Origin of the sequence: Pectobacterium atrosepticum (assembly GCF_000740965.1) — a bacterium.
Taxonomy (GTDB): domain Bacteria; phylum Pseudomonadota; class Gammaproteobacteria; order Enterobacterales; family Enterobacteriaceae; genus Pectobacterium; species Pectobacterium atrosepticum.
Window position 1 is genome coordinate 4,034,850 of sequence record NZ_CP009125.1, and the last position, 115,343, is coordinate 4,150,192.

Below are 115,343 nucleotides of genomic sequence, written 5' to 3' on the forward strand. Positions count from 1 at the left end.
AGTGTTCCTACCAATACCACCAGCCGAGATGTTCTGCGCACGAAAGATGAAAACCCCTGGCACAGCGCAGAAGTATTCAGCCTGCTAGCCGCCATTGCTGGGTTATTTCACGATGTTGGCAAAGCCAATATGCTATTTCAGGCTGGCCTGAGCGGTACTGCCCCACGCAGCCAACCCTATCGACATGAATGGGTATCGCTACGACTATTTCAGGCCTTTGTTGGTGAGCAGGACGATAAAGCCTGGCTAACCACGCTCAGCATGATTACCTCTGAAGCAGAAACAGAACTACTGGCTGGCCTGCAACGGGATAAACCGACGTTCAGCGATAGTCCATTTAGCACCTTACCACCGCTGGCGCAAACCATCGCTTGGCTGATTGTTTCTCACCATCGGCTGCCCGTATTTAACAAATCGACAGAGCTTGCACCAAACAGCCGCCCTCCCCAGCTCGACTATGCGGAGACATGGTTAACCGACCATCTTTCTCCACAATGGAATGCACTCAACCATTATAAGACCGATTGCTCACCGTACGAGCGAGAGCAAAACTGGCAGTTTCCTAACGGGACACCGCTGCGCAGTGCGGTCTGGCGCGATAAGGCACGAAAATTTGCGGGTCGCGCACTGAAGCTGCCGTCATTCATGCATTTCAGCCAGTTAGAGCAACGGTTGACCGTGCATCTGGCACGTCTCGCGCTAATGCTGGCAGACCACCACTACTCGGCAGGAGCGGCAACGATTGGCTGGCAGGACATCACTTATCCGGTGTGGGCCAATACCGATCGCAAGACTGGGGTATATAAGCAGAGGCTGGATGAACACTGCGTCGGCGTTGGGCAAAATGCCTTACTGCTGGGGCGAAGCCTGCCGCACCTGCGTGACACGCTTCCCGCCATCACTCGCCACAAAGGGTTCCGACAACGTAGCACGCACCCGCGCTTTCGCTGGCAAGATCGCGCGTTCGACCTTGCCTGTTCCATTCGTGATGCCAGCAAGCAGCACGGCTTCTTCGGCGTCAACATGGCATCGACAGGCAGGGGAAAAACGTTCGCTAATGCACGAATTATGTATGGCCTGTCGGATGAATCCATCGGCTGCCGCTTCTCCGTCGCGTTGGGGTTACGCACGCTGACGCTGCAAACCGGCGATGCACTACGGCAGCGTTTGAAGCTAGACGAAGACGACTTAGCGGTGCTGATTGGTTCGCAGGCGGTGCAAGATCTCCATGAAATGCGGCAAGAAAATGAGGCTCGCCAACAAAACACGCCGCAAACTGGCAGTGAATCCGCCGACCCGCTGTTCTCTGAACATCAATATGTTCGCTACGATGGCTCGCTGGATGATGGTCGGCTAAAAGCATGGCTGGAACGCAGCCCAACTTTGCATCAATTACTGAGTGCGCCAGTGCTGATCACCACCATCGATCACCTGATGCCCGCAACAGAAGGGCTACGCGGCGGTCACCAAATTGCCCCAATGCTACGGCTATTGACCTCCGATCTGGTACTCGATGAACCGGATGATTTTGGTCTGGAGGATCTTCCTGCACTTTGTCGACTGGTTAACTGGGCGGGAATGCTGGGCTCACGCGTGCTGCTGTCGTCCGCCACGCTGCCGCCTGCGTTAATTCGTGCGTTGTTCGATGCCTATCTTGATGGCCGCGCCGCTTGGCAACAGGCTTACGGTACGCCAAATACGCCACTGAACGTGTGCTGTGGCTGGTTTGATGAATTTGACTGTCAGCATGAGCAATATGGCGACGTGAAAGATTTCATGGTCAGCCACGATGCGTTCGTTCATCAGCGGCTGAAAAATCTGACGAAAGATGAACTCCCGCTACGCTTCGCCACTATCGTACCGGTAAGCAGCTCCAGCAAAAACAAAGATGATGTTCATCTGTCCGTCGCGCAAGCGATCCATCCCCGGATGTTCGATTTGCATTCTCAGCATCACCAACAGCATGAAAACGGGAAAACTGTCTCACTGGGGCTGGTCAGAATGGCAAACATCGATCCGCTGGTTGCCGTCGCTCGACAGTTGATCGCTATCCCCTCTCCACCGGATACCTGCATTCATTACTGCATTTATCACAGCCAACACCCACTAGCGATGCGCTCCCACATTGAACAGCGGCTTGATGCCGCGCTGATGCGTAACGATATCAATGCGCTGTGGCAAGTGGAGGAAATTCGTCAGGCGATAGAAAACTCGCCGCAACAGCATCACGTCTTTGTTGTTCTGGCAACCTCAGTCGCTGAGGTGGGTCGCGATCATGATTACGACTGGGCGATTGTCGAGCCTAGCTCGATGCGTTCGCTTATCCAGCTTGCCGGACGAATATTGCGCCACCGGCAGGATAAGCAGTATGTGCCTAAAACCCCCAATATCTATCTGCTTAGCCACAACATTCGAGCGCTTAGGGGGAAAGACATCGCGTACTGTAAACCTGGCTTTGAGTCGCAGGATGACAGTCTGGATACACACGATCTCCACCAACTATTGCAGGAAAAAGAGTACCGCCACCTCAGCGCCGCACCGCGTATCGTGCAGCCAACATCGTTTGCAAAGCCGCTTTCACTGGTGGCGTTAGAGCATGCCGTGTTGGGGAAAACGCTGCTTGGCCTCAAAAATCAAAAACTCGATGACCTGAAACGCCCTCCCGCTGCCTTTTGGTGGCGCGCGCACCCGCATTGGAATGGCGAACTACAGCGGCGTACACCATTTCGTCAATCAGCGAAAGATGAAGCGTACTACCTGTGGATCGCCGATGACGATGAAGAACCGGTTTTCATGGTGCAGGACGATGGCCCGAGTGGCTGGAAGCAAAGCGATATTGCTCGCCCCGTCACGCTGGACATGGCAGAAGGCGTCAGTGCCTGGATAGAACAGGATTACCACGCCTTGTACCAACGGCTGGCGGAAGAAAAGCAGTGGGAACTGAGCTGGGTGAGCGCCCGCTTCGGCGAAATTCGTCTGCGGGAAGAAGAGGACTGGTACTGGCACCCGCTGTTAGGGGTGTTTGGCGCACTCAGTTGAGTGCGCCGCTGCCTGTACGGCAGTTTACTTCATTTAGCCTACTTCTAAGCAGCCTATCCGGCTGTGTAGGCGATAGTAATTTGAGGAGAATTGTATTTCAAACTTAATATTTAAATACCATTTTGCCTAGGATAAAAAAGTGTACTATTCTCCTTATTGAACACCATCAAGAGGGGAAATGCTCATGAAGCAGAGTCAAAGAAAAAAAACGGTGGTTATAGTCGTGCTCCTTCTTCTATCACCACCGTCAGTAACTTTTAATTTTTATATTGATATAGCTAATCAACCACAGCCATCAGTATCGTTGAGCGTATTGAAGACAAATCTTATATGAGATAACCCATTCAATCATTAGGGAGTAAGCAATGAGAAATGGACTACCCGAATTCATACTCTCCTACATCAACAATCGAAAGCAGGCCAAGCTGGATGCTTTCGATAAAGAAGCGGAGAAGAAACGTGCGACACTCAGCGGTGAAGCGCTGGCTGTAGCAGAGCTAGAACTGGCACAAGCGCGGCGGGAGATAGAGCTGAAGCACGAGGTGCGAAACTGGTTAACCGATGCCGCCAGCCGCGCCGGACAAATCAGTCTGGTCACGCACGCGTTGAAGTTTACCCACAGCGATGCCAAAGGCAGCAGCGTCTTTAGCGCCGAAACGGTAGCGGATGCTAAAACACTCTCCACCGCCACGTTGGAACAACCCGCCATTGATGCCGTCGGCAACGCAGCTGCATTAGACGTTGCCAAGCTGCTACAAACCGAACATGACGGAGATTCGCTGGTCGCCGCCTTACAGCGTGGCGACCACAGCGCACTGGAAGCGCTGGCTGAAAACCCAGAGCAGCTTGCACAGTGGCTAACAGGATTTCAACAGGTGTTCACCAATCGCCAACCCAGCTCACATAAGCTAGCCAAACAGATCTATTTCCCACTAGCAAGCGGCGAATACCATCTGCTCAGCCCGCTTTACTCCTCTTCACTAGCACAGGCTCTCTACCAGCGGATTAATGCCGTGCGTTTTGGCGACGAAGCAAAAGCGATTCGTCAGGCGCAAAGAACAAATCAGTGGCACGACCAACTCTCTATCAGCTATCCCAATCTGGCAGTACAGAATATGGGTGGCACTAAGCCGCAAAATATTTCTGCGCTAAACAGCAGCCGCAGCGGTCGTTCTTACTTGCTCAGCAGCGCGCCACCGCAGTGGAATAGTATTGAAAAACCGCCACAGCAGCATGAATCCATTTTCCGGCCACACGGCGAGGTGGACTATCACACCAGAGCGACGTTAGCGCAGATGCAGCGCTTTTTACTCAGCGTCAAAGACGTAGAAAACAATCGCGACATTCGTCAACAGCGCCTGCGTTACCTCGACCAGTTAATCGATCAGCTCTTCTTCTATGTCGCTAGCGTGCAGAATCTGCCCGTTGGTTGGAGCGCAGAGTCTGAACTGAAACGCCCCCAGCAGTTATGGCTCGATCCTTATCGTGCAGAAACGGATACGGTTTTCCGCCGTGAACGCGAAGCGGGAGACTGGCGACAGGCAGTAGCCTACGATTTTGGCCGCTGGCTAAACCGTCGCCTCAAACATGAAAACCTGATTTTCGGCGAGGTCGAACGTCGGGAATGGTCTACCGCAGCCCTGTTCAAACGTCGTATGCGTGAAATGGAAAGCGCACTGAAAGAGGAGCTGGCATGAGTACGTTGATTATCCTCCGCCGTATCCAGGTCGAAAACGCCAACGCCATTGCCGGACTGACCTACGGCTTCCCCGCGATTACGCACTTTCTCGGTTTTACCCATGCGCTATCGCGTAAGTTACAAGCCAGCCACGGGCTGACGCTGGAGGGCTGCGGCGTGGTAAGCCATCAGCATCAGCTACACGCTTATGGCTCCAGTTGGGAACGGAGTTTTGCCCTGACCAGAAATCCGCTGACCAAAGAAGCCAAAACTGCCGCTTTTAATGAAGAAGGCCGCATGCATATGACCGTCTCGCTGTTAATACGCTGCGACGGACAGATCCCGGCGGACACGACAGCGCTATGTGAACATTTGAAACAGCAGGCGCAATGCCAACGTCTGGCAGGAGGAACCGTTATTGATATCGAGCGGGTCACCGTCCAATCGTTACCGGTAGACGAAGCAGAAACCCGTGGAGTCATGCGCCGCCTATTACCGGGCTTTGTGCTACGAGATCGTACCTCACTACTGCATCGCCATTTTCAGACGTTACAGCAAGCCAAACCGCAAGCAGAAATGATCGATGCCTGGCTGGACTTCGCCGCGCTGAAGATGCAGGCAGAACGCGATCCTAGCGATGAAACCGTACAGTGGAAATACCTTCCCAAACCCGGCGACGGCGGTTTTCTGACGCCATTGATGATTGGCTACCGTGCCATTTCGCCACTTTATGCGCCCGGTGAGGTCGATAAAACCCGCGATCCGCACACGCCGTTCTGTTTTGCCGAAGCCGCCTACGGCATCGGGGAATGGCAAGGCGCGCACCGCATCAGCGATATCAGCCAGATACTCTGGGAATATGATTATCAGAACGGCGATTATCACTGCCGCCAAGTAGCGGATACCCATTCTGTAGCTGAAGACACTTCCTACGAATTCGATTACTAAAAAGGACAACATCATGGCAAAAGCAGCAACGACGTTGAAGACCGCATCAGTACTGGCTTTTGAACGTAAATTGGCTAACTCGGATGCGTTGATGTATGCAGGCAACTGGGCGCAGCAGGACAACTGGACGGCCATTGCCATTCAGGAGAAATCGGTACGCGGGACGATCTCTAACCGCCTGAAAAATGCCCTCACTAGCGACCCGGCCAAACTAGATGCAGAAATTCAGAAAGCCAACCTGCAAAAAGTGGACGTCGCCGCCCTTCCCTTCGGAGCCGATACCCTGAAAATCGTGTTCACTCTGCGGGTACTGGGTAATCTGGCGCAGCCATCGGTATGTAACGATCAGGATTATCAAACCGCGTTGGGTGACATCATCACCGGATACGCTCAGGAACAAGGTTTCAGCACATTAGCGGCACGCTATGCAGAGAACATCGCGAACGGTCGTTTTCTGTGGCGCAACCGCGTTGGCGCAGAAGCGATCCGCGTCGTCGTCACCAAGAAAGGTGAAAGAAGTTGGGAATTCAACGGTGAAGACTATTCGCTGCGCCAGTTCAGCCAGCCGGCAGGCGATCTTGCCGCACTGACACAAGCGATTGAGAAAGGGCTGGCGGGTGACGCCTCGGCGCTTTTTACCGTGGAAGCCTATGTACAGCTAGGTAACGGTCAGGAAGTCTTCCCTTCTCAGGAACTGGTGCTCGACGAAAAAGCGCGTAACGGCAAGAGCAAAATTCTCTATCAGGTGAATGATGTCGCGGCCATTCATTCGCAGAAAATTGGCAATGCATTGCGCACCATCGACGACTGGTATCCGGCGGCTGATGAAGCGGGTCCGATTGCCGTCGAACCTTACGGCTCCGTAACCAGTCGCGGTAAAGCTTATCGCCAGCCCAGAGAGAAAATGGATTTCTACACGCTGCTGGATAACTGGGTGATTAAAGGCGATGTTCCCATGCCTGAACAGCAGCATTACGTGATCGCCACGCTGATTCGCGGCGGTGTGTTTGGTGAAAAAGGCGAATAAGGTGGCGGTATGGATCACTACATTGATATTCGCGTCCAACCCGATCCCGAGTTCACTGCGTCTCAGCTATTGAACGCGCTGTTTGCCAAACTGCACCGGGTGCTAGGGCAACTGGCGAATGGCAAGATTGGGATTAGCTTTCCCGAAGTGGGTAAAACGCTGGGGGAATGCTTGCGGCTACACGGTACGGAAGACGCGCTCTCTACGTTAGAAAAAACGTCCTGGCTGAAAGGATTACGGGATTACACGCAGGTTTCTGAGTGTAAAGTCGTACCCAATGGCGTGAAGTTTCGTACCGTGCGCCGCGTTCAGCTCAAGAGCAGCGCAGAACGTCTACGTCGACGTTCCGTTAGCAAAGGCTGGCTGACGGCGGCGGAAGCCGCAGCACGAATTCCCGACGCGGTGGAAAAACGCAGCGCACTGCCGTTTGTGCAAATAAAGAGCTTGTCCAACGGGCAAATGTTTTTTGTGTTTGTGGAACATGGCCCGCTACAGAACGCCCCTACCGCAGGCCGTTTCTCTTCCTACGGTTTAAGCACGGCAGCCACCGTTCCGTGGTTCTAACCCTTTTTTAACGGCCAACTGCAAGCTATTGATTGTTAATTGCCGTTGGTCGTTTTAATAAAAAAGGGGTTTTTCGCAAAAACAACATATTCTCTTTAATAATCTGGTTGTTAGTGTGAAAATTTAACAGTTCACTGCCGTGTAGGTAGCTTAGAAATTTCAGTTCAAACAGGCCTTGCCAGCAGTTGAGTTCACTGCCGTGTAGGTAGCTTAGAAATGATTGAAGTCGGCTTTCTGAGGCGTAATGTTGTTCACTGCCGTATAGGCAGCTTAGAAACATGCACCTTGGTTCAGATCAGCTTTTTGCGTATTCACTGCCGCACAGGCAGTTTAACAAGCCTCTGGGCTTCCATTGCGTTGGAACACGCCCAGCCAATCAGAGCAATTATTTAACCCAATCTTCCAGTATCAGTTCCGGTACTCGCTCAAATTCTCTCAGATTATTGGTGACTAGTATGGCCTTAGCGCTGATAGCATGACCAGCGATGGCCGTATCGTTTGGACCAATAGGTGTGACAGCTGCAGCTAGTGCAATTTTAATTTTTGTGGTGGCGTCTACCGCTGCGCTATCCCAAGGTAATATCGCATCAAGTCGGCGGCAGAAAGCATCAACCAGCAGCATATGGCGCGGCGAAGCTTTTTTGCCAACCGCCCCAAAACGCATTTCAGCGTACGTGATAGCTGATACCACGATTCGATCTCGTCGCAGTGTGCATTGCTGCAACTTTTCAATCACCGCAGACGGGTGTTCACGCATAATGAAAGAACAGATATTAGTATCAAGCATGAACAAACGGCTCACAGTTCGAATCTCCCCTCTTCGACTACATCCTGACGTTCTGTCATAAAGTCTGCGTCAGCACGCTCTTCTTGCAGAAAAGAATGCCAATTGGGTTTGACTGGGCGCAACATGATGGTATCCCCTTCACGCACGATCTCCAGTTCATTGACGCCTTCAAAGTCCATATCACGCGGCAAGCGAATAGCACGGTTATTACCATTTTTAAATACTGAGACAATACGCATAATGCACCTCCTCTTAATACAGAATTCAGCAAGCCGCTAGCCTGACTAAAACATAGGTTAAGTATAGATTTGAATCGTTCTCTTGTATATCCGCGGCATATGTACGCACCTAACATAGGTCTACCGAGAATAGATAAAATCGTTACCACAGGGTTGGCACCCTTTTTTCATGGACGCTTGTAACTCATTGATTTTTAATATCGATTAAGCGCTATGATAAAAAAGGGTTTTTCGGGAGAAATGGTTTATTTTCTTTTAAAATTAGGTAACTACCGTAAAATAGGAACGGTTCACTGCCGTACAGGCAGCTTAGAAAAGCTCCGACCGACATGCGCTTAAAGGCGGCGAGTTCACTGCCGTACAGGCAGCTTAGAAAATGCAGATATTGTAACTAAGCATCATATTGCATGTTCACTGCCGTACAGGCAGCTTAGAAATGTAGGCCATATAACAAATACTCAAAGATAACGTTCACTGCCGTATAGGCAGTTTAGAAATTGCGATTGGCACCGTTAACCGCTCAGTGACCATTCACTGCCGTATAGGCAGCTTAGAAATCCAGTACTCAGGATCGTGTTGGTACGATAAAGTTCACTGCCGTATAGGCAGCTTAGAAAAGTTCTGACACTCGTTAAACGTCATAACGCGCGTTCACTGCCGTACAGGCAGCTTAGAAAGAAATATCCACCTGGACACTGTCCATAAAGAAGTTCACTGCCGTATAGGCAGCTTAGAAAACGACGGATAGTCTCTGTCTGACGAACGCAACGTTCACTGCCGTATAGGCAGCTTAGAAAGCCCTGAAAAAAATGGGTTGTGATGACCATGCGTTCACTGCCGTGCAGGCAGTTCAGTGTTTATCGAGATAAGTCTCTAGCACGGCTCACCTCAAGGGAGTTATTCCCCATTCAGCGTGACAACCAGCGAGCGGCTGCCGCCGTGGTTGCGGTGTTCGCACAGGTAAATGCCCTGCCAAGTGCCGATGTTCAGGCGTCCGTTGGTGATGGGAATCGTCAGGCTATTTCCTAGCAGGCTGCCTTTCAGGTGCGCGGGCATGTCGTCGCTACCTTCATAAGTATGGCGGTAGTAAGGTTCATCCTCCGGCACTAAGCGATTAAAAAAGCTCTCGAAATCCTGCCGCACCGTGGGATCGGCATTCTCATTAATCGTCAGCGCCGCCGAAGTATGTTTGATGAACACATGCATCAACCCGACCTTTATCTGGCGCAGTGCGACAACCTGCGCCAGTATTTCGTCAGTCACCAGATGGAAGCCTCTGGCTTTCGGCTTCAGGCGGATTTCATATTGCGTCCACATGATTTGGCCTCTCGCTATCAGGCTTCGCGTGCCAGAATAGGTCGCAGGAAACGTGCTGTGTGAGACTCTTCGCACTCTGCCACCGTTTCTGGCGTGCCGGAAACCAGAATTTCTCCGCCGCCGCTGCCACCTTCCGGCCCTAAATCGACAATCCAGTCTGCCGTTTTAATCACATCCAGATTGTGTTCAATCACCACGATGGTATTACCCTGATCGCGCAACTGATGCAAAACGGTCAGAAGCTGCTCAATATCAGCAAAGTGCAGGCCGGTCGTGGGTTCGTCGAGAATATACAGCGTCTGCCCAGTTCCACGTTTTGACAGCTCACGTGCCAGTTTCACACGCTGCGCTTCCCCGCCGGACAGCGTGGTTGCCGACTGCCCAAGACGAATGTAGGACAGGCCGACATCGATCAGCGTTTGTAGCTTCCGCGCCAGCGCCGGAATAGCATCAAAGAACTCACGCGCTTCTTCGATGGTCATATCCAGCACTTCATGAATGCCTTTGCCTTTATATTTAATTTCCAGCGTTTCACGGTTATAACGTTTGCTTTTACACTGGTCACACGGCACATAGACATCCGGTAGGAAGTGCATTTCTACCTTGATCACGCCGTCGCCCTGACAGGCTTCGCAGCGTCCACCGCGCACGTTAAAGCTGAAACGGCCGGGGTTATAACCACGGGTACGAGATTCTGGCACGCCGGCAAACAGCTCGCGAATCGGTGTGAAAATGCCAGTATAGGTTGCGGGATTGGAACGCGGCGTACGACCGATCGGGCTTTGATCGATATCGATCACCTTGTCAAAATGCTCCAGCCCCTGAATTTCACGGTAAGCAGCAGGTTCTGCCAGCGTTGCGCCGTTCAGCTGACGCTGCGCCAGTGGGAACAAGGTATCGTTGATTAAGGTAGATTTACCCGATCCCGACACCCCGGTGACGCAAGTAAACAGGCCAACCGGCAGCGTCAGAGTGACGTCTTTCAGGTTGTTGCCCTTTGCGCCAATCAACTTAAGCACTTTGGTCGGATCCGCAGGTACGCGCTGCTTCGGTATTTCAATCTTGCGTTTGCCGCTGAGGAATTGACCCGTCAGTGAACCCGGCACCGCCATAATCTCGTCCATCGTGCCTTCGGCGACAATCTGCCCGCCGTGCACACCCGCTCCGGGGCCGATATCTATCACATGGTCAGCGGCACGAATCGCATCTTCATCGTGTTCCACCACAATAACGGTATTGCCCAGATCGCGCAGATGAACCAGCGTTTCCAACAGCCGCTCGTTGTCGCGTTGGTGCAAGCCGATGGACGGCTCATCCAGCACGTACATCACGCCAACCAGCCCGGCACCGATCTGGCTTGCCAGACGAATGCGCTGCGCCTCGCCGCCGGACAGCGTTTCCGCCGAACGGGAGAGTGACAAATAGTTCAGCCCGACATTCACTAGAAACTTCAGTCGATCGCCAATCTCTTTCAGCACTTTCTCGGCGATTTGGGCGCGCTGCCCGCTGAGCTTCATGTTCTTGAAAAACGTCATCGCATGGCCGATGCTCATATCGGAAATCTGCGGCAGCGTGGTCTGTTCGACAAACACGTTACGCGCTTCTTCACGCAGACGTGTCCCTCCGCAACTGGCGCAGGAGCGGTTGCTGATGAATTTCGCCAGCTCTTCCCGCACCGCCGTGGATTCCGTCTCTTTATAGCGGCGCTCCATGTTGTGCAGCACGCCTTCGAACGGATGACGACGCACCGAGGTGTCGCCACGATCGTTGATATATTTGAATTCGACGTTCTCTTTACCGGAGCCATACAGAATCACTTTCTGCACCTCGGCATTCAGGCCCTCAAACGGGGCGTCGATGTCAAATTTGTAGTGCTCCGCCAGTGAGCGCAGCATCTGGAAATAGTAGAAATTGCGGCGATCCCAGCCGCGAATCGCCCCGCCCGCCAGCGACAGCTCCGAATTTTGTACCACGCGAGCCGGATCAAAGAACTGCTGCACGCCCAGACCATCACAGCTTGGGCACGCCCCCGCCGGATTGTTGAACGAGAACATACGCGGTTCCAGCTCGTGCATGCTGTAGCCACACACCGGACAGGCAAAGTTCGCCGAGAACAGCAGCTCAGGCTGAGTAGGGTCATCCATATCGGCCACGACCACGCTACCACCAGACAGATCCAGCGCGGTTTCAAACGACTCCGCCAGCCGCTGAGCCAGATCCTCACGCACTTTAAAGCGATCGACGACAACTTCAATGGTGTGCTTTTTCTGTAATTCCAGCTTCGGCGGATCGGACAGATCGCACACTTCGCCGTCGATACGAGCACGGATATAGCCCTGTGAGGCCAGGTTTTCCAGCGTCTTGCTGTGCTCGCCTTTGCGGTCTTTCACGATCGGTGCCAGCAGCATCAGGCGTTTGCCTTCCGGCTGCGCCAGCACGTTGTCCACCATCTGGCTGACGGTCTGCGCATCCAGCGGCACATCATGATCTGGGCAGCGCGGTTCACCCACGCGTGCAAACAGCAGGCGCAGGTAGTCATGAATTTCGGTAATCGTCCCGACCGTGGAACGCGGGTTGTGTGAAGTGGATTTCTGCTCGATAGAGATCGCGGGCGACAGCCCTTCTATATGATCGACATCCGGTTTTTCCATCAGTGACAGGAATTGACGGGCGTAGGCGGAGAGTGATTCCACATAGCGTCGCTGCCCTTCGGCATACAGCGTGTCAAACGCCAGCGATGACTTACCCGAACCAGACAGACCGGTGATGACGATCAGCTTGTCACGGGGAATTATCAGATTGATATTCTTGAGATTATGGGTACGAGCACCACGAACTTCGATCTTATCCATTCACACACTTCCCGGAATAAAAACGGTTTGTCATCGTCTCCCGAACGGAGAGAACCGGTACGAAACGAACAATTATGGCACAAAAAAAACTGAATGAATATCCAGTATTAAACCCGTTTACTTTTGCAAACGCTGCAAATCTTACTTTCATTTCTGAAGCCATTTCGCAGGTATGATACAAATGTGTATCATGATAAAATTGATCGTTTAGACTTACATAAATTGATTTATCAGGAGACACGAGCATGGCCAGCAGAGGCGTTAATAAAGTGATTCTTGTCGGGAATCTGGGTCAAGACCCAGAAGTCCGCTATATGCCGAATGGTGGTGCAGTTGCCAACATCACGCTGGCTACGTCGGAAAGCTGGCGTGACAAGCAAACCGGTGAGCAGAAAGAGAAGACCGAATGGCACCGTGTGGTTCTGTTTGGCAAGCTGGCAGAAGTCGCGGGCGAATACCTGCGTAAAGGCTCTCAGGTCTACATCGAAGGCGCACTGCAAACCCGTAAATGGGCCGATCAGGCTGGCGTAGAGCGCTACACCACCGAAGTCGTCGTTAACGTCGGCGGCACCATGCAGATGCTAGGTGGACGTCAGGGCGGCGGCGCACCAGCAGGCGGTGGCAATGCAGGTGGCGGTCAGCCACAAGGCGGCTGGGGTCAACCTCAGCAACCGCAGGGCGGAAACCAGTTCAGCGGCGGCGCACAAGCTCAGCAGCGCCCAGCTCAGAACGCATCTTCCTCACAAAATAATGCCCCGGCACAAAGCAACGAACCACCAATGGATTTCGACGACGATATTCCTTTCTAAGGCTAACCTTAGAGATTATTGTCAATAATTCCATTATAAGCCTCCGATTTATCGGAGGTTTTTCATTTTATAGCGTACAGAAAAGTCACCAGTAAACAATCAACCAAGGAAATCATCACAGCATGTGCGTTTCGTGCTCATCGAGATAATCAGAGCACAATCTGTACAGTTATTTATCCATCGCTGCCGAAAAATAGCAGCGCCTCATCAATGAGGAATAAACGCTATATATGGAGATATAACGTATGGACAAAAATAGTGCACACCGCACCGCTAACAAAAACCTATCCCAAAACACCGCCAATAAGGCACCCTCGCCATCTTCTGGCAACGCGACAACCGATTATTCTTTGCCACCAAACACTTCTTTCAGGCTCGCAGCACTTGCTGTCACCGTCTCAGGTTTGCTTTTTTCTTCATCTACGCTAATGGCGGCAGAAACGGCAGAGACTGCCGATTTAGTTTTACGTAACGGCAATATTTACACCGTCAATCAAGGTCAGCCGTGGGCAGAAGCTGTTGCAGTACGTGATGGTCGCTACGTTTTCATCGGTTCAAATGCACAGGCAGCAGAGTTTATCGGCCCGAAAACGCAGGTGGTTGATCTCAACGGCAGCATGGCAATGCCGGGCATTAATGATGTCCACGCTCATCCGTTAGACGGTGGCTATGAAGATATTTACTCCTGTAATTTCTCACAAAAAAGTTCACTGGATGACATTCTGAGCCAGGTCAGTGAATGCGCGCAAAAAGCCGGACCGGGAGAATGGGTGATCGGTTCTGCCTGGGGCAGCCCACGTATGGCGGAGCTTTCTACCACTGAAGCGCTGGCGAAATTGGATAAAGTCAGTAACGGGCGTCCGGTCATTCTGCGTGATGATTCTTACCATAACCGCTGGATTAACAGCGAAGCGATGCGTCTGGCCGCTATCACCGCGCAGTCCGTTAGCCCAGCCGGTGGCGTCATTGTTAAAGATGCAAAAACAGGCGAACCAACCGGCCTGTTGCAAGAATTCCCCGCGTTCCAGCATGTGCAAAGTCTGGTCCCCGTGCGCACGGAAGAGCAACGGCTGACATCAGGGCGCGGAGCCACCAAAACGATGGTGTCATTAGGTATTACTGGCGTGCAGGAAGCGGTCAGCTCAGAAGTCAATCTGCGCATCTGGAGCAAGATTGACCGAGCAGAAGGTCTGCCTCTGCGTATTATCGGCTCGATCGTCTCCACTCCGCTGTTGGATGAAGGCGCTGCGGGTCTGGAGCTGGTTGCCAGACGTGATGTCTACCGCACCACAAATTTCTTCCCCGATCGTTTTAAATTTGTGTTGGATGGTGTTCCACCGGCTCATACCGCAAAGCTGATTGAGCCCTATCTGCCAACTCAAGCACACGGCGATCACTATCACGGCGATACCCACTACACCACAGAGCAAGTCGTTGAGATTCTCTCCAAGCTGGATAAACAAGGGATCTCTACCAAGCTTCATGCTGCGGGAGATGGTTCACTCCGTCTGGCGCTGGATGCCGTTGAGCAAGTGCGTAAAATTAATGGGCCAAATGGCCCGATGCATCAAATCGCGCATACGCATTTGATCTCACCGCAAGATATGCCACGTTTCGCACAGTTGCGGGTTGCCGCCGATCTCTCGCCGATGCTGTGGTTTCCTTCCGATATGACAAACGCCAGCGTAGTGACCATTGGCGAAGAGCGCATGAAGGATTTTGTCCCCACGGTTAAATTGCTACGTTCTGGTGCGGTGGTCGCTGGCGGTTCTGACTGGCCAGCGGGTGGCCCAACGCCATCTCCCTGGATCGGAATTGAAGGGCTGGTGACGCGGCAGAATCCGCTGGGTGATGCGCCCGGAACACTGGCTCCCGAAGAGGCCGTCGATCTGCCTGAAGCGATTCGTATCTATACTATCAATAGTGCGAAAGCGATGGGCATAGAGAAAGAAACGGGATCGGTTGAGCTGGGTAAATCCGCCGATTTGATCGTGTTGGATCGCCATTTGTTTAACGTCCCGATCAAACAGGTTCATCGTGCCAACGTGGTCAAAACGTATTTCAAAGGCCAGCTCGTCCATTCAGCGCCAGAGAAGTCCTAATGCGCGGCGCTGTCAGTAACATGAGATAAATATCAGGGGCGTCGATGCGGACGCCTCTTTAATCCCGCCTTCACTTTCTCCTAATTGGTCTGCACCTCTCTTAATAAGTGGAGGGGTATATCCGTCTATTTCATTGCTATAAATACCAACCTGATTTTCAGTACCTGTCGCCTAACAACATGAGAGTAAAAATAATGAATTCAGATCAGGAAATTATGGTTAACCCCGTTGAACCAGATGATTACAATCAATGGCTGCCCTATTGGGAAAGTTATCAAACGTTCTATAACGTCCAGCTTACCGATGAAGTAACGGAAACAACCTGGGATCGCTTTTTTAAAGCGGATATTCCCGTGCACTGCGCCGTGGCGAGAGAAGGCTTACGCATTATCGGCTTCGTACACTTTGTTTTTCACGATTCCACATGGGGCGTAAACCGCTATTGTTACCTTGAGGATCTTTTTGTTGATCCCACCACGCGCGGCAAAAACGTGGGGAAAAAACTCATTGAGTACGTGAGAGAAAAGGCGCAAGAAAAGCACTGCGTTCGTCTGTATTGGCATACTCAGGAAACCAATAAAACAGCGCAGCGTCTTTATGATTGGGTTGCGGAAAAACCGGGCGTTATCGAATATAGAATGCCGCTTTAATTATCAAACATTCGGCAGTAAAGTGACGGCGTGCGGCACACACGCCGTGTATAAATGGATTTATAAAATGAACTACCAATCAACCCCCCTTTTTATCTACACCGTCAGGATCTTTTTTACGATTTGCCTCTGTGGCGCGCTGGCAGTTGCCGGTATCAGCGCCCCGGTCTTCTACCTTCTGGCGATGAAACTGGCTTACCCCGTCATCCTCTCTCTGCGATTACACAGTCTGAGTGAAAAAGGCATCGCTTTCTTGCCTAAGGAAAAGAGCGAATGGATGGTCTATGTACACGGTATCCCCGTGCGTGAAACCAGAACATCATTAACCAATCCGTATTTCTTTAGCGCCGAAAGCATCAGGACGTTTTCCCTACGAGCCTACACAGGAAAGCTGTTGATTCAGATCTGCGCCGTCATCTTGTTGGTGCAACAGGCTATGGCAATCAACTGGCCGTGGCTTTATCTTGGCGTGATTATTGTCGCGCTGTGGTTTGCTTATGCGCTTGCCATGACCGTGATTGAGCTCGTTTCAATTATGAGAGATCGCTGGTTTATCGAGAAACTCATCTCTCCCAGCCAAAGTGAGTGGTACGGCGGATATATCGATTTCCGCGACTACCGTGTCGCGGTTTTTGAACGACTGCTGTCACTGAAATAGCATCCTGCCTATTTCAGTCGCCGTACTGATTCTCAGACTCCCACCAGCCCTGCCCGTTCGGCGCGTTGGGCAATACAGTGATGACGTCATTTGCTGCGCCTGCAAAGCAGGCTCCATACCTTATTGGCGCATGCCGATCGCCAAACGATTAAAGGCACTCATCAGCGCGACAGCAAAGCTCAGATCGGCGATCTCTGCATCGCTGAAATGCGCCTTCAGCGGCTCGAAATCTTCATCAGGCGCGTGGCTGCGAGCCACATCCACAAGCGATTCAGTCCAGGCCAACGCCACACGCTCGCGTTCATTGAACTGTTCACTCACACGCCAGCCAGCCAGACTGTCCAGCTTCGCATCCGGCACGCCATCAGCACGCAGAGCCGACGCATGCATCTCCAGGCAGAAAGCACAGCCATTAATTTGCGAAACACGCAGATAGACCAATTCGATCAGTTGTTTTCCAAGGCTGCTCTTGTTCAGAGCTTTCTTGGCAATGCCGAACCCTTGATAGGCTTCTGCCGAAAGGGTTTGGTAGGGCAAGCGAAGCATACTCATAGAAGATCTCCAATAAGAAATGAAAGAACGAGAAAATAAGTCAGCGCATGGTGTGTCTGAGTCCATGTTTCAACCGTCGGAGTAACCCGACCTTGCCACCCAAAGTGACCGCAAAGCAGTGGGTTCATGGCTCTTCACACCTATAGCGCTTGGCTGAAATGCAGGCCTTTGGAAAGTAAGCCCTGACGAAAATAGAAGCGTTGCGCCAGCGCATTGCTCAAGGCCGTATCGAGCACCAGATGAGCACAGTTTTGCCGCTGCGCTTCCTCGCGCATTGCCTCGATCAGCTGACCGCCAAGCCCCTGATCACGGACACCTACAGCGGCCACAAGATCATCAACATAGAGGAATCGGCCATACAATAGATTTTCCTGAACGCGGTAGCCCACCAACCCCATGACGAGATCGTCCTGCCATGCCGCCAGCAGACGATAGCCTTGCCCAGCTTGACGACGGGCCTGCGCAGTGAATGTGGCTGCATCAGGAAGATGAGGCCGCAGCTCCCGCATAACATCGAAGCAAGCCAGGTAGTCCTGATCACTCTCAATGAGGCTTAATCGAAAGGTGCTCATGCCAATTTCCTTGTAATGAAGCCAGTATGTTAGGAAAATCATGACCCATAAGAAAGGTGCAAGAATTGAGTAAATGAATGGGACATAACGTATGGACATGCAGCAACTAAAGCCAAGCAGGGAACACGATGCACCGCTCTATTTACAGCTGTATCGACGCTACCGAGACGCTATTATCGCCAGAAAACTTCATCCAGGCGATCGCGTACCGTCCGTACGCAGCCTTGCCAGTGAACTGAATCTGGCACGAGGCACGGTTGAAATGGCTTATCAGATGCTAGCCAGTGAAGGCTATTTCCTGACTCGCGGCCCAGCGGGTACCATCGTCTCACCCCAGTTGGAAAAGCTGACCGAATCGGGATACAGCACCACATCCCTTTCTCAAATACCTTCACGCCCGCAAATCGAGACCGCTCAAGTACAACCTTTCCAACTTGGCTTGCCTGCACTGGATGCCTTTCCCCGCAAGACCTGGGCGCGCCTAGCCGGGCACAACTTACGCACTCTGGATACGGCAGCCATGATCTCTCCAGATCCAGCGGGCTATGAACCGCTTCGTCGAGCCATCGCTACCTATCTGGGGATCTCGCGCGGCATCACTTGCACACACGAGCAGGTGTTCATCACCGCTGGCTATCGGGGAGCGCTGGAACTGGTGTGCCGCACGTTGTTGCAACCTGGCGACATTGGATGGTTCGAAGATCCCGGCTATATCTTCGCTCGCCAGTTCTTGGCGCGAGCAGGTATGCATCTGGAACCCGTTCCGGTGGATGAGGAAGGCCTGAATGTGGACATCGGTCAACAGCGAGCCGCAGAGGCACGTTTTGCCGTGGTAACTCCCACGCACCAAAGCCCCATGGGGATGGCGTTGTCATTGCCCCGACGACTGCAACTGCTGGAATGGGCCAGCCACCACCGATCATGGATCATTGAGGACGACTACGACAGCGAGTTCCGTTACCACGGCCGGCCATTACCTGCGCTGAAAAGCCTGGATCGCGATGGGCGCGTGCTCTACACCGGCACCTTCAGCAAGGTGCTGTTTCCCGGCCTACGCTTAGCTTACCTGGTTGTCCCTGAACCGCAGATCGAGCGCTTCAGGGATACGGCAAATCATTTTTGCTGCGCGGGATCGATCCTACCCCAAGCCACAGTGGCGAATTTCATGGAGCAAGGTCACTTTGCTCGCCATTTGCGCAGGATGCGTTCACTGTATGCCATTCGGCGCGGCTATCTCGTTGATGAGCTTTTGCAGGCATTAGGTTCACACTTGACCGTCCAGCCACAGGCAGGCGGCATTCATGTGTTAGCTACGCTGACCGCCCGTGGCAACGACCAGTCTCTGGCAGCCGCCGCTCAATCTCATGGCCTTGCCATTCAGGCGTTGAATGACTGGCGAACGAGCAAAACATCACGTGGAGGGCTTCTTATGGGATTCACTAATGTGACCGAACCTGCGATGGCAAAGGCATTGGTGCATCGACTGGCAGCGGCCATCGGATTATCGTGAAAGGGTTATCCACAGCCGGATCGTGCTGCTGCCCGTGAGCTCAACCGGTAGTAGTCCCCACTCGCCGCACTGATTCTCTGACGACCACCTGCCCCGCCAGTTCGGTGCGTTGGGCAATACCGAGCGCCTGTGAGGGCGTCATTTGCTGCGCCAGCAGCTGTAACGCAGCACGGGCGATCGTTTCAAACGGCAGATGTACCGTGGTGAGCGAAACCGGCAGCATGTCGAATGGCAGAATGTCGTCCATGCCCATCACCGACATATCTTCCGGCACCCGAAGTCCGTGCTGATACAGCGCGTCGATCACGCCGATAGCCTGATTATCCGCAGCGCAGAAAATCGCAGTGACGCCTAATCTATCGGGGTTCGCCGTCAGCCAGCGCAACAGCGCATCACGTGCCGTGCGCGGGTGGAAATCCGGCAGTGACAGAATCAGATCGTCATCCACCGCAATACCCGCCTGTGCGAGCGCATCACGATAGCCACGTTCACGCTGTTTGATCGTCATGCGCGACGTCCAGGTCAAATGCAGGATCCGCGTATGGCCCTGATCGATCAGGTAACGCACTGCGGCGGCGGCGGCATAGTGGTTGGCTGGCGTGACGCTACTCAGACGCATTGAGGGATCTTCACCATTGATCAGCACCGCCGGAATTCCACTTTCCGCGACGGCGTTCAGCAGCGTTGGGTGATCATCATTCACGATCAGAATGCCGCTCTCTTTTCCGCCCTGAAGTTCACGCAACAGCTGCTGTTCGTTAATGGTGTCGTGTTCCCCCAGAAACGGACGCAGTTGGATATTACGTTGTAAACACAGCGTTTTCAGGGCGTTAATCAACGTCAGCGACACCAGATTGTACTCACTTTCCAGCATCAGGTTGCGCGGCGTCGCCAGCAAAATGTGGCGCAGCGGTTCCGTCGGTGCGGCGGTCGCTTTGCCTACTTTATGCAGCGGATAACCCTGCTCGGTCGCAATCGCCATGATGTGCTGCCTGACTTTGGCACTGATCGGTGCCGTACCGTTCAGCGCGCGGGAAACCGTGCTGATAGAAACCCCCGCGCGGTCGGCAATATCCTTGAGTGTCGCCATTATTTCATCCCCGTGTTGGCAATCCCCGTCGTGATGTATTTTTGCAGGAAGACGAACACCGCCGTCACCGGCAGAAGCGAAAGCATCGTCATCGCCAGTATATAGTGCCACTGCACTGAGAACTGCCCCTGAAACGCATTCAGACCGATTTGCAGCGTAAAATTATCCTGACTGGAGAGGACGATCAGCGGCCAGAGGAAATCATTCCAGCGCCAGATCACCGAGAAGATCGCCAGCACTGCCAGCGCGGGTGCGGTCAGCGGCAGGATGATCTTCCAGTAAATACGGAACTCGCTGGCGGCATCGATCCGCGCCGCCTCGATCAGCTCATCGGGGATCGTCAGCATGTATTGCCGCAGCAGGAATACGCCAGTCGGCGTCGCTATTGTGGGGATAATCACGCCCCACAGGTTATCCCCCATGTTCAGGCCAATCACCACCAGAAACGTCGGCACCATCACCACCGAAAGCGGGATCATCATGGTCGAGAGAAACAGCGTCAGCACCGTACCACGACCGCAAAACTCGTATTTCGACAGCGCAAAGGCTGCCATCGAACTGAGCAACAGGGTCAGCAGCGTTGCCATCACCGTCACGAATACGGTGTTCTTCAGATAAGTGGCAAAATGGAACTTCGTGATCGGCGTCGTGTAGTTCTCCGTCTCCAGATGCAGCGCTTTCATCGGCACCAGATCTTTGGTCGACACACGCACCACCTCACTCGGCACATCTGGGTTCACCAGCTGTGCGATCAGCCCGATACGCCTGACCAGCGCCATGGTTTTCGCTTCACCGTCTTCCTGCTTAACCTGCCACAGTTCCAGCGGCTTCGGGTACTCCGGCAGCGTGATGGTATCCGCCGCCTGCGGCAGAAAACTCGGCGGAAAGCGGTTAATCTCCGCGGGTGTTTTGAACGATGACATGGCAGCCCACATGACCGGAATCATCACCAGCAGCGTGCCAACCACCAGCCAGACCCAGCTCATGATATCCGTAATATGGATGCGCCCCGGATGACGGGTGCGGGTAAGAAAGGCGATTATCTTCATCATGGCTCCCGTTATTTTTTCCCTTCCAGCCGACGCGTCAGCAGGAACTGCAATGCCGTCAGGATCATCAATACTACGCCCATCAACACCGAGGCTGCCGACGCCAGCCCGTAGAGTGATGCATTCGACGAGAAGGCGGTCTGGTAGATGTACTGCACAATAAAGCTGTTGGCCGTGCCCGGGCCGCCGCCGTTGGTTAACACCCAGGCTTCATCGAAGATCTGCACACTGTTGATGGTCAGCAGAATCACCACGACCAGAATGTTCGGTGCCAGCAGCGGCAGCGTCAGCCGATAAAAACCGCGCCAGCGCGAGGTGCCATCCACCGCCGCCGCCTCGTAGATATCACGCGGGATCGCCTGCAATCCGGCCAGCAGAATCAAGGTATAAAATCCGACGTGAAACCAGACAGAGACAAACACCACCCAGAAACGCGACAGTGTTGGATCGAGCAGAAAGGTAATCGGCTGTCCGCCCAGCGACGACAGCACCAGATTCAGCAAGCCGTTACGATTAAGAAACCACTGCCAGATCAGGCCAACCACCACCGGTGACAACAGTACCGGATAGAAGAACATCGCACGGAAAAAGCCCCGAGCGACAATCTTGCGATTGAGGATCAGTGCCGTCACCAGCGCCACCAGCAGCGTGCAGAGCACGTTGAAAAAGGTGAACGACACCGTGTTGTAGACGCCGGTCCAGAACAGATCCTGTTCACAGCTCGACGGGTCGGCGTAGTTGCCACAGCTCAGCAGCGTGGAGAAGTTAGCCACGCCCACATACGGGCGCTCCCACAGCAGGATATTGGTGCCGCCGGTGAAGGCGTAGCACACCGACAGCAGAATCGGAATAAAGACAAAAACGGCGAACAGCAGCATGTTGGGCGCGATAAAAAACCACGGCATCACTTTGCGGCCACCAAATTTTTGTAGCAGATTCACCGCTTTTTCCACTGGCGTCACCAGCTTATCGATCAGCGATCCTGCGGGCAGTAAGGCAATCTTTTTCATGTCGTCCTCTCCCGTCGCGATAATTAATGCTCGGTGCAGCGCGGCAATGTGTCATCCGTTTCACCATCGAACAGATGGCAATACGTTGGCGGAAAGCGCACAAACACCGACTCGCCCGCAGCGAACTCGCGGTGCTGCGCCAGATGGACGATCATCTCGTCGTCAATGCCGCCCATCCGCCCATAGATAAAGGTTTCATGCCCCATCATCTCGCAGCGATCGACACACAGTGCAATTCCCTCGCCTTCTTCCACGACTTCACAGTGTGAAGGACGAATCCCGAGCGTGACGTTCTGCCCGACGGTGCCGATAAACGGCAGCACCAGACGATTGCCGGACGGGCACTGCACCTCGACGCCGTCGGCACAAGTGGCGACAATCTGCGCCGGGAACATATTCATGCGCGGTGAGCCGATGAAGCCCGCGACGAACTTGTTTTTCGGCCGATTGAACAGCTCCAGCGGCGTACCAACCTGCTCGATGCGACCGGCATTCAGCACCACAATGCGCTGTGCCATCGTCATCGCTTCTACCTGATCGTGAGTCACGTAAATCATGGTGGTACGCAGTTTCTGATGCAGGCGGGACAGCTCGCCGCGCGTCTGCACGCGCAGCTTGGCATCGAGATTGGAGAGCGGTTCATCAAACAGGAACAGGTCAGGCTCACGCACGATAGCGCGACCAATGGCAACGCGCTGCTGCTGTCCCCCCGACAGCGCACGCGGCCTGCGATCCAGATAGGGTTCCAGCCCCAGCATGCGCGCAGCCTCATCAATGCGACGGATGATTTCGTCTTTGGGGAAGTGCAAATTTTCCAGCCCGAACGCAAGGTTCTTGCGCACCGAGAGGTGCGGGTAGAGCGCATAAGACTGGAATACCATCGCAATCTTGCGCTCTGCTGGCGTGAGATCGTTCACCTTGCGGTTGTCGATCAGCAGCTCGCCGTTGCTGATTTCTTCCAGACCGGCAATCATGCGCAGCAGCGTGGATTTTCCACAGCCCGACGGGCCGACAAAGACCATGAACTCGCCATCATGAATCGTTAAGTCCACGCCTTTGATGATGCTCACCGCACCGTAATTTTTGTGGACGTTTTTCAGTTCCAGACTCGCCATTGTCAGCCCTCGCAAACAGAATCTAACTGTGCCAATAACATCAGCATGACCAGCGCCTGCCCGTAAGGCACGGCAACATTGGGAATATCGCGATAGAACTGCAAATCATGTCCCATCGCGGTGCCGTCCGAGACACCTTGCACCACACCCTGTGCGTCAATCTGCGCCACCACGGCGGCATAGCCTTTTTCCAGCACGTCCTGCGGGAAATCGTGCAGCATCCCCAGCCGACGTGCCGTCAAAATCCCAGCGATAAATCCCGCGCTAGCGGAGGTTTCCAGCGGTGAATCCGGGTCATCCAGCAGCGTGTGCCACAGGCCAGAGTCATGCTGGCAGCGCGCCAGCGTTGTCGTTTGCTGTTCCAGAATCGCGTCCAGCGTGCGCAATACCGGCGCAGACAGTTGATCCTCCGCCAGTACGCGCATTTCCGGCAGCACCAGCGTGATCCAGGCGTTGCCGCGCCCCCAGAACGCATCGGCATAGTGATGGCGACCAACGAACGTCCAGCCGTGATACCACAACCCGCTGCGCACGTCGGCCAGATAGCGCGCGTGCGTAACGAGCTGATATTCCGCCTCTTCAATCAGATCGCGACGAGAGAGTAATTTCCCCGCGACCACCAGAAACAGACCGGCCATAAACAGCGTGTCGTCCCAGAGTTGCCCGGTATTCGGTCGCTCTTTCACCGTGTGCTGGAAGCCGCCATCCTCGGTTTTTGGCAGCGAGTGCAGTAGCCAGTCCGCCCAGTCGCTCACGGTTTCACGCCACTGTGCAGGCGCATCCGGCTTATCCTGACACAGCAGTGCCAGCACCAGCATCGGTGCCGTCGAGTTGATCTGTCGCGGCGGTAGCCCAGCATCCAGCTTTTGCTGATACCAGTTTGCCAGCGTCGTCAGCATGGTGTCGTCCTGCATCAGATGCGCCAGCTTCCAGAAACCGTACAGCCCGACGCCGACTTCCCAATCCCACTCTTCAAATTGAATCGTCAGCCCAGCATCCAGTGCGTCGTCCTGCGTTACGCTGTCAATCGCCTTCAGGCGGCAAAATGCCCGCGCTACCTGCGCCAACAGCGCTTCGGTTTGTTGTCGATTAAGTGAACCTGTCTGCATGTCATGGGTTTCCTGTGTTGAACTGCGGGACGACCGAGACATCGTCGGGAAAAATGAAAGGCCGCTGCGCTACGCTGAATCCAGTCTCGTGGCTAAAAGCCAATTCACCGTAGTCGGGGTCGTCGAAACGCACGCCATCGCTATCCTGTACCAATGAGCGCTCTCGGAAGCGGGCAGCGAATGCGGCGAATCCTTCCGCGCCATCGCCGCTGTCCACGGCAACAAACCAGACGTTCTGTTCGCCATATGCCCGCAGCTCGCCTTCTGCCTGCTGGCCTGCGGTCGCAAACGGCTGTAGCCCTGCGGGATTATGGAAGGCGGCATAACCGTTGCCACCGCGCACGAAGCACCAGACGCCTTCAACGATGACGTCATCCAGCGCAGTTTGTGGCAGATAGAGGTGCGTCCACGGGCGAATATCCTGTTGCAGATCGAACACCATTAGCGCGCGATTACGGTGCTGCATCAGGCGCGGTAAACGCCCGTTGCCCGCCCAATAAGAAGGACGGTGCACGCCGTCAGGGCGATCCTCGCCGGGATGGTTCACCCACAGACGAGCGGCATAGTGTGTCCCCAGCCGCACATCCAGCAGATGTTGTTGATGTCCGGGCTCGCCGGGGTGATGGTCGAAAACGGAGGAAAAGGCGACATCGCGCTGCTTCCAGGCAATGATGCGGGCGCTGCGGTTCAGCCCCTGCACCCAGCGGGCTTCTGCGCCGTGCGGTAGTGACCAGTGCGCAATCCGATCTGTCGCTTCCGGCGGCTGATAGTCGCTCAGGCACAGCAGTGGCAGCGCGGCGCAGTGTGGAATCAGCCAGCCTTCGCCCCACATCAGCGCGCACAGGCCGGACAGCTCGGTCAACATGCCAGAACGTAGCTCTTTATCGTAGGCGCGTCCCATGGTGCCAACCGCGACACCGTTCTGATGCACCCACGCCGTCATCAGCATGATGCGGTCAATCACTACGCGAGATTTCTCCCGCAGATCGGCGTCCTGCGCCAGTTCATACAGCGCCACCAGCCCAATCAGATCGATAGGGTAATAGGCCGCCGAATTCCACTCCACCAGACCGTGTTCCAGAATGGAATCAAACCAGCGCGTCAGGCGTTCGTGGGCAATGGCTTTCTGCTCCAGACCGCGACGGCCGCTGCACGGGAAGATGTCATCAGGGAAGTTTTGTCCGGCAAGGTATTGCGCGACGTGGAAACACAGGCAGTGGTTCTCGCTCCAGAACCACATGGTGTCGTTGCCCGGCTCATCAATCCAGTAACGGAAGCCAAGGATAGCGCTGCGCACGCGCCGCCAGTCCTGCGGCAGCAGCAGTTGCCCCTGATAGCGCTGCCATAGCCAAATCAGTGGCACCAGTTGGAAATCCGCACAGTCTTCGCGGCGGCTAATTTTTTGCAGTGCGCTGTTGAGAATCGGTGCGGCGGCATCGTTGCCCTCGCCTGTCGCGACAATCGCCAGCAACCGACCAAGGCGCTCAAAACCGTGTAATGCCGTATGACGCAGTACCGCTTCACGCCGCGCTGCCAGTGTCGGCAATGCGGGCAGCGTTTGCGATGGCAAGCGCCCAAAACTGAGGGTACGCGTCAGCGTTATGCCATTGCAGGTCGCCGCGCAGACCAGATCGTAGTAGCCGACCAGAGCAGAGGGTAAATCCACCTGCCAGCCCAGATTGCCAGCGGTCAGCCTTTGTTGCTGCTGCCACGTAGGAACTGACTCGTTGACGTTGCCAATCAGGCGGTGCGCCATCGTCACGGACTCCGGCAGCGGCTGCATGCTGTTCAGCACCAGCACGGGCGGTTGGATCAGGTTGTTTTCCAACGTCAGTCCATTAACCCAGCTATCCAGTGCGGTCAGTTGTTCGCTGAGTGCCGCATCGTCGTCAAGCTGCCAGAAGAGCGTATCTTTGCCCTGATAGCACAGGCTGAACAGGTAATCCGTATCGCGCTCGCACAGCTCTTCGCTATGCACCACCAGCGTATTCGCGCCTGCTTGCAGCGGCAGCGTAATGTCACAGGTTTTTTCGGTATTGCGGGTAAAGGGCGTAAAACGGGTAATCGACTCGCCGTTGAGCCATAACGTTACGCCGCCGCAGGTGCTAAGGGTAAAGGGTGCCGTCTGCGCTATATCACTGTGGATCACACAGTGGGCAAAGCGCTGAACGTGAACCGGACACGGCCAGAAATCACTGAAATTCACGCTGCGACTTTCATCGCCGCCACTCCACATCAGCGGGAAATTAAGATCGTCGGGTAACGTCACTTCGCGCTTTGCCTCTTCCTGCAAAAAGCGCACGCGGCAGGGTAAAACGCCGACATCGACAAAACCGTTGATAAAGCGGTAATTCACCTTATCCGGCAGCGTATCCGGTTCGGCGAAATAACGTTTTTCCGTCAGTTCGGTAATCAGAAATCGATTAATGACACCGTTCTTCTTTAATTTCCAACCGATATTCATGCGCAATCCTGTTTACAGTTTTGACGAATAAAATAACGAAAAGATATGGCTGAACTTATTTGCACTTTCGCTGTGCATGCACTGCCAACATTTAGGGCAATGGGCATCTCTCTGCACTAAGAATTAACAATCACAATGCAAATTTGCATTAAATTGTCTTTTGCATTCATTTATTGACCTTTCGCATTAATAAATAAGATTCTCATATTTATATATGTGATTAATATCACAAAAATACTTTATTTAAATCAACATTTAAAATATCTTTAACCTGCCTCACATAAATCAGTCAGGCTTCTGTCCATGATTGCATGATGAAAATAACGGAATAATGCAAATTTGCATTAATTAGGACATGGAATAAATCACAGGAAATAAAAATAACCTCGCAGGCAACGCCATGGTATTTCAGCCATTAATCAAACCTATGATGTGGAGATGTTTATGATGCGTCCCAATACCGCGTTATTTTTTTCCGCCCTTGCGCTGGGGTTATTCAGCAACAGCGCGTTAGCCGCCAAAACGCAAATAACATTTTTATATAGTGACGACGATCCCGAATTAGTGCATTTCATGGAGCAGAAAGTTAAATCCTTCTCCCAAAGTAATGAACGCATCGATGTGAATTTCGTCAGCACCGGCTATAACGCGCTGCAAACACAGTTGCCGATGCAGTTGGCGGCGGGCTTAGGTCCCGATATTGCAAAAACTACGCAGATGGGGCTGCTTGGCTATACGCTGGATTTGCGCCCCTACCTGAAAGATCCTGCCGCCTTTGAGAAACGCTACAACGCAGGGATCGAAAAGATTATGCGTGTGAAAGGTGTGCATAAAGCCGATGCGCTACCGGGTTTTGTCGCCTCTTGGACCGCCGACCTGCCGTTTATTAATGTGACGCTGTTTGAACAAGCAGGCGTTCCGATCCCACAGCCGGGCTACACGATTGATGACCTGATGAAAGCCTCGAAGCTGGTTGCGGAAAAAACGGGTGTGCATATTCCCTTCACCATCGACCGCAGCGGCTTCCGCTTCTCCGGCCCAGCCTACTCTTACGGCGCACGCTACGATAAAGACGGGCTAATCAATTTCCCAGATGCGGCGGCGCAGCTGTGGATTAAAGATCTGAAACGCTGGTCAGATGAAGGCGTGTTCCCACGAGAAATGTGGGGCGCGGCGGGCGGCGGTCAGTACAAGAGCATGGCGGACGATTTTGTGAACGGCAACATCGTGACCTACTTCTCCGGCAACTGGCTGTTGAACCAGTTCAGTAAGCAAATTGGCGACGGTTTTGACTGGAAAGTGCTGCCTGCGCCTTGCAAAGAGAAGTGTATCTCGATGGGCGGTGCGACCTTCATCATGCCGTTCACCACCACCAAACACCCGCAGGAAGTCGCCGAGTTCATGGAGTGGCTGGGCAGCGAACCGCTGCAACGTGAGATCGCCGAGCACTTCAATATCATTGTCGGTGCGGATATTGCCGATCTGCACTACCAGACCAAAGATAAACACGTGATCGATGGCCTGAACACCGCGCGTGAAGAGATCAAAAAGATACCGTCTTACGTCTTTGATTGGGAACGCATGGAAAGTCTGGGGGCGAACGAACTGTACCCCATCATCCTGACGCGCTTTACCCAATACCTGAACGATCAGGTGTCGTTTGATGAGTATCTGCGCCTGACGTCAAACGATGTGAAGCGCCTCAACGAAACGATCGCGACCAATCAACAACAGCGGAAAAATGCACCGTGAAATGGCAACTGAGGGAGATCGACATTGATGGCGATCGCCCCTTTGATCGGGCGCAGGAGCACACGTTGTGTGAGCAGCGCTGGCTGGGGGAAAACCGCTATCTTCTGGTTACGGGCGGTTTTACCCGGCTGCTGCATTGGCATGACGGATTCCTGACCTGTCGCGGCGGCGATAGTTTTCCCATCGGCAACCCAGCCAGCCTCTCGCGGCTGGGCCTGTGGGCGGTGCAGGAGATGCTTCAGGCCGTTGAGGGCATCACTCCGCTTACGCCACTCAGCGACGCGCTGTTTCAACACTTCAATAAGCATGTCGATCGCGTGATCGACTGGTCAAAGCAGGCGCAGGCGACCGATTACACCACGCTTGGGCATGTTGTGCTCACGCACCCACACGACGCACTGGCAGTGCAGTTACTGACACGCTGCGCCAGCGAGTTAACCCTGCTGCTGAACAGCCTGCCGGACTCACAGACTGAAATTGTCAGTCTCAGCGGCGATCTGGCAATTGCCTGCCTTCCCTATCTGGATTCAGAAGCGAGCGCATCATGACGACATGGCTCTATGCGGGTGTGGATGGCGGCGGCACAGGCTGTCGGGCACGAATTTATCAGGCCGACGGTACGCCGCTCGGACAAGGACACGGCGGTCGCGCCAATCTGCTGCTCGGCGTGGAGAACGTACGTCAGTCGGTGGACGATGCCATTGCACAGGCATTAAAACACAGCGGGCTTTCACCGGATGACGTATCTCGGCTGAAAGTCGGACTGGCCCTCGCCAGTGCGGAACATCGCACCGCCTATGATGCCTTCCTGGCGTTGCCACATCCTTATGCCATTCAGGTCCTCAATACCGATGCGCTCGGTGCCTGTCTGGCCGTCAATCAAGGGAAAGATGCAGGTGTGGTCATCGCCGGAACGGGCTCCTGCGGGCTGGCGTGGCAGAACCAGACGATAACTGCCTACGGCGGCCATGAGTTCCCGATTTCCGATCAGGGCAGCGGCGCACGTCTCGGACTGGCGGCATTGCAACATACCCACGATGTGCTGCAAGGCTGGCGCGCACCGTCTGCGATCAGCCAGAGCATTGACGATTTCTTTTGCGCCAGCGCAGCACACGCGCAGGCCGTGAACACGCTTGACGCGCTACAGACGTTTAGCCAGCAGGCGAAGCCGGGCGACTACGCACAGTTCGCCCGCCACGTATTTGACTGCGCTCAGCAGGATGATGCCGTTTCTCACGCGCTGCTGGCACAGACGGCCAGTGAAATCTGCCTGCTATTGGCCGCCGTGGCACGTCACGCCTCACCTCGCTTATCGCTCATGGGCAGCATCGGCCTGCACATGCGGCCCTGGCTGCCAGACGAGTGGCAATCCCAACTCGCCGTTCCGATGGGTGATGCGCTCGACGGCGCACGATTGATTGCCTGTCATGATTATGCGCTATACAGCCATCCGTTATAAAAAATAAATAATGCCGGAGACATCAATGACATCACTCACTCGTAGAACCTTCGTCAAGCTCGGTGCAGGCAGCGCCATTACGCTAGCTGGCGGCTTTTTTCACGCGAACGCCGACGCAGAAACGCCCGCAGTGCCGCTGCGCATTGCCATTATTTCGGATGTTCACGTCCACAATATCTACGGCAACTACGATTTTGACGGCCTGGCCGATGCGCAGACTGGAAAGAAGCTGACCATTCGCACGCTGAAAGATTCGGTGAATTCGACCCGCATCTTCAACGAACCCTACTTTGCGCTGCTGGCCGCGCTGGACGAACTGGCAAAACAGCAGGTGAAATACGTGGTGCTGTCCGGCGATTATTCTGATGACGGCCAACAGCCTACGGTTGAAGGCATTGCCGCCATCCTGACGCAGTATGAACAGCGTCACGGCATGCGCTTTTTCGCCACACCGGGCAACCACGACGTTAACCGCCCGCAGGGTGATGATTCTTCAGAGAGAATGCTCAATGCTGACGGCAGCAACACCATGCTGAGCAGCAAATCCGACGTCAAGCTCGGTGATGCACAGTCACTGATCGTCACGACCAAGATGCAGGCGCTCGGCTATGAGCGCGGCCTGCCGCTGATGAAACCGTTTGGTTTCTTTAAGCGCGACGATTTTCTGCACTGGGAAACACCGTTTGGTGGCAGCGATGAACTCAGCCAGCGCCAGTATCTCGCCCGTTCACCGGACGGCAGCAAACAGTGGAACATTGTCGATGCCTCCTATTTGGTGGAACCGGAAACGGGGCTGTGGCTACTTTCCATCGATGCCAACGTGTATCAGGTCAAAGACGGCCCGGAAAAACGTGAAGAGATTAAAGGCTACTCTACCAGCAGTGACACTGGCTGGAACGCCCTGCTGACGGAAAAGCCCTTCATGCTCCCGTGGGTGAAATCGGTAGTACAGCGGGCGAAAGCGCAGAATAAGAAGCTGCTGGTGTTCTCGCATTATCCGCTGGTCGATTTCCTCGATGGCACAGTGGAGGACGAAAAACAGCTCTTTGGCAGCAACAGCTTCATCAAGCGTACGCCGCGGCCGGAGGTTGCCGAACAGGCGCTGGCCGCAGGTATCCGTCTGCACTTCAGCGGCCACCTGCACGTCAACGACACGGGCGTGTATCGCGGTTCACAGGGGACGCTGGTGAATGTGGCGGTGCCATCGTTGGCCGCTTATCCGCCCGCCATGAAGTTGGCGACGCTGCATAGCGACCGAGTCGATATTGATACGCTGGTACTGCGCAACGTGCCGCAGTTCAACCACCTGTTCCCGTTTTATCAGAAAGAGCTGGATCGCACTGGCGAACCGCTGGGCGACATTCTGAAAAGCCGCGATTACTACGACTTCCTGCATCATCATCTGGCGCTGCTGGTGCGTCAGCGTTTTCTGGTGAAAGACTGGCCGGAAGATTTATCGCCCCTTATCAACACACTGAACTGCGCCGATCTACTGTGGATCGCGCAGCAACAGGAACCGCTCAACGCCAAAGCACTGCCCGATGCCGCCGAGCGTAAACCGAGCGCGGTAGCAGGCACCGATGGGTTACAGGATATTTCTCTGCTCACGCTGGTGACCGACTGGTATTGCCTGCGCAACGGCAGCGATCTCGCCTGGCGAGATATTCCGCAGGCGCGGGTGAAACAGTATCGCGCACTGCTGGCGGCCTACACACCGACGACTACGCTACCGCCGGACAGTCTGCAACACCGCTTCGGCCTGATGCTGAAAATCCTCGCGGGCTATATCAACGATGAGCCCGCTACTCGCTTTGTTGTTGATATGCAGGGGAATTTATCAGCCGTGTAATGTGTTCCCATCTTCAAGCACGCTAATCGGTTTTATCTGTGAGTACTGAGGGTGTTTCGTGCGCTTCGAGCACGGTTATCTTCATGCTACGTCGTAGCACGCGCCCGACATAGGGGGCTACGCCAGCCCCCTATGAACCCCGGCTTTTTGGCGGGAATTATGCCGCTAACGCGGTGCCTTCGGTGCTCATGACCGCTTTTCGAGCCGCCAGTGACGCGTTCCCTACGCGGCACTGGCTTTCGCGGCATCCATGCCGCTCACTCAGCGTTCATGTTCTCCTCAGCATAATTTTTTACGCCGTGAAAAGAAGAACCATCGCGATATGCGTTGGCTGGGGTTTGTCAGCAGTGCTCGAAGCGCACGAAATATTGCACACCTTTCAGCAATCACAGCAATCACACCAAATCTCCCCAATCGTCTTACATACTTTTTTACCTATTGCCTCTATCGTCGCCGCTAAAAAGTGATACGTTATAATATAACAATTAATCTTTTACCGATGATAATGACAAGTTTTTACTCTCTCTCCGCGCTGAAGCGCGTGTTACTGGTTTCGCTGCTGTTGGCACTGCTGTGGCTGATGGTCGGGTGGGCGGTGATGTTGCCATGATTGCCCTACAGGAATTGGCCTTTGGCTACCGTGGTCAACCGCCACTCGCGACGCTCAGCGGCTGTTTTCATCAGGGATCGCTGACGGCGGTTATTGGTGCGAACGGTACGGGGAAATCTACGCTGCTGAAAACGCTAGCGGGTTTGCTGCCACCGCTTTACGGCACATTCAGCCTCGGTAACGGCGGCAAAGAGAATGCTATCGGCTATTTACCGCAGCTCTCCGAATTCGATCGGCAGTTTCCGATTAACGTACGCGATCTGGTGCTGATGGGGTCGCTGCCCCATCGCGGATTGTTACGGAGTATTAACGCCAACTGGCACCGCAAAGCCATTAACGCACTCGACGCCGTCTCAATGGGAGATTTTGCCGACCACCATATTGGCGTCCTGTCCGGTGGACAACTACAGCGCGTGCTCTTCGCGCGGCTATTACTGACGCAGGCTCCAATCATTCTGCTGGATGAACCCTTTACCGGCGTCGATAGCCAAACCACACAGACACTCTTGCAGATTATCGAGCAGCTTCATGCCGAAGGCAGAACCATTCTGGCCGTATTGCACGATATGGAGCTGGTTGGGCAGCACTTTCCGGCTGTTTTACAACTCACCCCGTACGGCCATCGCTGGGGAGATGCTCAACCCATATTACATAGCCTGCGCAAGGCCGAAAGTGATACGCCAACGCTCAGGATCGTCACGTCATGATGCTATTTCACCTTATTACTTCTCCTTTTTCAGAATTCGGCTTTATGCGCCGCGCGCTGGTTGGCTGTCTGGTGCTAACGCTGAGCGCCGCGCCGTTGGGCTGTTTTCTACTGTTACGGCGTATGAGCCTGATTGGCGATGCGCTGTCGCATGCGGTATTACCCGGCGTGGCAATCGGCTATCTCATCTCGGGGATGTCACTGCTGGCGATGGGAATCGGCGGCTTTATTGCCGGGCTGTCCGTCGCCATGCTCTCCGGCTTCGTCACGCGCCACACGGAATTAAAAGAGGACGCCAGCTTTGCCGGATTTTACCTCGGCTCGCTAGCGCTTGGCGTCACGCTGGTTTCACTGCGCGGTTCCAACATCGACCTGCTGCATGTGCTGTTCGGATCGATTCTGGCGGTGGATCGCGCCGCGCTGATCGATATTGCGCTGATCGGATCCGCCTCCTTGCTGGTGTTGGCAGTGATCTATCGGGCGCTGGTGATTGAATCGTTTGACGTGACCTTCCTGCGCATCAATTCAGGGCGCTATCGGGCGCTGATCCACGGCCTGTTTCTGTCGCTAGTGGTGCTGAATCTGGTCGCCGGATTTCAGCTGTTAGGCACGCTAATGACGGTCGGCATGATGATGCTGCCTGCCGCCAGCGCCCGATTTTGGACGCAGCGCCTGCCCGTCATGCTCGGTATTGCGGTGCTGCAAGGAATGGTCGCCAGCCTGATCGGGCTGCTGTGGTCTTACTATGCCGAGCTGCCTGCTGGCCCCGCCATCATCCTGACGATGACGCTGTTTTTCTGTTTCTCGGTCTGTGTTGGTCACCACGGTGGGCTGTTACGCCTGCGCCGTTGACTGATTAATCTCGTTATTTGCAACTTTTGTGAGGGAAGAATGAAACGTTCACTGTTAGCTATCGCGTTATCCGGCCTGCTGCTTAGCCCACTGGCGATGGCAAAGAATCTTGATGTTGTTGCCAGCTTTTCCGTACTTGGCGATATGGTCAGCCACATCGGTGGCGATCGCGTCACCGTGACCGATCTCGTCAAGCCGAATGGCGATCCGCATGAGTTTGAACCGTCGCCAAAAGACAGCAAAACGCTGGCTCACGCCGATCTGGTTTTCGTTAACGGGCTGGGTCTGGAAGGGTGGATCGATCGTCTGGTCACCGCCTCCGGCTACCATGGCGACGTCATCACGGCATCCAACGGCATTGAAACACGCTCGATGGTGGAAGACGGCAAAACCGAAACCGACCCGCATGCCTGGAACAGCATGAGCAACGGTGTGGTGTACGCGCACAACATCGTCAACGCGCTGGCAAAAGCAGATCCACAGAATGCCGATTACTATCGTCAGCAGGGTGAAGCCTACATCAAGCAGCTACAAGATCTGGATCGCTACGCGAAGAAAACCTTTGCCGACATTCCACCGGAAAAACGTAAAGTACTCACCAGCCATGATGCATTCGGCTACTTTAGCCAAGCCTACGATGTGAAGTTCCTGTCGCCTGTGGGCTATTCTACCGAATCCGAAGCCAGCAGCAAAAAAGTGGCCGCGCTGATTAAGCAAATCAAACAAGAGAAGGTGAAAAGCTACTTCATTGAAAACCAGACCGATGGACGTCTGGTGAAGCAAATCGCCAATGCCAGCGGCGCACAGCCGGGTGGTGAACTGTATCCAGAAGCCCTAACCGACGCGTCCGGCCCGGCAGCAACCTATACAACCGCGTTTAAACACAACGTCGATACCCTCGCCGCCAGCATGAAGTAAGTGTATTACCTTTAGCCAGCGCTCGGGGATGTAGGAAAGAAAATGCCACGGATGGCATCCTCGCTTACACCAGCGTCAGATTGAACGCTTTGCCTTTCAGTTGCTCCTGCACCTCGGGCGCTAACGCGCTGTCGGTAACGATATCCGTCAGATCCGATAAAGGCGTGACGCAGAACAGGGAATACGCGCCATATTTACTGCTGTCAGCCAGCAATATTCGACGGCTGGCATTCGCGCCGAGATCTTGCTTCACGCCCGCTTTCTCTTCCGTCGGCGTGGTGACACCTTTGTCCAGACTCCACGAGTTGCAGCTGATAAATGCAATGTCCGGGTAAATGCTGCGTAGCAGACGACGGCCATGTTCACCAATACAGGACTGGCTGCTGTCATCAATACGCCCGCCGATGATCGTCACTTCGATCTGCTTAAACTCAGACAAAAACAGCGCAATTTGCAAATCGGCGGTAATCACGCGCAGCGGCAGGTGCGTCAGGTTCCGCGCCAGCTCCAGCATGGTCGTTCCCGCATCCAGCACCACCGCGCTGCCCGGCTTAACCAACGTCGCTGCATAGCGCGCTATCGCCTGTTTTTCCTGAAGGCTACGATGTAATTTCTCATTCGTGGTCGGCTGGGAAGGAATAAAACGATTGAGCGTCACGCCACCGTGACTGCGGCTAATCACACCCTGCTCGTCCAGCTTGATCAAGTCACGACGGATCGTCGCCGGGGAAGCGTCGATCACGGACACCAGTTCATCGACCGTCACCAGATTATGGCTTTTTAGATAATCCATAATCTGATCAAGACGGCTCTGCCCTCTTACTTTATCCCCGCTCATGCGGAAAGCATCGGTTAATGTAGGATCCACGGCGATATCCATCTTGCTGTTGTTAGCGATATATTCTTGGTTGCAGGATACCAGAAACCTTCCCAATCGCGGGAAGGAAGATATCCTGCAATGCGCACTGTATCGCGTTTTATTCGCTTACAAAACCGCGCTAACAGCGCCGGTCGTCACCGCAAATCAGGCCAGTTGCATCGCGAGCTGAATAGAGATCGCCATGCTTTCAGGCTTCGCTTTACCCGTCCAGGCAATGTCAAACGCCGTACCGTGGTCAGCCGACGTGCGGATAAACGGCAACCCAGCAGTAATATTCACGCCATCATAAAAGCCTAGTAGCTTGAGCGGGATGTGCCCCTGATCGTGATACATCGCCACCACCATATCGTACTGGCCTTCATACGCCTGCAAATAGACGGTATCCGGCGGGCACGGGCCATAAACATCAATGCCTTTGGCTTTCATCGCTTCAACCGACGGCGACACGATCTTGATCTCTTCGTCACCAAATAGGCCATTCTCACCCGCATGCGGGTTAACTCCGGCAACGGCGATACGCGGATGGGTAAAACCGACGCGTTTGAGGAAGACATCTGCCATGTCGATCACCGTTTCCACGCGATCGCGGTTCAGCGTATCCAGGAATTTACGCAGCGCGATGTGCGTTGAAACATGGATAACCTTCAACTTATCGGTATACAGCACCATCGCATAGTCACGGCTGTTGGTCAGCTTCGCCAGCAGTTCGGTGTGGCCCGGATAAAGATGGCCCGCCGAGTGCAGCGCTTCTTTATTCAGCGGTGCGGTCGCAATCGCGTGGACTTCACCCGCCATCGCCAGCGCGGTCGCTTTCTTGATGCAGCGGTAAGCCAAATCGCCCGCCTGTGCCTGAACGATACCCGGCTTTAGCGCCTGCGGATCTTCCAACGGTTCATCAATGATGTTGATGACGCCCGGCGCAAATACCGCGTCAGCCGGTTTATCAATGATTTTCAGCTCGACTGTTGGCACCACGTTCAGCGCCAGAATGCGTCGCATCGTCTGTACGCAGCCCACCACCACAGCGGATGCGCCGGAAAGCTCGCCTTCGGCCAGAGATTTGATAATAATTTCCGGTCCAATCCCTGCCGGATCCCCCATCGTTACCGCAATAATTTTACTCACTGACCTTCTCCTCAATAAAACGTAAAACATCGAGCAAAGTAGTTTCGTTACCAAAACCCCCCGCTTTAGTCATCACAGGGGTCATGCCGACAATGCTGTTCAGCAGGTATCCCCAAGGCACGCAGGATGCGATTTGCCCCTTAATCTGAAAACCGGTAGCGCCCAGTGCGGTTGCCACGGCAATCGCAATATCACCACCCGATAAATACAATCCCCCCGGTAAGCGTCGGCGAGTGCCGTCCGCCGCTAGGCTATCTAGTGCCTGAACAATGTTGCGCGTAAGTTCCCCCAGATAGTGGCTGATCGTTTCGCCAAGCTGCTGGCGGCTAAGCCCAAGCTCCCGACAGCGCGCGTCGATCTCGAAGCGCTGATTCTCGTTGTGACAGGTTCGAATAATGCAATGGTGGCCGTTCGTCAGCGCCTTCAGCGCATCCTCACACTGGGACGCCATGACGGTGGATGAGTCGGGTGAAAAGAGCGCATTGATGTCGATCTCAACCAGCGTGACATCACTGCGCAATCTGGCGGCTGCAATCTGTTTTTGAGCAATATCGCTCATTGACCCGACGACAGCCAGCAGCGGCTTTTCAGTTTTGCGCGTAAAATCCTGCGCAGTCGCCAGCGCGTCGCTCAGGCCTGCCGAGCCGACCAGTAAGGGGCGAAACGGCAATGCTCTGGCGGCGTTAACGATGTGTGTCAGATCGTCCTGCACGTCGGTATCGAGAATAATCAGGCGTGTACCCTCGTCCGCCAACTGCTGCAAACGGTGGGCTAAATTGGCCTGACGCACCTCATCAAGATGTATCTCCGCTACCGGTAAAGCAGTTTGTTCCGCCAGACGGGCGGCGATAGACGCTGAGGTCACCGGCGTTTTTGGATCGCTGGCAAATTCCGTGTCGGTAAGCCGACGACCATTAACCCAGACTTCACCTTGTCGGGTAACGCGCCCCAGCGTCGGCGACGCCGCAGCAATCAGTGCAACAGGCACATCAGCCGCAGACAGCGCAGCGGCTACCTCCGCCCCCAGATTCCCACGCAGCGTCGAGTCAATCTTCTTAATAATCCAGCCTTTCCCGCCCACGGCCTGCCAAGCGGCTACCGCGGCTGCAGTACGTTGAGACGCCACGTCGTCACGCGCCGCACGGCTATCGGTGTTGATGACCACCGCATCGCCCAGTAAATCCGCATGCAGTGTATTAACGTCAAATACGACGCTAACCCGAGCACCATGCTGCGCCAGACCGACGCCCGCATCATTGGCACCCGTAAAGTCATCAGCGACAACTAATACCTGTCCTGCTGATTGCTGCACGTTTGGCATACCTCATCCTCGGTTCATGATTACCTGACAATGATTATATTGAATCACATTTGATTATATGTGAGCAATATCAAATTATTTAAAAGGAATTTCACCTATAAATTATCACCACGATGTGGCAAATGGCGTTTAGCAGTGACTAACACCACGCCATTTGACTGAAAGTAATCACCATCGCAACCATTATCATCGCGATAACGCTCTGGCGAAGAAGATAAAAGGCAAGGTAATAAGCATGAATATCAATAGCACTATCCTCAGCGGTTACCGGGTACTTCAGGACATTAGTCACCTGTTGACAGGGAAACAGCACGTTTTATTTGTCACCGACAAAAACATCGTCGGGCTGCCTGACGTTCAGGCGCTGATCGCACAAGTTAAGCAAGCCGTTCCGCAGGTTCTGTTGGTTGATAATGTGCCTGCCGAGCCGAGCCAGCACGACGTTGCCCACATACTGAGTCAGCTCACACAAACCCAGACCGATCTGGTCATTGGCGTAGGCGGCGGCAGCGTACTGGATGTCGCCAAACTGCTTTCCGTGCTGTGCGCAGGTGATGAAACCGTCACGCTGGATAGCCTGCTGGCAGGAGAAAAGCCGACTCGCCGCACGACATCCTTGCTCATCCCGACTACCGCAGGAACCGGCTCAGAAGCCACGCCAAATGCCATTCTTGCGATCCCGGAAAAAGAGACCAAGGTCGGCATTATTACGCCAGTGATGCTGCCGGACTATGTTGCGCTGGTGCCGGAGCTGACCATCAGCATGCCGCCACATATTGCCGCCTCAACCGGTATCGACGCACTCTGCCACCTGATCGAGTGTTTCACCTCGACGATTGCCAACCCAGTCAGCGACAACTACGCGCTGATTGGCCTGAAGAAGCTGTTTGCCAACCTTGAAACGTCTGTGCGCGAACCGGGCAATCTGGAAGCCAAGCTGAATATGCTATGGGCGTCCTATTACGGCGGTGCCGCCATTGCCCACTCTGGTACGCATCTGGTTCACGCCATGTCTTACCCGCTAGGCGGCAAGTACCACATCCCACACGGCGTGGCGAACGCCATCCTGCTCGCCCCTTGCATGCGCTTCGTGCAGTACGCCGCACAGGACAAATTCGCTCAGGCGTATGACCTGCTGCCGGATGCCGATCTAAGGCTCGGTACCGCGGAAAAAGCGCAGGCGCTGGTGACCTATTTCAGTGAGTTGGTCAAACGTCTCAATCTGCCCAACACCTTACAGCAGCTTGGCGTGGAAAAAGATCACCTGCCCTATCTGGTCGATGCCGCGTTACAGGTTCAGCGTCTGATGAAAAACGTACCGACACAAGTCAGTGCCGACGATGTCCGTGAGGTGTACCTGACTCTGTTTTAACAGAGCGGTTTTGAATAGAACGATTTTAAGTTTCCACCTTTTTGATTACGTGTAACGAGGAAGAATAATGAGTAAGAACATTACCGGCGTCCTGACCGCCATCGTCACGCCGTTTGATAACCAGGGCGAATTTAACCCCGCTGCCATGCGTCTTCAGGTTCAACGCCAGATGCGCTATGGCAACGGTATTTTCTGTAACGGCACCAACGGTGAGTTTTTCGTTCTACACACCGATGAGAAAGTCGCCGTCACTGAAACCTGCGTTGATGAAGTTGCCGGAAAAGTGCCGGTTGTCGGCCACATCGGTGAAATCTCCACGCGGGAAACCATCAAGCTCGGCAAGCGCATCGCCGCGCTGGGTGTCGATGCCGTTTCTGTCATCACCCCGTATTTCATTCCACTAAAACAGGAAGAGCTGATCGCCCACTACACCGCCGTCGCCGATGCGCTGACCGTGCCGGTGTTTCTCTACAACATTCCTGCACGCACGGGAAATACGCTGGCACCGGAAACCGTCCGCACGCTGGCGGATCACCCGAACATCATCGGCATCAAAGACAGCGCAGGCAGCTATGAAAGCCTGAGCGGTTATGTGCAAGCGGTGAAAGGTGTGCAGGGCTTTAACGTACTGAATGGCCCAGACTCGCTCATTCACCAGGGCTTTGTTGACGGCTGCTCCGCCTGTATTTCCGGGCTGGCTAACGTGGCACCGGAAGCGATCAGCCAGATTTGGCACCGTTTCCATGCCAGTGACATTGAAGGCTCCCGTCAGGCACAAGAACAGGTCGCCGAATTGCGTAAGACACTGTATGCCATCGCGTTCTCACCGGCTGTGGTGAAGAAAGCGCTGGCAATTATGGGTGAAGACGTCGGCGTCAGCCGCTATCCGATCCAGTTTTCCGCACAGGATGAAGACAACATCCGCAACATACTTAGTCAATTCTCGCAGTAACAGAGAAATTTCAATTTCCACTTATAGGCCGAGAAGATATGAACCATTTTGATTTTACCGACACCCTCATCATCATTGGGATGATTGTATTTTATATCGCATTCACCTCATGGTTGACGCTCAAATTACGCAGTAAATCCAGCGCCGAGTTCATGGAAGGATCGCGTGCGCTACCGGCGTTTATCGTCGGTGTTCTGCTGATGACCGAGTTCATCGGTGCCAAATCCACAGTAGGTACGGCGCAGTCCGCGTTCGAAAACGGTATCGCCGCGTCCTGGTCAGTGATTGGCGCGGCCATCGGCTTCCTTCTGTTTGGGATGATTCTGGTCAAAAAGATCTACAACACGGGTAAAGTCACCATTTCCGGCGCAATTGCCGAGAAATACGGGACATCGACCAAGAACATCATTTCAATCATCATGATCTATGCTTTGTTGCTGGTGAACGTGGGCAACTACGTCAGCGGCGCAGCAGCCATCTCAACCGTGTTAAAAATTTCCCTGCCCGTGGCAGCATTGATCACCGCCATCGTCAGTACTTTCTACTTTTACTTTGGCGGCTTAAAAGGTGTTGCTTATGTAACGTTGATTCACAGCGCCTTGAAATACGTCGGCGTAATGATCATTTTGTTCGTGGCGCTGAAAATGACCGGTGGCATCACACCGATGATTGAGAAAATGCCGGATTACTACTGGACATGGGATGGGAAACTCGGTGCCGGCACTATCTTCGCTTGGCTGATTGGCACCATTGGATCTATCTTCTGTACACAATTCGTCATTCAAGCCATCTCAGCTACCAAGGATGCAACTTCTGCAAAACGCGCCACTTGGGTCGCCTTCTTCTTCTGTATGCCGATCGCGATTGCTATCGCCGTCATCGGCGTCGCAGCGAAGTTTGTTCACCCTGAAATCAACAGCCTGTATGCAATGCCAATCTTCCTGCAAGATATGAACCCGTGGTTAGCTGGGCTGGTGACAACCTCATTGGTCGCATCGATTTTCATCAGCGTAAGTACCGTAGCACTGGCAATCGCCTCACTGATCGTGAAGGATTTTTACGTCCCGTACTATAATCCGACACCGGAAAAAGAGATGAAAATGACGCGTGTATTCTCGCTCATTATCGGATTCGCGCCGTTAATTTTCGTCCTGCTGGTGCCTGAAGTTCTGAAGCTATCGTTCTTTACCCGTGCCATTCGCTTGTCGATTTCCGTCGTTGCAATGATTGCGTTCTACCTGCCGTTCTTCAGCAGCACTCGCGGGGCGAACGCCAGCCTGATCTCAGCCTGTGTGGTCACCTCCGTTTGGTATATTCTCGGCAACCCATACGGCATCGATAACATGTATGTCGCGCTGGTTACCCCAGCTATTGTCATACTGATCGATCGCATGATTCCGAACAAAGCGAAAAAAATCAAAATTTCTCAAACTGAAAATAAATCAGGAGCTTGAGTAATGAGTAGCGAAACCATTACTGTGGAACGTAGCGGAAAAGTCCATCACGCAGAAGGCGATGCCACGCGTCTGGATGCCTACATTCCATCGGAATGCCCGCAGAATCATGCGGCCAACCTGCTCCATCTGCCGAACGGCGATGTGCTGTGCGTCTGGTTCGGTGGTACACAAGAAGGGATTGCGGATATCTCTATCTATATGTCCCGCCTTGTGAACGGCAGCGGTAGCTGGAGTAAAGCCGCCAAGCTGTCTGAGGATGCCACGCGTTCTGAGCAGAACCCTGTGCTGTTCCTCGCGCCGGATAACGTGCTGTGGCTGCTGTACACCGCGCAGAAATCCGGTAATCAGGATACCGCGATTGTGCGCTACCGCCAGTCCACCGATTTAGGTGCTACCTGGGGCGAGATCGGCACGCTGCTCGATCAGCCGGGCACCTTCATCCGCCAGCCCATCACCGTGCTGGAAAACGGTGACTGGCTGCTACCGGTGTTCTACTGCCGCGTTCAGCCGGGAGAGAAATGGGTCGGTAACGATGATGACAGCGCCGTGAAAATCTCCAGCGATCGGGGTAAAACCTGGCGCGAATATCCGGTGCCAAACAGCACGGGCTGCGTACATATGAATATCACCCCATTGCAGGACGGCACGCTGCTGGCGCTGTACCGCAGCCGCTGGGCTGATTTCATCTACCAAAGCCGTTCAACGGATGGCGGTAAAACCTGGTCAGAGCCGGTAGCAACCGATTTGCCGAACAACAACTCGTCTATTCAGGTGACTACGCTGAAAAACGGTCATCTGGCGCTGGTGTTCAACCACATGAGCGCCGCCGATGCCACCGATCGCCGCCTATCACTGTACGATGAAATCGAGGATGAAGAAGACAAAGCCAGCGGTGCCAAAATGCCGGAAGTGCAAACCGGTGGTCGTAGCGCCTTCTGGGGCGCACCGCGCGCACCGATGACGCTCGCCATTTCGGAAGACGGCGGTAAAAGCTGGCCGTGGCAGCGCAATATCGAAGTGGGTGACGGTTACTGCATGACCAATAACTCAACGGAGAAGCTGAACCGCGAGTTCTCTTACCCCAGCGTCAAGCAAGCGCCAGACGGTAAGCTACACGTCGCGTTCACCTACTTCCGTCAGGCGATCAAGCACGTCGTGGTGAGTGAAGAGTGGGTCAAGGCGAGTTAAGGCTGTCGCTCCTTTAGAGCCTGAGATACACGGAGCGACCACGGGGCGAGGCTTCCCTACGGGAACCTCATCCCCGTGTTTCTCCTAAAAATAGGCTTAAGGTTAAACCGCGCTGCTTTTTCTCTTTTCCTGCGGGGCTCTCCCCCGCTATCTTCCTTCAGGACACTATTATGATTGCAGGAAACCTCAACACCCTCAAACTCGCCACGCTGCCCGATGAGCTGTGGGCCATTCTGTCCGCGCCGGGCATGTCGTTGGCTGAACTGAATGCGCTACCCGAAGGCCGTTATCAGCCAGAAGGGGCCGAATGGTTTTACAACATCGGCACCGTGAATACCGCGCCGCGCGCCACACGACATACCGAATTCCACAGCAACTATCTCGATATCCAACTGATTCTGGAAGGCGAGGAGATTATCGGTTACGGTCTGAATGATGTGCATGGGCAGCCCGCGACTGAACGTAAGCCAGATCTCTATATTCTGGAGAACCCACAGGTGCCGCATCAGATCCACCTACGGGCAGGCGACTTCGTCACCTTTTATCCGGGAGAAGCCCATCAGGCGCTGTGTGCGATTAACGACAGCCCTGCTCCGGTCAAAAAAGCCGTGTTTAAAATCCCCGTCACGTTGTTGTGATTAGAACAGTTATACCCTAAATAATTCGAGTTGCAGGAAGGCGGCAACCGCGCGAATCCCCAGGAGCTTACATAAGTAAGTGACTGGGGTGAGTAAGAGAAGCCAACGCACATGCAGCTTGAAGTATGACGGGTATTAAGGAGACATTGCATGTCAGCGACAGCCCCTAAACACGCCCTGATTACTGGTAGCAGCTCGGGGATCGGTGCAGCCATCACACAAAAATTACTGGCAGAAGGCTGGCGGGTAACCGGCCTGTCACGCAAGCCGGGGGATTATTCACATCCACACTTTACCCACCGTGCGGTGGATATCATGGATACGCCCGCGCTGACTCCCATTCTGGACGAGATTGTGCAGGTTGATGCCATCATCCATGCCGCGGGCATCATGAAGGCCGCCCCGCTCGGCCAGCTTTCCTTGGAGGACGGTGAAACGCTGTGGCGATTGCATATCAATGCAGCGCAGGTACTTGCCGACCGTCTGGTCGATAAGCTGCCGCAAGGTGGCAGAATCGTACTACTGGGCAGTCGCACATCTAGTGGCTCGGCAGGACGCAGCCAGTATGTCACGACTAAATCCGCGATGATCGGCATGGCAAGAAGTTGGGCCGCGGAATTGGCTCCGCGCGGTATTACCGTAAACATCGTTGCACCGGGCGCAACAGAAACCCCAATGCTGACGATGCCAGGTCGCCAGAGTTCGCCTCCGAAGCTACCGCCGATCGGGCGCTTCATCCAGCCGCAGGAAGTGGCCGATCTCGTGGGTTACCTGCTCTCCCCGTCTGCCGCAGCCATGACCGGCCAGCAGTTGGTGATGTGCGGCGGTGCATCGCTGTAGCACTATCTGTTCCTTCGATTACAGGCCAATTATCTGAAGCGTAGATTGGCCTGAACTATCTCATCCTCTCTTGCTGCCTTCCTGCAATTAAAACCATGTAGAATATACAACCCCCTTTAATTTATTACTAATACACTCATTCGAAATAATTAATAATAAAATAATAATAAAAAACCCAATATAATAAAATAGAATAAATTGATCTCAATCAAATTATTATCCCACCATCGTTAAAATAGTGGCTACACTACCTTAGATGCCTAAATTAATTATTAAAAGACAGCGTTAGATAACCAATAAACTAAAAAACAAAATCACCATATAATTAGAATTCAGTTAATAACGCAATGGAATAGCAATGTAATATAAAAATCATTGAATATTTTTATAGAATAGAGAAGGATCGGCATCATAAAAACACGCCATTAATAAAAATATCAACATTCAGGCTGATATTCCCCCTGCCTATTCCACCTTTCGGATATTACACAGAGTACTTCCCTTATTGCCTTCTATTAAATCAGAAAAAATAACAGCAGGAGACTTTCGTATGGATAATGACACGTTAGCGCCAGACACAAACCATTTTTCATTCGGTAACAGCATAGTGAATACCGAAAAAATGGCCAGACGGGATAGCAGCAAAAAATCCTCCGCGGAGGAAAAAGTAGCGAAGCAAGAAATGCTTACGCCACGTATGCAGCGCCTGCGCGCACGCTATTTGGAAGCGCGTCCCAGCATATCTATTTATCGTGCGTTAGCCTTTACCGAGGTCGCAAAAAACAACCCCGGATTGCCACCGATTCTGCTACGTGCGAAATCCTTCCGTAGAGCCTGCGAAACTGCCCCCATCTTGATTCAGGATGAAGAACTGATCGTAGGGCATCCCTGCGGTAAACCCCGAGCAGGTGCCTTTTCTCCTGATATTGCCTGGCGCTGGGTACGGGACGAACTGGACACCATGAGCACGCGGCCTCAGGATCCATTTCAGATTTCAGAAGAAGATAAAAAAACGATCCGCGAAGAAATTACCCCATTTTGGCAAGGTCGCTCGCTGGATGAAGTGTGCGAAGCACAATATCGTGAAGCTGGTCTCTGGGAATTCAGCGGAGAAACCTTCGTCAGCGATCTCTCTTATCACCAAATCAACGGCGGCGGCGATACCTGTCCGGGTTACGACGTGCTGCTCTTTACTAAAGGGATGAAGGGCATCAAAGCCGATGCACAGGCAAAGCTTGCTGAGCTGGGTATGGAAGACCCGGCTCATATCGATCGTATCTATTTCTATAAGGCGGCGATTGAAACCTGCGACGGCGTCATGGCCTATGCCAGCCGCATCGCAGCACATGCACGTGAACAGGCTGCACAGGAAAACGATGCCTTACGACGTGCTGAACTGCTGATGATTGCCGACGTAAACGAGAACGTGCCGGCCAATCCCCCCAAAACGTTGCAGGAAGCTCTGCAAAGTATTTGGACGCTGGAGTCTTTATTTGAAATTGAAGAAAACCAGACCGGTATTTCGTTAGGACGCGTCGATCAATACTGCTACCCAATGTATGAAGCCGACATTCAATCCGGTCGTCTGACGCGCGAGCAGGCACTGGAACTGCTACAGATGTTCATTATCAAATGTGCGGAACTGATGTGGATGTCCAGCGAAAGCGGCGCGAAATATTTCGCGGGCTATCAGCCGTTCATCAACCTGACGGTAGGCGGTCAGAAACGTAGCGGAGGCGATGCCTGTAACGATCTGACCTACCTGATCATGGATGCAGTGCGTTTTGTGAAAGTGTATCAGCCTTCACTTGCCTGCCGGATTCATAATCAATCGCCGCACGAGTACATGGAAAAAATTGTCGATGTGGTCAAATCCGGTATGGGTTTCCCGGCATGTCACTTCGATGATTCCCATATCAAGATGATGCTGCGCAAAGGCTTCGATTTTGACGATGCACGCGATTACTGCCTGATGGGCTGTGTAGAACCGCAAAAATCGGGCCGAGTTTATCAGTGGACATCAACGGGCTATACACAGTGGCCCATCGCCATTGAATTCGCCTTAAACCGTGGACGCATGATCCTATTCGATCGCGTTCAGGGGGTGGACACTGGCGAGTTAAGCTCGCTGGACACGTTTGAGGCTTTTGATCGCGCAGTGAAAACACAGATCGCACACATTATCCGCCTGTCGGCGATTGGCACTGTGATCAGCCAGCGCGTACATCGCGATATCGCACCCAAGCCTCTGATGTCGCTGCTGGTGGAAGGCTGTATGGAAAAAGGTCAGGACGTGGCTGCCGGTGGTGCATTAATCAATCATGGGCCTGGACTCATATTCTCTGGGTTAGCCACCTACGTCGATTCCATGATGGCTATTCGGAAACTCGTTTATGAGGATCGTAAGTACACACTGGAGCAGATGCGTGACGCTCTACTGGCTAACTTTTCAGGCTATGAAATGCTGCACAGAGAGTGCCTGAATGCGCCGAAATTCGGTAATGACGACAACGCCGTTGACCCACTCGCGCGCGATATCACCGAATGGACAGAACGCGAATGCCGCCAATACAAGATGCTCTATTCCACCTTTAGCCACGGCACCTTATCTATCTCCAACAATACGCCGATCGGCGCATTGACCGCAGCCAGTGCAAACGGGCGTTTGGCGTGGGCGCCGCTCTCCGATGGAATCAGCCCAACCCAAGGGGCAGACAAAAAAGGGCCGACGGCAAGCATCAAATCGGTCAGCAAAATGAATGTGGAAAGCATGAATATAGGCATGGTGCATAACTTCAAATTCCTTAAAGGCATGCTGGACACGCCAGAAGGTCGTAACGGGCTTATCACCCTGCTGAGAACGTCCTCCATTCTGGGCAATGGTCAGATGCAATTCAGCTACGTTGACGATGAGGTGTTGAGAAAAGCCCAGCAAGCGCCGGAGAAATACCGTGATTTAATCGTCCGCGTGGCGGGCTATAGCGCGTACTTCGTTGAGCTATGCAAAGAGGTTCAGGATGAAATCATTAGCCGCACCATGATTGAGAAATTCTGAACCATCAGCAGCGAACATGAATAAGGCGCACGCCTTGAACAAGGACGTTTATCTTGCCATGGGCGGGTGACATGTGGAGAGAGAGATGGAGCCAGCAAAAGACATCACAGGCCGAATATTCAATATTCAGAAGTATTCGATCTACGACGGGGATGGCGTTCGTACGCTGATCTTTATGAAGGGCTGCAATATTCGCTGCCCTTGGTGCGCCAATCCAGAGGGAATACGTCGCGCTTACCAAATCCTGTTCTCCCCTGATAAATGCCTGCACTGTGGCAAATGTGCCGAGGCGTGTCCCCGCGGTATCCACACGCTGATCGCGGATGAATGTGGCTCGCGATTTCATCATATCGATCGCACTGTTCAATGCACAGGCTGCCGAAAATGCGAGGTGGCATGCCCCTCCAATGCCCTCGATATCGTAGGGAAAGACATGACAGTCGCAGAATTGATGGCCGTCATCATGCAGGACTACAGCTTTTATCAGTCTTCCGGCGGCGGCGTGACGCTCAGCGGCGGAGAGGTAAGCCTGCAAACGGATTTTGCCGTTGCACTCCTTCAGGCGTGCAAACAAAAGATGATCAATACCGCAGTAGAAACACAGGGGACAACGTCAATATCCCACTATGACCGACTGGCAGCGGTAACGGATATGTTCCTCTTCGATATTAAACATATCGACACGAATCAGCATAAAGCGCTGTTTGGCATAGGAAATGAGAACATACGGCGTAATCTGGAACATCTGGTCGAGTTGGGTGCCAATATCGTTATTCGTATGCCGCTCGTTCGCGGATACAACGATTCATATGACGCCATCATGGGTGCGATTCACTATGTACAAAAGCTAGCGAAACGCGGCAATGTGCGACGCATCGACATCCTGCCCTATCACCAGCTAGGCCGTAAAAAGTATGAAAGGCTAGGCATGATTTATCCAATAAAAGCGGACCCCAGCTACAACGAGGAAGAGTTAAACCGTTTGGACGCTTTCTTTGACGAGTTTGATTTCGACATTCGGCTGGTTCGTCATTAAAGAAAAAACTAGACCCTAAATAATTCGAGTTTCAGGCAGGCGGCAAGAGAAGGACAAATTCGTCGGGAACGAATTTGACCAGCCGCTGGCTGGCCTCCGGTGAGAGACAGGATGTCTCTCATTTCATCCCGATGAGCTTACTCAAGTAAGTGATTCGGGTGAGTAACAAATCTGCCGGAGGCAGGTTTGAACGCTGCTGGCAGCGGCCCCAACGGGGCGAGACACACGTAAGTGTGCCGAGTAGCGTAGCCAACGCACATGTAACTTGAAGTATGACGGGTATAGACCACGTATTCTTAACAGCAGATAAATCAGGAGCAATACTATGTCACTCAGAAAGCAGTCATGGCTGTGGATGTTATTGGTCATCTTGTCAGAAACGTCCGCTACCTCCACGTTAAAAATGTTTGATAATAGTCAGGGAATGACAAAGGCAGCATTACTGGCGATTATTATTCTGCTGTACTGCGTTTGTTATTATTCACTCTCAAAAGCCGTAAGGCATCTCCCCGTTGGGCTAGCTTATGCCACCTGGTCTGGTACAGGTATTTTATTAGTTTCAACGCTCAGTATTATTTTTTACGGACAGCACCCTGATATCCCAGCAATCGTTGGAATGATCGTGATTGCTACAGGCATAACGATCATGAATCTCTTTTCTAAAATGGGCGTGGATGAACCGCCCGAAAAATTGGATAGCAGTAACCAGAGTCAGCCATTAGAGACAAAAATCATTCACTGAAAATAAGGATACTCATCATGTTCAACGGATTCTTATGGTTGGCACTTTCGATTGGTTCGGAAATTACTGGCACATCGATGATCAAAAAAACCGATGGCTTTAAAAAACGCACGCCTTCCATTATCGTTATTCTCGCTTACTGCCTCTGCTATTTTTCGTTAACCCGTGCAATGGGCTATTTACCCGTGGGGATTGCCTATTCGTTATGGTGCGGCTTTGGCATCATCGGCGTGACATTTATTTCGATGCTGCTTTATAAACAAAAACCGGATTTACCCGCTGTATTTTCAATGGTGCTGATTATCAGCGGGGGCGTTATCATGAACCTATATTCAAGCATGTAAAACGTATCCAATACGCTTCCTTTTACTGCTGTCCGCTAACTCATTAATCGTCAGACATCGCTTTCTTCGCACGAACTCAGAGCCGAGGTACATAAATCACCCCGGCGGCGTACGGACCTAACACGTTGACGGATTAGCCATTCTACTTTCTATCCCTTGCTAGCTGCTGGCGCGGGGTTCGAAGATGAATTTCACTTTTTCCAGTACGGGTGGGCGATCGGCGTTATCCATCATGGCTAACACCAGACGCCCAACCTCCGCACCCAGCTTTTCATAGTCAAGCCGCATCGCGGTCAGTGCAGGGAACGTGTGTTCACATTGCTCAGAACCATCCAGACAGGCGATCGCCAGATCGTAAGGGACTTTCATCAGGCGGCGTTGGCATTCAAAGAGCGCGCCCAACGCAATTTCCTCATGGCTACAGATAATCGCGTCCAGTTCCGGCTGATTTTGTAGCAGTTCCGTCATGGCATAGCGGCCAAACTGTAAACTGGGGGCTTCCGGGATCGTAATCTTCAAATCCGCATTGTGATAATGCGCCAGCATGGCTTTATTCCAGCCGTTCAACTGCTGTTTTTGCAGTCGGTTATCGGTATGCGCACCGATATAGGCGACGTGACGATACCCCTTTTCCAGCAGCGAAAGGGTTAACTGCTCAGCTGCATCGGCAAGGGCGATATCAATATTGATATTCGCACTCAGCGCGGCAGCGCCGGAAACGTTCACCGTAATGACGTTACTGGCCTGAATGAGATCTTGGGTACGTTGTGAAAGCTGCGCACTGAATAACACCAGCGCCGCTGGCCGCTGCTGCAAGAGCTTTTCAACCATTCCCGCTTCAGTGTGCTGACGATACTCATGGCAACCCATGATTAACGACACGTTATGTTTGCCAACCGCCTGCTGTAATGCCTGAACAAAACGGACGCTGGCACGATCTTGCTGAAAAGGATAAAGCACCGCAATCGTGGGCTGATAGGCGGATGCCAACGCACCGGCCGCACGGTTCGGTACATAACCCAGCGTTTTTATCGCATCGTCGATTTTCTTCTGCGTGGTATCAGAAACTAGCTCCGGCTCCCTTAATGCACGAGAAACCGTCATCACGCCGACACCCGCATGGTTCGCAATGTCCTGTAGCGTCACGCGGTTAGCGCTCTCGGTGAGCAGGCTGGCCTCTTGATTGGGCTCATAGCCTAATGTTCTGGCGGCCAGCTCCACTTTACTGCGTAACTTCTCAGAGACCAGATCGGGCTTGCGCATCACGCGCGACACCGTCATCGTCCCTACGCCCGCGTAGTCGGCGACATCCTGTAGCGTAACCTTACCGGTACTGCGACGCTTACGCATGCTCACTTCCTCTCCATTCCATTCGTCATTTTTCTCAGCGCACAGCCGCGATAAAAACCTGTTAATTCATTGCGTTCAGGCAATGTACAGACACCACAACGTTCCGGTGACTGCATCACTTATGCCGTGCCATCCACAGTGTGCCTCTGTCTGCTCGCGGGGAACACGTCTTAGCCCCGCTTGTGCTAAGCCGGTCACAGTTAATGATAGGCATATCAGTTAGCGCTACCTTTTTAGATGTTAATCACATTATTTTCGACGCCAGCACACTATCCTGCGTTCAGAATGATACAGAGGTGACTCTAATGCTTAACACTTTACTAACACCAGATGTTGTTCAAATCTTACCAGCCTGCGACGACTGGCGTCATGCTATCGCTTTGTCCTGTAAGCCATTATTAGATAATGGCTCGATTGAGCCCACCTATATTGAGGCGATCTATCGCTCCCATGAGGCAATCGGCCCTTACTATGTTGTCGGCCTTGGAATCGCCATGCCACATGCTCGGCCGGAAGACGGCGTGAACAAACTCAGCGTCAGCCTGACGCTGATTCGTGACGGCGTGGCTTTCCATTCTGACGGTAACGACCCCGTACATTTGCTGATTGTTCTGGCCGCCACGGACAGCAATAGCCATATCGATATTATTTCACAGCTCGCTCAGTTGTTCGACACGCCTGATGACGTCGCCGCGTTAATTAACGCGACAGAGATAGAACAGGTGCTTTCCGTTATTTCTCGTTATTAAACGCCACCAGAGGACACAGATTATGAAAATTACAGTCGTATGCGGTAACGGCCTGGGTACCAGCCTGATGATGGAAATGAGCATTAAAAACATCGTTAAAGAACTCGGCGTAGTTGCGGACGTCGATCACGTGGACTTAGGTTCGGCGAAAGGAACGGACAGCGACATTTTTGTCGGAACCAAAGACATTGCCGAACAGCTCGTCGCGCAGGCGGTAGGGGGAAAAATCGTGTCCCTGAATAATATGATCGACAAAGTGGCGATGAAAGAACGCCTGTCGATCGCTCTGACAGAACTTGGCGCCTTATAAGCAGAGGGATCAAAAATGGAATTCTTCCGTTTTTTAATGAGTGATGTGCTGTCTGAACCGTCAATATTAGTTGGTTTGATTGCGCTTATCGGTCTGATTGCCCAGAAAAAACCTGCCACGGAATGCATCAAAGGGACGGTGAAAACCGTAATGGGTTTCCTGATCCTCGGCGCGGGCGCGAGCCTGATTGTCTCATCGCTAGGCGACTTCGCCGCGATTTTCCACCATGCGTTCGGTATCGCGGGTATAGTGCCTAACAATGAGGCGATTGTCGCGGTCGCCCAGAAAAACTTCGGCACCGAGATGGCGATGATCATGTTCTTCGCGATGGTCATTAATATCGCGATCGCACGCTTTACGCCATGGAAATACATTTTCTTAACGGGTCACCACACGCTGTTTATGTCGATGATGGTTGCCGTGATTCTGGCAACGGCGGGCATGAAAGGTGTGCTGCTGATTACCGTTGGATCGTTGGTGGTTGGGGTATCGATGGTGCTGTTCCCTGCCATTATTCACCCGTATATGAAGAAAGTAACGGGATCCGATGACGTTGCCTTTGGTCACTTCTCTGCGATATCACAGCTGCTGTCAGCGTTTATTGGTAGCAAATTTGGTAATAAAGAGAAATCAACAGAAGACATGGAAGTACCGAAGAGCCTGCTGTTCCTGCGTGATACACCAGTCGCCATCGCCTTTACCATGTTCTTCATCTTCATTTTCACCTGCCTGTTTGCTGGCCCAGAAGCGGTGAAAACAATGAACGCGGGTGGGAAAAACTGGTTCATGTTTTCGCTGATCCAATCCATTACCTTTGCCGCTGGTGTGTATATCGTGCTGCAAGGCGTGCGTATGGTGATTGCGGAAATCGTGCCCGCGTTTAAAGGCATTTCTGACAAACTCGTTCCCAACGCTAAACCAGCATTAGATTGCCCTGTCGTCTTCCCCTATGCGCCGAATGCCGTTCTGGTCGGCTTCCTGAGCAGCTTTGCCGCTGGGGTTATCGGTATGGTGCTGCTCTACCTGCTGGGTATGACGGTGATCATTCCCGGCGTGGTGCCGCACTTCTTTGTCGGCGCGGCGGCTGGGGTTTTCGGTAACGCTACCGGTGGACGTCGCGGCGCAATTTTAGGCTCCTTTACCAACGGGTTGCTGATTACTTTCATACCTGTTTTCCTGCTGCCAGTGTTGGGCAGTATCGGGCTGGCAAACACCACGTTCAGTGATTCCGACTTCGGCGCGGTGGGTATTTTGCTGGGTATTATTGTGCGCTAAGCGCCACAGTATTGATGTCATCCGAAACACCGATTTCAGTACGGAGAAAATGATGGAATTCTATTTAGATACGGCTGATGTAGCCGCAGTGGAACGACTCGCTGGCGTGTTACCGATTAAAGGCGTGACCACCAACCCGAGCATTGTCGCACGCGGAAAATCCGATATTTATAGCGTGCTGCGAGACATGCAGGCCGTTATCGGCGCAGAAGGACAGCTGTTTGCTCAGGTGATGTCACGCGATCCTGACGTGATGGTGGAAGAGGCGTTGAAACTCAGAGAGGTGATTCCTTCTCTGGTCGTCAAAGTGCCGGTAACACATGCAGGCTTACGTGCCATTAAGCAATTGACAGAATTGGATATTCCCACGCTCGGCACTGCCGTATACGGTGCAGGGCAAGGGTTTTATGCCGCGCTGGCGGGCGCTCGTTATATCGCGCCTTACGTCAACCGCATTGATGCACAGGGTGGCGACGGGATTGCGCTAGTGAAAGAGCTACAAACCCTGATTAACCTGCACAGCCCGCAGACTCAGGTGCTGGCAGCCAGCTTTCGCACACCGCGTCAGGTATTGGACTGCCTGCTAGCGGGGTGTCAGGCTATTACGGTTGACCCAGCCGTTGCCGAGCTGTTCCTGCAAGATCCTGCGGTTGACGATGCACTTAATCGCTTCGATCATGACTGGCAGGCACGCTTCGGTCATGCCGACCTTGGCTGATTGATGGAAAACACCATCCGTCTGGTGGGTGGTGTTTTCAAAACGATCGTGTCATTAAAACGATCGAATGACTAAAACGATCAATGCAGGATGAACTCGCGATACTTTTCCACCAGCGTCAGAAAATCATCCAGACCGCATAAAGACAGGCTCTCTTCGTCGTAATAACTCATGCCCTCCTCCAGCTCATCCGTGGTGAAAGACAGTTGATTCGCCTGAACCATGACTTCTTCTTCATCCAGCAATAGCGTGTATTCGTGGCCCACGCGCCGCCACTGCCGTTCGCTACCTGCGACGGAACGCGCTCCATCCTCTACGTCAGTCAATACCGTCAGTTGGCCTTTTACTTCTTCATTGAACCAGTGCCCAATCGCTTCATGTCCCATCGACATACGAACGATGACCTGACCCGTCACATCCCGCAAAAATTCATAGTCCATGATGCCATCCTCACTGTGATGTCTCTTCTGTTTAGTTTAGTCGCCTACACACCCTATCGTCGTGATGCACCTTCACCTTTGATGTTGCAGATGCACAAGGTGGAATGGAGCAGGCAGAAAAAAAGGAGGCACAAGGCCTCCTTCGGTGTAGGGATGCGAACTATAGCGAGTTAGACAGTCGTCTGGAAGATCACGCCATCCGCTTTCTCGGTATATTGACCTAACTGGTCAAAATTCAGATAGCGATAGGTGTCCTGCGCGGTTTTATCCACCTGCAACATATAGGTCTGGTACTCTTCCGGCGTCGGCAAACGGCCCAGCAGCGAGGCAACCGCAGCCAGTTCAGCAGACGCAAGATACACGTTAGCACCGGTTCCCAAACGGTTCGGGAAGTTACGGGTCGACGTAGAAACGACCGTCGCGCCATCCGCCACGCGCGCCTGATTACCCATGCACAGCGAGCAGCCTGGGATCTCGATACGCGCTCCGCTTTTGCCAAATACGCTGTAATAGCCTTCTTCCGTCAGCTGTGCCGCGTCCATTTTGGTCGGCGGCGCAACCCACAAACGGGTCGGCAGCTGGCCTTTGTGGCTATCAAGCAGTTTACCCGCCGCACGGAAGTGTCCGATGTTGGTCATACAGGAACCGATGAAGACCTCATCAATCTTCTCGCCCTGCACGTCAGACAGCCAGCGCGCATCGTCTGGATCGTTCGGCGCACACAGGATCGGCTCTTTGATGTCAGCCAGATCGATGTCGATCACCGCCGCGTACTCGGCATCGGCATCGGCTTCCAACAGTTGCGGATCGGCCAGCCATTTTTCCATACCTTGAACACGACGTTCCAGCGTACGACGATCGCCGTAACCTTCGGAGATCATCCACTTCAGCAGAACAATGTTGGAGTTCAGATACTCGATGATCGGCGCTTTATCCAGCTTGATCGTACAACCGGCTGCAGAACGTTCCGCCGAGGCGTCTGTCAGTTCAAACGCCTGCTCGACTTTCAGATCCGGCAGACCTTCGATCTCCAGAATACGACCAGAGAAGATGTTCTTCTTACCTTTCTTCTCAACGGTCAGCAGACCTTGTTTGATGGCATACAGCGGAATGGCGTGAACCAGATCGCGCAGAGTAATACCCGGCTGCATTTTGCCTTTGAAGCGCACCAGAATAGATTCCGGCATGTCCAGCGGCATCACGCCCGTAGCCGCAGCGAACGCCACCAGCCCAGAACCTGCAGGGAAAGAGATACCGATTGGGAAACGGGTGTGGGAATCACCGCCTGTACCCACGGTATCCGGCAGCAGCATACGGTTCAGCCAGGAGTGGATAACGCCATCGCCCGGACGTAGCGATACGCCGCCACGGTTCATGATGAAATCAGGCAGCGTGTGATGCGTGGTCACGTCAACCGGCTTAGGATAGGCCGCAGTGTGACAGAACGACTGCATCACCAAGTCAGCGGAGAAACCGAGACAAGCCAGATCTTTCAGCTCATCACGAGTCATCGGCCCGGTGGTGTCCTGTGAACCCACGGATGTCATCTTAGGTTCGCAGTATTCATCAGGACGAATACCCGCGACGCCGCAGGCGCGACCGACCATTTTCTGCGCCAGTGAGAAGCCTTTTTTACTGGCTTCAATGGCTTTAGAAATACGGAAGACATCGCTGTGCGGCAAGCCCAGTGACTCACGCGCTTTAGACGTCAGCCCGCGTCCGATGATCAGTGGAATTCGGCCACCGGAGCGCACTTCATCCAGTAATACGTCGGTCTTCAGGGCAAATGTCGCCAGCACTTCATTCGTGTCATGACGGCGTACTTCACCTTCATACGGGTAGATGTCGATCACATCGCCCATATTGAGATCGTTCACATCGACTTCGATCGGCAACGCACCAGCATCTTCCATGGTGTTGAAGAAGATTGGGGCAATCTTGCCGCCCAGCACCACACCACCACCGCGTTTGTTCGGAACATGAGGAATGTCTTCACCCATGAACCACAGCACGGAGTTGGTCGCAGATTTACGCGACGATCCCGTACCAACGACGTCACCGACGTACGCCAGCGGGAAGCCTTTCTTGTTCAGTTCTTCGATCTGTTTGATCGGACCCACGTTGCCAGGCTGATCGGGATCAATGCCTTCACGGGCATTTTTCAGCATCGCCAACGCGTGCAGCGGGATATCAGGGCGCGACCAGGCATCAGGTGCCGGAGACAGGTCATCAGTGTTAGTTTCACCAGTGACTTTAAAGACGGTAACGGTAATTTTTTCCGCCAGTTTCGGGCGGGACAGGAACCACTCGGCATCAGCCCAGGATTGAATCACTTTCTTGGCGTGCGCATTGCCTGCTTTCGCCTTTTCTTCCACATCATAGAAGTTATCAAACATCAGCAGCGTCTGGGACAACGCTTTCGCGGCAATCGGTGCCAGCGTGTCGCTGTCTAACGCATCAATTAGCGGATGAATGTTATAACCACCTTGCATGGTGCCCAACAGCTCAATCGCTTTTTCCTGGGTAACCAAGGGGGAAGTGGCTTCGCCTTTAGCGACAGCAGCCAAAAAACCGGCCTTCACGTAGGCGGCTTCATCAACACCGGGTGGAACGCGGTTAATCAGCAGATCAAGCAATACTTCCTCTTCGCCTGCCGGGGGATTCTTGAGTGACTCAACCAGCGCGGCCATCTGCGTGGCATCTAACGGTTTAGGAACAATCCCCTGCGCAGCCCGCTCGGCTACGTGCTTACGATATTCTTCTAGCACGACGTTTTCCTCGCTCTCATTGTCTTCATTATGCCCGGCGCCCTTGTTCCCCATTATGGTGTCCATGCCTGGGTGTCAGGGTGTGGATGTAAGGTAGTAGAGTGTCCGGTCCAGCCTCGTCAGCATATCAGGATTTGAATCGATTGTTAATTCGTTCACATAATAGCAACATTAATTTTTATTCAACTGTGCTATGTGTCCAATGTCACTATCACTGAAAAATACCGACATCAGCAGAATAGCATGCCCCTGACAGCGCACACTAACTATGCTGATTTAACCATGCAATATGTGGGTTTTTAACAATATAACGTGATTAAGCATCGTCTAAAGACGCAGCGATAATCAGAATGTTCGCAATAGAGTCTGAATAAGTGTTAACAGATGATAGGTGCCCCCACGGCAATGATGCCGGATGGCTTCATTGATAACAGGAAAGACTCCATGAAGATGAAACGATATATGCACGTGATTTCTGCCACACTTCTGGCGTTCACCGCATCTGTCTATGCCGCACCTATTGAGCTGGAGGGTATCGGCTTAACACGCGATATTCCTTGCAATGGCAATGATGTCAGTATTTCAGGCAACGGCAATAACATCGCACTCACAGGCAAATGTGCCGCTATTTCCGTCACGGGTTCCGAGCACAACGTAACATTCGATACCGCGACATCCCTTACCGTGACCGGTTCCGAGATTGCCGTTACAGGTCAATCAACCGGAGACCTGACCGTCGCCGCCTATAAAAACACGATCCGCACTCACATTATTGCCGATGATAAGCCAGTAAAGGTGAACGTAACTGGCACAGAACATCATCTCGATTTGGATTTTAAAGGGCCTGCTCTGGTCTCCTTCAATGGCATCAGTAACCGCCTATCATGGGGCGGAACAGAGCCGCAATTCTCGTCTAGCGGCGCCAATAACGTCATCAAACAAAAGCCCTAGCCTGCATTTTTTCTCTGACGTTACCAGTCAAGTTGGGGAGAAATGTGGCAATGATATGGTAAGCTCAATACATTAGATATCACTAAATTAGTCAGTCGCGCAGGATGGTATGAATATGGCGTTGAGCAATGCGGATCGGGAATTCATGCAGGACGGTGCGGCAAAAGCCGCGGCATTGCTGCGCGCGATTGGCAACGAAAACAGGCTGCTGGTACTTTGCTTGCTTATCGAGCACAGAGAAATGTCAGTTGGTGCGCTGCTTGAACACATCCCGCTGAGTCAGTCCGCTCTCTCGCAACATCTGGCGAAAATGCGTGAGGAAGGGCTGATTAGCTATCGACGCGAATCACAAACGCTGCACTACCGCATCGAAAATCACGACGTAGAAAAAATCGTCGCCACCTTAAAAGCCCTTTTCTGTCCCTGATAGCGATAATAAAAAATTTCTGGGAGAAATTTTTAACGTTGCGCCGCAACGGCTCGCAGGGATGGCGCGCCATAAAAAACGCCACGGGATTTCCCGTAGCGTTTGCGACTCAGTATGACGGGTATAAGATCTAGAACGACGTATTCACGCTGACAAAGAAAGTCCGTCCCGGTTCGTTGTACGTTGCCGCACCTGCACCCGCAATGGTGACAACGTTGTTGTTCACCACATCCTGCGCATTACCGGCACGGAACAGCCGCTTATCAAACAGGTTATCGATCCCCCCTGTCACGCTCAGATTCTTATTAAATTTGTAGCTACTGCTTAATCCGAACAGCGCATAAGGGCTTAATTCATTGGTTGCGCTACCGGTTACGCGATCGCCTTTATAGTTATACATCTTCGGTTTCTGACGACCATACCAGGTCACATCAGCCAAGAAGGAAAGCTTCTCCGTCGCCTGCCAGTCCACCGATGAATTCAGGGTAAATTCCGGCGTAATCGACAAATAATCGCCCGTGGTTTTATTTTTTGATTCCAGCATCCAGGTCAGGTTATTACGCCAGTTGATCGTCTCTGTGACAGGAACGGTCAGGTTACCTTCCAATCCTTGAATGACGGCTTTCGGTACATTTCCCCATTGGAAGATATTGGCGTTGTTGCGACCCGTATTGTTTCCACCTACAGCGTTACCAATGACATTGTTTCCTGATTCAATTTTGTTGCGGTAATCATTGTGGAAGTAGGTGATACCAGCAATCAAACCGTCGCGGTGAAACTCTAAACCAATCTCTTTATTCAGGCTGGTTTCCGCTTTCAGGTCTTCATTGCCGATCAGGTAGCAAGCAGTACCGCCAGAACAACCTTGTCCACGGCTATAAAGGATGTAGTTCTCGTTAGTCTGGTACAGATTCGGCGCTTTGTAAGCGCGGGCGATACCCAGCTTCAACGTGTAATCGTCACCCAATTCCTGCGCTAGGTTGAGCGACGGGCTCCAGTTGGTGCCTGCCGTGCTGTGATTATCGACACGCAGCGCCGGTGTCAACATGGTGCTTTGCGTCAGTTGGATATTATCTTCCACGAAAGCGGAAGCCAGACGAGCAGAGGATCGCTCACTACGGCCACCACTACTAAGAGAACCCACACTGCCCGCTTCAGTTGTCGTCTGCGAGTTAGAAACTGGATCCTTCATCTTCTGTTCGTTCCACTCAACCCCGAACGTTAGCACCTGATCGACCCAGACATTGAGCGGAAGATTCACTTCGTTATGCGCAGTGAAATTATCCAGCTTTATCGTGCCATATTGGTTCGGACTCGTCGTATCAAAAATACCTTCTAAACCGCCAGACAGTCCCTCAAGGATGCGGGTATTGTGCGTACGCTCGTATTGCAGATACGACGTAGAGCTGACGCCGCTGTCCCAGTAGCCGCGATGCGTGACCGCAAAATTCTGGCGGTACATACGGTTAGTTTCCTTGCCATAATTGCTTACGACAAGCGGATTAGTATTGGTATTTTGCGAATCGCCCGCATAGATATTGCCCTGACGACTGGAGCCGGCTTCAAACTCCAGCGACTGCTGCTTAGTCATATCCCAACGTAGCAGGCCGCTGATATCTTTGTTGCGCACCCCTTCACGCCCAGAAGGCAGTGAAGCGGACTGATTACCGGCACGCGCTGACTGATGTCCTTCATTAATATCGCGCGCATCAGCCTCGGTTTTATTCAGATTACCGTAGAGGCGGAAGCTCAGGCTATCGGTCAGGCCGCCCATCAGGCTGAAATCGGTACGCTTGGTCGCACCTTCCGCGCTATGTTCCGGCGCGTTCAGATAAGTATTCCAGGTACCGTGCCATTCTTGCATCGGCTGTTTGGTGATGATGTTGACCACACCGCCCGCTGCGCCGTTACCATAGCGCGCCGCCGCTGGGCCGCGCAGCACTTCAATGCGCTCCACCATATCAGCAGGCACCCAGTTGGTGTCACCGCGGGTATCACGCTCGCCACGCCAGCCATAACGCACTTCTGTACGGCTCGACACCGGCTTGCCATCCACCAGAATCAGGGTGTTTTCTGGTCCCATGCCGCGGATATCGATCTGGCGATTGTTACCACGCTGGCCGCTGGTTGAGTTACCGGACAGGTTTACGCCCGGCATGGTGCGAATGAGTTCTGACAGATCGTTAGCGGGCGGGCGCTTGCTGATATCCTCAGCCGTAATCACCGATACACCTGGAGCTTGACGCGTTTGCTCCGCAGCCGTCACCACCATCGTATCGCCCGATGGACTGCTTTCGGCCTGATTCTGCACCTGAGGGGCAGGTTCTGTTGAAGGAATGGTCGAGGTCTGCGCCGCACTCAGAAACGAAGTCATCCCGCAGCTAACGCCAATGAGCGTCGCCAGATAACGGCGCGATTGTGGTAATTTCATCAAAATTATCCTGCCCTGTAAGAAATGAATAAGTAGCCTGAAAAAGGTTCAGCATCGTGATTGGTGCAGCGACACCTAACGACCATCAGCAAAGGCGCTGAATAACGGCGGAGATAAAACGCGCAGACATGGCGGTTATCGGGAGAGAAGCGTCATACAAACGGGGCATCACGTATCGTTGTTATGAAATACTGTGTGTAGTCAATCAGCCCTTTTCTCCGCATTGCCGGAAATGGAAAATACATTTATCGTGCAATGTGACCTCTCCAACGAAAAATGCTATTGAGAAGTATTTGCATTACCATTTTGGCGCGGTCATTGTTACATTTGTCATTCAGGACGGGGTTTGCTCTAGCAGCAAAATGTTTTGCCAAAGCATCAAAATGGAAGGCGCAGGTCGAAGGGTTTAATCAGGTAGGTAATCACGTGCGCAGCTTCACTCAGTCATCAAAGCCGATCTTCAAAGATCACATCGTTCAGCAATCGAGTCTGGTCGCGAATAATTACCGTTTTATTGGTCCCCGGTTGATCGATAACACGCCGGTGCTATTTGGGTCTTTCACGGTTGTGCAGCTCAATCCGCATCTGATCCTGCATACTGCGGATGTGATTAATCGTCACAACATGAAAACCCAAAACCTGCTGGATAGCGCGATCAAGCTAGCCATTGTGGTGAGCGGCAATGCGCATATTTCATTTGGCCATCAGGAACTGCATCTGGGAGAGAGCCAGCCAGCTTCGCTGATTGCGCTGACGGAACCGACGATGTTTACCCGCATCGGTAAGCGTGATGAATATGAACGCACCATTACGCTGACGTTCGATAGGGAATGGTTGTACGGCAATATGATGGATACCGTTGGCGACTGGCAGGCCATCCACGATTTCACGCAGACCCACCTTGCGACACACTTATGGACACCGTCCCGGCAGGCGCGGGCAATTGCCTTACAAACGCTGGATGCTAATCCTTGCCAAACGCCGCTCCAGCGCCTTTATCTGGAAACGCAGTGCATGAGCCTGATTATCGAAGCCTTTACTTCACTGACCGCCAGCGTGGCACAGGAGAAAAGCAGCGGTGTCACCTTACGCGGTTACCATCGTATCCAGCAGATCAGAGACATGCTGGAGAGCGGTAGCGCCGATCATCTTTCAATGAGTGAAATCGCTAAAAGCGTCAACATGAGTGAAAGCACGCTGCAGCGCCATTTTCGCCAAACGTTCAATATGAGCGTTTTCGAATACCTGCGTAACTGTCGCCTACAACGCGCCATGCTAGCCTTGCAAAAAGACGGCATCGGTATTGCACAGGCGGCCAGCATCGCGGGTTACAACAGCCCCGCCAACTTTGCCACCGCGCTACGCCGTGCATTCGGCATTACACCCGGGCAGCTAAAAGACCGCTTCTGATTCCGCTCGTTAATAACCAAATGGAATTTATTATTCCGTTTGGTTATTAATCGCCATTTGGCGATACACAGTAAATTAGTATTTTTCTGCCAAGATGCCTGACAACTCATGACCAATCAGACTGATATCACCGCAACGCTTGCCCACCACATTATCCATAGCGAGCCAAACCAAGACGCGATTGATGCCGCCCGTGAAGGGGTGACTGACTTCATCTCCACCGCGCTCCCGATCGCACAGGGTGCGATTGCCGATAGCGGGCTCGCGCCGTTAAAGCAGGTATTCAGCGGCACGGACAGCCTGACGCGAAGTCTGATTTTGGGTTATGCCGGCCACGTACTGGATTTTGACGATTATCATCCGGCGTTTCGCGGCCACCCCAGCACCGTTATTCTTCCCGCGCTGTTTGCCCTTGCCGCGGAGGATTCGTCCGTTACGGAAGACGCATTTTTGACGGCCTATGTGATAGGCGTAGAAGCCGCTGGCAGAATCGGGTTGGCATGCGGCCCGCGCCATTACAGCCTCGGTTACCACAACACAGCAACGCTCGGCGCTATCGCCGCCGCCGCCGCCGCTGCACGTCTGGCTGGCGCGTCGGTAGAACAGACACAAACCATTCTTGGCTTAGCCGCCACACAGGCCGCAGGGCTGAGAGCGCAGTTTGGTTCGGCGGTCAAACCGCTACACGCCGGACTTGCCGCCAGAGCAGGATTAACCGCCGTTAAGATGGGATTAGCAGGCTTCGAGGGCAACAAGCAGTTGGTAATTGAGGCGTTTCTTGCCGCGCATGGCGATCAAAAACAGCAGCCAGCGCTGCTGGTTGAAAACTGGGGAGCGCCGTGGCGCATTCTTTCCCCCGGTCTGGAATTCAAACGCTACCCAACCTGTGGTGGAACCCACAGCGCCGCCGAAGCCGCGTTTGCACTACGGGAGCAGTGGCATAAGCAGAACGGCGCGGATGCCGATCTGGCAGACGCCATCGAAAGTATCACGGTGACCTTCCCACCGGGTGGCGACGTTGCTCCTTTTATCCGTAACGCGACCAACGGCGTCGAGGCACGATTCAGTCTGGAATATGTGATTGCGGCGGCACTGATTGAAGGGGAACTAAAGCTGACGCATTTTTCAGAAGCGCCAGTTGAAGCAGCGATCGCCGCACTGGCGAATCGAGTCATACGCCGCACCGATGAAACCGCGCCACCCGATGAGCTTGACCCAGAAGCGCGTTTTCATGAAGTTACGCTGCATTTGCGTGACGGTAGCGCCCTAATTCAGCGCACAACGCGTCAGGAAACATCGGCACGCCCCACCGATCTGCGAGCCAAATTGCAGCAAACCATCGGTTCTCTGGCGCATCTCGACAGTAACCAGATCGCCGATCGTTGCACATTACGGCAAGAAGGCGATCTTCGCTATTTACTTGGGCTGTTGTTTTAACAAAATACTGGTTTAACGGGATGCGGGCTTTAACCATTGATCCAGAAAGCTAAAGACTTCGTCCTGCTGTTCCTGATAGAAAACATGTCCCAGTTCAGGCCAGATCTTGGTTTGCAGCTTGCTTTCCGCCTGTTGGGATTGCCACACCTTGTGCATTTTGGCGTAGGCATCCTCAACCGAGATCGTCGGGAACAGCTTATCTTTACCACCGTTAAACAACAGCATCGGCTTCGGTGCCGCCACGCTCGCCACATCCGGGAAATCAAAGCGCGTCGAAAGCCCCGGATGCAGCATATAGAATGCCGACTGCCCTCTGAGTACGTTATTACCCGGCGTCATTAACCCGTCGTATGTACCAATCCAAGATACCGCCGCGGTTGCCGCTACCTTGTCGGACAGCGCTGCTAGCTGCCAGGCACGATACGCACCCATTGAAAAACCAACGACGCCGATACGTTGTTTGTCAACCTGTTCAAGCGATGCCAGAAAATCCGTCGCCCGCATATCTTCGTAGGCCATCAGACCGGCGAGTGAACGCCCAAGATTAAAGAAATTGCTCGCCAGCGCCTGCTGCTGCTCATATTTTATCGGGCCGCGCGCTCCCCAGCCGAGCGCATCCACCGCCAATACCACATAGCCCCGCTTCGCCAGTTCATCCCCGACAAAACGACCGGTGAAAAACTTATCGGCCCACGCCTGTGCAGAAGCTAGCTGTTCGTTATTGCCCCATGGTTTGATCATCTTCTCTTTGCCGATATCAAACTTGGCGCCGTGGTCATGCAGCAGGATCACCGCCGGATGCGGCCCCGCGCTTTTTGGTGTTAGGAGCAGTGCGTCTACACGACTTTCATCAGTGAGGTTGAAGGCGACTTTCTCTGCAGTGTAACTGCCGCGATCCTGTTTTTCAATCGCCTGAGGCGCAAAGTCTTTAGTAGAGTCAGGCGTCAGAAGCAGCGAACGTAGCGTTTTTCTCGACTGGGATTGCCACTGGCTAAAATCTGCAAAGTTCCCAGATAGCCAGGAGTCGGAGTAGGTCATCTGCTGTTTAAGCTGCGGATAAAATGAAGGCAGCCCTTCATCCGTCACCGCCTGATCCGCCGCTATTTGAGAGTGAGGGTTCATATCGTTAGCCATCAGTGAAGGGCTGGCAAGCAACGCCGCCAGTAGCAAGACAGAAGAGCGTAAGACATTAAGATTCATCATAACCTCAAAAATAAAACATCGTTTCTTTTTTGAGGTTTGATTGTAATTGACGTGGCTAAAAATAAACGGACGGAACGTGTATTCTGCGAAGCCATAGGCAAAAAAATTTATCGCAGTAGTAGGACGACATCAGGCTACTGATTCGTCTCGTTTGCGTTCAGCCACCAGCACAACCCCTTTTCGCGATTCATTCGGTGCAAGGCTCCAGATATCGCTTTCGGGAATACTACGACCATCGTATCGGATTCGTTCTCCGTCATACGGCCAGAAAGCACGCTGTTCTGAGTCGAATACAAATACCTGAATACCAACCTCTTTACGTGCCATACGTGCCCACAACGCCTTCCCACCAGGGAATTGAACGTTATCACTCACCAGCACGATGCCGTCATTAATGAGCGCCTTATACATAGCGCTAGCGACATTGGCGTTTCGTTCACGTTTAGTGACAATCACACCTTCAACCTGAGCAAGGTTGTCATCCACCAGTTGCAGGTTCTCGTAATAACCGATGACCGCCAAAATAGTTTCAGTTTCGTCATCGCTGTTACGGGATTTCAGGTCAATTTTTGCGACGACAACATGCCGTAAATCACCGTTAACGTCATCAGGCTCTCCATATATGGCAACGCCGTGATGCCGCTCATTATGGATATAAATATCCACAGCGCGACCGTTCACACTCGTTTCGCCAATTTTCCGATATTCCCGCGCCATAGTGGCGGGGCTATATGACATTGGAAGAATCGCCATATCAAAACTCCCGCTATCGTTGAGTACTGGTGACATTGTAAGCATAGCCTGTTGCTCGTCGTTGGGGCCTATAATACCAAACATCATGCGTATTTATTAGCCAATTTACGCGGTAGCATTCCCAAACAAACATTGCGCCATGGCAGAGCTGGGAAACAGTTAACCCAATGATCCAGTGCCACAGGCAAAAAAAATCCGGCACCTTTACGGTACCGGATTAGATTTACGCTATTCGAACCTGAGAGAGCTTACTTCTTCTTCGCTTTCGGGTTCGGCAGGTCAGTGATGCTGCCTTCAAAGATTTCAGCAGCCAGACCAACAGACTCATGCAGCGTCGGGTGCGCATGGATGGTCAGCGCGATATCTTCCGCATCACAACCCATTTCGATCGCCAGACCGATTTCGCCTAACAGTTCACCACCGTTAGTACCGACAATCGCACCACCGATAACACGATGTGTTTCTTTGTCGAAAATCAGTTTGGTCATACCTTCAGCGCAATCAGACGCGATAGCACGGCCAGACGCCGCCCATGGGAAGATCGCGGTTTCGTAGCTGATGCCTTTCTCTTTGGCTTCTTTCTCAGTCAGACCCACCCACGCGACTTCCGGTTCGGTATAGGCGATAGAAGGAATCACTTTCGGATCGAAGTAGTGTTTCTTACCGGAGATCACTTCGGCAGCAACATGGCCTTCATGCACGCCTTTGTGCGCCAGCATCGGCTGACCGACGATGTCGCCGATAGCGTAGATGTGCGGCACGTTGGTGCGCATTTGTTTATCAACATGGATGAAGCCGCGATCGTCAACTTCCACGCCCGCTTTACCTGCATCCAGATTTTTACCGTTCGGTACACGACCGATAGCAACCAGAACTGCATCGTAACGCTGTGGCTCGGCTGGCGCTTTTTTGCCTTCCATCGTCACATAGATGCCGTCTTCTTTGGCTTCTACTGCCGTCACTTTGGTTTCCAGCATCAGATTGAACTGCTTGCTGATACGCTTGGTGAAGACCTTAACGACATCTTTGTCAGCGGCCGGAATCACTTGATCGAACATTTCAACGACGTCGATCTGTGAACCCAGAGCATGGTAAACCGTACCCATTTCCAGACCGATGATACCGCCGCCCATAACCAACAGACGTTCTGGGACGCTTTTCAGCTCCAGCGCATCGGTAGAATCCCATACACGCGGGTCATCATGAGGAATGAAAGGCAGTTGGATCGGACGTGAACCCGCAGCGATAATCGCGTTATCGAAGTTGATTGTCGTTTTGCCGTTTTCACCGTCAACTTCCAGCGTGTTGGCACCCGTAAATTTGCCCAGACCGTTAACGACCTTAACTTTACGGCCTTTCGCCATACCAGCCAGACCACCGGTCAGTTGGTTGATGACTTTTTCTTTCCACAGACGGATTTTATCAATGTCGGTTTTAGGTTCACCGAACACGATACCGTGTTCCGCCAGTGCTTTGGCTTCTTCAATGACTTTAGCGACGTGCAGCAGGGCTTTGGAAGGAATACAACCCACATTCAGACACACCCCACCCAGCGTGGAGTAGCGCTCTACCAGTACGGTTTCCAGACCCAAATCCGCCGCGCGGAATGCAGCAGAGTAACCCGCGGGGCCGGCACCAAGTACCACTACCTGAGCTTTAATTTCAGTACTCATCATGACCTCTTAATTGATTTCCGGCGGGTCTGTGACGTCACACCCGTCATCATTCAGATTTAGGGCGCATTTTTAATAACGCCCTCTTCCACCGGGACGTGTCTTTGCCACTGTAGTTTACAAAATCGTTAACAATTTTGAAACAACAAGCGACTAACGATTTGTCCTTGATCACTGACAGCTGTAACAAATAACAGCTTATCAGAAAAAAGCCGGCCGTCAGGCCGGCTTTTCGATTACATCACCAGACGGCGGATGTCAGACAACGTATTGTTAATAATGGTAATGAAGCGAGCACCATCAGCACCGTCAATGACTCGGTGGTCGAAGGAGAGAGACATCGGCATCATCAGACGCGGAGTGAACTCTTTACCATTCCAGACCGGTTCCATCGCGGACTTAGACACACCAAGAATAGCAACTTCCGGCGCATTGACGATCGGCGCAAAGTGCGTAGTCCCGATACCGCCCAGGCTGGAGATAGTGAAGCACCCGCCCTGCATTTCGCCAGCGGTCAGCTTACCGTCACGTGCTTTCTTGGAGATCGCCATCAATTCACGAGACAGTTCGACGATACCTTTCTTGTTCACGTCTTTGAACACTGGAACCACCAGACCATTCGGGGTATCAACTGCTACACCGATGTTGATGTATTTCTTCAGCGTCAGACGTTGAGCATCTTCAGACAGTGAACTGTTGAAACGAGGCATTTGCTCAAGCGCAGCAGCAACGGCTTTCATGATGAAGACAACTGGGGTGATTTTCACATCCAGTCTGCGCTTCTCAGCTTCCACGTTCTGCTGTTTGCGGAACGCTTCCAGATCGGTGATGTCAGTTTTATCGAAGTGCGTAACGTGCGGGATCATCACCCAGTTACGGCTCAGGTTAGCACCAGAGATTTTCTGGATACGGCCCAGTTCCACTTCTTCAACTTCACCAAACTTGCTGAAATCGACTTTCGGCCATGGCAGCATGCCCGGCAGACCGCCGCCAGCGGCAGCAGTTGGCGCAGCTTCAGCTCGTTTCACGGCATCTTTCACGTAAGCCTGAACGTCTTCGCGCAGGATACGGCCTTTACGACCAGAACCCTTCACTTTCGCCAGATTCACGCCGAATTCACGTGCCAGACGACGGATAACCGGCGTCGCGTGAACGTAAGCGTCATTCTCAGCGAACTCGCCCTTGCCTTCCGCTTTCGCTGCCGGTGCAGCAGCAGATTTTGCCGTCGGAGCCGGTGCAGCCGCTTCCTGCTTAGCAGCCGGAGCTGGTGCAGCGCCTTCGACTTCGAAGACCATGATCAGTGAGCCGGTTTTAACTTTATCGCCGGTGCTGATTTTGATTTCTTTAACCGTACCCGCAAACGGCGCAGGGACTTCCATCGAAGCCTTGTCGCCTTCAACGGTGATCAGTGATTGCTCAGCCGCGATTTTATCGCCGACTTTAACCATCACTTCAGTCACTTCAACTTCGTCGCCGCCGATATCTGGTACGTTAACTTCTTTCGCCGCAGAGGCCGCTGGTGCAGCAGCAGGTGCCGCTTCAGTTTTCTCTGCTGAGGCTGCAGGTGCGCTGCCCGCCACTTCGAAGACCATGATCAGAGAACCGGTAGAGACTTTATCGCCATTGCTGATTTTGATCTCTTTAACCGTACCGGCGAAAGGTGCCGGAACTTCCATAGAAGCTTTGTCGCCTTCTACAGTGATCAGAGATTGTTCAGCAGCAACAGTGTCGCCCACTTTAACCAGTACTTCGGTCACTTCAACTTCGTCACCGCCGATATCCGGTACGTTAACTTCTTTCGCCGCGGAGGCCGCAGGTGCAGCAGCCGGAGCGGCTTCTTTCTTCTCTTCTGCCTTAGCAGGTGCAGCGTCAGCTGCACCGTCGGCGGAATCGAAAATCATGATCAGTTTGCCGGTTTCAACTTTGTCACCGACAGAGACTTTAATCTCTTTCACGACACCCGCCTGCGGAGAAGGGACTTCCATAGAAGCCTTATCACCTTCAACCGTGATCAGCGACTGTTCAGCTTCAACTTTGTCGCCAACCTTCACCAGCACTTCGGTGACTTCAACTTCATCTGCACCGATGTCCGGTACGTTGATTTCGATAGCCATGTAATCTTTACCTCTTATGCCAGACGCGGGTTAACTTTATCTGCATCGATGTTGAATTTAGTGATGGCATCTGCAACCACTTTCTTATCGATTTCACCGCGTTTAGCCAGTTCACCCAGAGCCGCAACCACGACGTAAGACGCATCCACTTCGAAGTGGTGACGCAGGTTCTCACGGCTGTCAGAACGACCGAAACCGTCAGTACCCAGTACGCGGTAATCGCTCGCCGGGATGAAGTTACGGATTTGCTCAGCAAACAGCTTCATGTAGTCAGTAGATGCAACCGCTGGCGCATCGCTCAGTACCTGAGCCACGTAAGGTACGCGCGGCGTTTCGGTCGGATGCAGCATGTTCCAACGCTCACAATCCTGGCCTTCACGTGCCAGTTCAGTGAAGGAGGTTACGCTGAATACGTCAGAACCGATGCCGTAGTCTTTCGCCAGAATCTGAGCCGCTTCACGAACGTGACGCAGGATAGAACCAGAGCCCAGCAGCTGAACTTTACCTTTGCTACCCTCAACCGTTTCCAGCTTGTAGATACCCTTACGGATACCTTCTTCCGCACCCTGCGGCATCGCAGGCATGTGGTAGTTTTCGTTCAGCGTGGTGATGTAGTAGTAAATGTTTTCTTGCGCTTCACCGTACATACGGTTCAGACCGTCATGCATGATGACAGCCACTTCATAAGCGTAGGACGGATCGTAAGAAATACAGTTCGGGATAGTCAGAGACTGAATGTGGCTGTGACCATCTTCGTGCTGCAGACCTTCGCCGTTCAGCGTTGTACGACCAGAAGTACCACCGATCAGGAAGCCACGCGCCTGTTGGTCACCCGCTGCCCAGCACAGATCGCCGATACGTTGGAAACCGAACATGGAGTAGTAGATGTAGAACGGGATCATTGGCAGATCGTTGGTGCTGTAAGACGTTGCCGCCGCCAGCCAGGAAGAACCTGCGCCCAGTTCGTTGATCCCTTCTTGCAGGATCTGACCTTTTTCGTCTTCTTTGTAGTAAGCAACCTGCTCACGGTCCTGCGGGGTGTACTGCTGACCGTTCGGGCTGTAAATACCGATCTGACGGAACAGACCTTCCATACCGAAGGTACGCGCTTCATCGGCGATGATTGGAACCAGACGATCTTTGATAGACGGGTTCTTCAGCATCACGTTCAGAGCACGAACGAAAGCGATCGTGGTGGAGATTTCTTTATTCTGCTCTTCCAGCAGCGTGCGGAAATCTTCCAGCGTTGGCAGTTCCAGCTTTTCGCTGAAGTTAGGCTGACGGGTTGGCAGGTAGCCTTCCAGTGCCTGACGACGCTCGTGCAGGTATTTGTACTCTGCAGAATCTTTATCAAAGGTGATGTACGGCAGTTTTTCGATGTTTTCATCGCTAACTGGCACGTTGAAACGATCGCGGAAGTAACGCACGCCTTCCATGTTAATTTTCTTAACCTGGTGAGCGATGTTTTTACCTTCAGCCGCGTCGCCCATACCATAACCTTTAATGGTATGCGCCAGAATAACTGTAGGTTTGCCCTTGGTCGCCTGCGCTTTTTTCAGTGCAGCGTAGACTTTCTTCGGATCGTGACCACCACGGTTCAGTGCCCAAATTTGATCGTCGGTCCAGTCTTTAACCAGTGCAGCCGTCTCCGGATATTTACCGAAGAAGTGCTCACGCACATAGGCACCATTTTTGGATTTGAAAGTCTGGTAGTCACCGTCAACGGTTTCGTTCATCAGTTGGATCAGTTTACCGCTGGTGTCTTTACGCAGCAGTTCGTCCCAACGTCCGCCCCAGATAACCTTGATAACATCCCAGCCAGCACCGCTGAAGATGCCTTCCAGTTCGTTAATGATTTTGCCATTACCGGTAACTGGGCCATCCAGACGTTGCAGGTTACAGTTGATAACGAAGACCAGGTTGTCCAGTTTTTCACGGGTCGCGATGGTGATCGCACCTTTGGATTCTGGTTCATCCATTTCACCGTCGCCCAGGAAGGCATAAACGGTTTGCTTAGAGGTGTCTTTCAGGCCGCGGTGTTCCAGATATTTCAGGAATTTAGCCTGGTAGATCGAGCCAATCGGGCCCAGACCCATAGAAACGGTCGGGAACTGCCAGAATTCCGGCATCAGTTTAGGATGCGGATAAGAAGACAGACCTTTACCGTGAACTTCCTGACGGAAGTTGTTCATCTGATCTTCAGTCAGACGGCCTTCAAGGAAGGCACGAGCGTAAACGCCCGGAGAAATGTGGCCCTGGAAGTAGACCAGGTCGCCGCCGTCCTGCGCATTGCGAGCACGGAAGAAGTGGTTGAAGCACACTTCGTAGAATGTGGCGGAAGACTGGAAAGAAGCCATGTGGCCGCCCAGATCCAGATCTTTTTTCGAGGCACGCGACACAGTCATGATCGCGTTCCAGCGAATCGCTGAGCGAATACGGCTTTCCAGATCCAGATCACCTGGGTATTCCGGTTCGTCTTCCACAGCGATGGTGTTGACGTATTGACGCGCAGCCAGACCAGCAGCAACACTTACGCCGCCTTTACGTGCTTCACTCAAGACCTGATCTATCAGGAACTGAGCGCGCTCAACACCCTCTTCACGGATGACCGATTCGATCGCCTGCAGCCAGTCGCGGGTTTCGATCGGATCCACGTCATTATTTAAACGATCTGACATGGTTATTCCTTATCTTCTTTAATCAGTTAGTTTATTGGAGCCTGTCTTCCTGCATTCTGGCTTAGGTTTCGCCATAAGCAAAACGCATGAAGACAGGCTCATCGTCGTCATTGCCGCATTCAGAGCCCCAAAGTACGGATGCTCAATCCCTGCGTTGCTGGAGCCGACGCAGCGATCTCTCGCGCCGACTATGTTCCCGGTTAAGATCCAGCAATACTTCCTCAATAAACGCCAGATGGCGATGTGATGCTTCGCGCGCCTTTTCTGGCTCACGGGCAACAATAGCCTCAAAAATGCTGGCGCGATGAACGCTCACCTGAGCCAGCACTTCACGGCTCAAATAAAGCAATTCAAAATTCTGCCTCACGTTCTGTTCGAGCATCGGCCCCATACAGCGCACCAAATGCAGCAAAACCACATTATGCGTGGCTTCTGTTACAGCAACCTGATACTGCATAACGGCTTCTGACTCGGCGTCCAGATCGCCCGCTTCCCTCGCCTTCTCAATCACGGCATGACAATCCCGGATACGTTGCAGATCCGACTCTGTGCCACGCAACGCAGCATAGTAGGCAGCAATGCCTTCCAGCGCATGACGCGTTTCCAGAAGATCGAACTGTGATTCGGGATGTGTGCTCAGTAATTCTGCCAGCGGATCGCTGACACTTTGCCATAGATTGGCTTGAACGAAGGTACCACCACCCTGACGGCGCAAAAGGAGACCTTTGGCTTCCAGGCGTTGAATGGCTTCTCTCAGAGAAGGGCGGGAAACATCGAACTGTTTTGCCAGTTCGCGCTCCGGTGGGAGCTTCTCGCCGGGGCGCAAGGTTCCCTCAAGGATCAGAAACTCCAGCTGCTGTTCAATCACATCTGACAGTTTGGGCTGACGGATCTTGCTGTATGCCATAGTGAATTCTTCTCTGCGAATGGCGCGGAGTCAATTGGTAATACCAATTTCAAAAACGTGACGCTAAAGTAACAAAGTATTCACCTTCTGTCCATAAGGACCTTGAGCTAAATCACCAATCCCAACAGATTTTAACAATTGCACGAGAAACATGCGGCAAAGTGATAGCCCGCCTGTGGTATGACCATTAATCCCCCCTGTCTATATTTTAACTTTTTTGAAACGTAAAGCAGGCAATGCTGAACCGTTTAAATGCACAAATAGTGAATTATTATTCAAAAAATAAGACTTTTTATTCTTACAAAGATAGCGGAATTACCAATAGCTCCCTAACAGGGTAAACATCATTCTTACCGCGGGGATAAAGAGATAATAAAAGGGAGTAAGCCCAAAGAGGTATTACCCCTCAAATTCTCCATCGGTTCTCTCATCATTAGGGGTTCAATTAAGGAGGAATAACAATTTTGATGTCACGATAGTTTTTAGTTATCAGACTATAAGAAATCAGTGCAATCTTGCGCACTTACCACTATTCTCTGGCAAACGGTAGATATTTTCTTATTTTAAGAAATACCATTCCGTAAAAATAAAATTACACAAACGTACAGTCACTAATACGTGTGTTCGTTCACACCGTGTTTTTTACTTGCACTGGCAGAGGGTTAAATTTGATGGATAATCAACAAACGGACGGCACGCTAAAGCGTGGTTTAAAAAACCGTCATATTCAGTTGATTGCCTTGGGTGGCGCGGTAGGTACTGGCCTCTTTCTGGGTATTGCGCAAACAATTAAAATGGCTGGGCCATCGGTCCTGTTAGGCTATGCAATTGGCGGCCTGATCGCGTTTCTCATTATGCGCCAACTGGGTGAGATGGTGGTGGAAGAGCCGGTAGCCGGATCGTTCAGCCACTTTGCTTATAAATATTGGGGCGATTTCGCTGGTTTTGCATCTGGATGGAATTACTGGGTGTTGTATGTTCTGGTCGCCATGGCCGAACTCAGCGCCGTAGGGATTTACGTTCAGTACTGGTGGCCAGACATTCCGACTTGGGTGTCCGCCGCCGTCTTCTTCCTGCTGATTAACGCCATCAATCTGGCGAACGTCAAAGTCTACGGTGAGATGGAGTTCTGGTTTGCCATCATCAAAGTCGCAGCGATTATTGGCATGATCGCCTTTGGTGGCTGGCTGCTAATCAGTGGTACAGGCGGGCCGGAAGCAACCGTAACCAATCTGTGGGCGCAGGGCGGATTCTTCCCCAATGGCGGGCTAGGTCTGGTTATGGCAATGGCCGTTATCATGTTCTCATTTGGTGGCCTCGAACTGGTCGGGATTACCGCAGCAGAAGCGGATGACCCAGAGAAAAGCATTCCGCGCGCCACCAATCAAGTTATCTACCGTATTCTGATTTTCTACATCGGTTCACTCGCTATCCTGCTGTCACTTTACCCATGGGGCAAAGTGGTGGAAGGCGGTAGTCCGTTCGTCATGATCTTCCATGAGCTGAACAGCAACGTCGTGGCGACAATACTGAACGTCGTGGTACTGACCGCAGCGCTATCGGTGTACAACAGCTGTGTTTATTGCAACAGCCGCATGCTGTTCGGGCTGGCGAAACAGGGGAATGGACCGAAAGTACTGGAAACCATCGATAGCCGTGGCGTTCCCGTTGTTGCTATCGGTATCTCTGCGCTGGCGACGGCGCTCTGTGTACTGATCAACTACCTTATTCCCGGCAAAGCGTTCGAGCTATTAATGGCACTGGTTGTGTCTGCTCTCGTGATTAACTGGGCGATGATCAGCTTAGCGCACCTGAAATTCCGTGCGCAGAAGGATAAAGAAGGCACAGTGACCAAGTTTAAAGCGCTGCTTTATCCGCTGGGTAACTACATTTGCCTGCTGTTCCTGGCGGGTATACTGGTCATCATGTTCCTGACGCCGGGCATTCAGATTTCCGTCATGCTGATTCCAGTCTGGCTGATTATTCTGGGCGTGGGCTACTTCATCAAAAAGAAAAATCAGGCGAAGTAAGCCTCAGCGTTCATACCCTATCCCATTCTTTTCCATGGCCGACTCTGTCGGCCATTTTCATATTTGCTATATCCATCACACTTTGCCCCACCCGACCCATTTGTCCATTTTTGCAACCGATTTCATACGCTCTTTTATCCCTAGCGAAGGGAATAATCGTGTTTACACGTTAAGCACAGGAGTCGTATTCATGAAGAACAACGCACTGTCAGTTAAAGAAAAGATCGGCTACGGAATGGGTGACGCAGGATGCAACATGATTGGCGGAGCCATCATGCTATTTCTGAGCTATTTCTACACGGATATCTATGGGCTATCGCCCGCCTTGGTCGGCACCCTGCTACTCTCCATCCGCGTTATCGATGCCGTCACGGATCCGATTATGGGCGCGATCGCCGATCGAACCCAAAGTCGATGGGGTCGCTTTCGGCCTTACCTGCTTTGGGTTTGCGTACCCTACGTTCTGTTCAGCGTACTCATGTTTACCACACCGGACTGGAGCTACAACGGCAAAGTCATCTATGCCTTCGTCACCTATTTCCTGATGTCGCTGACCTACACCGCGATCAACATCCCTTACTGCTCGCTGGGTGGCGTGATCACCGCGGACCCGCATGAGCGGGTTTCCTGTCAATCATACCGCTTCATTATGGTCGGTATCGCCACGCTCATTCTCTCCTCAACGTTACTGCCAATGGTCGAGTGGTTCGGCGGTGAGGACAAAGCACGCGGCTACCAAATGTCGATGGGCGTAATGGCGATTATTGCCTTATTCATGTTTCTGTTTTGCTTTGCCACGGTTCAGGAACGGATCAAACCTGCCATCCCTACCAATGATGCACTGAAAGCGGATCTGAGAGACGTCTGGAAAAACGACCAATGGCCGCGGATCCTGCTGTTAACCTTGTGCAACGTCTGCCCCGGATTTATTCGCATGGCGGCCACGATGTACTACGTCACCTGGGTGATGGAAAAATCAGTCTCATTCGCCAGCCTGTTTATCAGTCTCGGCGTAGTCGGCATGATGTTCGGCAGCGCGTTAGCAAAGCCGCTTACCGACCGTTTCTGCAAGCTGAAAGTGTTTTTCTGGGTCAACATCGCACTGGCGATCTTTTCCAGCGCCTTCTATTTCTTCAACCCTCATCTCACCAGTTTTATTCTGGTGATGTACTTCCTGCTGAATATCCTGCATCAGATCCCTTCACCGCTCCACTGGTCTCTGATGGCTGATGTGGATGACTATGGCGAGTGGAAAACGGGCAAGCGCATCACGGGGATTAGTTTCTCAGGCAATCTGTTCTTCCTGAAAGTCGGGCTGGCGATTGCGGGGGCCATGGTGGGCTTCCTACTGTCCTACTATGGCTATGATGCCAATGCCAAACAGCAAAATGCAGAGGCAATGAATGGCATCATTATGTTGTTCACCATCATTCCCGGCGTAGGTTATTTGATCACCGCAGGCATTGTGCGTTTACTGAAAGTCGATCGCCAGCTCATGCAACAAATACAAATTGATCTGGAAAAGCGCCGTAATAACTATCGAGAACTGAGCGATAGCCACGGCGGTCCGGCACTCAACGTAAAAACAGGAGGAAAGAATGATGAACCCACATCAATGGCCTAACCCACTGATTGAGCAACGGGCAGACCCTTTTATTCTTCGTCATACAGATGGTCAGTACTATTTTATTGCCTCAGTCCCCGAATACAATCGGCTCGAAATTCGTCGGGCCAGCTCGCTGGAAGCACTTCCCCACGCTACCCCGGTGACGATCTGGCGCAAGCATGAACACGGCCCCTTAAGCGCACTGATTTGGGCACCGGAACTGCATGTAATTGATGGCAAATGGTATATCTATTTCGCCGCAGCACCGACGGAGGAAATCAAGGAGGGGTTATTCCAGCACCGCATGTTTGTATTGGAATGTGCAGACAGCGATCCACTTACAGGCCACTGGGTTGAAAAAGGCCGGATTTACACGCAATTCGATACCTTCTCACTGGATGCCACGCACTTTGAACATCGTGGAAAGCGCTACTATCTGTGGGCGCAAAAAGATCCCGCCATTGCGGGCAACTCGAATCTGTATCTGGCGGAAATGGAAAACCCGTGGACGCTGAAAGGCACGCCCGTCATGTTGAGCAAACCGGAACTGCCGTGGGAAGTGATAGGTTTTAAAGTCAACGAAGGCCCCGCCGTCATTAAGCACGGCGAACGCCTCTTTATCACCTATTCAGCCAGTGCCACCGATGAAAATTACTGTATCGGCTTACTGTGGGCGAATGCGGATAGCGATCTGTTGAACCCGACAAGCTGGCATAAATCGCAGCAGCCGGTCTTTACCACCAGTTGGGAAAACCGGCAATTTGGGCCGGGGCATAATAGCTTTACCCAAACAGAAACGGGCGAGGATGTGCTGGTTTACCATGCCCGCAATTACACAGAGATCGAAGGCGATCCGCTGTATGACCCGAACCGCCACACCCGGATTAAAACATTCAGCTGGGATCGTAACGGCATGCCGGCGTTCGGTGAACCTCCCGCAGACAGGCAATAAACGAGAAACGGGTGCGTTGGAGCGTATGTTGGGAAATCAGACCAGCGCACCGTATATCGTCAGGAGTGCGACCACGACCACCAGCGCCAACGTCACCTTTTTCGCCAGCGTTACAGCAGCTTTGGGCGTTTCTACAGGCTCAATGTGGGATTCACGCGCCAGAGAAAATTGAGCCAACTGAGTTAACACCCAGTATTGCGAGCTGCGGGCATCCCCCAGCGATGCGAACCAAGCTGGCAGCGCTTTTTCGCCGTGGCCCAGCAAAGCGTAAGCAGCACCAGCCAAACGAGCGGGAATCCAGTCAAGCCAATGCAGCAAACTATCAACACCGGACTGTGCGCGTTCCAGCGGCGTGTGGTGCCGTGCCAGCCAACTCTGTCTGGCACGTAAAAATGCGTATCCCATCAGCGTAATCGGCCCGTAAGGCCCAGCTACGACGAACCAGAATAGCGGGGCTAAATAGAACCGGAAGTTTATCCACAGCAATGCATTTTGCAGTTCTTTCAATTGCTCACTTTCGCTCGTGCCCACTGGCAGACCGTGAATCAACGCCAGTTCAGCCGCCATTTCACGGCTGGCGTCCGACTCGCCGCGCTGCGCCGCCTGCAAATAACGCCGATAGTGCTGACGAATTTCACCCGCGCCAATGCACATTAGGCTGATGACGATCCACAGCAAAAGAGAAATCAAGCCAAACAGAATACCGCTCGTTAGCCACAGCAGAGCAGCCACCACGCCCATACTACACAGCGTCAGGAACAGCGTTTGAAATAAAGACGGAGGCGAAACATGCCGAAATATCACCTCAAGCCGGTGATCGATCTGCCAGTGCTCTCCCTGTTTGAACAACCGTTCCCATGCCAGCGTAAGCAACAGTGTAAACAGCGTCATTGGTCTAGGCTCCCTTTGTTCTCTGTCCAGTTTTCTTGTAGCAAACGATGATAGCCGTCCCAGTCAAATGCAGGGCCGGGGTCGGTTTTACGGCCTGGAGCGATATCGCTATGCCCGGTAATTCGCGACGGCGTGATGGGATAATCCCGCATTAATAGGTGCGTAATCGCAGCCAAAGCGTGATATTGCTCCGTGGTAAAAGGCAGCGTATCTGTGCCTTCCAGCTCGATACCAATAGAGAAATCATTGCAGCGTTCACGTCCTTCAAACACCGAGACACCAGCATGCCAAGCACGCTCATCGAAAGACACATACTGTGTGGTTTGTCCGTCGCGGCGGATCAGGCAGTGGGCTGCTACGCGTAAATGGGAAATATCGGCGAAATAGGGATGCGCCGTAGGATCCAAGGTAGCGGTAAACAGTTGATCAATATACGGGCCACCAAACTCACCGGGCGGCAGACTGATATTGTGAATCACCAGTAAGGAAGGCACCTCATTATTTGGGCGACCATCATAATGCGGCGAAGGCGTGTGTGTAATGTCGGATAACCAGCCATTTTCCAAAAGCATCGGCGATAACCTCGCATCGTATCGTTAGCCGGCTGAATCAGGCGAAAAATCTATTTCAGGAGTAAAACAATTGGAGCCAAAAGTCCTTGTATCAAAGATACCATGTTTCACACCATCCTATCTATCCAACTGGATATCAATAGGTTTTACCGTTCGTTTTGTGATATTCCCGTCGCCTTTCTGCCTATACTTAATACCGATGCCCTTTTTATCAAAGTAAAATCCCCAACACCATTATGTGATTAAAATCACATAACAAATGTAATAGCGCAATAAAAGGCAACCGTTTTCGTGCATTGCGTCTATTTTTACTTAGAATGCATGACAAAATTATCTTCTGATTTTTTTAGATATTACCAAAACTTATTTTTCGGTCTTACGCACGACATAAATAACGTCTAACACTATGGTACTTAACATGAAAAAAACTTTCGCCGCAGGTGCCTTGCTCGCACTGTCATGCTCAATGCCAGCCCTTGCTGACGACAATAAAGCCGAATACCTGTCCGACTGGTGGCATCAGAGCATTAACGTCGTCGGCAGCGCCCACACGCGCTTCGGACCGCAGTTGAGCAGCACGACCTACCTGGAATACGAAGCATTTGCGCGTAAAGACTGGTTCGATTTCTACGGCTACGCCGATGTGCCTAAATTTTTCGGTGGTGATCCCGACAGCCGCGGCATTTGGGACAAAGGCTCTCCGCTGTTTGTCGAGATCGAACCGCGCTTCTCTATTGATAAACTGACGGGAGCTGACCTCAGCTTTGGTCCGTTTAAAGAATGGTACATCGCCAATAACGTTATCTACGATCAGGGCCGCAATAGTGGTTCACGCCAGAGCACCTGGTACATGGGCTTAGGCACCGATATTGATACCGGCACCGATCTGTCTCTCTCATTGAACGGTTATGCCAAATACCAATGGCAGAACTACGGCGCAGCGAACGAAAATGAGTGGGATGGCTACCGCGTAAAAGTGAAATACTCTTACCCGCTGGGCTCTCTGATGGGCGGTAACGTCTCTTATATCAGCTTCACCAATTTCGATTTCGGTTCAGAACTGCGTGATAAATCGAATTCAAGCCGCACTAACAACTCCATTGCCTCCAGCCATATTTTGGCGCTGGGCTACGACCACTGGCACTACTCTTTCGTCGCACGTTATTTCCACAATGGCGGCCAATGGGCTGATGGCGCAGAACTCAATTTCGGCAAAGGCCCGTTTGAAGTGAAATCTACCGGCTGGGGCTACTACCTGGTCGTCGGTTACAACTTCTAAAATCATGTTTTCTTTCCGGCGAATGCACATGTTCGTCGGAAGGTTAATAACAGTAACAGTCTGAATTATAATAATTATTCATTCTGGATGTCCGGATATAAACAAGGTAGCATAGACCTCCGAATCCCCCTTCGGAGTTTTGCCATGTCAACGCGTCGCTACAGTCAGGAACAACGCCAAAAAACCTTGCTTGCTCGTATTGCACAAGATATCCCTACCAGCGTGCAACTGGCCTTACGTGAAGATTTAGGTGGCATCGTCGATGCTAACCAAGACATTACCGCGCTTCTGCTACCCGATAACGAGATCGTCAGCGCACGCATTATCACGCGTGAAGCGGGTATATTCTGCGGTACGCGCTGGCTTGAGGAAGTCTTTTCTCAATTGGGCAACACGACAACGATCGTCTGGCACGTCGCCGATGGCGAAACCATCACCCCCAACCAAACGCTGTGTGACATCACAGGGCCAGCCAAACAGCTTCTGACGGGCGAACGCACGGCGCTAAATTTCCTGCAAACGCTATCCGGCGTCGCAACCGAAACCAGCCGCTATGTTGCAGTACTACAAGGAACACGCACCCGGCTGCTAGATACGCGCAAGACGCTACCGGGGCTGCGAACTGCACTGAAATACGCCGTATCATGCGGCGGCGGAGACAACCATCGGCTTGGTTTATCCGATGCCTTCCTGATCAAGGAAAACCATATCATCGCCGCGGGCTCAATCAAAAATGCGGTAGAAAAAGCACAGTCTTTACGCGGCGATGTTCCGGTAGAAGTTGAAGTCGAGTCGCTGGATGAATTACAGCAGGCGCTAGAAGCGGGTGCAGATATCATCATGTTGGATAATTTTAGTCTGGATAACATCCGGGAAGCCGTGAGCTTAACGCAAGGCCATGCGCTGCTGGAGATATCCGGCAATGTCACCCTAGACACGCTGCGTGGCTATGCGGAAACCGGCGTGGACTATATCTCAGTGGGGGCGTTAACCAAGCACGTGCAGGCAATGGACTTATCCATGCGCTTTATCTAATCGCTTCCCTATTTCTACCGACGAGGTGCCATTCCGCACCTCGTTCGCATTTCTTCATCTCATCCTCCCCATAACATCGTAACAATACGGACTTTCTGTCCCACACGGACGTTCGGTCTTGATAATGTGAATAATGCGTACCTGCCTGCAAAAATTTTTTAATTCTCTGCAAATGCCTAAAAACATGTCGTAGCGCTTTCCTGTTTTCATTTTTCCCGCTCGTCAGCCTTCACTCCCTTTTCTATGCTGCCAGCCATTCATATGGATTTATGCATCGCCATATTTGTGCGCCACAAAATTTATATTCAACAACAGGGAAATCAACATGACAAAACAACAGGGATTCACACTGATTGAGCTGATGATCGTCATTGCGATCATCGCCATCCTCAGCGCTATTGGCGTCCCCGCCTATCAAGGCTATCTGCAAAAAGCGGCACTGACGGACATGCTACAAACGATGGTGTCTTATAAAACGCCAGTCGATCTCTGCGGTCTGGAAAATGCCGCATTTACCGCCTGCAACGCAGGTAATCAGAGTATTCCGGGCAGTAAATCTTCACGCTACGTCAGCGCCGTTAGCGTCGCCCAAGGGGTAATTACATTGACAGGGCAAGCCACTCTGCAAGGCCTGCGTGTTGTTCTGACGCCAGTGTGGGATGCCGAAACGGGCGCTTCACGCTGGACGAAAAACTGTGCCACGGATGACAACGCAGAGAGCCTGCAATCCGCCTGTCAGGACGTTTTCCGTTTCGATAATACGGCGGGTTAATTATGACGGATTCTTCCTTCTCCTCCGAGCATACGCTCAGCGAGTTACAAACACTGTGCCGACGTTATCAGGCATTGCTGCTTAACCTCGATGAACAAACGCTGTCGGTCGCCGTCACGACGTCCCCTTCTGCGGAGATGATTGCCGCGCTGCGTTTCGCCAGCAATCGCCGAATTATGGTGGAACAATGGCCACAGGCCAGAATGGAACAACAGCTTAATCCGGTGAATGCCGTTGCCGAGCCAGCAGAGACTTACCATGCCAGCACCGATCGCTCCAGCACTGGGCAACAGGATCAGGATGACGCCTCCCCCGTCGCGCAATTTATCCATCAAACGCTGCGCCTCGCCGTTCAGCGCCGCGCCTCTGATATCCACTTTGAGCCGCTGTCAGACAGCTATCGTGTGCGGCTACGGATTGACGGTGTGTTGCAGTCAATATCCGCGCCCCCTCCCGAGCTGACAAACCGAATTACCGCGCGGCTGAAAATCATGGGCAAGTTGAATATTGCCGAAAGGCGATTACCGCAAGACGGTCAATTCAGCCTGATGCTGGATCAACAGCCCTACTCGTTACGCATCGCTACCCTCCCCGTGCAGCAAGGAGAAAAAGTCGTACTGCGTATTTTGCAGACGCACCAGCAAGAGTTGGCGCTGGATAAGCTCGGGCTCACCGCAAAGGCATTACAGCAGGTTATTAGCGTGCTGAGCGCCGCACAGGGGATGATGCTCGTCACTGGCCCAACAGGCAGTGGAAAAACGGTGACACTTTACAGTGCGATACGCTGGCTGAACGATAGCAGCCGCAATATCTGTAGCGTAGAAGATCCGGTCGAAATCCCCTTACAGGGAATCAACCAAACAGCCATCAATCCTAAAGCCGAGCTGGGATTTGGCCGAATCTTACGTGCGCTGCTGCGACAGGATCCGGACGTCATTATGATTGGTGAAATTCGCGATACCGAAACCGCAGAAATTGCGGTAAAGGCCGCACAAACTGGCCATCTGGTCATGTCCACGTTACATACCAATTCTGCCGTAGAAACCCTGACTCGCCTCAGTCATCTGGGTATCCCCGGCTATCTGTTAGCCGCAGCACTAAAGCTCATCGTCGCACAGCGTCTTGTACGTCGATTATGCCCGCACTGTAAAACCCAGGGAGAACCACTACTCTCACTGCCAAACGACGTATGGCGAGGGCCATTACACCATTGGCAAGCTCACGGCTGTAGCCACTGTTTCTCTGGCTACTATGGCCGTGTCGCGCTCTATGAATTACTGCCCATCACGCCGGATTTTCAGGCAGCGTTAGCGGGCAACGCCAGCGTAGGGGAATTATCCGTTCTGTCACGTAACTCAGGTTTCCCAACGTTGCTGGCTGCAGGGCTGGAGCTGGTTAACGACGGTATGACCTCGCTTGCTGAAGTCTATCGAGTTGTTGGTGATGAGTGGTCGATGAATCAGGAGGCGCAATGAAGCTAGAACGCTTATATCACTGGCAGGCAATCACGTCCGAGGGAGAATTTGCCGAAGGTGAGCTCATCAGCACACGCCGCCAGCACGTCTATGCTAGCCTGATTGCACAAGGCTACCAGCCTCTTCTCGTAAAAGTCGGTCATTATCTATCGCTCCGCTACTGGAAGCGCGAACAACTCGGCGAATTAATCAAACAGCTTGCAGCACTGCTACAAGCAGGGCTGCCGCTATTAGATGCATTAAAACTGGTGTCGGAACAGCATGATCGCCCCGGCTGGCGCTGCGTATTACGAGACGTTCGCACCCATGTTGCTCAGGGAAGTTCGCTATCCGAAGCATTGCTCTACTATCCCCACATCTTTCCCGTTCTGTATCGCTCCTTTATTGCCGTCGGCGAATTAACAGGGAAACTAGACACATGCTGCCTACAGTTAGCACAACAGCAAGAAAAACAATCCAGACTGCAACAGAAAGTCATCAAGGCGCTGCGCTATCCCTGTTTTGTTTTAACAATCGCAATAGTGGTCAGTATGATGATGTTGATTCTGGTTTTACCCGAATTCGCGACGCTCTATTCCTCGTTCAACGCGCCATTACCGTGGTTTACCCGACAGTTGCTTCATCTGGCAGAGGTAATCTCTGGTTACGGATTCATTGGGTTGCTGGTACTAAGTTTTCTGATGCTAGGGTACGCCCAATTGAGGGAGAAAAGGCCATTATGGAAAATCAGGGAACAAGAATGGCTGCTGAAGCTTCCCGTGGTATCCAGTCTGCTACGCGGTAAATCGCTGAACCAGATATTTACTATCCTGGCTATGACGCAACATGCTGGTTTGACGCTTCCTGAAGGGCTGGATGCCGCCGCGACGATCCGTCACCCGCTTTATCAAGCCGCGATTCAACAGATACAGGCGCAGTTGCATCAGGGCACGTCGCTATACGATGCCACACAGCATCACGCCGCGCTGTTTCCCGCACCTTGTCCGCAATTGATTCGCGTTGGGGAAGAAACCGGTGCGCTGGATGCGATCTTTACACAGCTGGCAGAATGGCACGAGGGGCGCGTACAACAGCAGGCGGACATGTTGACACAAACGCTAGAGCCGTTACTGATGATGGTCGTCGGGGGAATGGTCGGGGCGCTAGTGATTGGCATGTATTTACCTATCTTCCAACTGGGGAATGTATTGGCCGGAGCCTGAACCGACCAATACAACACGACACGTCTACAAATCAGATCGCACCACCACCGTTAACAGCGAAAAGATCGCGCATAACAACGGTAACTACCCATTGAAAATACGGTTTTCCTGCTCGGCTACGCGGATAAATGTTGTGCGCTTCGTCAGCTCTTTCAAACGGGATGCACCGACATAGGTACAGGCAGACCGTAGGCCACCAAGAATATCACGTACGGTATTATCTACCGGACCGCGCAGTGGCAGTTTCACGGTTTTGCCTTCTGCGGCACGGTACTCAGCCACACCGCCGACATGACGTTCCATCGCAGATGCGGAACTCATCCCGTAGAACAACATCATTTTCTCACCGTTTTCTTCAACGATGGTTCCTTCACATTCATCGTGTCCTGCCAGCATACCGCCCAGCATGACAAAATCGGCTCCGCCACCGAATGCTTTCGCGACATCGCCCGGCATAGCGCAACCACCGTCGCTCACAATTTGCCCACCGAGACCATGAGCCGCATCGGCACACTCAATCACGGCGGAAAGCTGAGGGTAACCCACCCCCGTTTTGACACGCGTTGTGCAAACAGAGCCGGGGCCAATACCGACTTTCACGATGTCCGCGCCAGACAGAATGAGTTCTTCCACCATTTCGCCCGTCACCACGTTTCCCGCACAGATAACCTTGTCAGGGCAAGCCTCACGCACTTTTTGTAGGAACGTGACAAAGTGCTCAGAATAACCATTTGCTACATCGATACAGATAAATTTCAGTTCAGACGACAGCGCCAGAATTTGCTTTAACTTGATGAAATCAGCATCAGAGGTCCCACTTGAGACCATGACATGGCGTAATACCGATTCTGGGGCGCGTTGCACAAACTGGGACCATTGTTCGACAGAATAGTGTTTATGGACAGCCGTCAGAACATCAAAAGAGGCCAGGACTTCCGCCATACTAAACGTACCCACGGTATCCATATTGGCGGCGATAATCGGAACACCGGACCAGTTGCCTCCGGCGTGAAGGAAGGTGAATTGACGTTCTAGTTCAACGTCGGAGCGGCTTTTCAGCGTCGAACGCTTTGGCCGGATGAGAACGTCTTTAAAGCCTAACTTTAAATCTTCTTCAATACGCATGAGGTTCGAGTTCCTGGTGAGTGACGGCGGAATGCTCAGTATCGTTACTGGGCATAATCGTGTTTAAAAAAATAATGCCCTTTACCAGTGACGTTATCATACGCAGGAATAATCCTGCGGCAAGACTGCGATTTTCACTTTATTTGGGATAAAATCAGAAAAATTTACCTATCGCCTAACAAGATGATAGCGTGGAGCAAACTACGGCTTATGCCTGATTGGCTTCAGGGGAATAGGAATCCATTCCTTTTCCTTGAAAATAGTAGAAATGTTAATTTTTCAATACAGGTGCAATGACATACATCGTAGCCTTAACAGGCGGTATCGGCAGCGGGAAAAGCACCGTAGCCGATGAATTTGCCAAATTAGGGACCACTATCGTTGATGCGGATATCATCGCGCGTCAGGTAGTCGAGCCAGGGAAACCCGCACTGGATGCCATCAGGCTCCGGTTCGGCGACGCCGTGCTCAATGCCGATGGCTCATTGAACCGTTCTGCGCTACGCCAACGAATTTTCTCCTCGCCAGAGGAGAAACAGTGGCTGAATAACTTGCTCCATCCGTTGATCCATCAGGAAACACAGGCCCAGTTTCGAGCCATATCCACACCGTACATTCTGTGGGTCGTCCCTTTACTGGTGGAAAACGGTTTACAACAGCGAGCACAACGTATTCTGGTCGTTGATGTAGACAGAAAAACACAGCTTGAACGCACACTGGCCCGCGATGGTATCAGTCTGCAGCAAGCAGAAAACATACTGGCAGTACAGGCAACCCGAGAACAGCGCCTGGCTTGTGCCGATGATATTATTGATAACAGTCGCTGCCCAAACGCGCTGGCTCAACAGGTTGCGGAATTACACCGCCATTACCTAGAGCTAGCCGCCTCCGCAGCCGACAGGATGGCTAAGAATGAGTGACGCTTCCTCAACAATTTTATTTGAATATCCGCTGAACGAAAAAACGCGTACCTGGTTGCGTATCGAATCATTATCGCAGCAGTTGCATCAAAACCATTCCCTTACCGATATGGGAAGTGCTCTGACATTTTTTCGCGCTATCGCCGAGTTGCTTGATGTGCTGGAACGTGGAGACGTGCGTACCGAGTTGCTGAAAGAACTCGAGCGCCAACAGCAAAAGCTGCTGCAATGGAGTGATGTGCCGGGCGTTGACATGGAACGCATCCACTCGCTGCGACGTCAGTTGAAAGATCTGTCCAGTACGCTGATGGCAGCACCACGGATGGGGCAGTTCTTACGAGAGGATCGCCTGATTGGCATGGTACGTCAGCGACTCGGTATTCCCGGCGGTTGTTGCAGTTTCGACCTACCTACTCTGCATAGCTGGCTGCATCAGCCTAAGGAACTGCGTGAGCAATTGGTTTTCAGCTGGCTTAATTCTTTGTCGCCGCTCAAACAAGCGCTGGATATGATCCTGGAACTGATCCGCCACTCCGGCACATTCCGGCCGCAGACCAGCTTGAATGGTTTCTTTCAGGACAATGCCTCTGATGCTGATCTGCTGCGTTTACGTCTTGAACAGATGCATCAGCTCTATCCACAAATATCCGGCCATAAGACACGCTATGCCATCCGTTTTCTGCCATTAGATAGCGAAAACGGCCACATTCCTCCTCGTTTAACGTTTGAACTGGCCTGCTGCTAGGCTCAGCCCTAACAAACAAAAACGTGTTAAGTATCAAATAGATATTAAGTATAAATAGAGTGAAGAAATTTTATGACAACAGAGATTACGACGGTAAAGTGCCCAACCTGCAAGCAGGCGGTCATTTGGGACGCAGCCAGCATCTATCGCCCATTTTGTAGCAAGCGTTGTCAGCTCATCGATTTGGGAGAATGGGCTGATGAAGAAAAGTGTATTCCGAGTGATGATATGGTTTCAGACAGTGAAGACTGGAGCGAAACGCGCTAACAGCCACGTTTCGCGATAACGAGTTCAGACAGGCAAGATTCGATTAAAGCGATTTCAGCCAGCGGATCACCTCCGCATTCGCTGGCGGAAACTCGTCCTCACGCAACGCCTCCACGCTCACCCAGCGAGATTCCTGACCTTCTCGGCCATAGGGCTCTCCTTGCCACGTTTCAACCAGAAAGAAATGAAGCGTGATGATTCTCTCCGGCGTAGAAAACGTTTTATCGTTTAGCGGCTGGGGGGCGATGGCCTCGATACCCGTTTCTTCGTGCAGTTCACGAATCAGAGCCTGCTCAGGGGTTTCGCCCGCTTCAATTTTACCGCCGGGAAACTCCCACATCCCTGCCATATGAACACCATCAGGGCGACGAGCAATGAAATATTGCTGTTCCGTATTACGGATGATGCCCACCGCGACGGATAACTGTTTTTGCGTCATGACCATTCCTATCAGATTCTTATCAAGTAAAAGGCGGTCAATGACCGCCCTTGTACTTATCACATTTTAATCACTGGATTTAGCAGTCAATTATTTCTGTAAGCGACCGTGGCACTGCTTATATTTCTTGCCTGAACCACATGGGCAAGGATCGTTACGTCCAATTTTACGGTCTGCCTGCGCCGGTGAACCCGTATTGAGGCTGTCTTCTTCCTGATGACTAAACTGCTGTTGCTGCGCTAAACGCTCAGCTTCTTCACGGCGTTGCAGCTCCAACGCTTCGATTTCTTCCGGCATTCTCACCTGAACTTTGCTCAACGTACTGATCACTTCATATTTCAGTGATTCCAACATCGCGGCAAACATAGAGAACGACTCACGCTTATATTCTTGTTTCGGATCTTTCTGTGCATAACCACGTAAATGGATGCCCTGACGCAGGTAATCCATTGCCGCCAGATGCTCTTTCCACAAGGAATCCAGTGTCTGCAACATCACGCCTTTTTCGAAGTTGCGCATGACTTCATCGCCAACCACTTCTTCTTTGCGATGATAAACGTCAAGCGCCTGCTGGAAAATACGCTCACGCAGCGTTTCTTCGTGCAGTTCAGGCTCTTTATCCAGCCACGCCTTAATAGGCATATCCAGATCGAAATCGTTCTTCAGGCGCTGTTCCAGGCCTTCCGTATCCCACATTTCTTCCAGAGACTGCGGCGGAATATAGCTGTCGATGGTCGTTTTAAACACATCCTCACGAATACTGGTGATGGTTTCACTGATATCGGACACGTCCAGCAGTTCGTTACGCTGCGTGTAGATCGCACGACGTTGGTCGCTCGCTACATCGTCATATTCCAGCAGCTGTTTACGAATATCAAAGTTACGGCTTTCCACTTTACGCTGTGCGTTAGCAATAGCCTTGGTGACCCACGGGTGCTCAATGGCTTCACCTGGTTTCATACCCAGTTTACGCATCATGTTAGAAACACGATCGGACGCAAAAATACGCATCAGCGCATCTTCCATCGACAGGTAGAAGCGTGATGAACCCGCATCCCCCTGACGACCGGAACGGCCACGAAGCTGGTTATCGATACGACGAGATTCATGGCGCTCAGTACCGATAATGTGCAAGCCGCCCGCCGCCAGCACAGCATCATGACGCACTTTCCAGGCTGCTTTAATTTCTGCAATTTGCTCATCATCTGGGTTTTCCAGATGTGCCACTTCTGCCTGCCAGCTACCACCCAAGACGATGTCCGTACCGCGACCGGCCATGTTGGTTGCGATAGTGACAGCGCCAGACTGCCCGGCCTGAGCAACGATATCTGCTTCCATCGCGTGGAACTTCGCATTCAACACACTGTGTTTGATGCCCGCTTTCTCCAGCGCCTGAGAAACCACTTCTGATTTCTCAATGGAGATCGTACCAACCAGAATCGGTTGACCTTTTACGGAGCGGTCTTTGATATCTTCAATGATGGCATCGATTTTTTCCTGCTCGGTCATGTAGACCAGATCAGGCAAGTCTTTACGAATCATCGGACGGTTGGTCGGCACCACAATCGTATCCAGCTTATAAATGGAGCTGAACTCGAAAGCTTCGGTATCTGCCGTACCCGTCATACCTGCCAGTTTTTCATACAAGCGGAAGTAGTTTTGGAAGGTAATGGAAGCCAGCGTCTGGTTTTCATTCTGAATGGCCACCTTCTCTTTCGCTTCCACAGCCTGATGCAGGCCATCGGACCAGCGACGCCCCTGCATGGTACGTCCAGTGTGTTCATCAACGATGATAACTTCACCGTCTTTTACAATATAATCCACATCGCGGGCAAACAGCACATGCGCACGCAGCGCGGCAGTAACATGGTGCATCAGCATAATGTTCGTCGGAGAGTACAGTGATTCCCCCTCTTCCATAATGCCTTCTTTCACCAGCAGCTCTTCCACCAGAACCAGACCACGCTCGGTGAGGTTCACCTGACGCGCTTTCTCATCAACAGAGAAATGGCCTTCGCCGTGGAAAGTATCCGAATCCTCTTTATCCTGACGAATCAGGTGAGGAATAATTTTATTGACGCTGATATAAAGCTCGGAACTGTCTTCAGCCGGGCCGGAAATAATCAGTGGCGTACGCGCTTCATCTATCAGGATGGAGTCAACCTCATCCACCAGCGCATAGTACAATTTACGCTGCACACGTTCTTCCGGGCTGAAAGCCATGTTGTCACGCAGGTAGTCAAAACCGTATTCGTTATTGGTACCGTAGGTAATATCTGCGGCATAAGCTTCACGCTTCGCTGGTGCAGGCATCCCCGGCAGGTTGATACCCACGCTCAGGCCAAGGAATTCAAACAAAGGACGGTTATTTTCGGCATCACGCTGTGCCAGATAATCGTTCACGGTAACCACATGTACGCCACGGCCAGTCAGCGCGTTCAGGTACGCAGGTAACGTTGCTGTCAGCGTTTTACCTTCACCAGTACGCATCTCCGCAATACACCGCTCGTTCAGCACCATACCGCCAAGAAGCTGCACGTCGAAGTGACGCATGCCAAAGACACGCTTACTGGATTCACGCACCACGGCGAAGGCTTCCGGCAGCAGGTTCTCCAGCTTTTCGCCTTTTTCCAGACGAACACGGAACTCCAGCGTTTTCGCTTGCAGCTCCTCATCTGAAAGTTTTTCCATTTCTGGTTCTAAACGACTAATAACATCGACATTTTTACGCATACGACGCAGCGTACGATCGTTACGGCTACCAAAAATTTTGGTTAGGATATTCATGACCATAATAATTTTAATCTCACAAGTGCCACGTATCCAGTGGCAACACAATATCGAAAACCTGAGAAACTCAGCAAAAACGAGAGAAATTTCTTCAGCTAATTATCTATTACACTTTCAGCTGAGAAGGTAGGGTCCTGCACGGATGCCGCGGATTTGGGCAAGCCAGATGCCGATTTGATGATGTGCCTGAGGATAAAAAGTGACTCGTCCAGCATGGGGGGAGATCACAAAGGGAAACTGGGAATCCTGCGTCAGCAACGCATTTAGCGTATCCAGTAACACCAGAGAATGGGGCTGTAGTTCGTCAACCTGTTGGGCATTGGCCGTCTGTGGCGTCGTCAATGCAAAGGAAAGGTGGCGGATTACCGTACGAATCGCATGCTGATGCCAGTAATCAACGCTATAGGACGAGCGCCGATGCGCTTCCTTTAGCGCCACCAGATCGGTAAGGCTTAGTGATACACTATTCTGGCGACTAACACTGGAGGCTGAATTAGGGTGTGAGACAATATCCTGTGATTCATTCAGGCTTGTCGGCAGACCAAGACTCGCCGCAACCATCCCTAATAAGAGATGCGGCCAGAAATAACGTCTGCCAAATTGTCGCCAACGATTTAGAATACCAATCACGAGTTAACATCCACCGGAGCCAGGTCTATGCGTGATAGCCGCCCACAATCACTGGAATTTCTGTTTGATAGCGCATCAATGTCGGGTAAAGGCCCGCTACAAGATGTGCAACAGCGCGCTATCGCCTTATTAAAACTCAACCGTGCCGTACGCGGATTACTGCCTGCACCGTTGCACCCATGGTGCCGCGTCGCTAATTACCGGCAAGGTTTGCTGATACTGGAAACCGCCAACGCCAGTTGGCTGATGCGGTTACGTTACGAACAGCCTGCGTTGCTCTCTGCATTACGCGCACAAATATTACCATCATTGGCTTCAATCGACATCAGGATTAATCCAACGCTTGCCGCAAAAGGGCATGAAATCGTGAAAAATAGTGACATTTCAGCGACAGGGAACACCGACAGCAAACCGTTGCGTCAGTTGAGTGAACAAAGTGCGGAGACATTGAGGACGTTAGCAGGCAATAGCCCAGAAAAACTCAGAAAGATATTAGAACGACTGGCTTCACTGGCCGGAGAGAGTACCAGTAAAACCAGTCGTAATAAGAAGTGACTACTTCAGGTGTTACGCCAGCACGATAGACGGTGCTTTAAACGCCAGCGGCATTTCAGCTTCATCTTCAAAGGTCACGTATTCCCACGCTTCCTGATTTGCCAGCACAGCCTGCAACAATTTGTTGTTGAGAGCATGGCCTGATTTAAATGCAGAAAACGCACCGATGATGTTATGACCACACATAAACAGGTCGCCGATGGCATCCAGCATTTTATGGCGGACAAACTCATCTTCAAAACGCAGACCGTCTTCATTCAGTACGCGGTAATCGTCAACGACGATGGCACAATCCATACTGCCGCCCAGGCACAACCCACGAGACTGCAAGTATTCGATATCGCGCATGAAGCCGAACGTACGCGCACGACTAATCTGGCGAACAAACGCATCAGCAGAGAAATCCAAACGATAGCGCTGGTTGCCCGCATCAATCGCCGGGTGGTTGAAGTCGATAGTGAAATCCAAGCTAAAGCCGTTAAACGGTTTCATTTCGGCCCACTTGTCGCCATCTTCAACGCGAACTGACTGCTTGATGCGTACGAATTTCTTGGCACAGTTCAGCTCTTCGATACCCGCATCTAACAGCAGATAAACGAACGGGCTGGCGCTGCCATCCATAATTGGAATTTCCGGTGCGTCAACATCAATGACAATATTGTCAATGCCCAACCCTGCAAGCGCAGCGTTAAGATGCTCCACCGTAGAAATACGCACGTCATGCTCATTAACCAGGCAAGTACAGAGCATGGTATCACGCACGGATTTTGCATCAGCCGGGAAATCAACCGGGGGATTCAAGTCTGTGCGGCGATAGATGACCCCGGTATTTGCCGGTGCAGGACGCATGGTCAACGTGACCTTCTTGCCAGTATGTAACCCGACACCAGTCGCCTGAACAATACGTTTTAATGTACGTTGTTTGATCATCATTTTATCTCGCATGTTACTGAACCTACCGACCTAGTATAGACCAAGCTCGGGGGCACAGTTTAGCACAAAGAGCGGAGATTCCAACGTTATCTGGCAGCAAATTAGTCTGCCTGCTTACGCAGAAACGCCGGAATATCCAGATAGTCTGGCTCTTTATTCGTCTGCGGATTCTGGTCGTTAACCACTTTGGCAGCCGGTTTTTCCTGCGCCAGCGGTGTCATACCGTGTTGCTGGTAACGATGATCCATCACAGGCTGACTAGCTTGCTTATTCGTCACCAGAGTAATCTCAGGACGTTTGTCCATGCCGATCCCCGTTGCAACAACCGTCACACGCAGTTCATCATTCATTTCAGGATCAAGCGACGTACCGATCACTACTGTCGCATTGTCGGATGCGAATGCACGGATGGTGTTACCTACCGTCTCGAACTCATCCAGACGCAGGTCGAAGCCCGCAGTGATGTTGACCAACACGCCACGTGCGCCAGACAGATCGATATCTTCCAGCAGTGGGCTGGAGATCGCCATTTCTGCTGCTTCTTCTGCACGGTCTTCACCGCGCGCAACACCGGATCCCATCATGGCATAACCCATTTCGGACATCACGGTACGTACGTCTGCAAAGTCGACGTTCATCAGGCCAGGACGCGTGATCAGCTCGGCAATACCCTGCACCGCACCTTTCAGTACATCATTTGCCGCGCCAAATGCATCCAGCAGGGAAATACCGCGCCCCAGCACTTTCAGCAGCTTGTCGTTTGGAATCGTGATCAGCGAGTCGACGTGCTTAGACAGCTCGGCGATACCCTGCTCCGCAAACGCCATGCGCTTTTTGCCTTCAAAGTTGAAAGGCTTGGTCACCACAGCAACGGTCAGAATGCCCAGGTCTTTTGCTACTTCGGCCACAACCGGTGCAGCACCTGTACCCGTACCACCGCCCATACCTGCGGCGATAAACACCATGTCTGCACCTTCCAGTGCTGCACGTAGTGCTTCACGATCTTCTTCAGCCGAATTACGGCCAACTTCCGGGTTAGCGCCTGCGCCCAAACCTTTCGTGATGCCGCTACCGATCTGAATCGTCTGGCCAACAGCCGTTTTACGTAATGCCTGCGCATCCGTGTTGACCGCAAAGAATTCGACGCCTTCGATGCGCTCGCGCACCATGTGTTCGACGGCGTTACCGCCGCCGCCGCCGACGCCGATGACTTTAATCACCGCGTCGTTGGTTAATTCCATTGGTTCAAACATAATTTCTCTCCGTTTGTGCCTGTAACTGCGAGATCATAAAACTGTGCCAGGTGATCTCTTTGATAAAATTAAAATTCTTTCCTCAACCAGCTGTTGATTCTCTTGAACCAGTTGCTCACTGAGGCACGTTTTTCGACTTCATGCTCACCACCTAGGTGAGATTCTTTTCCGTAATGGAGCAACCCAACCGCCGTTGAGTAATAAGGCTCTTGGGCATAATCCGTCAGCCCTGTTATATTCATTGGTTGTCCAATACGCACCTGTGTGTGGAACACACGCTGCGCACAGGCCGCCAGACCGTCTATTTGCGCGGCACCGCCCGTCAGCACAATCCCTGCCGCCAGATGGTGTTTCACGCCTTGTTGACGCAACTGCTCCTGCAACTGTAAAAGTTCATCGTTCACCAGATTCAACAGCTCGGTGTAACGTGGTTCAATCACTTCCGCCAATGTCTGTCTTTGCAGACTGCGGGGTGGACGTCCTCCAACGCTCGGGACCTCCACATTCTCATCTTTGCCGACGATTGCGCCTAATGCACAACCATGGCGTACCTTGATCGCTTCGGCATCCGTCGGCGGTGTGCCAAACGCATAGGCAATGTCGCTTGTAACTACATTGCCAGCATACGGAATCACTTTAGTGTGTCGCAATGCGCCGCCGGTATAGACCGCGATATCCATTGTACCGCCACCGATATCGACTACACACACACCCAGCTCACGTTCGTCTTCTGTCAGCACCGCATAGCTGGATGCCAGCCCTGCAAAAATCAGTTGGTCGACCTTTAAGCCACAGCGTTCAACAGCTTTGACAATATTCTTAGCCATATCGTTATGGCAGGTTATCAGGTGGACTTTCGCCTGCATGCGCACGCCGGATAAGCCAACCGGGTTTTTAATCCCTTCCTGATAATCGATCGCGTATTCCTGTGGGATCACATGGAGAACTCGGTGCTCATCGCGCACGCGCACAGACTTGGCGGTGTGTACCACGCTTTCTACGTCGTCCTGCGTAACCTCTTCTTCTGAAATAGGCACCATCCCTATTTCATTCTGGCAACTGATGTGTTTTCCCGACAGCGCCAGATACACGGAAGAGATCTGGCAGTCTGCCATCAACTCAGCCTGATCAATAGCGCGCTGAACACATTTAACGACCGATTCCAGATCGTTTACGCCACCTTTATCCATACCGCGTGACGGGCAACTGCCCACGCCAATAATATTGACCATGCCATCGGGCAGAACTTCCCCTACCAGCGCAGCCACTTTTGCTGTACCGATTTCCAGCCCAACTACCAGTTTTCTGTCCGTCGACTTGATCATTGTTGTTTAGCCTGTGCCTGTTTCTGGTTACTGTTCTGTTGCTGATCAATGTCTTGTTGCTGACCAACTCGCTGCCGATCAACGTTTTGTTGATCAAGCAAGGCTGGAGCCCAACCTATCGCGGCCCCGCTGTCGTACCGCAAGTCCACATGGCTGAGACGTTTGTTTTCGCTCTGAGCCTGCCGCTGCAACAGCGGGTACAGCTCGATAAAGCGTTGCAGACGTTTAGCCCTATCATCCCGCCCTAATTCAAGGCGAGTATCATCATCTAATCCTAGCTGCCACGAATGTCGCGCACTCATCGCAACCATCTTTAACGTAAACTTTCCAGCAGCCAGCGTCTGATTCATTGTGCGATAACCTTCCAGCACCTCTGCCTCACTACCTTCCGGGCCATACAGCAGTGGCAGCTTGCGATTACCAATGCGTTCGGCAGGTACACTGAACGAATTTCCTTCCGCATCAACCATTAGCTGATCATTCCAACGCGCAACCGGAACATATTCAACCAGATGAATCTTTAATTCGTCCGGCCACTGCTTACGCACGCTAGCCTGCTTTATCCACGATAGACGCTCGATCTGCTGCTGGATCACATTCACATCTTGTGTCATGAACGTTCCAGGCGACCCCAACGACAAAATTGCCTGACGGATATCGTCGTTGGTGGTGTACTGCCTTTCCCCTGTTACTGCCATGCGGGAGAGCGGCAAGCGGCTGGCATCTTTCATCCACCCCACCACCATCCAGCCTCCCCAGACGATCGTCCCTATCACCATCAGCAGGAAAATTACTCCTGCTAATTGGCCTCCATTACTGCGACGTGTTCCTTTCGTCGGTTCTGGCTCTCGTCCGCGTGTATTCAGCGCTGCCTGCGACATATCAGCCAGCAAGCTCCAGAATTTTCACGACCAATTGCGAGAAAGTCAGGCCACGTTGACGCGCCGCCATAGGAACCAGACTGTGGCTCGTCATCCCCGGAGAGGTATTCACTTCAAGCAGGTAGAAAGCGTCGTCGCTATCCAGCATAAAATCGACACGTCCCCATCCGCTGCAATCTACCGCACGATAAGCCGCCATCGCCAATGCAGCTAACGCTTGCTCTTGCTCGTCTGACAAACCACTCGGACAGAAATACTGCGTATCATCCGATAAATACTTCGCTTCATAATCGTAAAACGTACCCGCGGGTTGAATACGAATAGAAGGCAATACCTCATCACCTAGGATAGCAACCGTATACTCTGGACCGCTCAGCCATTTTTCGACCAGAACATCGTCATCGTGGCGGAATGCTTCTTCCAGTGCGGCAGGCAGGTCGCTAAGCGTATTCACTTTGCTCATACCCACACTGGAACCTTCACGGCTTGGCTTGACGATCAGCGGCAACCCGAGATGGGTGAACTGCGCCAATAACGTATTCGCTTCCGTATCTAAATATTGGCGACGATCCAGCGCCACATAAGGCGACACCGGCAACCCCACCGCTTGCCACACCTGTTTGGTTCGGAGCTTATCCATCGTCAGTGCAGATGCCATGACGCCGCTACCGGTATAAGGCAACCCCAGAAATTCCAGAACACCCTGCAATGTGCCATCTTCACCACCACGACCATGCAAGGCGATAAAAACGTTGGTAAAACCTTCTTCTTTCAACGTCGTCACAGGGAAGTCACGCGTATCAACCGCATGCGCATTGATGCCCGCTTCTTTCAGGCCAGCCAAAACCGCCTGACCGGAAAGTAACGACACTTCACGTTCGGCAGAGGTTCCACCAAGCAATACAGCAACTTTCTCAGTCATGATGTTCCTCATTCGCTTATCTGCGGCTGTAATCTGGAATCAGCCAGTTTACGCGCCAGTTTACCGATATTGCCGGCACCCTGAACCAAGATCAGGTCTTCACCTCGTAGCGCCTGTGACAACAGTTCCGGTAAAGTATCCATATCCGTCACCAGAATCGGATCAATCTTACCTCTTCCGCGAATCGTACGGCACAGCGAACGGCTGTCTGCACCTGGAATCGGCGATTCTCCTGCGGAATACACATCCAGCATCAGCAACACGTCAACCTGTGATAACACGTGCGCAAAATCGTCATACAAATCGCGGGTTCGCGTATAACGATGCGGCTGAAAAATCATGACCAGCCGCTTATCCGGCCACCCAGCACGGGCCGCTTTAATCGTGGCATCGACTTCCGTCGGATGATGACCGTAATCATCCACCAACATCGCTGTACCACTTTGCCCATTCACTAGTTCAAGCGGGTATTCGCCGAGAAAATCAAAACGACGACTGGTGCCCTGAAAACGCTCAAGTGCACGTAGAATTGCTTCGTCATCAATACCTTCATCGGTCGCTACAGCAACCGCTGCCGCCGCGTTGAGCGCATTGTGACGCCCCGGTGCATTCAGCGTGACATTGAGCAACGTTTTGTCTTTTCGCTCCAGCGTAAAGTGCCCTTGCGCGCCTGTCTGGCGATATCCAGCAACGCGCACATCCGCATCATCGCTAAAACCATACGTAGTGATATGGCGGCCAACGCGCGGCAACAGTTCGCGAATAACAGCATCGTCAATACACATCACAGCCTGACCGTAAAACGGCAAATTGTGCAGAAAATTGATGAACGTCTGCTTCAGGTTCTCAAAATCGCCCTGATAAGTGTCCATATGATCGGCTTCAATGTTGGTCACAATCGCCACCATCGGCTGCAAATGCAGGAAAGACGCATCGCTTTCATCGGCTTCTGCAATCAGGTAACGGCTTGATCCCAAACGCGCATGTGTTCCTGCCGCTTTCACTAAGCCGCCGTTCACAAACGTCGGATCCAATCCCGCTTCCGCGTAAATGCTGGTGACCATCGCCGTTGTCGTCGTCTTACCGTGCGTACCCGCGATCGCAATACCGTGACGAAAACGCATCAGTTCTGCCAACATCTCTGCACGACGGATCACCGGAATACGTGCGTCATGTGCGGCGACAATCTCGGGGTTATCCGCAGTAATTGCACTCGACACCACAACCACACTGGCGTTCAGAACATTCTCTGCACGATGGTGGAAATAAATCTGCGCGCCAAGTTTGGTCAACTGCTGCGTCACCGCATTCGGTGCCAGATCGGAACCGCTAATTTCATAACCTTCGTTGGCCAACACTTCGGCGATACCACCCATGCCAGCACCACCGATGCCGACAAAGTGTATGTGCCGGACGCGATGCATCTCGGGCACGATTGAACGTAGTTTCGCCAGTTGTTGAGTATTCACTTTATTCTATCGCTACCTTGTAGCGCCGTCGCACAGCCTTCTGCCCGACAACGTTGTATTAATTAACCATGAGCCACATGTGTGGCCCGACTGCCTGCCGCTGCACTGACTTCCGCCGCAACCCGCTCGGTTGCATCTGGAATCGCCACTGCACGGGCTTTTTGCGCCATTTTCAGCAATGTAGTGCGATCCCAACCGGACAACACCTCGCTGACAGCCGCCACGCTGAACTGTGGCTGCTCAATAATTTTTGCTGCACCGGCCTTTTCCAACGGCAGCGCATTCCAGTACTGCTGCCGATCTTTATGCTGAAACGGCACAAACAGCGCCGGCAACCCGGCTGCCGCAATTTCACTGACGGTCAAAGCACCGGAACGGCACACTACAACGTCAGCCCAAGCGTAGGCTGCAGCCATATCATCAATAAATTCGGTAATCTTGTGCTGCGTCTGCCCAGCATCCTGATAAGCCTGCTGAACGGTTAATAACGCGCCTTTACCGACCTGATGCCAAATCGTAATACGATCGCTCAACTGTGCTGCTACGCCGGGTAGCGTTTGGTTCAGCACTCTTGCGCCCTGACTGCCACCAACAACCAGCACCCTCACAGGGCCTGAGCGATCGGCTAATCGTGTTTCTGGCGCAGGCAGTGCCAACACATCGGTTCTTACCGGGTTACCCACGACATCCGCTTTGGGAAACGCGCCCGGAAATGCCTGCAATACTTTTTTAGCGATATGGGATAACCAGCGATTGGTCAGCCCTGCAATACCATTCTGCTCATGCAGTACAACCGGAATGCCACACAGCCAGGCAGCCAGACCGCCGGGGCCAGAAACGTAACCGCCCATACCCAGCACCACATCAGGCTGGTAACGACGCATAATCGCCCGCGCCTGACGCACTGCCTGAAAAATACGGATCGGAGCACTTAACTGCGCCCGAATGCCTTTACCGCGCAAGCCAGAAATGCGGATAAAATCAATTTCGATACCGTGCTTAGGCACCAAATCGGCTTCCATACGATCCGCCGTACCTAACCAGCGAACCTGCCAGCCCTGCGCCATCAGGTGGTGTGCAACCGCCAGCCCGGGGAAGACATGCCCGCCCGTGCCACCAGCCATCACCATCAAACGCTTGCCTTCGCCACTCATCGGGCACCTCTCGTAAACGCCTGCGCTTTTGTCAGACGCGTTTCAAAATCAATGCGTAACAGCAAAACAATCGCCGTCGACATAATGAGCAAACTGGAACCACCGTAACTGATCAGCGGTAGCGTTAACCCTTTAGTCGGTAGCATTCCCGCCGCTGCGCCAACGTTCACCAGCGTCTGAAAGCTGAACCAAACGCCAATCGAACACGCTAGAAAGCCCGAAAAGCGCTGATTGATCTCCAGCGCCCGCTTTCCGATAGACATCGCGCGAAAAGCGACGAAGAATATCATTAACAACGCCAAAACCACACCGATATACCCCAGTTCCTCACCTAAAATAGAGAAAATGAAATCGGTATGCGCCTCCGGCAAATATTCCAGTTTCTGTACTGAATTCCCTAGACCTTGCCCCCAGAATTCACCACGCCCAAACGCCATCAGAGATTGTGTTAACTGGTAGCCGTCGCCGAACGGATCTTCCCACGGGTTCCAGAAAGACGTCACACGCCGCATACGGTAGGGTTCAGCCACAATCAGCAGGGCAACGGCAAACCCGCCGGAACCAATGATCGCCAGAAACTGCCACATCTTGGCACCAGCCAGAAACAACATTGCTAGCGTCGTAATAAACAGCACGACTACAGTGCCGAGGTCAGGCTGAGCCAGCAACAGCACAGCCAACACCACCATCACGCCCATCGGTTTGCAAAAGCCCCAGAAGTTATTTCGGACTTCTTCAACCTTGCGCACCATGTAACTAGACAGGTAGCAAAACAGCGCCAGCTTGGACAATTCCGCAGGCTGGATGCGCAATGGCCCCAGTGAAATCCAGCGTGATGCACCGTTGACCGAGCTTCCCACTGCAAGTACAACCAGCAGCATGACCATGGCAAGCAATAGCAGCACTGGGCTGTAACGCTGCCATATCTCCATTGGGATGCGCAGGGTGATTAACGACAAGCCAAATGCCAAACCCAAATAAATCGCATCACGCTTCGCAAATAAAAACGGGTCGCTGGCAAGACGCTGCCCAACAGGCATGGAAGCCGACGTTACCATCACAAAACCAATCACAGCCAGTCCAAGCGTCAGCCACACCAGCGTTCTATCGTACAGAACGATGCTGAGCGTATCGCTTTCGCGCGTCCCCATAACCCAGCTCTTGATGCGTTCGATAAACGCCATTCCGGAGAACCGCATTAGCCTAGCTCCTCCGCCAGACGAGCAAACTCATCGCCTCGCTGTTCAAAACTGCGAAACTGATCCAAGCTAGCGCAAGCCGGCGACAGCAACACCATATCGCCCGGCCTTATACGTTCAGCAATAACGCGCATCGCCTGTTCCATCGTTTCTGTCTGCTCGGCAATTTCTGGGCGTAACGCTGCCAACTGTTGCCCGTCACGACCAAAGCAATACAAACGAATGCGCTCACCCTGTAAATACGGCACCAATGGCGAGAAATCAGCAGATTTCCCGTCACCACCTAATAGCAGATGCAAAGTGCCGTCTACAGCCAAACCGCTCAATGCGGCTTCGGTGCTGCCTACATTGGTGGCTTTGGAATCATTGATCCACCGCACGCCATTGCGCTCAAAGGCCATTTGAAAACGGTGCGGCAGCCCGGTAAATGACGTCAACGCCGTCAGCGCAGACGCGCGTGGAATCTTCACAGCATCAGCCAGCGCCAGCGCCGCCAATGCGTTCGTATAATTGTGCTGCCCGACAAGCTTGATTTCACGGGTGTTGAGCACACGTTCACCGTCCACCCGCAGCCAGGTTTCGCCCTGCTGGCGGTTAAGGTGATAATCGCCAACATCAACGCCAAAACTGCGGCAGCGCGCATCCGCCCCGCGAACCGGCATGGTCAGCGCATCGTCAGCATTCACAACACACAAATCTGCGTGTTCATAAATATGCAATTTCGCCGCCCGATACTGCTGTAAACCAAACGGGTAACGGTTAGTGTGATCTTCCGTCACGTTCAGAATCGTTGCCGCAGCAGCGTGCAGGCTAGTCGTCGTTTCCAGTTGGAAGCTCGACAACTCTAGTACATACAGCTGAGCGGGATGTTCCAGCAATTGCAGCGCAGGTAGGCCAATATTGCCACCGACGCCAACCTGCCAGCCTGCGGCACGCGCCATTTCACCGACCAGTGTCGTCACCGTGCTTTTACCGTTAGATCCGGTAATCGCCACAATCGGTGCCTGCGCTTCACGGCAGAACAGTTCGATATCACCAACAATTTCAATGCCAGCGTCAGCGGCGTCACACAGAATCGGCGTCGCCAACGCAACACCGGGGCTGGCGACGATCAAATCCGCGCTCATCAGCCAGTCTTCATTCAGGCTACCGAGATGTCGTTCTACCTGCTCCGGCAGCTTATCCAGACCCGGTGGACTGATACGGGTATCCACCACGCGCGGTACGACACCACGCGCGAGAAAGAAATCAACACAGGAGAGCCCGGTCAGACCCAACCCGATAATGACGACTTTTTTACCCTGATAGTCCACCATGTCTTATCGTACCTTCAGCGTTGCCAGGCCAATCAGCACCAGCATCAACGAAATAATCCAGAAGCGCACAATTACGCGCGGTTCCGGCCAGCCCTTAAGTTCATAATGATGATGAATTGGCGCCATGCGGAAAATCCGCTGCCCGCGCAACTTAAAGGACCCAACCTGCAGAATCACCGACAGCGTTTCGACCACGAACACACCGCCCATAATCACTAACAAAAACTCCTGACGCAGCAAGACCGCAATCGTCCCCAGCGCGCCGCCCAACGCCAGTGAACCAACGTCACCCATGAACACCTGCGCCGGATAGGTGTTAAACCACAGGAATCCAAGCCCCGCGCCAACAATTGCAGTACAGACGATCACCAACTCACTGGCATGACGGATATATGGAATATGCAGATAACCGGCAAAATTCATGTTCCCTGTTGCCCATGCCACCAGCGCAAAACCAGCAGCAACAAACACGGTCGGCATGATTGCCAAGCCATCCAGACCATCGGTCAGGTTTACGGCATTACTGGTGCCGACAATGACAAAGTAGGCCAGCGCAACATAGAGCAGACCCAATTGCGGCATCACATCTTTGAAAAACGGCACGACAAGCTGTGTGGCTGGCGTATCTTTACCGATGGAATACATGGTGAAGGCCACCACTAACGCAATCACTGACTGCCAGAAATATTTCCAGCGGGCAATCAACCCCTTGGTATCCTTGCGGACCACTTTGCGGTAATCATCAACAAAACCGACCGCGCCATAGCCTGCTAGCACGAGAAGTACGCACCAGACATATGGATTAGACAGATTCGCCCACATCAAAACGGAAACGATAATCGCCACCAAGATCATCACGCCCCCCATCGTCGGGGTACCGCGCTTGCTGAAATGTGATTCTGGCCCTTCGTTACGCACAACCTGCCCAATCTGCAAACGTTGCAGCCAGGCGATCATATGCGGTCCCATCCATAAGGAAATAACCAATGCGGTCAGCAGGCTGACAATGGCGCGGAACGTCAAATAAGAAAAGACGTTAAAACCGGTATAAAGTTTGGCCAAATGTTCGGCCAGCCATACTAACATTGCGCATTCTCCTGTAATGCATGTACAACCTGCTCCATCGCAGCACTGCGTGAGCCTTTAACCAATACGCTGATGACGTTATGTTCTGACATCAGCACCTTCAAACGTGAAACCAGCGCGGCTTTATCCTGAAAATGTTCACCATTGCCGCTGGCAGTGCCGATCAATTCACTCAACGTTCCCACACTCAATACGCGATCGATGCCCGCAACACGCGCCGCTTCGCCCACTTGACGATGACACTCAGGGGCTTCATCCCCCAGTTCACCCATATCACCGACGACCATCACGCGGTAGCCTGGCATTTCCGCCAGTACCTGTGCGGCAGCCGTCATCGAACCCACATTAGCGTTGTAGCTGTCATCCAACAGCAGCTTGCCTTCAGACAAAGCAATCGGAAACAGCCGCCCCGGCACTGCCTGAAGCTGGGATAATCCAGATTTAACGGCTTCCAACGTCGCCCCAACGGACATTGCCAGTGCAGTCGCCGCCAGTGCGTTCGACACATTATGCCGGCCGGGTAAAGGGAGCAGAACCTGCGTTTCACCAAATGGCGTGTGCAGCGTGAAATGCGTACCTTGCGCCAACACGTCTACGTCGCTGGCAAAAAAGTCGATGTCGCAAGCGGCCTGCGGCGAGAAACGCCAGACAGTTTTATGATTCAGCATGACCTGCCAGTGCGGGAAATCGTTACTGTCCGCATTCACGATCGCTACGCCGTCTACTGGCAAACCAGAAAAAATCTCACCTTTTGCCTGCGCTACACCAGCCAGTGAACCAAAACCCTCCAGATGCGCAGCGGCCAGATTGTTGACCAGCGCGCTTTCCGGACGCACCAGATCGGTGGTATAGGCAATCTCACCAATGTGATTCGCCCCCAGTTCAATGACCGCAAACTGGTGTTCCGCCGTCAAACGCAGCAGCGTTAACGGTACACCGATGTCGTTGTTAAAGTTACCGGCGGTATACAGCACGGAACCACACTGGCGAAGAATCGCCGCCGTCATCTCTTTAACCGAGGTTTTTCCGGAAGAGCCTGTCAGTGCAACAACGCGCGCCGTTGACTGCTGACGAACCCAGGCCGCCAATTGTCCCAACGCCAAACGCGTATCGCTCACCAGCAGTTGTGGTTCATCAACAAGTAAGCGCTTACTGACTAACAGAGCCGCCGCGCCGCCTTTTACCGCATCAGCGGCGTAATCATGCGCATCAAATTTTTCGCCTTTCAGCGCGACAAATAAGCAGCCGGATGACAACTTACGCGTATCGGTTGAAACGTCTTCAATATCGATGTTTTCACCAATCAACTGCGCATTGAGCACCGTGGCGAGTTGCTGCAAGGAAACGCGAATCATGCGATCACCCCCAGCAGACGAGCAACGGTGATACGATCCGAATAATCAAGACGCTGATTGCCAACCAGTTGGTAATCTTCGTGTCCTTTGCCCGCAACCAGCACAACGTCATTTTCCTGAGCCTGCATAATCGCACTGGTGACCGCTTCGGCACGTCCGTGAATCACCTGAACCCGTCCGGCATCCAGCAGCCCAGAGAGAATATCGGCAACGATCGCCTGAGGTTCTTCACTACGCGGGTTATCATCAGTCACTACAACGCGATCGGCCAGCTGTTCTGCGATGCCACCCATAAGTGGGCGCTTACCTTTATCGCGATCGCCACCGCAGCCAAACACACACCAGAGTTTGCCCTGACAGTGCAGACGTGCCGCTTCAAGCGCTTTTTCCAGCGCATCTGGTGTGTGAGCGTAATCAACCACAACCGTTGGTTTTCCTTCAGCGTGGAAAACTTCCATACGACCGCACACGGGCTGCAGTTGAGATCCCGCGATAACCAACTTGTCGAGCGGGTAGCCAAGAGACAGCAGCGTCGCCAGCGCCAGCAGCATATTGCTGACGTTAAACGCGCCCATCAGGCGGCTTTCAATTTCGCCCTGTCCCCAGCTTGAATCAAACGCAATCGTGGCGCCGTTGTCGTGATAATCAATCTGTGTCGCTTTCAACCAGCGCCCACGGCAGCCGGGAACTAAATTGTTTTCCATCGTCACAGCAACAGCATCAGGCAGCTTTGCTAACCAACGTAGCCCGACCTCATCATCAGCATTGATAATCATCTGCCCAACGCGATGCTCGGCAAACAGCAACCATTTGGCCGCTTCATAGCTTTCCATATCACCGTGGTAATCAAGATGGTCACGGCTCAGGTTGGTGAACACTGCCGCCGTAAATGGCAACGCAGCCACGCGGTTTTGTACCAGCCCGTGGGAGGACACTTCCATTGCGGCAAACGTCGCACCTTGTTCTACTAACTGGCTTAAAACCTGCTGAACATCGACGGCGGAACCCGTCGTATTTTCTGTTGGAATAGCCCGACCCAATAGGCCATTGCCTACCGTGCCCATCACTGCACTCATTTCGCCTAATGCCTGGCTCCACTGCGCCAGAAGCTGAGTCGTCGTCGTTTTCCCGTTGGTTCCCGTTACCCCAATCAGCTGTAATTTTTCCGCAGGCTGCTGATAGAAACGGCCTGCCAGTGCGGAAAGCCGCTGATTCAGACTACTGAGATACACCACTGGCACACCGTGCATTTCGCGAACGGTACCATCAGCGGCCTCACCGTCTGCCTCAGCAACAATCGCTGCTACGCCTTGCGCAATTGCCTGCGGAATATAGCGCCGTCCATCTGCTTTGTGCCCAACAATTGCGACAAACAGATCCCCGGCAGCCGCGACGCGGCTGTCTAATATCATTTCCCGCAGCGCGCACGCCGGGGCGTCTTGCACCCACGGCGCAAGTAAATCGCGCAAATTACGATCTGCCACGTGATCCCTCTTCTCTATTAATTACAAACTCGTTTTTGTCGCCCGTCGGCAACGCATCCGGTTCAATATTCATCGTACGCAGAACGCCGCCCATAATGGCGCCAAAGATTGGCGCAGAAACCGCGCCGCCGTAGTACTTTCCTGCCTGCGGATCGTTGATCACAACAACGAGAGCAAAGCGTGGATTACTGGCTGGCGCCACGCCCGCCGTATAGGCAATGTATTTGTTGATGTATTTGCCATCCGGTCCAACTTTCTTGGCCGTACCGGTTTTAATCGCGATACGGTAACCTTTGATGGCCGCTTTAGTACCGCCGCCGCCGGGCAGCGCAACGCTTTCCATCATGTGCACCACGGAACGTACCAGCGCTTCCGAGAAGACACGCTCGCCTGGAACGGGTGGATCGACTCTGGTAATCGACAGCGGACGGTAAATACCGAAACTGCCGATCGTGGCATAGACTCGCGCTAACTGTAACGGTGTTACCATCAGCCCGTAGCCGAAAGAAAAGGTGGCCCTCTCTATGTCAGACCACCGTTGTTTTTGAGGGTATAAGCCACTGCTTTCTCCAACCAACCCCAAATTGGTCGCTTTTCCTAATCCAAAGCGCGCGTAAGTATCTACAAGCGCAGAGGAAGGCATCGCTAACGCCAGCTTAGATACGCCAACGTTACTCGACTTCTGAAGCACACCCGTCAGCGTTAATTCACTGTAACGCGCTACGTCTTTGATTTCATGACCATTGACGTAATACGGCAGGGTGCTTAGGACACTATTTTCTTTCACCACCCCGCGCTGCAGCGCCGTCATCACCACCATCGGTTTAACGGTAGAGCCGGGTTCGAAAATGTCGGTAATCGCGCGGTTACGCATAATGTCTTGCGGCGTACCCGACAGATTGTTCGGGTTATAAGACGGGCTATTCGCCATTGCCAACACTTCGCCAGTATTCACATCAACCAGTACGGCCGTTCCTGACTCAGCTTTGTTAAACGCAACAGCGTTATTGAGTTCGCGGTAAACCAGCGCCTGTAAACGCTCATCAATACTGAGCGCTAGATTATGTGCAGCCTGGCTGTCAACGGAGGAGATATCTTCAATCACGCGGCCAAACCGGTCTTTACGCACGGTTCGTTCACCGGGTTGCCCAGTCAGCCAGCGGTCAAAACTTTTCTCTACCCCTTCGATACCTTGCCCATCGATATTGGTGAAGCCGATGAGGTGAGAGGTCACTTGTCCAGAAGGATAATACCGGCGGGACTCCTGCCGTAGATTAATGCCCGGCAATTTCAGCTTATGGATGTATTCGCCAATAGCGGGGTTCACCTGACGCGCCAGATAAACAAAGCGCCCTTTAGGATTAGCATTGATCTTGGTTGACAGCTGATCTAACGGGATATCAAGCGCATCGGAAAGTGCTTTCCAGCGTGTATCCAGCGTAATGCCACCACGCTCGTTGACTTCTTTCGGATCAGCCCAGACGGCATTCACCGGCACGCTGACGGCCAAAGGACGGCCAGCGCGATCGCTTATCATACCGCGCGCCGTTGGCACTTCCTGCACTCGCAGGGAACGCATATCCCCTTCGCGCACCAGTTTGTCTGGGTTGATGACCTGAAGATAAGCTGCGCGAGCCATTAAGCCAGCCATCGCAAACAGGATACAGCCGCAAAGCAACGCAAAACGCCAGCTAACAAAGCTGGCTTGATCTTCCTGGCGCTTTAACTTTCCTGTACGTGCTGCTTTCATACTTAGCTGGCTGCCTATTTAGTTCATTGTTTAACCACAATATTTTCCTGTGACGGATCAACATGCCCCATTTGCAGTTTTTCCGTCGCGATCCGCTCAACGCGGCTATGATCCCCTAGTGAGTTCTCCTCCAGGATCAGATTTCGCCATTCAATATCCAACGCATCACGCTCCAGCAGAAGCTGTTCGCGTTCTGCTGTTAGCAAGCGCGTGCGGTGCGCCGTCGTTACCACAAAGACCGCAGAAATCAGCACGGCAACCATCAGCAACACCGGGAGCTTTGCATTACGCAGCAGATCCTCACCGATGACACCGACCAGAGTATGCCGCTCGTTACCGATCATGCAGGCAGTCTCTCAGCGAACCTAAGCACGGAACTGCGCGCGCGTGGGTTTTCTGCCACTTCCGCTTCCGAAGGCATCAGTTTCTTTCCAACAGGTTTTAACGTCTGTCCGCCCTGGCTGCGCAACTGCTCTTCCGTTAACGGCAAGCCAGCTGGTACCTGTGGCCCACGGCTTTGATGGCGAATAAACCGTTTTACAATCCGATCTTCTAACGAATGGAAGCTGATCACCGACAAACGCCCCTGCGGAGCCAGTACGCTCAGTGCGCCTTCTAACGCACGCTCGATCTCTTCTAATTCGCTATTGATATAAATGCGAATTGCCTGAAAACTGCGCGTTGCCGGATGCTTATGTTTTTCCCGAATCGGACTGGCGGCAGCGATCAACGAGGCCAGCTCTTTTGTCCGCGTCATCGGCTCAGTACGATTACGTTCTACAATCGCGCGGGCAATTCGCTTGGCAAAGCGCTCTTCACCGAACGTTTTCAAGACCCAGACAATGTCGTCAGCTTCCGCTTTCATCAACCATTCAGCAGCGGACGAACCCCGTGTCGGATCCATACGCATATCCAGCGGGCCATCACGCATAAATGAGAACCCACGCTCAGGGTCATCAAGCTGCGGGGAGGAAACGCCAAGATCGAGCAGAACGCCATCGATTTGCCCAGTAAGCCCGAGTTCCGCGACATAATCCGCCATGGCGGAAAACGGCCCGTGAATAATAGAGAAACGTGAATCGTCAATTGCCTTAGCGGCTTCAATAGCCTGAGGATCGCGATCGATAGCTAACAGACGCCCTTCCGGCCCCAGTTGGGAAAGAATCAGACGAGAGTGACCACCACGGCCAAATGTACCGTCGATGTATATGCCGCCGCTGCGAATATTCAGGCCATTTACTGCCTCATCCAACAGGACGGTGGTATGTTTATAATTTTCCAGCATGACTATAGCGATAGGTCCTGCAACCGCTCAGATAAGGGTTCCTGAGTCGATTGTTCAGCGTCAATATCATCCTTGACCTGTTGATACCAAGTCTGTTCATCCCACAGTTCAAACTTGTTGAACTGTCCGACTAGCATCACTTCTTTTTTAAGGTCCGCATGCTGCCTTAACGTATTCGCAATCAACAAACGTCCCGCACTATCCATTTGACACTCGCTAGCATGCCCCAACAACAAACGCTGAACGCGACGTTCAGCGGGGTTCATGCTCGACAAACGAGACAGCTTTTGTTCAATAATTTCCCATTCAGGTAAGGGATAAAGCAGCAGGCATGGCTGATGCAGGTCAATGGTGCAAACCATTTGACCTTGCGATTCCCCGTACAGCATTTCCCGGTATCGGGTAGGCACGGCAAGGCGCCCTTTACTGTCGAGGTTAACCAGCGTAGCCCCACGAAACATACCTGAGTTACCCCTCCATAACCTTTTTCACCACTTTACCCCACAAAATCCCACTATTAAGAGTGTACGGAGGGTATGAAAACCTTGTCAAGCCAGAGCGGACGCGCTTTGGGATTATTCCTGAATGAATTGGGGCCGATATAGAGGTAAAAAGAATAAGGAGTCAGAATTAATAAAGATTAACGTCATGATAATTTGAGAGAAATTCATAGCAAAACGGGATCATTGCAAACATATAGCGACCAACTCCAGTATCTCGATTATTTTTATTGTCACATGCTGATACTAAAGATAAAGGTTTTCAGAATAGTCTCACCAGACCAAACACCTTGAATACCAAGGATTGCCGAGCCTGCAAAATCCTACTGCGCCGGTTAACAGTTGCTCAATGTCACATTTTTAACATCAACATCATCGATTTTGTATTAATCAGCCAATTTACTTTAGGTTAAGCACTCTCACCGACGGATCGGGCTTCCTGAAAAGAAAAGCAGGCTCAGAAAACATGCCGAATAAATTGTGCATCCCACATTTCCAGAGAAGCATTAAATCTTCGAAGAAACGCCACGCGTCCTAAAAAACTCAACTGATTGTTTTTAAAAACTTTAAATTCTTTGCCGCGATAAAAAAACGAGAAATTTGCCGGATAGAAATAAAGTAGCGAAAAAGTATAAAAAACGCTCACAAATAAATATATTTACCTAGTATCAAGCCAATCATTCAGTGATGTAAACTACGCAAATAAAATAAGGCATGACAAAAAACCACATAATTCAGCCTAACCAGTTTATCCGCCCTAAGAATGGAGCAGCCAGGTATGTTTTCCCCGACGTCACGATTGCGAAGCGCCACCGCTGATACCTTTGCGCTCGTTGTCTACTGTTTCATCATCGGTATGGCGATTGAAATCATGCTTTCCGGGATGAGCTTTGAGCAGTCACTGTCTTCACGTCTGCTGTCTATCCCCGTCAATATTGCTATTGCCTGGCCATACGGACTTTATCGCGATCGCGTGTTGAATGTTGCCAAACGCCACGGTGGTGACCATTTCTTCGTGCGCAGCGTTGCCGATCTGTTTGCGTATGTCAGTTTTCAATCCCCTGTTTATGCTGCGATTCTCTGGGTTATCGGGGCAAGTCCTGCACAAATCCTGACCGCAGTCACCAGCAACCTGGTGATATCAATGGTGATGGGCGTAACGTATGGCTATTTTCTGGAATATTGCCGTCGGCTATTTCGAGTCGCATTGCCATAACAATGAATTGAGATCGGATAAAGAAGAGACGCCATAGCAACCTATGGCGCAGAAAGGCAGAGAGAGATTACATCCGGCTCAGTGAGCCACGACGATACAGATTACGCCGGATACGATTCAAGCCAGGCTTCGGCCTTTTCGGTTCATCCAGACTGGCCAGCACCAACTCCAGTACGCGCTCCGCAACTTCACGATGGCGCTGAGCGACAGATAGTACTGGGCACTCCAGATAATCCAACAGCTCATTATCCCCAAAGGTCGCGATAGCCAGATTATTCGGCAGACGCCCGTTAATCTTCAGGTTAACGTCCATCACGCCCTGTAATAACGGGAATGAGGTGGTGAATAACGCTTCTGGCATAGGATTATTTTGCAAATAATCCATAAACGCGGCGGCAGAAGCCACGCGCTCATAGCTATTGGAATAAAGATAATTCACTTCACGCGGATCGCCCGCCCACGCCTGACGGAACCCTTGTTCACGCAGGAAGCTGACTGAAAGTTCAGGCAAAGCACCAAGATAGAGTACCGATTTCGCAGGCATTTTCCTTAATTCTTGCGCCAGCATTTCAGCATCTTCAAGATCGGCCCCCACCACACTGGTAAAGTGCTCACGATCTAATGCTCGGTCTAATGCAATAATCGGCAGGCCACCGTTTATCCAACGCTGATAAAACGGATGCTCAGGTGGCAACGCGGTAGAAACAATAATCGCATCAACTTGGCGCTGTAACAGATGTTCAATACAGCGCATCTCGTTGTCCGGCTGATCTTCGGAACATGCGATTAATAACTGATACCCACGCTGTCTGGCCTGACGCTCCAGATAATTAGCGATGCGCGTATAGCTGGTATTTTCCAGATCGGGAATAACCAGACCAATTGAACGTGTGCGCCCGGCACGTAATCCAGCCGCGACGGCGTTGGGATGATAATTGTGCTCCCTGACGACAGCCATGACTTTCTCAACGGTCTTATCGCTCACGCGATATTGTTTGGCTTTCCCGTTAATGACATAGCTGGCTGTCGTGCGTGAAACACCCGCAAGACGCGCGATTTCATCCAGTTTCACGGTAACCCCTTAGTAGGCCGGAAATAAGTAGGCCGGCTAAATAAAATAATATGATGACCATAAAATCATCATGGATATGGCGTAGATCTAACAGCAGAAGCTTTTGCACGGCAACTGCTTTTATCACGTTACCCACATATTTCAAGCTGCCACATCAATAATGGACGTCTTTTAAGCTGAATATATTACGCCTACTATATCCCAAATAATTCGAGTTGCAGGAAGGCGGCAAGGGAAGGAATCCCGATGAGCTTACTCAGGTAAGTGATTCGGGTGAGTAAGCGCAGCCAACGCACATGCAGCTTGAAGTATTACGGGTATATAAGATAAGAGAAATAAAAAGGCCCGATACGATTATATCGGGCCTCTTAAAGGAAAAAGCAGCGGAAAGTCGATTAACGCATGATTTTATCGCCGCGCGATACGCCGACGATTCCAGAACGCGCCACTTCAACAATTTCGGACACTTCACGCACGGCACTGAGGAACGCATCCAGTTTATCGCTAGTGCCAGCAAGTTGTACGGTATAAAGCGAGGCAGTGACATCCACAATCTGACCGCGGAAAATATCGGCGCAGCGTTTCACTTCTTCACGGGCATAACCTGTGGCCTGTAGCTTCACCAACATGATCTCACGCTCAACGTGCGCACCCTGACCGAGTTCACTGACGCGCAGGACATCCACCAGTTTGTGCAGTTGCTTTTCGATCTGTTCCAACACCTTCTCATCGCCTACCGTCTGGATAGTCATACGGGATAGCGTAGGGTCTTCGGTTGGCGCTACGGTCAGGCTTTCGATATTGTAACCGCGCTGAGAAAACAGGCCGACAACACGGGACAAGGCGCCTGATTCATTCTCAAGTAATACTGATAAAATCCGACGCATGATCAGGTCCTCTCCGTTTTGCTCAACCACATTTCATCCATCGCCCCGCCGCGAATCTGCATAGGGTAAACATGCTCGCTGCTATCGATGTTGATATCAACAAATACCAGACGATCTTTCTGCGCCAGTGCTTGAGACAGCTTACTTTCCAGTTCGTCCGGCGTATCGATAGAAATCCCGACGTGACCGTACGCTTCAGCCAGCTTGACGAAATCCGGTAACGATTCCATATAAGAACTGGAATGGCGGCCAGAATAAATCATGTCCTGCCACTGCTTCACCATGCCGAGGAAACGGTTGTTCAGGTTGATCACCACAACCGGCAGATCATATTGCAGTGCTGTAGAGAGCTCCTGAATATTCATCTGAATGCTGCCGTCACCCGTTACGCAAATTACCGTTTCTTCCGGTAGCGCGAGCTTAATGCCCAATGCCGCAGGCAAGCCAAAGCCCATCGTGCCCAGTCCACCGGAGTTCACCCAACGGCGCGGCAAATCGAAAGGATAATACAGTGCAGCAAACATCTGATGCTGGCCGACATCCGATGCCACATACGCTTTACCTTCGGTCAGCCGATGCAGCGTTTCAATCACCGCCTGCGGTTTAATCTTGTCGCTTTCGGTGTTGTATTTCAGGCAGTGACGCCCACGCCACTGCTCGATACCTTGCCACCAGTCACGTAGCGCATCAAACTGCTGCTGTGCGCCATCCTGTGCCAGCAACTCCAGCATCAGGCTTAGTACCTGTTTGGCATCGCCAACGATAGGGATATCCGCGTTTACCGTTTTGGAAATCGACGCAGGATCGATATCAATATGCAATACCGTCGCATTCGGACAGTACTTCGCCAGATTGTTCGTCGTACGGTCGTCGAAGCGCACCCCTACGGCGAAAATCACATCAGCGTTATGCATAGCTAGGTTGGCTTCATACGTCCCGTGCATTCCCAGCATGCCGAGGCACTGACGGTGCGTTCCAGGGAATCCGCCCAGCCCCATTAGGGAGGTTGTCACTGGCAGGTTCAGTTTTTCCGCAAGCGTCAGCAGCTCTTCGTGACACTCTGCGTTAATCACGCCACCACCACTGTAGATAATCGGCTTTTCTGCCGCCAGCAGGGTTTGCAACGCACGGCGAATCTGA

General features: G+C 52.4%; 97 protein-coding genes, 1 pseudogene and 1 CRISPR repeat array (2 of these 99 cut by a window edge). Of the genes and pseudogenes, 48 read left to right on the plus strand and 50 right to left on the minus strand.

From position 1 onward, the window contains the following. The 5 genes from cas3f to cas6f form a co-directional block, all read left to right on the plus strand. Window positions 1–3,039: the 3' portion of a type I-F CRISPR-associated helicase Cas3f gene (gene cas3f, locus GZ59_RS17850; protein ID WP_039293535.1), read on the plus strand. 258 nt of this gene lie to the left of the window's left edge; only the last 3,039 of its 3,297 coding nucleotides appear in the window; its start codon lies off the left edge, out of view; it ends in the stop codon at window positions 3,037–3,039. 365 nt (window positions 3,040–3,404) lie between these two features. Then, on the plus strand, window positions 3,405–4,736 hold the full coding sequence (csy1, locus tag GZ59_RS17855) for a type I-F CRISPR-associated protein Csy1 (protein ID WP_039293538.1): 1,332 nt from the start codon (window positions 3,405–3,407) through the stop codon (window positions 4,734–4,736). Then, the gene (gene csy2, locus GZ59_RS17860; protein ID WP_011095182.1) at window positions 4,733–5,665 is read left to right on the plus strand and encodes a type I-F CRISPR-associated protein Csy2; all 933 of its coding nucleotides are present in this window, start codon (window positions 4,733–4,735) and stop codon (window positions 5,663–5,665) included. The genes csy1 and csy2 overlap by 4 nt, the downstream gene beginning before the upstream one ends. Window positions 5,666–5,678: 13 nt before the next feature. Continuing rightward, a complete protein-coding gene (gene csy3, locus GZ59_RS17865) occupies window positions 5,679–6,692 on the plus strand; it encodes a type I-F CRISPR-associated protein Csy3 (RefSeq protein ID WP_011095183.1) in 1,014 nt (337 codons plus the stop codon). Window positions 6,693–6,701: 9 nt separating this feature from the next. Further along, complete coding sequence (cas6f, locus tag GZ59_RS17870) at window positions 6,702–7,256, plus strand: type I-F CRISPR-associated endoribonuclease Cas6/Csy4 (protein WP_039293542.1); 555 nt, start codon at window positions 6,702–6,704, stop codon at window positions 7,254–7,256. 385 nt (window positions 7,257–7,641) lie between these two features. Here the strand turns inward: cas6f and GZ59_RS17880 are convergent, their stop codons facing one another. The 4 genes from GZ59_RS17880 to uvrA all read right to left on the minus strand — a co-directional run bounded on the left by GZ59_RS17880 (window position 7,642) and on the right by uvrA (window position 12,451). Beyond that, on the minus strand, window positions 7,642–8,043 hold the full coding sequence (locus GZ59_RS17880) for a type II toxin-antitoxin system VapC family toxin (RefSeq protein ID WP_283780469.1): 402 nt from the start codon (window positions 8,041–8,043) through the stop codon (window positions 7,642–7,644). Window positions 8,044–8,054: 11 nt separating this feature from the next. After that, entirely contained in the window at window positions 8,055–8,282 is a 228-nt protein-coding gene (gene vapB / locus GZ59_RS17885) for a type II toxin-antitoxin system VapB family antitoxin (RefSeq protein ID WP_011095187.1), read from the minus strand. A gap of 288 nt (window positions 8,283–8,570) precedes the next feature. Next, window positions 8,571–9,079: direct repeats of the CRISPR family, unit length 28 nt; unit sequence GTTCACTGCCGTACAGGCAGCTTAGAAA. Window positions 9,080–9,179: 100 nt separating this feature from the next. Further along, window positions 9,180–9,599: a secondary thiamine-phosphate synthase enzyme YjbQ gene (locus tag GZ59_RS17890; RefSeq protein WP_011095188.1), complete on the minus strand. Its 420-nt coding sequence runs from the start codon at window positions 9,597–9,599 to the stop codon at window positions 9,180–9,182. 17 nt (window positions 9,600–9,616) lie between these two features. Then, window positions 9,617–12,451: an excinuclease ABC subunit UvrA gene (gene uvrA / locus GZ59_RS17895; protein ID WP_039293545.1), complete on the minus strand. Its 2,835-nt coding sequence runs from the start codon at window positions 12,449–12,451 to the stop codon at window positions 9,617–9,619. A gap of 245 nt (window positions 12,452–12,696) precedes the next feature. Between uvrA and GZ59_RS17900 the strand changes: the two genes are divergently transcribed. The 4 genes from GZ59_RS17900 (at window position 12,697) to GZ59_RS17915 (ending at window position 16,670) form a co-directional block, all read left to right on the plus strand. Continuing rightward, complete coding sequence (locus tag GZ59_RS17900) at window positions 12,697–13,260, plus strand: single-stranded DNA-binding protein (protein ID WP_011095190.1); 564 nt, start codon at window positions 12,697–12,699, stop codon at window positions 13,258–13,260. 245 nt (window positions 13,261–13,505) lie between these two features. Beyond that, window positions 13,506–15,362 (plus strand): amidohydrolase, encoded by a 1,857-nt coding sequence (locus GZ59_RS17905; protein ID WP_039293548.1) that lies wholly within the window; start codon window positions 13,506–13,508, stop codon window positions 15,360–15,362. 194 nt (window positions 15,363–15,556) lie between these two features. Beyond that, window positions 15,557–16,012: a GNAT family N-acetyltransferase gene (locus GZ59_RS17910; RefSeq protein ID WP_011095192.1), complete on the plus strand. Its 456-nt coding sequence runs from the start codon at window positions 15,557–15,559 to the stop codon at window positions 16,010–16,012. 67 nt (window positions 16,013–16,079) lie between these two features. Beyond that, on the plus strand, window positions 16,080–16,670 hold the full coding sequence (locus tag GZ59_RS17915) for a hypothetical protein (protein ID WP_039293551.1): 591 nt from the start codon (window positions 16,080–16,082) through the stop codon (window positions 16,668–16,670). Between the two features lie 120 nt (window positions 16,671–16,790). Here the strand turns inward: GZ59_RS17915 and GZ59_RS17920 are convergent, their stop codons facing one another. Next, window positions 16,791–17,222: a carboxymuconolactone decarboxylase family protein gene (locus GZ59_RS17920; RefSeq protein ID WP_011095193.1), complete on the minus strand. Its 432-nt coding sequence runs from the start codon at window positions 17,220–17,222 to the stop codon at window positions 16,791–16,793. Window positions 17,223–17,362: 140 nt separating this feature from the next. Beyond that, the gene (locus GZ59_RS17925; protein ID WP_039293554.1) at window positions 17,363–17,794 is read right to left on the minus strand and encodes a GNAT family N-acetyltransferase; all 432 of its coding nucleotides are present in this window, start codon (window positions 17,792–17,794) and stop codon (window positions 17,363–17,365) included. 91 nt (window positions 17,795–17,885) lie between these two features. Here GZ59_RS17925 and pdxR point away from each other — a divergent pair, with 91 nt between their 5' ends. Next, window positions 17,886–19,304, plus strand: coding sequence for a MocR-like pyridoxine biosynthesis transcription factor PdxR (gene pdxR, locus GZ59_RS17930; protein ID WP_011095245.1), 1,419 nt, complete (start codon window positions 17,886–17,888; stop codon window positions 19,302–19,304). A 40-nt stretch (window positions 19,305–19,344) separates the two neighbouring features. Here the strand turns inward: pdxR and GZ59_RS17935 are convergent, their stop codons facing one another. Genes GZ59_RS17935 through GZ59_RS17960 form a run of 6 tightly spaced genes read right to left on the minus strand, consistent with a single transcriptional unit; the run spans window position 19,345 to window position 27,141 of the window. Next, window positions 19,345–20,394: a LacI family DNA-binding transcriptional regulator gene (locus tag GZ59_RS17935; protein ID WP_011095246.1), complete on the minus strand. Its 1,050-nt coding sequence runs from the start codon at window positions 20,392–20,394 to the stop codon at window positions 19,345–19,347. Beyond that, a complete protein-coding gene (locus GZ59_RS17940) occupies window positions 20,394–21,446 on the minus strand; it encodes a carbohydrate ABC transporter permease (protein ID WP_039293557.1) in 1,053 nt (350 codons plus the stop codon). Before GZ59_RS17940 ends, GZ59_RS17935 begins: the two co-directional genes overlap by 1 nt. Window positions 21,447–21,454: 8 nt before the next feature. Then, a complete protein-coding gene (locus GZ59_RS17945; protein ID WP_039293560.1) occupies window positions 21,455–22,453 on the minus strand; it encodes a carbohydrate ABC transporter permease in 999 nt (332 codons plus the stop codon). Between the two features lie 23 nt (window positions 22,454–22,476). After that, window positions 22,477–23,568 carry an ABC transporter ATP-binding protein gene (locus GZ59_RS17950; protein WP_039293563.1) on the minus strand — a complete coding sequence of 364 codons (1,092 nt, stop codon included), beginning with the start codon at window positions 23,566–23,568 and terminating at the stop codon, window positions 22,477–22,479. A gap of 2 nt (window positions 23,569–23,570) precedes the next feature. Continuing rightward, window positions 23,571–24,677 (minus strand): beta-galactosidase BglB, encoded by a 1,107-nt coding sequence (gene bglB, locus GZ59_RS17955; protein ID WP_039293568.1) that lies wholly within the window; start codon window positions 24,675–24,677, stop codon window positions 23,571–23,573. Between the two features lies 1 nt (window position 24,678). After that, window positions 24,679–27,141, minus strand: coding sequence for a hypothetical protein (locus tag GZ59_RS17960; protein WP_039293571.1), 2,463 nt, complete (start codon window positions 27,139–27,141; stop codon window positions 24,679–24,681). A 444-nt stretch (window positions 27,142–27,585) separates the two neighbouring features. Here GZ59_RS17960 and GZ59_RS17965 point away from each other — a divergent pair, with 444 nt between their 5' ends. The 7 genes from GZ59_RS17965 (at window position 27,586) to GZ59_RS17995 (ending at window position 35,287) form a co-directional block, all read left to right on the plus strand. Continuing rightward, window positions 27,586–28,893, plus strand: a complete 1,308-nt coding sequence (locus GZ59_RS17965) for an ABC transporter substrate-binding protein (protein ID WP_039293574.1) — start codon at window positions 27,586–27,588, stop codon at window positions 28,891–28,893. Next, window positions 28,890–29,441 carry a glucosamine kinase gene (locus GZ59_RS17970; protein WP_039293577.1) on the plus strand — a complete coding sequence of 184 codons (552 nt, stop codon included), beginning with the start codon at window positions 28,890–28,892 and terminating at the stop codon, window positions 29,439–29,441. The genes GZ59_RS17965 and GZ59_RS17970 overlap by 4 nt, the downstream gene beginning before the upstream one ends. Then, window positions 29,438–30,352: a glucosamine kinase nucleotide-binding domain-containing protein gene (locus GZ59_RS17975; protein ID WP_039293580.1), complete on the plus strand. Its 915-nt coding sequence runs from the start codon at window positions 29,438–29,440 to the stop codon at window positions 30,350–30,352. The genes GZ59_RS17970 and GZ59_RS17975 overlap by 4 nt, the downstream gene beginning before the upstream one ends. 25 nt (window positions 30,353–30,377) lie before the next feature. Then, window positions 30,378–32,201 carry a metallophosphoesterase gene (locus tag GZ59_RS17980; RefSeq protein ID WP_039293583.1) on the plus strand — a complete coding sequence of 608 codons (1,824 nt, stop codon included), beginning with the start codon at window positions 30,378–30,380 and terminating at the stop codon, window positions 32,199–32,201. Window positions 32,202–32,807: 606 nt separating this feature from the next. Then, window positions 32,808–33,518 (plus strand): metal ABC transporter ATP-binding protein, encoded by a 711-nt coding sequence (locus GZ59_RS17985; RefSeq protein WP_039293586.1) that lies wholly within the window; start codon window positions 32,808–32,810, stop codon window positions 33,516–33,518. After that, a complete protein-coding gene (locus tag GZ59_RS17990; RefSeq protein WP_011095258.1) occupies window positions 33,515–34,369 on the plus strand; it encodes a metal ABC transporter permease in 855 nt (284 codons plus the stop codon). Before GZ59_RS17985 ends, GZ59_RS17990 begins: the two co-directional genes overlap by 4 nt. A 39-nt stretch (window positions 34,370–34,408) precedes the next feature. After that, complete coding sequence (locus GZ59_RS17995; protein WP_039293589.1) at window positions 34,409–35,287, plus strand: metal ABC transporter substrate-binding protein; 879 nt, start codon at window positions 34,409–34,411, stop codon at window positions 35,285–35,287. A 64-nt stretch (window positions 35,288–35,351) separates the two neighbouring features. Here the strand turns inward: GZ59_RS17995 and GZ59_RS18000 are convergent, their stop codons facing one another. The 3 genes from GZ59_RS18000 to dtnK all read right to left on the minus strand — a co-directional run bounded on the left by GZ59_RS18000 (window position 35,352) and on the right by dtnK (window position 38,613). Then, window positions 35,352–36,167, minus strand: a complete 816-nt coding sequence (locus tag GZ59_RS18000) for a DeoR/GlpR family DNA-binding transcription regulator (protein ID WP_011095260.1) — start codon at window positions 36,165–36,167, stop codon at window positions 35,352–35,354. A 144-nt stretch (window positions 36,168–36,311) separates the two neighbouring features. After that, window positions 36,312–37,292 (minus strand): D-threonate 4-phosphate dehydrogenase, encoded by a 981-nt coding sequence (locus GZ59_RS18005; protein ID WP_039293592.1) that lies wholly within the window; start codon window positions 37,290–37,292, stop codon window positions 36,312–36,314. Beyond that, entirely contained in the window at window positions 37,285–38,613 is a 1,329-nt protein-coding gene (gene dtnK, locus GZ59_RS18010) for a D-threonate kinase (RefSeq protein ID WP_039293595.1), read from the minus strand. The genes GZ59_RS18005 and dtnK overlap by 8 nt, the downstream gene beginning before the upstream one ends. A gap of 235 nt (window positions 38,614–38,848) precedes the next feature. On the opposite strand from dtnK, the gene GZ59_RS18015 reads away from it, so the two are divergent. The 10 genes and pseudogenes from GZ59_RS18015 (at window position 38,849) to GZ59_RS18060 (ending at window position 50,237) form a co-directional block, all read left to right on the plus strand. Beyond that, window positions 38,849–39,985, plus strand: a complete 1,137-nt coding sequence (locus GZ59_RS18015) for an iron-containing alcohol dehydrogenase (protein WP_039293598.1) — start codon at window positions 38,849–38,851, stop codon at window positions 39,983–39,985. 67 nt (window positions 39,986–40,052) lie between these two features. Then, complete coding sequence (locus GZ59_RS18020; protein ID WP_039293602.1) at window positions 40,053–40,937, plus strand: dihydrodipicolinate synthase family protein; 885 nt, start codon at window positions 40,053–40,055, stop codon at window positions 40,935–40,937. Between the two features lie 38 nt (window positions 40,938–40,975). After that, the gene (locus tag GZ59_RS18025; RefSeq protein WP_039293606.1) at window positions 40,976–42,391 is read left to right on the plus strand and encodes a sodium:solute symporter family protein; all 1,416 of its coding nucleotides are present in this window, start codon (window positions 40,976–40,978) and stop codon (window positions 42,389–42,391) included. A 3-nt stretch (window positions 42,392–42,394) separates the two neighbouring features. Then, window positions 42,395–43,582: a sialidase family protein gene (locus tag GZ59_RS18030; protein ID WP_039293609.1), complete on the plus strand. Its 1,188-nt coding sequence runs from the start codon at window positions 42,395–42,397 to the stop codon at window positions 43,580–43,582. Window positions 43,583–43,752: 170 nt separating this feature from the next. After that, a complete protein-coding gene (locus tag GZ59_RS18035; protein WP_039293612.1) occupies window positions 43,753–44,220 on the plus strand; it encodes a NanQ anomerase/TabA/YiaL family protein in 468 nt (155 codons plus the stop codon). Window positions 44,221–44,370: 150 nt separating this feature from the next. After that, window positions 44,371–45,060 (plus strand): SDR family NAD(P)-dependent oxidoreductase, encoded by a 690-nt coding sequence (locus GZ59_RS18040; RefSeq protein ID WP_039293615.1) that lies wholly within the window; start codon window positions 44,371–44,373, stop codon window positions 45,058–45,060. Window positions 45,061–45,739: 679 nt separating this feature from the next. Beyond that, window positions 45,740–48,115: pseudogene (gene cutC, locus GZ59_RS18045) on the plus strand (choline trimethylamine-lyase); the annotation flags it as partial. Between the two features lie 85 nt (window positions 48,116–48,200). Further along, on the plus strand, window positions 48,201–49,151 hold the full coding sequence (gene cutD / locus GZ59_RS18050; protein ID WP_039293621.1) for a choline TMA-lyase-activating enzyme: 951 nt from the start codon (window positions 48,201–48,203) through the stop codon (window positions 49,149–49,151). 325 nt (window positions 49,152–49,476) lie between these two features. After that, window positions 49,477–49,893 (plus strand): DMT family transporter, encoded by a 417-nt coding sequence (locus GZ59_RS18055; RefSeq protein WP_039293624.1) that lies wholly within the window; start codon window positions 49,477–49,479, stop codon window positions 49,891–49,893. 17 nt (window positions 49,894–49,910) lie between these two features. Continuing rightward, a complete protein-coding gene (locus GZ59_RS18060) occupies window positions 49,911–50,237 on the plus strand; it encodes a DMT family transporter (RefSeq protein WP_011095272.1) in 327 nt (108 codons plus the stop codon). Window positions 50,238–50,396: 159 nt separating this feature from the next. Here GZ59_RS18060 and GZ59_RS18065 read toward each other — a convergent pair whose 3' ends face one another. Beyond that, a complete protein-coding gene (locus GZ59_RS18065; RefSeq protein ID WP_039293627.1) occupies window positions 50,397–51,587 on the minus strand; it encodes a LacI family DNA-binding transcriptional regulator in 1,191 nt (396 codons plus the stop codon). A gap of 305 nt (window positions 51,588–51,892) precedes the next feature. Here GZ59_RS18065 and GZ59_RS18070 point away from each other — a divergent pair, with 305 nt between their 5' ends. Genes GZ59_RS18070 through fsa form a run of 4 tightly spaced genes read left to right on the plus strand, consistent with a single transcriptional unit; the run spans window position 51,893 to window position 54,639 of the window. Then, a complete protein-coding gene (locus GZ59_RS18070) occupies window positions 51,893–52,336 on the plus strand; it encodes a PTS sugar transporter subunit IIA (protein ID WP_039293630.1) in 444 nt (147 codons plus the stop codon). 22 nt (window positions 52,337–52,358) lie between these two features. Continuing rightward, on the plus strand, window positions 52,359–52,646 hold the full coding sequence (locus GZ59_RS18075; protein WP_011095275.1) for a PTS sugar transporter subunit IIB: 288 nt from the start codon (window positions 52,359–52,361) through the stop codon (window positions 52,644–52,646). A 15-nt stretch (window positions 52,647–52,661) separates the two neighbouring features. Next, window positions 52,662–53,921 carry a PTS ascorbate transporter subunit IIC gene (locus tag GZ59_RS18080; RefSeq protein ID WP_039293633.1) on the plus strand — a complete coding sequence of 420 codons (1,260 nt, stop codon included), beginning with the start codon at window positions 52,662–52,664 and terminating at the stop codon, window positions 53,919–53,921. A 52-nt stretch (window positions 53,922–53,973) separates the two neighbouring features. Continuing rightward, entirely contained in the window at window positions 53,974–54,639 is a 666-nt protein-coding gene (fsa, locus tag GZ59_RS18085) for a fructose-6-phosphate aldolase (RefSeq protein WP_039293636.1), read from the plus strand. An 80-nt stretch (window positions 54,640–54,719) separates the two neighbouring features. On the opposite strand, the gene yacL is transcribed toward fsa, so the two are convergent. Continuing rightward, window positions 54,720–55,079 (minus strand): protein YacL, encoded by a 360-nt coding sequence (gene yacL, locus GZ59_RS18090; RefSeq protein ID WP_011095278.1) that lies wholly within the window; start codon window positions 55,077–55,079, stop codon window positions 54,720–54,722. A 170-nt stretch (window positions 55,080–55,249) separates the two neighbouring features. Further along, window positions 55,250–57,847, minus strand: a complete 2,598-nt coding sequence (gene acnB / locus GZ59_RS18095; protein ID WP_103791585.1) for a bifunctional aconitate hydratase 2/2-methylisocitrate dehydratase — start codon at window positions 57,845–57,847, stop codon at window positions 55,250–55,252. Between the two features lie 444 nt (window positions 57,848–58,291). On the opposite strand from acnB, the gene GZ59_RS18100 reads away from it, so the two are divergent. Both GZ59_RS18100 and GZ59_RS18105 read left to right on the plus strand, forming a co-directional pair. Then, a complete protein-coding gene (locus GZ59_RS18100; RefSeq protein ID WP_039293641.1) occupies window positions 58,292–58,798 on the plus strand; it encodes a DUF3060 domain-containing protein in 507 nt (168 codons plus the stop codon). 115 nt (window positions 58,799–58,913) lie between these two features. Further along, complete coding sequence (locus GZ59_RS18105) at window positions 58,914–59,225, plus strand: ArsR/SmtB family transcription factor (RefSeq protein ID WP_011095281.1); 312 nt, start codon at window positions 58,914–58,916, stop codon at window positions 59,223–59,225. 130 nt (window positions 59,226–59,355) lie between these two features. On the opposite strand, the gene GZ59_RS18110 is transcribed toward GZ59_RS18105, so the two are convergent. Continuing rightward, window positions 59,356–61,656, minus strand: a complete 2,301-nt coding sequence (locus GZ59_RS18110; RefSeq protein WP_039293645.1) for a TonB-dependent siderophore receptor — start codon at window positions 61,654–61,656, stop codon at window positions 59,356–59,358. A gap of 426 nt (window positions 61,657–62,082) precedes the next feature. Here GZ59_RS18110 and GZ59_RS18115 point away from each other — a divergent pair, with 426 nt between their 5' ends. Beyond that, window positions 62,083–63,066, plus strand: a complete 984-nt coding sequence (locus GZ59_RS18115; protein ID WP_039293647.1) for a helix-turn-helix transcriptional regulator — start codon at window positions 62,083–62,085, stop codon at window positions 63,064–63,066. A gap of 108 nt (window positions 63,067–63,174) precedes the next feature. After that, window positions 63,175–64,503, plus strand: coding sequence for an MmgE/PrpD family protein (locus GZ59_RS18120; protein ID WP_039293650.1), 1,329 nt, complete (start codon window positions 63,175–63,177; stop codon window positions 64,501–64,503). A 12-nt stretch (window positions 64,504–64,515) separates the two neighbouring features. Here GZ59_RS18120 and GZ59_RS18125 read toward each other — a convergent pair whose 3' ends face one another. The 6 genes from GZ59_RS18125 to pdhR form a co-directional block, all read right to left on the minus strand. Further along, window positions 64,516–65,703 carry a dienelactone hydrolase family protein gene (locus GZ59_RS18125; protein WP_011095286.1) on the minus strand — a complete coding sequence of 396 codons (1,188 nt, stop codon included), beginning with the start codon at window positions 65,701–65,703 and terminating at the stop codon, window positions 64,516–64,518. Between the two features lie 132 nt (window positions 65,704–65,835). Continuing rightward, a complete protein-coding gene (locus GZ59_RS18130) occupies window positions 65,836–66,459 on the minus strand; it encodes a hypothetical protein (protein ID WP_039293652.1) in 624 nt (207 codons plus the stop codon). Between the two features lie 248 nt (window positions 66,460–66,707). Beyond that, on the minus strand, window positions 66,708–68,132 hold the full coding sequence (gene lpdA / locus GZ59_RS18135; RefSeq protein ID WP_039293654.1) for a dihydrolipoyl dehydrogenase: 1,425 nt from the start codon (window positions 68,130–68,132) through the stop codon (window positions 66,708–66,710). A 236-nt stretch (window positions 68,133–68,368) separates the two neighbouring features. Continuing rightward, the gene (gene aceF, locus GZ59_RS18140) at window positions 68,369–70,246 is read right to left on the minus strand and encodes a pyruvate dehydrogenase complex dihydrolipoyllysine-residue acetyltransferase (protein WP_011095289.1); all 1,878 of its coding nucleotides are present in this window, start codon (window positions 70,244–70,246) and stop codon (window positions 68,369–68,371) included. A gap of 14 nt (window positions 70,247–70,260) precedes the next feature. Then, complete coding sequence (aceE, locus tag GZ59_RS18145; protein ID WP_011095290.1) at window positions 70,261–72,924, minus strand: pyruvate dehydrogenase (acetyl-transferring), homodimeric type; 2,664 nt, start codon at window positions 72,922–72,924, stop codon at window positions 70,261–70,263. Between the two features lie 142 nt (window positions 72,925–73,066). Then, window positions 73,067–73,831, minus strand: coding sequence for a pyruvate dehydrogenase complex transcriptional repressor PdhR (gene pdhR / locus GZ59_RS18150; RefSeq protein ID WP_011095291.1), 765 nt, complete (start codon window positions 73,829–73,831; stop codon window positions 73,067–73,069). 671 nt (window positions 73,832–74,502) lie between these two features. Between pdhR and GZ59_RS18155 the strand changes: the two genes are divergently transcribed. From GZ59_RS18155 to GZ59_RS18165, 3 genes are all read left to right on the plus strand, one after another. Beyond that, window positions 74,503–75,861, plus strand: a complete 1,359-nt coding sequence (locus GZ59_RS18155) for an amino acid permease (protein ID WP_011095292.1) — start codon at window positions 74,503–74,505, stop codon at window positions 75,859–75,861. A 190-nt stretch (window positions 75,862–76,051) separates the two neighbouring features. Beyond that, window positions 76,052–77,485 carry a glycoside-pentoside-hexuronide (GPH):cation symporter gene (locus tag GZ59_RS18160; RefSeq protein WP_011095293.1) on the plus strand — a complete coding sequence of 478 codons (1,434 nt, stop codon included), beginning with the start codon at window positions 76,052–76,054 and terminating at the stop codon, window positions 77,483–77,485. Then, window positions 77,463–78,419 (plus strand): glycoside hydrolase family 43 protein, encoded by a 957-nt coding sequence (locus GZ59_RS18165; RefSeq protein ID WP_039295251.1) that lies wholly within the window; start codon window positions 77,463–77,465, stop codon window positions 78,417–78,419. The genes GZ59_RS18160 and GZ59_RS18165 overlap by 23 nt, the downstream gene beginning before the upstream one ends. A gap of 36 nt (window positions 78,420–78,455) precedes the next feature. On the opposite strand, the gene ampE is transcribed toward GZ59_RS18165, so the two are convergent. After that, complete coding sequence (gene ampE, locus GZ59_RS18170; protein WP_039293657.1) at window positions 78,456–79,310, minus strand: beta-lactamase regulator AmpE; 855 nt, start codon at window positions 79,308–79,310, stop codon at window positions 78,456–78,458. After that, the gene (gene ampD, locus GZ59_RS18175; RefSeq protein ID WP_011095296.1) at window positions 79,307–79,882 is read right to left on the minus strand and encodes a 1,6-anhydro-N-acetylmuramyl-L-alanine amidase AmpD; all 576 of its coding nucleotides are present in this window, start codon (window positions 79,880–79,882) and stop codon (window positions 79,307–79,309) included. Before ampD ends, ampE begins: the two co-directional genes overlap by 4 nt. 418 nt (window positions 79,883–80,300) lie before the next feature. On the opposite strand from ampD, the gene GZ59_RS18180 reads away from it, so the two are divergent. From GZ59_RS18180 to hofC, 5 genes are all read left to right on the plus strand, one after another. Then, complete coding sequence (locus GZ59_RS18180; protein WP_039293659.1) at window positions 80,301–81,161, plus strand: nucleoside-specific channel-forming protein Tsx; 861 nt, start codon at window positions 80,301–80,303, stop codon at window positions 81,159–81,161. A gap of 144 nt (window positions 81,162–81,305) precedes the next feature. Then, window positions 81,306–82,196, plus strand: coding sequence for a carboxylating nicotinate-nucleotide diphosphorylase (nadC, locus tag GZ59_RS18185; protein WP_011095298.1), 891 nt, complete (start codon window positions 81,306–81,308; stop codon window positions 82,194–82,196). A 325-nt stretch (window positions 82,197–82,521) separates the two neighbouring features. Continuing rightward, the gene (ppdD, locus tag GZ59_RS18190; protein WP_011095299.1) at window positions 82,522–82,968 is read left to right on the plus strand and encodes a prepilin peptidase-dependent pilin; all 447 of its coding nucleotides are present in this window, start codon (window positions 82,522–82,524) and stop codon (window positions 82,966–82,968) included. 2 nt (window positions 82,969–82,970) lie between these two features. Further along, window positions 82,971–84,443, plus strand: coding sequence for a type II secretion system protein GspE (gene gspE, locus GZ59_RS18195; protein ID WP_011095300.1), 1,473 nt, complete (start codon window positions 82,971–82,973; stop codon window positions 84,441–84,443). Next, window positions 84,440–85,645, plus strand: coding sequence for a protein transport protein HofC (gene hofC / locus GZ59_RS18200; protein WP_011095301.1), 1,206 nt, complete (start codon window positions 84,440–84,442; stop codon window positions 85,643–85,645). Before gspE ends, hofC begins: the two co-directional genes overlap by 4 nt. Before the next feature lie 84 nt (window positions 85,646–85,729). On the opposite strand, the gene GZ59_RS18205 is transcribed toward hofC, so the two are convergent. Then, complete coding sequence (locus tag GZ59_RS18205) at window positions 85,730–86,770, minus strand: GMP reductase (protein ID WP_011095302.1); 1,041 nt, start codon at window positions 86,768–86,770, stop codon at window positions 85,730–85,732. Between the two features lie 293 nt (window positions 86,771–87,063). Between GZ59_RS18205 and coaE the strand changes: the two genes are divergently transcribed. From coaE to yacG, 3 genes are all read left to right on the plus strand, one after another. Beyond that, window positions 87,064–87,690 carry a dephospho-CoA kinase gene (gene coaE / locus GZ59_RS18210; protein ID WP_011095303.1) on the plus strand — a complete coding sequence of 209 codons (627 nt, stop codon included), beginning with the start codon at window positions 87,064–87,066 and terminating at the stop codon, window positions 87,688–87,690. After that, window positions 87,683–88,435, plus strand: coding sequence for a cell division protein ZapD (gene zapD / locus GZ59_RS18215; protein ID WP_011095304.1), 753 nt, complete (start codon window positions 87,683–87,685; stop codon window positions 88,433–88,435). Before coaE ends, zapD begins: the two co-directional genes overlap by 8 nt. A 72-nt stretch (window positions 88,436–88,507) precedes the next feature. Then, window positions 88,508–88,702: a DNA gyrase inhibitor YacG gene (gene yacG, locus GZ59_RS18220; RefSeq protein WP_011095305.1), complete on the plus strand. Its 195-nt coding sequence runs from the start codon at window positions 88,508–88,510 to the stop codon at window positions 88,700–88,702. 43 nt (window positions 88,703–88,745) lie between these two features. Here the strand turns inward: yacG and mutT are convergent, their stop codons facing one another. The 3 genes from mutT to secM form a co-directional block, all read right to left on the minus strand. Next, window positions 88,746–89,141: an 8-oxo-dGTP diphosphatase MutT gene (gene mutT / locus GZ59_RS18225; RefSeq protein ID WP_011095306.1), complete on the minus strand. Its 396-nt coding sequence runs from the start codon at window positions 89,139–89,141 to the stop codon at window positions 88,746–88,748. A gap of 90 nt (window positions 89,142–89,231) precedes the next feature. Continuing rightward, entirely contained in the window at window positions 89,232–91,934 is a 2,703-nt protein-coding gene (gene secA, locus GZ59_RS18230; protein WP_011095307.1) for a preprotein translocase subunit SecA, read from the minus strand. 111 nt (window positions 91,935–92,045) lie between these two features. After that, window positions 92,046–92,561 (minus strand): secA translation cis-regulator SecM, encoded by a 516-nt coding sequence (gene secM, locus GZ59_RS18235; RefSeq protein ID WP_011095308.1) that lies wholly within the window; start codon window positions 92,559–92,561, stop codon window positions 92,046–92,048. A gap of 27 nt (window positions 92,562–92,588) precedes the next feature. On the opposite strand from secM, the gene GZ59_RS18240 reads away from it, so the two are divergent. Next, on the plus strand, window positions 92,589–93,116 hold the full coding sequence (locus GZ59_RS18240) for a DUF721 domain-containing protein (protein WP_011095309.1): 528 nt from the start codon (window positions 92,589–92,591) through the stop codon (window positions 93,114–93,116). Window positions 93,117–93,128: 12 nt separating this feature from the next. On the opposite strand, the gene lpxC is transcribed toward GZ59_RS18240, so the two are convergent. The 16 genes from lpxC to mraZ all read right to left on the minus strand — a co-directional run bounded on the left by lpxC (window position 93,129) and on the right by mraZ (window position 110,989). Beyond that, window positions 93,129–94,046: a UDP-3-O-acyl-N-acetylglucosamine deacetylase gene (gene lpxC / locus GZ59_RS18245; RefSeq protein WP_039295256.1), complete on the minus strand. Its 918-nt coding sequence runs from the start codon at window positions 94,044–94,046 to the stop codon at window positions 93,129–93,131. Window positions 94,047–94,150: 104 nt separating this feature from the next. After that, window positions 94,151–95,302 (minus strand): cell division protein FtsZ, encoded by a 1,152-nt coding sequence (gene ftsZ / locus GZ59_RS18250; RefSeq protein WP_011095311.1) that lies wholly within the window; start codon window positions 95,300–95,302, stop codon window positions 94,151–94,153. A 68-nt stretch (window positions 95,303–95,370) separates the two neighbouring features. Further along, window positions 95,371–96,627 (minus strand): cell division protein FtsA, encoded by a 1,257-nt coding sequence (gene ftsA / locus GZ59_RS18255; RefSeq protein WP_010298002.1) that lies wholly within the window; start codon window positions 96,625–96,627, stop codon window positions 95,371–95,373. Continuing rightward, window positions 96,624–97,508 carry a cell division protein FtsQ gene (ftsQ, locus tag GZ59_RS18260; protein ID WP_011095312.1) on the minus strand — a complete coding sequence of 295 codons (885 nt, stop codon included), beginning with the start codon at window positions 97,506–97,508 and terminating at the stop codon, window positions 96,624–96,626. The genes ftsA and ftsQ overlap by 4 nt, the downstream gene beginning before the upstream one ends. Window position 97,509: 1 nt before the next feature. Further along, window positions 97,510–98,430 (minus strand): D-alanine--D-alanine ligase, encoded by a 921-nt coding sequence (locus GZ59_RS18265; RefSeq protein ID WP_011095313.1) that lies wholly within the window; start codon window positions 98,428–98,430, stop codon window positions 97,510–97,512. An 8-nt stretch (window positions 98,431–98,438) separates the two neighbouring features. Next, the gene (gene murC / locus GZ59_RS18270) at window positions 98,439–99,899 is read right to left on the minus strand and encodes a UDP-N-acetylmuramate--L-alanine ligase (RefSeq protein ID WP_011095314.1); all 1,461 of its coding nucleotides are present in this window, start codon (window positions 99,897–99,899) and stop codon (window positions 98,439–98,441) included. A 62-nt stretch (window positions 99,900–99,961) separates the two neighbouring features. Continuing rightward, a complete protein-coding gene (gene murG, locus GZ59_RS18275; protein WP_011095315.1) occupies window positions 99,962–101,053 on the minus strand; it encodes an undecaprenyldiphospho-muramoylpentapeptide beta-N-acetylglucosaminyltransferase in 1,092 nt (363 codons plus the stop codon). Continuing rightward, window positions 101,050–102,252, minus strand: coding sequence for a cell division protein FtsW (ftsW, locus tag GZ59_RS18280; protein WP_011095316.1), 1,203 nt, complete (start codon window positions 102,250–102,252; stop codon window positions 101,050–101,052). The genes murG and ftsW overlap by 4 nt, the downstream gene beginning before the upstream one ends. Next, the gene (murD, locus tag GZ59_RS18285) at window positions 102,252–103,568 is read right to left on the minus strand and encodes a UDP-N-acetylmuramoyl-L-alanine--D-glutamate ligase (RefSeq protein WP_011095317.1); all 1,317 of its coding nucleotides are present in this window, start codon (window positions 103,566–103,568) and stop codon (window positions 102,252–102,254) included. The genes ftsW and murD overlap by 1 nt, the downstream gene beginning before the upstream one ends. Window positions 103,569–103,571: 3 nt before the next feature. Next, a complete protein-coding gene (gene mraY / locus GZ59_RS18290; RefSeq protein ID WP_010298023.1) occupies window positions 103,572–104,654 on the minus strand; it encodes a phospho-N-acetylmuramoyl-pentapeptide-transferase in 1,083 nt (360 codons plus the stop codon). Beyond that, window positions 104,648–106,009, minus strand: a complete 1,362-nt coding sequence (gene murF / locus GZ59_RS18295) for a UDP-N-acetylmuramoyl-tripeptide--D-alanyl-D-alanine ligase (RefSeq protein WP_011095318.1) — start codon at window positions 106,007–106,009, stop codon at window positions 104,648–104,650. Before murF ends, mraY begins: the two co-directional genes overlap by 7 nt. Further along, window positions 106,006–107,493 carry a UDP-N-acetylmuramoyl-L-alanyl-D-glutamate--2,6-diaminopimelate ligase gene (gene murE, locus GZ59_RS18300; protein ID WP_011095319.1) on the minus strand — a complete coding sequence of 496 codons (1,488 nt, stop codon included), beginning with the start codon at window positions 107,491–107,493 and terminating at the stop codon, window positions 106,006–106,008. The genes murF and murE overlap by 4 nt, the downstream gene beginning before the upstream one ends. Continuing rightward, window positions 107,480–109,243, minus strand: a complete 1,764-nt coding sequence (locus GZ59_RS18305) for a peptidoglycan glycosyltransferase FtsI (protein WP_011095320.1) — start codon at window positions 109,241–109,243, stop codon at window positions 107,480–107,482. The genes murE and GZ59_RS18305 overlap by 14 nt, the downstream gene beginning before the upstream one ends. Before the next feature lie 23 nt (window positions 109,244–109,266). Then, window positions 109,267–109,587 (minus strand): cell division protein FtsL, encoded by a 321-nt coding sequence (ftsL, locus tag GZ59_RS18310; protein ID WP_011095321.1) that lies wholly within the window; start codon window positions 109,585–109,587, stop codon window positions 109,267–109,269. Beyond that, the gene (rsmH, locus tag GZ59_RS18315) at window positions 109,584–110,528 is read right to left on the minus strand and encodes a 16S rRNA (cytosine(1402)-N(4))-methyltransferase RsmH (RefSeq protein WP_011095322.1); all 945 of its coding nucleotides are present in this window, start codon (window positions 110,526–110,528) and stop codon (window positions 109,584–109,586) included. Before rsmH ends, ftsL begins: the two co-directional genes overlap by 4 nt. A 2-nt stretch (window positions 110,529–110,530) precedes the next feature. Continuing rightward, window positions 110,531–110,989: a division/cell wall cluster transcriptional repressor MraZ gene (gene mraZ / locus GZ59_RS18320; RefSeq protein WP_011095323.1), complete on the minus strand. Its 459-nt coding sequence runs from the start codon at window positions 110,987–110,989 to the stop codon at window positions 110,531–110,533. An 817-nt stretch (window positions 110,990–111,806) separates the two neighbouring features. Here mraZ and GZ59_RS18325 point away from each other — a divergent pair. Continuing rightward, entirely contained in the window at window positions 111,807–112,244 is a 438-nt protein-coding gene (locus GZ59_RS18325) for an L-alanine exporter AlaE (protein ID WP_011095324.1), read from the plus strand. A 67-nt stretch (window positions 112,245–112,311) separates the two neighbouring features. Here the strand turns inward: GZ59_RS18325 and cra are convergent, their stop codons facing one another. The 3 genes from cra to ilvI form a co-directional block, all read right to left on the minus strand. Next, window positions 112,312–113,316 (minus strand): catabolite repressor/activator, encoded by a 1,005-nt coding sequence (cra, locus tag GZ59_RS18330; RefSeq protein ID WP_011095325.1) that lies wholly within the window; start codon window positions 113,314–113,316, stop codon window positions 112,312–112,314. A 395-nt stretch (window positions 113,317–113,711) separates the two neighbouring features. Next, entirely contained in the window at window positions 113,712–114,203 is a 492-nt protein-coding gene (gene ilvN / locus GZ59_RS18335; protein ID WP_011095326.1) for an acetolactate synthase small subunit, read from the minus strand. A gap of 2 nt (window positions 114,204–114,205) precedes the next feature. Further along, a protein-coding gene (gene ilvI / locus GZ59_RS18340; protein ID WP_011095327.1) for an acetolactate synthase 3 large subunit crosses the window boundary here: on the minus strand, window positions 114,206–115,343 show its 3' portion. It continues 581 nt past the right edge of the window; the window shows 1,138 of its 1,719 coding nt (coding positions 582–1,719); its start codon lies off the right edge, out of view — the gene reads right to left on this strand; the stop codon is at window positions 114,206–114,208.

Excerpts from the sequence above, each read along its gene's own strand:
- csy1 (WP_039293538.1), top strand. The coding sequence starts at position 3,405 with ATGAGAAATGGACTACCCGAATTCATACTCTCCTACATCAACAATCGA.
- csy2 (WP_011095182.1), top strand. The coding sequence starts at position 4,733 with ATGAGTACGTTGATTATCCTCCGCCGTATCCAGGTCGAAAACGCCAAC.
- csy3 (WP_011095183.1), top strand. The coding sequence starts at position 5,679 with ATGGCAAAAGCAGCAACGACGTTGAAGACCGCATCAGTACTGGCTTTT.
- cas6f (WP_039293542.1), top strand. The coding sequence starts at position 6,702 with ATGGATCACTACATTGATATTCGCGTCCAACCCGATCCCGAGTTCACT.
- GZ59_RS17880 (WP_283780469.1), bottom strand. The coding sequence starts at position 8,043 with ATGCTTGATACTAATATCTGTTCTTTCATTATGCGTGAACACCCGTCT.
- vapB (WP_011095187.1), bottom strand. The coding sequence starts at position 8,282 with ATGCGTATTGTCTCAGTATTTAAAAATGGTAATAACCGTGCTATTCGC.
- GZ59_RS17890 (WP_011095188.1), bottom strand. The coding sequence starts at position 9,599 with ATGTGGACGCAATATGAAATCCGCCTGAAGCCGAAAGCCAGAGGCTTC.
- uvrA (WP_039293545.1), bottom strand. The coding sequence starts at position 12,451 with ATGGATAAGATCGAAGTTCGTGGTGCTCGTACCCATAATCTCAAGAAT.
- GZ59_RS17900 (WP_011095190.1), top strand. The coding sequence starts at position 12,697 with ATGGCCAGCAGAGGCGTTAATAAAGTGATTCTTGTCGGGAATCTGGGT.
- GZ59_RS17905 (WP_039293548.1), top strand. The coding sequence starts at position 13,506 with ATGGACAAAAATAGTGCACACCGCACCGCTAACAAAAACCTATCCCAA.
- GZ59_RS17910 (WP_011095192.1), top strand. The coding sequence starts at position 15,557 with ATGAATTCAGATCAGGAAATTATGGTTAACCCCGTTGAACCAGATGAT.
- GZ59_RS17915 (WP_039293551.1), top strand. The coding sequence starts at position 16,080 with ATGAACTACCAATCAACCCCCCTTTTTATCTACACCGTCAGGATCTTT.
- GZ59_RS17920 (WP_011095193.1), bottom strand. The coding sequence starts at position 17,222 with ATGAGTATGCTTCGCTTGCCCTACCAAACCCTTTCGGCAGAAGCCTAT.
- GZ59_RS17925 (WP_039293554.1), bottom strand. The coding sequence starts at position 17,794 with ATGAGCACCTTTCGATTAAGCCTCATTGAGAGTGATCAGGACTACCTG.
- pdxR (WP_011095245.1), top strand. The coding sequence starts at position 17,886 with ATGGACATGCAGCAACTAAAGCCAAGCAGGGAACACGATGCACCGCTC.
- GZ59_RS17935 (WP_011095246.1), bottom strand. The coding sequence starts at position 20,394 with ATGGCGACACTCAAGGATATTGCCGACCGCGCGGGGGTTTCTATCAGC.
- GZ59_RS17940 (WP_039293557.1), bottom strand. The coding sequence starts at position 21,446 with ATGATGAAGATAATCGCCTTTCTTACCCGCACCCGTCATCCGGGGCGC.
- GZ59_RS17945 (WP_039293560.1), bottom strand. The coding sequence starts at position 22,453 with ATGAAAAAGATTGCCTTACTGCCCGCAGGATCGCTGATCGATAAGCTG.
- GZ59_RS17950 (WP_039293563.1), bottom strand. The coding sequence starts at position 23,568 with ATGGCGAGTCTGGAACTGAAAAACGTCCACAAAAATTACGGTGCGGTG.
- bglB (WP_039293568.1), bottom strand. The coding sequence starts at position 24,677 with ATGCAGACAGGTTCACTTAATCGACAACAAACCGAAGCGCTGTTGGCG.
- GZ59_RS17960 (WP_039293571.1), bottom strand. The coding sequence starts at position 27,141 with ATGAATATCGGTTGGAAATTAAAGAAGAACGGTGTCATTAATCGATTT.
- GZ59_RS17965 (WP_039293574.1), top strand. The coding sequence starts at position 27,586 with ATGATGCGTCCCAATACCGCGTTATTTTTTTCCGCCCTTGCGCTGGGG.
- GZ59_RS17975 (WP_039293580.1), top strand. The coding sequence starts at position 29,438 with ATGACGACATGGCTCTATGCGGGTGTGGATGGCGGCGGCACAGGCTGT.
- GZ59_RS17980 (WP_039293583.1), top strand. The coding sequence starts at position 30,378 with ATGACATCACTCACTCGTAGAACCTTCGTCAAGCTCGGTGCAGGCAGC.
- GZ59_RS17985 (WP_039293586.1), top strand. The coding sequence starts at position 32,808 with ATGATTGCCCTACAGGAATTGGCCTTTGGCTACCGTGGTCAACCGCCA.
- GZ59_RS17990 (WP_011095258.1), top strand. The coding sequence starts at position 33,515 with ATGATGCTATTTCACCTTATTACTTCTCCTTTTTCAGAATTCGGCTTT.
- GZ59_RS17995 (WP_039293589.1), top strand. The coding sequence starts at position 34,409 with ATGAAACGTTCACTGTTAGCTATCGCGTTATCCGGCCTGCTGCTTAGC.
- GZ59_RS18000 (WP_011095260.1), bottom strand. The coding sequence starts at position 36,167 with ATGGATATCGCCGTGGATCCTACATTAACCGATGCTTTCCGCATGAGC.
- dtnK (WP_039293595.1), bottom strand. The coding sequence starts at position 38,613 with ATGCCAAACGTGCAGCAATCAGCAGGACAGGTATTAGTTGTCGCTGAT.
- GZ59_RS18015 (WP_039293598.1), top strand. The coding sequence starts at position 38,849 with ATGAATATCAATAGCACTATCCTCAGCGGTTACCGGGTACTTCAGGAC.
- GZ59_RS18020 (WP_039293602.1), top strand. The coding sequence starts at position 40,053 with ATGAGTAAGAACATTACCGGCGTCCTGACCGCCATCGTCACGCCGTTT.
- GZ59_RS18025 (WP_039293606.1), top strand. The coding sequence starts at position 40,976 with ATGAACCATTTTGATTTTACCGACACCCTCATCATCATTGGGATGATT.
- GZ59_RS18030 (WP_039293609.1), top strand. The coding sequence starts at position 42,395 with ATGAGTAGCGAAACCATTACTGTGGAACGTAGCGGAAAAGTCCATCAC.
- GZ59_RS18035 (WP_039293612.1), top strand. The coding sequence starts at position 43,753 with ATGATTGCAGGAAACCTCAACACCCTCAAACTCGCCACGCTGCCCGAT.
- GZ59_RS18040 (WP_039293615.1), top strand. The coding sequence starts at position 44,371 with ATGTCAGCGACAGCCCCTAAACACGCCCTGATTACTGGTAGCAGCTCG.
- cutD (WP_039293621.1), top strand. The coding sequence starts at position 48,201 with ATGGAGCCAGCAAAAGACATCACAGGCCGAATATTCAATATTCAGAAG.
- GZ59_RS18055 (WP_039293624.1), top strand. The coding sequence starts at position 49,477 with ATGTCACTCAGAAAGCAGTCATGGCTGTGGATGTTATTGGTCATCTTG.
- GZ59_RS18060 (WP_011095272.1), top strand. The coding sequence starts at position 49,911 with ATGTTCAACGGATTCTTATGGTTGGCACTTTCGATTGGTTCGGAAATT.
- GZ59_RS18065 (WP_039293627.1), bottom strand. The coding sequence starts at position 51,587 with ATGCGTAAGCGTCGCAGTACCGGTAAGGTTACGCTACAGGATGTCGCC.
- GZ59_RS18070 (WP_039293630.1), top strand. The coding sequence starts at position 51,893 with ATGCTTAACACTTTACTAACACCAGATGTTGTTCAAATCTTACCAGCC.
- GZ59_RS18075 (WP_011095275.1), top strand. The coding sequence starts at position 52,359 with ATGAAAATTACAGTCGTATGCGGTAACGGCCTGGGTACCAGCCTGATG.
- GZ59_RS18080 (WP_039293633.1), top strand. The coding sequence starts at position 52,662 with ATGGAATTCTTCCGTTTTTTAATGAGTGATGTGCTGTCTGAACCGTCA.
- fsa (WP_039293636.1), top strand. The coding sequence starts at position 53,974 with ATGGAATTCTATTTAGATACGGCTGATGTAGCCGCAGTGGAACGACTC.
- yacL (WP_011095278.1), bottom strand. The coding sequence starts at position 55,079 with ATGGACTATGAATTTTTGCGGGATGTGACGGGTCAGGTCATCGTTCGT.
- GZ59_RS18100 (WP_039293641.1), top strand. The coding sequence starts at position 58,292 with ATGAAGATGAAACGATATATGCACGTGATTTCTGCCACACTTCTGGCG.
- GZ59_RS18105 (WP_011095281.1), top strand. The coding sequence starts at position 58,914 with ATGGCGTTGAGCAATGCGGATCGGGAATTCATGCAGGACGGTGCGGCA.
- GZ59_RS18110 (WP_039293645.1), bottom strand. The coding sequence starts at position 61,656 with ATGAAATTACCACAATCGCGCCGTTATCTGGCGACGCTCATTGGCGTT.
- GZ59_RS18120 (WP_039293650.1), top strand. The coding sequence starts at position 63,175 with ATGACCAATCAGACTGATATCACCGCAACGCTTGCCCACCACATTATC.
- GZ59_RS18125 (WP_011095286.1), bottom strand. The coding sequence starts at position 65,703 with ATGAATCTTAATGTCTTACGCTCTTCTGTCTTGCTACTGGCGGCGTTG.
- GZ59_RS18130 (WP_039293652.1), bottom strand. The coding sequence starts at position 66,459 with ATGGCGATTCTTCCAATGTCATATAGCCCCGCCACTATGGCGCGGGAA.
- lpdA (WP_039293654.1), bottom strand. The coding sequence starts at position 68,132 with ATGAGTACTGAAATTAAAGCTCAGGTAGTGGTACTTGGTGCCGGCCCC.
- aceF (WP_011095289.1), bottom strand. The coding sequence starts at position 70,246 with ATGGCTATCGAAATCAACGTACCGGACATCGGTGCAGATGAAGTTGAA.
- aceE (WP_011095290.1), bottom strand. The coding sequence starts at position 72,924 with ATGTCAGATCGTTTAAATAATGACGTGGATCCGATCGAAACCCGCGAC.
- pdhR (WP_011095291.1), bottom strand. The coding sequence starts at position 73,831 with ATGGCATACAGCAAGATCCGTCAGCCCAAACTGTCAGATGTGATTGAA.
- GZ59_RS18155 (WP_011095292.1), top strand. The coding sequence starts at position 74,503 with ATGGATAATCAACAAACGGACGGCACGCTAAAGCGTGGTTTAAAAAAC.
- GZ59_RS18160 (WP_011095293.1), top strand. The coding sequence starts at position 76,052 with ATGAAGAACAACGCACTGTCAGTTAAAGAAAAGATCGGCTACGGAATG.
- GZ59_RS18165 (WP_039295251.1), top strand. The coding sequence starts at position 77,463 with ATGAACCCACATCAATGGCCTAACCCACTGATTGAGCAACGGGCAGAC.
- ampE (WP_039293657.1), bottom strand. The coding sequence starts at position 79,310 with ATGACGCTGTTTACACTGTTGCTTACGCTGGCATGGGAACGGTTGTTC.
- ampD (WP_011095296.1), bottom strand. The coding sequence starts at position 79,882 with ATGCTTTTGGAAAATGGCTGGTTATCCGACATTACACACACGCCTTCG.
- GZ59_RS18180 (WP_039293659.1), top strand. The coding sequence starts at position 80,301 with ATGAAAAAAACTTTCGCCGCAGGTGCCTTGCTCGCACTGTCATGCTCA.
- nadC (WP_011095298.1), top strand. The coding sequence starts at position 81,306 with ATGTCAACGCGTCGCTACAGTCAGGAACAACGCCAAAAAACCTTGCTT.
- ppdD (WP_011095299.1), top strand. The coding sequence starts at position 82,522 with ATGACAAAACAACAGGGATTCACACTGATTGAGCTGATGATCGTCATT.
- gspE (WP_011095300.1), top strand. The coding sequence starts at position 82,971 with ATGACGGATTCTTCCTTCTCCTCCGAGCATACGCTCAGCGAGTTACAA.
- hofC (WP_011095301.1), top strand. The coding sequence starts at position 84,440 with ATGAAGCTAGAACGCTTATATCACTGGCAGGCAATCACGTCCGAGGGA.
- GZ59_RS18205 (WP_011095302.1), bottom strand. The coding sequence starts at position 86,770 with ATGCGTATTGAAGAAGATTTAAAGTTAGGCTTTAAAGACGTTCTCATC.
- coaE (WP_011095303.1), top strand. The coding sequence starts at position 87,064 with ATGACATACATCGTAGCCTTAACAGGCGGTATCGGCAGCGGGAAAAGC.
- zapD (WP_011095304.1), top strand. The coding sequence starts at position 87,683 with ATGAGTGACGCTTCCTCAACAATTTTATTTGAATATCCGCTGAACGAA.
- yacG (WP_011095305.1), top strand. The coding sequence starts at position 88,508 with ATGACAACAGAGATTACGACGGTAAAGTGCCCAACCTGCAAGCAGGCG.
- mutT (WP_011095306.1), bottom strand. The coding sequence starts at position 89,141 with ATGACGCAAAAACAGTTATCCGTCGCGGTGGGCATCATCCGTAATACG.
- secA (WP_011095307.1), bottom strand. The coding sequence starts at position 91,934 with ATGGTCATGAATATCCTAACCAAAATTTTTGGTAGCCGTAACGATCGT.
- GZ59_RS18240 (WP_011095309.1), top strand. The coding sequence starts at position 92,589 with ATGCGTGATAGCCGCCCACAATCACTGGAATTTCTGTTTGATAGCGCA.
- lpxC (WP_039295256.1), bottom strand. The coding sequence starts at position 94,046 with ATGATCAAACAACGTACATTAAAACGTATTGTTCAGGCGACTGGTGTC.
- ftsZ (WP_011095311.1), bottom strand. The coding sequence starts at position 95,302 with ATGTTTGAACCAATGGAATTAACCAACGACGCGGTGATTAAAGTCATC.
- ftsA (WP_010298002.1), bottom strand. The coding sequence starts at position 96,627 with ATGATCAAGTCGACGGACAGAAAACTGGTAGTTGGGCTGGAAATCGGT.
- ftsQ (WP_011095312.1), bottom strand. The coding sequence starts at position 97,508 with ATGTCGCAGGCAGCGCTGAATACACGCGGACGAGAGCCAGAACCGACG.
- GZ59_RS18265 (WP_011095313.1), bottom strand. The coding sequence starts at position 98,430 with ATGACTGAGAAAGTTGCTGTATTGCTTGGTGGAACCTCTGCCGAACGT.
- murG (WP_011095315.1), bottom strand. The coding sequence starts at position 101,053 with ATGAGTGGCGAAGGCAAGCGTTTGATGGTGATGGCTGGTGGCACGGGC.
- ftsW (WP_011095316.1), bottom strand. The coding sequence starts at position 102,252 with ATGCGGTTCTCCGGAATGGCGTTTATCGAACGCATCAAGAGCTGGGTT.
- murD (WP_011095317.1), bottom strand. The coding sequence starts at position 103,568 with ATGGTGGACTATCAGGGTAAAAAAGTCGTCATTATCGGGTTGGGTCTG.
- mraY (WP_010298023.1), bottom strand. The coding sequence starts at position 104,654 with ATGTTAGTATGGCTGGCCGAACATTTGGCCAAACTTTATACCGGTTTT.
- murF (WP_011095318.1), bottom strand. The coding sequence starts at position 106,009 with ATGATTCGCGTTTCCTTGCAGCAACTCGCCACGGTGCTCAATGCGCAG.
- GZ59_RS18305 (WP_011095320.1), bottom strand. The coding sequence starts at position 109,243 with ATGAAAGCAGCACGTACAGGAAAGTTAAAGCGCCAGGAAGATCAAGCC.
- ftsL (WP_011095321.1), bottom strand. The coding sequence starts at position 109,587 with ATGATCGGTAACGAGCGGCATACTCTGGTCGGTGTCATCGGTGAGGAT.
- rsmH (WP_011095322.1), bottom strand. The coding sequence starts at position 110,528 with ATGCTGGAAAATTATAAACATACCACCGTCCTGTTGGATGAGGCAGTA.
- mraZ (WP_011095323.1), bottom strand. The coding sequence starts at position 110,989 with ATGTTTCGTGGGGCTACGCTGGTTAACCTCGACAGTAAAGGGCGCCTT.
- GZ59_RS18325 (WP_011095324.1), top strand. The coding sequence starts at position 111,807 with ATGTTTTCCCCGACGTCACGATTGCGAAGCGCCACCGCTGATACCTTT.
- ilvN (WP_011095326.1), bottom strand. The coding sequence starts at position 114,203 with ATGCGTCGGATTTTATCAGTATTACTTGAGAATGAATCAGGCGCCTTG.